The organism is Maribacter aquimarinus, assembly GCF_047345505.1.
In the GTDB taxonomy this organism is placed as follows: domain Bacteria; phylum Bacteroidota; class Bacteroidia; order Flavobacteriales; family Flavobacteriaceae; genus Maribacter.
In genome coordinates, this window is record NZ_JBLFEO010000005.1 from 57,672 (window position 1) to 173,014 (window position 115,343).

Annotated in this window: 102 protein-coding genes and 2 tRNA genes (2 of these 104 cut by a window edge); 47 read left to right on the plus strand and 57 right to left on the minus strand. The window is 52.6% G+C overall.

All coding sequences use genetic code 11. The features are described 5' to 3' along the window. The 5 genes from ACKWCC_RS05060 to ACKWCC_RS05080 form a co-directional block, all read right to left on the minus strand. Positions 1-1,297, minus strand: the 5' portion of a protein-coding gene (locus ACKWCC_RS05060; RefSeq protein ID WP_413994828.1) for a chitobiase/beta-hexosaminidase C-terminal domain-containing protein. Its footprint begins 764 nt before the window's first position; 1,297 of the gene's 2,061 nt are visible here — the first part of the coding sequence; the start codon lies at positions 1,295-1,297; the stop codon falls past the left edge of the window. Next, positions 1,294-2,016, minus strand: a complete 723-nt coding sequence (locus ACKWCC_RS05065) for a chitobiase/beta-hexosaminidase C-terminal domain-containing protein (RefSeq protein ID WP_413994829.1) — start codon at positions 2,014-2,016, stop codon at positions 1,294-1,296. Before ACKWCC_RS05065 ends, ACKWCC_RS05060 begins: the two co-directional genes overlap by 4 nt. A gap of 74 nt (positions 2,017-2,090) precedes the next feature. After that, positions 2,091-3,125: an NHL repeat-containing protein gene (locus tag ACKWCC_RS05070; protein WP_413994830.1), complete on the minus strand. Its 1,035-nt coding sequence runs from the start codon at positions 3,123-3,125 to the stop codon at positions 2,091-2,093. Positions 3,126-3,198: 73 nt separating this feature from the next. Next, positions 3,199-4,692 carry a DUF1501 domain-containing protein gene (locus ACKWCC_RS05075; protein WP_413994831.1) on the minus strand — a complete coding sequence of 498 codons (1,494 nt, stop codon included), beginning with the start codon at positions 4,690-4,692 and terminating at the stop codon, positions 3,199-3,201. Positions 4,693-4,694: 2 nt separating this feature from the next. Beyond that, positions 4,695-7,034: a PSD1 and planctomycete cytochrome C domain-containing protein gene (locus ACKWCC_RS05080; protein ID WP_413994832.1), complete on the minus strand. Its 2,340-nt coding sequence runs from the start codon at positions 7,032-7,034 to the stop codon at positions 4,695-4,697. A gap of 404 nt (positions 7,035-7,438) precedes the next feature. Here ACKWCC_RS05080 and ACKWCC_RS05085 point away from each other — a divergent pair, with 404 nt between their 5' ends. Continuing rightward, positions 7,439-9,700: a GH92 family glycosyl hydrolase gene (locus ACKWCC_RS05085; protein ID WP_413994833.1), complete on the plus strand. Its 2,262-nt coding sequence runs from the start codon at positions 7,439-7,441 to the stop codon at positions 9,698-9,700. Between the two features lie 137 nt (positions 9,701-9,837). On the opposite strand, the gene rimM is transcribed toward ACKWCC_RS05085, so the two are convergent. Continuing rightward, positions 9,838-10,365, minus strand: a complete 528-nt coding sequence (rimM, locus tag ACKWCC_RS05090; protein WP_413994834.1) for a ribosome maturation factor RimM — start codon at positions 10,363-10,365, stop codon at positions 9,838-9,840. A gap of 11 nt (positions 10,366-10,376) precedes the next feature. After that, entirely contained in the window at positions 10,377-11,060 is a 684-nt protein-coding gene (locus ACKWCC_RS05095; RefSeq protein ID WP_413994835.1) for a 30S ribosomal protein S16, read from the minus strand. 602 nt (positions 11,061-11,662) lie between these two features. Between ACKWCC_RS05095 and ACKWCC_RS05100 the strand changes: the two genes are divergently transcribed. Beyond that, positions 11,663-11,734 (plus strand) — tRNA-Arg (locus ACKWCC_RS05100). A gap of 491 nt (positions 11,735-12,225) precedes the next feature. Here the strand turns inward: ACKWCC_RS05100 and ACKWCC_RS05105 are convergent. Next, positions 12,226-12,813 (minus strand): RidA family protein, encoded by a 588-nt coding sequence (locus ACKWCC_RS05105; protein ID WP_413994836.1) that lies wholly within the window; start codon positions 12,811-12,813, stop codon positions 12,226-12,228. Positions 12,814-12,986: 173 nt separating this feature from the next. Between ACKWCC_RS05105 and ACKWCC_RS05110 the strand changes: the two genes are divergently transcribed. After that, positions 12,987-14,225, plus strand: coding sequence for an MFS transporter (locus ACKWCC_RS05110; RefSeq protein ID WP_413994837.1), 1,239 nt, complete (start codon positions 12,987-12,989; stop codon positions 14,223-14,225). A gap of 390 nt (positions 14,226-14,615) precedes the next feature. Here ACKWCC_RS05110 and scpA read toward each other — a convergent pair whose 3' ends face one another. The 6 genes from scpA to ACKWCC_RS05140 form a co-directional block, all read right to left on the minus strand. Beyond that, positions 14,616-16,772 carry a methylmalonyl-CoA mutase gene (gene scpA, locus ACKWCC_RS05115; RefSeq protein WP_413994838.1) on the minus strand — a complete coding sequence of 719 codons (2,157 nt, stop codon included), beginning with the start codon at positions 16,770-16,772 and terminating at the stop codon, positions 14,616-14,618. Continuing rightward, positions 16,753-18,150 (minus strand): methylmalonyl-CoA mutase subunit beta, encoded by a 1,398-nt coding sequence (locus ACKWCC_RS05120; protein WP_413994839.1) that lies wholly within the window; start codon positions 18,148-18,150, stop codon positions 16,753-16,755. The genes scpA and ACKWCC_RS05120 overlap by 20 nt, the downstream gene beginning before the upstream one ends. A gap of 468 nt (positions 18,151-18,618) precedes the next feature. Then, positions 18,619-19,905, minus strand: a complete 1,287-nt coding sequence (locus tag ACKWCC_RS05125; protein WP_413994840.1) for a vanadium-dependent haloperoxidase — start codon at positions 19,903-19,905, stop codon at positions 18,619-18,621. Positions 19,906-20,150: 245 nt separating this feature from the next. Then, on the minus strand, positions 20,151-20,894 hold the full coding sequence (locus ACKWCC_RS05130; RefSeq protein ID WP_413994841.1) for a succinate dehydrogenase/fumarate reductase iron-sulfur subunit: 744 nt from the start codon (positions 20,892-20,894) through the stop codon (positions 20,151-20,153). Between the two features lie 28 nt (positions 20,895-20,922). Then, the gene (locus ACKWCC_RS05135) at positions 20,923-22,830 is read right to left on the minus strand and encodes a fumarate reductase/succinate dehydrogenase flavoprotein subunit (RefSeq protein WP_413994842.1); all 1,908 of its coding nucleotides are present in this window, start codon (positions 22,828-22,830) and stop codon (positions 20,923-20,925) included. A gap of 7 nt (positions 22,831-22,837) precedes the next feature. Beyond that, positions 22,838-23,491 (minus strand): succinate dehydrogenase cytochrome b subunit, encoded by a 654-nt coding sequence (locus ACKWCC_RS05140; RefSeq protein WP_413994843.1) that lies wholly within the window; start codon positions 23,489-23,491, stop codon positions 22,838-22,840. 405 nt (positions 23,492-23,896) lie between these two features. Here ACKWCC_RS05140 and ACKWCC_RS05145 point away from each other — a divergent pair, with 405 nt between their 5' ends. From ACKWCC_RS05145 to ACKWCC_RS05180, 8 genes are read left to right on the plus strand one after another with little or no spacing between them, the layout of a single operon-like run. After that, a complete protein-coding gene (locus tag ACKWCC_RS05145) occupies positions 23,897-25,039 on the plus strand; it encodes a universal stress protein (protein ID WP_413994844.1) in 1,143 nt (380 codons plus the stop codon). 12 nt (positions 25,040-25,051) lie between these two features. Next, positions 25,052-26,791: a V-type ATP synthase subunit A gene (locus tag ACKWCC_RS05150; protein ID WP_413994845.1), complete on the plus strand. Its 1,740-nt coding sequence runs from the start codon at positions 25,052-25,054 to the stop codon at positions 26,789-26,791. Continuing rightward, positions 26,772-28,103: a V-type ATP synthase subunit B gene (locus ACKWCC_RS05155; RefSeq protein ID WP_413994846.1), complete on the plus strand. Its 1,332-nt coding sequence runs from the start codon at positions 26,772-26,774 to the stop codon at positions 28,101-28,103. Before ACKWCC_RS05150 ends, ACKWCC_RS05155 begins: the two co-directional genes overlap by 20 nt. Beyond that, positions 28,096-28,686, plus strand: a complete 591-nt coding sequence (locus ACKWCC_RS05160) for a hypothetical protein (RefSeq protein WP_413994847.1) — start codon at positions 28,096-28,098, stop codon at positions 28,684-28,686. Before ACKWCC_RS05155 ends, ACKWCC_RS05160 begins: the two co-directional genes overlap by 8 nt. A 5-nt stretch (positions 28,687-28,691) precedes the next feature. Continuing rightward, entirely contained in the window at positions 28,692-29,261 is a 570-nt protein-coding gene (locus ACKWCC_RS05165; protein ID WP_413994848.1) for a hypothetical protein, read from the plus strand. Between the two features lie 2 nt (positions 29,262-29,263). After that, positions 29,264-29,875, plus strand: coding sequence for a V-type ATP synthase subunit D (locus ACKWCC_RS05170; protein WP_413994849.1), 612 nt, complete (start codon positions 29,264-29,266; stop codon positions 29,873-29,875). Beyond that, on the plus strand, positions 29,872-31,710 hold the full coding sequence (locus ACKWCC_RS05175) for a V-type ATP synthase subunit I (protein ID WP_413994850.1): 1,839 nt from the start codon (positions 29,872-29,874) through the stop codon (positions 31,708-31,710). Before ACKWCC_RS05170 ends, ACKWCC_RS05175 begins: the two co-directional genes overlap by 4 nt. A gap of 29 nt (positions 31,711-31,739) precedes the next feature. Continuing rightward, positions 31,740-32,207, plus strand: coding sequence for a hypothetical protein (locus tag ACKWCC_RS05180; RefSeq protein ID WP_413994851.1), 468 nt, complete (start codon positions 31,740-31,742; stop codon positions 32,205-32,207). A gap of 217 nt (positions 32,208-32,424) precedes the next feature. Here ACKWCC_RS05180 and ACKWCC_RS05185 read toward each other — a convergent pair whose 3' ends face one another. From ACKWCC_RS05185 to rseP, 8 genes are all read right to left on the minus strand, one after another. After that, positions 32,425-32,559 carry a hypothetical protein gene (locus tag ACKWCC_RS05185; RefSeq protein WP_413994852.1) on the minus strand — a complete coding sequence of 45 codons (135 nt, stop codon included), beginning with the start codon at positions 32,557-32,559 and terminating at the stop codon, positions 32,425-32,427. Positions 32,560-33,473: 914 nt separating this feature from the next. Then, entirely contained in the window at positions 33,474-34,535 is a 1,062-nt protein-coding gene (locus ACKWCC_RS05190; protein ID WP_413994853.1) for a mandelate racemase/muconate lactonizing enzyme family protein, read from the minus strand. Continuing rightward, on the minus strand, positions 34,535-35,338 hold the full coding sequence (locus ACKWCC_RS05195) for a creatininase family protein (protein ID WP_413994854.1): 804 nt from the start codon (positions 35,336-35,338) through the stop codon (positions 34,535-34,537). Before ACKWCC_RS05195 ends, ACKWCC_RS05190 begins: the two co-directional genes overlap by 1 nt. Before the next feature lie 690 nt (positions 35,339-36,028). Beyond that, entirely contained in the window at positions 36,029-37,579 is a 1,551-nt protein-coding gene (locus tag ACKWCC_RS05200; RefSeq protein WP_413994855.1) for a hypothetical protein, read from the minus strand. Next, on the minus strand, positions 37,576-38,649 hold the full coding sequence (locus ACKWCC_RS05205) for a DUF1611 domain-containing protein (RefSeq protein WP_413994856.1): 1,074 nt from the start codon (positions 38,647-38,649) through the stop codon (positions 37,576-37,578). Before ACKWCC_RS05205 ends, ACKWCC_RS05200 begins: the two co-directional genes overlap by 4 nt. Before the next feature lie 15 nt (positions 38,650-38,664). Then, on the minus strand, positions 38,665-39,726 hold the full coding sequence (locus tag ACKWCC_RS05210) for a pyridoxal-phosphate dependent enzyme (protein WP_413994857.1): 1,062 nt from the start codon (positions 39,724-39,726) through the stop codon (positions 38,665-38,667). 300 nt (positions 39,727-40,026) lie between these two features. After that, positions 40,027-40,100, minus strand: a tRNA-Asn gene (locus ACKWCC_RS05215). 83 nt (positions 40,101-40,183) lie between these two features. After that, complete coding sequence (gene rseP / locus ACKWCC_RS05220; protein WP_413994858.1) at positions 40,184-41,539, minus strand: RIP metalloprotease RseP; 1,356 nt, start codon at positions 41,537-41,539, stop codon at positions 40,184-40,186. Between the two features lie 157 nt (positions 41,540-41,696). Here rseP and ACKWCC_RS05225 point away from each other — a divergent pair, with 157 nt between their 5' ends. The 5 genes from ACKWCC_RS05225 (at position 41,697) to ACKWCC_RS05245 (ending at position 47,001) form a co-directional block, all read left to right on the plus strand. After that, on the plus strand, positions 41,697-42,371 hold the full coding sequence (locus ACKWCC_RS05225; protein ID WP_413994859.1) for an SCO family protein: 675 nt from the start codon (positions 41,697-41,699) through the stop codon (positions 42,369-42,371). A gap of 85 nt (positions 42,372-42,456) precedes the next feature. After that, the gene (locus tag ACKWCC_RS05230; RefSeq protein ID WP_413994860.1) at positions 42,457-42,705 is read left to right on the plus strand and encodes a FeoA family protein; all 249 of its coding nucleotides are present in this window, start codon (positions 42,457-42,459) and stop codon (positions 42,703-42,705) included. After that, entirely contained in the window at positions 42,702-44,903 is a 2,202-nt protein-coding gene (feoB, locus tag ACKWCC_RS05235) for a ferrous iron transport protein B (RefSeq protein WP_413994861.1), read from the plus strand. Before ACKWCC_RS05230 ends, feoB begins: the two co-directional genes overlap by 4 nt. A gap of 241 nt (positions 44,904-45,144) precedes the next feature. Then, positions 45,145-45,294, plus strand: coding sequence for a hypothetical protein (locus ACKWCC_RS05240; RefSeq protein WP_413994862.1), 150 nt, complete (start codon positions 45,145-45,147; stop codon positions 45,292-45,294). A 189-nt stretch (positions 45,295-45,483) separates the two neighbouring features. Further along, the gene (locus ACKWCC_RS05245; RefSeq protein ID WP_413994863.1) at positions 45,484-47,001 is read left to right on the plus strand and encodes a carboxypeptidase-like regulatory domain-containing protein; all 1,518 of its coding nucleotides are present in this window, start codon (positions 45,484-45,486) and stop codon (positions 46,999-47,001) included. 58 nt (positions 47,002-47,059) lie between these two features. Here ACKWCC_RS05245 and ACKWCC_RS05250 read toward each other — a convergent pair whose 3' ends face one another. The 4 genes from ACKWCC_RS05250 to ACKWCC_RS05265 form a co-directional block, all read right to left on the minus strand. After that, a complete protein-coding gene (locus ACKWCC_RS05250; RefSeq protein WP_413994864.1) occupies positions 47,060-47,446 on the minus strand; it encodes a DUF423 domain-containing protein in 387 nt (128 codons plus the stop codon). Positions 47,447-47,509: 63 nt separating this feature from the next. Then, on the minus strand, positions 47,510-47,932 hold the full coding sequence (locus ACKWCC_RS05255) for a DUF2141 domain-containing protein (RefSeq protein ID WP_413994865.1): 423 nt from the start codon (positions 47,930-47,932) through the stop codon (positions 47,510-47,512). Between the two features lie 93 nt (positions 47,933-48,025). Then, complete coding sequence (locus ACKWCC_RS05260; RefSeq protein WP_413994866.1) at positions 48,026-48,472, minus strand: hypothetical protein; 447 nt, start codon at positions 48,470-48,472, stop codon at positions 48,026-48,028. A 102-nt stretch (positions 48,473-48,574) separates the two neighbouring features. Next, positions 48,575-49,237: a metal-dependent transcriptional regulator gene (locus ACKWCC_RS05265; protein WP_413994867.1), complete on the minus strand. Its 663-nt coding sequence runs from the start codon at positions 49,235-49,237 to the stop codon at positions 48,575-48,577. 144 nt (positions 49,238-49,381) lie between these two features. Here ACKWCC_RS05265 and ACKWCC_RS05270 point away from each other — a divergent pair, with 144 nt between their 5' ends. After that, positions 49,382-50,551 (plus strand): lycopene cyclase family protein, encoded by a 1,170-nt coding sequence (locus tag ACKWCC_RS05270; RefSeq protein WP_413994868.1) that lies wholly within the window; start codon positions 49,382-49,384, stop codon positions 50,549-50,551. Here the strand turns inward: ACKWCC_RS05270 and ACKWCC_RS05275 are convergent. The 3 genes from ACKWCC_RS05275 to ACKWCC_RS05285 all read right to left on the minus strand — a co-directional run bounded on the left by ACKWCC_RS05275 (position 50,548) and on the right by ACKWCC_RS05285 (position 54,859). Further along, on the minus strand, positions 50,548-51,522 hold the full coding sequence (locus tag ACKWCC_RS05275) for a polyprenyl synthetase family protein (RefSeq protein WP_413994869.1): 975 nt from the start codon (positions 51,520-51,522) through the stop codon (positions 50,548-50,550). The two genes, ACKWCC_RS05270 and ACKWCC_RS05275, sit on opposite strands and share 4 nt — an antisense overlap. A gap of 196 nt (positions 51,523-51,718) precedes the next feature. Next, entirely contained in the window at positions 51,719-53,290 is a 1,572-nt protein-coding gene (locus ACKWCC_RS05280; RefSeq protein ID WP_413994870.1) for a glycoside hydrolase family 32 protein, read from the minus strand. Positions 53,291-53,527: 237 nt separating this feature from the next. Beyond that, positions 53,528-54,859 (minus strand): sugar porter family MFS transporter, encoded by a 1,332-nt coding sequence (locus tag ACKWCC_RS05285; protein WP_413994871.1) that lies wholly within the window; start codon positions 54,857-54,859, stop codon positions 53,528-53,530. A 261-nt stretch (positions 54,860-55,120) separates the two neighbouring features. Here ACKWCC_RS05285 and ACKWCC_RS05290 point away from each other — a divergent pair, with 261 nt between their 5' ends. Genes ACKWCC_RS05290 through ACKWCC_RS05305 form a run of 4 tightly spaced genes read left to right on the plus strand, consistent with a single transcriptional unit; the run spans position 55,121 to position 61,768 of the window. Beyond that, positions 55,121-55,726 (plus strand): TetR/AcrR family transcriptional regulator, encoded by a 606-nt coding sequence (locus ACKWCC_RS05290; protein WP_413994872.1) that lies wholly within the window; start codon positions 55,121-55,123, stop codon positions 55,724-55,726. Then, a complete protein-coding gene (locus ACKWCC_RS05295; protein ID WP_413994873.1) occupies positions 55,726-57,069 on the plus strand; it encodes a TolC family protein in 1,344 nt (447 codons plus the stop codon). The genes ACKWCC_RS05290 and ACKWCC_RS05295 overlap by 1 nt, the downstream gene beginning before the upstream one ends. Before the next feature lie 27 nt (positions 57,070-57,096). Beyond that, complete coding sequence (locus tag ACKWCC_RS05300; RefSeq protein ID WP_413994874.1) at positions 57,097-58,263, plus strand: efflux RND transporter periplasmic adaptor subunit; 1,167 nt, start codon at positions 57,097-57,099, stop codon at positions 58,261-58,263. Positions 58,264-58,270: 7 nt separating this feature from the next. Beyond that, entirely contained in the window at positions 58,271-61,768 is a 3,498-nt protein-coding gene (locus ACKWCC_RS05305; RefSeq protein ID WP_413994875.1) for an efflux RND transporter permease subunit, read from the plus strand. 77 nt (positions 61,769-61,845) lie between these two features. Here ACKWCC_RS05305 and ACKWCC_RS05310 read toward each other — a convergent pair whose 3' ends face one another. Further along, positions 61,846-62,196 (minus strand): toxin-antitoxin system YwqK family antitoxin, encoded by a 351-nt coding sequence (locus tag ACKWCC_RS05310; RefSeq protein WP_413994876.1) that lies wholly within the window; start codon positions 62,194-62,196, stop codon positions 61,846-61,848. Between the two features lie 233 nt (positions 62,197-62,429). Here ACKWCC_RS05310 and aspS point away from each other — a divergent pair, with 233 nt between their 5' ends. Together aspS and ACKWCC_RS05320 are read left to right on the plus strand one after the other, a co-directional pair. Continuing rightward, the gene (gene aspS / locus ACKWCC_RS05315; protein WP_413994877.1) at positions 62,430-64,178 is read left to right on the plus strand and encodes an aspartate--tRNA ligase; all 1,749 of its coding nucleotides are present in this window, start codon (positions 62,430-62,432) and stop codon (positions 64,176-64,178) included. Between the two features lie 125 nt (positions 64,179-64,303). After that, the gene (locus tag ACKWCC_RS05320) at positions 64,304-64,957 is read left to right on the plus strand and encodes an NAD(P)-dependent oxidoreductase (protein ID WP_413994878.1); all 654 of its coding nucleotides are present in this window, start codon (positions 64,304-64,306) and stop codon (positions 64,955-64,957) included. A 54-nt stretch (positions 64,958-65,011) separates the two neighbouring features. Here ACKWCC_RS05320 and ACKWCC_RS05325 read toward each other — a convergent pair whose 3' ends face one another. Next, on the minus strand, positions 65,012-66,391 hold the full coding sequence (locus ACKWCC_RS05325; RefSeq protein WP_413994879.1) for an ATP-binding protein: 1,380 nt from the start codon (positions 66,389-66,391) through the stop codon (positions 65,012-65,014). A 183-nt stretch (positions 66,392-66,574) separates the two neighbouring features. On the opposite strand from ACKWCC_RS05325, the gene ACKWCC_RS05330 reads away from it, so the two are divergent. Continuing rightward, entirely contained in the window at positions 66,575-66,820 is a 246-nt protein-coding gene (locus tag ACKWCC_RS05330; RefSeq protein WP_413994880.1) for an NAD(P)H-binding protein, read from the plus strand. Between the two features lie 440 nt (positions 66,821-67,260). On the opposite strand, the gene ACKWCC_RS05335 is transcribed toward ACKWCC_RS05330, so the two are convergent. After that, positions 67,261-68,055 carry a CPBP family intramembrane glutamic endopeptidase gene (locus tag ACKWCC_RS05335; RefSeq protein ID WP_413994881.1) on the minus strand — a complete coding sequence of 265 codons (795 nt, stop codon included), beginning with the start codon at positions 68,053-68,055 and terminating at the stop codon, positions 67,261-67,263. 456 nt (positions 68,056-68,511) lie between these two features. Here ACKWCC_RS05335 and ACKWCC_RS05340 point away from each other — a divergent pair, with 456 nt between their 5' ends. From ACKWCC_RS05340 to ACKWCC_RS05350, 3 genes are all read left to right on the plus strand, one after another. Then, positions 68,512-68,976 (plus strand): DUF421 domain-containing protein, encoded by a 465-nt coding sequence (locus ACKWCC_RS05340; protein WP_413994963.1) that lies wholly within the window; start codon positions 68,512-68,514, stop codon positions 68,974-68,976. Positions 68,977-69,150: 174 nt separating this feature from the next. Then, positions 69,151-70,935, plus strand: coding sequence for a chloride channel protein (locus ACKWCC_RS05345; RefSeq protein ID WP_413994882.1), 1,785 nt, complete (start codon positions 69,151-69,153; stop codon positions 70,933-70,935). A gap of 97 nt (positions 70,936-71,032) precedes the next feature. Next, positions 71,033-71,290, plus strand: a complete 258-nt coding sequence (locus ACKWCC_RS05350) for a hypothetical protein (RefSeq protein WP_413994883.1) — start codon at positions 71,033-71,035, stop codon at positions 71,288-71,290. A 171-nt stretch (positions 71,291-71,461) separates the two neighbouring features. Here ACKWCC_RS05350 and ACKWCC_RS05355 read toward each other — a convergent pair whose 3' ends face one another. Beyond that, positions 71,462-71,905: a nucleoside deaminase gene (locus ACKWCC_RS05355; protein WP_413994884.1), complete on the minus strand. Its 444-nt coding sequence runs from the start codon at positions 71,903-71,905 to the stop codon at positions 71,462-71,464. A 99-nt stretch (positions 71,906-72,004) separates the two neighbouring features. Between ACKWCC_RS05355 and ACKWCC_RS05360 the strand changes: the two genes are divergently transcribed. Together ACKWCC_RS05360 and ACKWCC_RS05365 are read left to right on the plus strand one after the other, a co-directional pair. After that, the gene (locus tag ACKWCC_RS05360; RefSeq protein ID WP_413994885.1) at positions 72,005-73,771 is read left to right on the plus strand and encodes a 1-deoxy-D-xylulose-5-phosphate synthase; all 1,767 of its coding nucleotides are present in this window, start codon (positions 72,005-72,007) and stop codon (positions 73,769-73,771) included. Next, positions 73,764-74,891 carry a DUF3078 domain-containing protein gene (locus ACKWCC_RS05365; protein ID WP_413994886.1) on the plus strand — a complete coding sequence of 376 codons (1,128 nt, stop codon included), beginning with the start codon at positions 73,764-73,766 and terminating at the stop codon, positions 74,889-74,891. The genes ACKWCC_RS05360 and ACKWCC_RS05365 overlap by 8 nt, the downstream gene beginning before the upstream one ends. Here the strand turns inward: ACKWCC_RS05365 and dgt are convergent. Further along, positions 74,888-76,231 carry a dGTP triphosphohydrolase gene (gene dgt / locus ACKWCC_RS05370; RefSeq protein ID WP_413994887.1) on the minus strand — a complete coding sequence of 448 codons (1,344 nt, stop codon included), beginning with the start codon at positions 76,229-76,231 and terminating at the stop codon, positions 74,888-74,890. The two genes, ACKWCC_RS05365 and dgt, sit on opposite strands and share 4 nt — an antisense overlap. A 157-nt stretch (positions 76,232-76,388) precedes the next feature. Here dgt and ACKWCC_RS05375 point away from each other — a divergent pair, with 157 nt between their 5' ends. The 5 genes from ACKWCC_RS05375 (at position 76,389) to ACKWCC_RS05395 (ending at position 83,805) form a co-directional block, all read left to right on the plus strand. Then, complete coding sequence (locus ACKWCC_RS05375; RefSeq protein WP_413994888.1) at positions 76,389-76,814, plus strand: carboxypeptidase-like regulatory domain-containing protein; 426 nt, start codon at positions 76,389-76,391, stop codon at positions 76,812-76,814. 155 nt (positions 76,815-76,969) lie between these two features. Then, positions 76,970-78,178: a porin gene (locus ACKWCC_RS05380; RefSeq protein WP_413994889.1), complete on the plus strand. Its 1,209-nt coding sequence runs from the start codon at positions 76,970-76,972 to the stop codon at positions 78,176-78,178. Positions 78,179-78,245: 67 nt separating this feature from the next. Next, on the plus strand, positions 78,246-80,531 hold the full coding sequence (locus ACKWCC_RS05385; RefSeq protein ID WP_413994890.1) for an inorganic phosphate transporter: 2,286 nt from the start codon (positions 78,246-78,248) through the stop codon (positions 80,529-80,531). 115 nt (positions 80,532-80,646) lie between these two features. After that, positions 80,647-82,953 (plus strand): inorganic phosphate transporter, encoded by a 2,307-nt coding sequence (locus tag ACKWCC_RS05390; protein ID WP_413994891.1) that lies wholly within the window; start codon positions 80,647-80,649, stop codon positions 82,951-82,953. A gap of 123 nt (positions 82,954-83,076) precedes the next feature. After that, entirely contained in the window at positions 83,077-83,805 is a 729-nt protein-coding gene (locus tag ACKWCC_RS05395) for a DUF6503 family protein (protein ID WP_413994892.1), read from the plus strand. Here ACKWCC_RS05395 and nadD read toward each other — a convergent pair. From nadD to ACKWCC_RS05425, 6 genes are all read right to left on the minus strand, one after another. After that, positions 83,802-84,386, minus strand: coding sequence for a nicotinate (nicotinamide) nucleotide adenylyltransferase (gene nadD / locus ACKWCC_RS05400; protein WP_413994893.1), 585 nt, complete (start codon positions 84,384-84,386; stop codon positions 83,802-83,804). The genes ACKWCC_RS05395 and nadD overlap by 4 nt on opposite strands. Further along, entirely contained in the window at positions 84,383-84,979 is a 597-nt protein-coding gene (gene gmk / locus ACKWCC_RS05405) for a guanylate kinase (protein ID WP_413994894.1), read from the minus strand. Before gmk ends, nadD begins: the two co-directional genes overlap by 4 nt. Next, complete coding sequence (locus ACKWCC_RS05410) at positions 84,980-85,837, minus strand: YicC/YloC family endoribonuclease (RefSeq protein ID WP_413994895.1); 858 nt, start codon at positions 85,835-85,837, stop codon at positions 84,980-84,982. A gap of 181 nt (positions 85,838-86,018) precedes the next feature. Continuing rightward, positions 86,019-86,861 carry a 3-keto-disaccharide hydrolase gene (locus ACKWCC_RS05415; protein ID WP_413994896.1) on the minus strand — a complete coding sequence of 281 codons (843 nt, stop codon included), beginning with the start codon at positions 86,859-86,861 and terminating at the stop codon, positions 86,019-86,021. A 341-nt stretch (positions 86,862-87,202) separates the two neighbouring features. Further along, a complete protein-coding gene (locus ACKWCC_RS05420; protein WP_413994897.1) occupies positions 87,203-87,952 on the minus strand; it encodes a 3-keto-disaccharide hydrolase in 750 nt (249 codons plus the stop codon). A 10-nt stretch (positions 87,953-87,962) separates the two neighbouring features. After that, positions 87,963-89,015, minus strand: coding sequence for a sugar phosphate isomerase/epimerase family protein (locus ACKWCC_RS05425; protein ID WP_413994964.1), 1,053 nt, complete (start codon positions 89,013-89,015; stop codon positions 87,963-87,965). A gap of 157 nt (positions 89,016-89,172) precedes the next feature. Here ACKWCC_RS05425 and ACKWCC_RS05430 point away from each other — a divergent pair, with 157 nt between their 5' ends. Together ACKWCC_RS05430 and ACKWCC_RS05435 are read left to right on the plus strand one after the other, a co-directional pair. Beyond that, positions 89,173-90,876 (plus strand): GMC oxidoreductase, encoded by a 1,704-nt coding sequence (locus ACKWCC_RS05430; protein WP_413994898.1) that lies wholly within the window; start codon positions 89,173-89,175, stop codon positions 90,874-90,876. 80 nt (positions 90,877-90,956) lie between these two features. Continuing rightward, positions 90,957-91,424, plus strand: coding sequence for an ASCH domain-containing protein (locus ACKWCC_RS05435; RefSeq protein WP_413994899.1), 468 nt, complete (start codon positions 90,957-90,959; stop codon positions 91,422-91,424). A gap of 210 nt (positions 91,425-91,634) precedes the next feature. Here ACKWCC_RS05435 and ACKWCC_RS05440 read toward each other — a convergent pair whose 3' ends face one another. The 4 genes from ACKWCC_RS05440 to ACKWCC_RS05455 all read right to left on the minus strand — a co-directional run bounded on the left by ACKWCC_RS05440 (position 91,635) and on the right by ACKWCC_RS05455 (position 95,534). Then, a complete protein-coding gene (locus ACKWCC_RS05440) occupies positions 91,635-92,774 on the minus strand; it encodes a Gfo/Idh/MocA family protein (protein ID WP_413994900.1) in 1,140 nt (379 codons plus the stop codon). Between the two features lie 69 nt (positions 92,775-92,843). Then, a complete protein-coding gene (locus ACKWCC_RS05445) occupies positions 92,844-94,076 on the minus strand; it encodes an MFS transporter (RefSeq protein WP_413994901.1) in 1,233 nt (410 codons plus the stop codon). A 5-nt stretch (positions 94,077-94,081) separates the two neighbouring features. After that, positions 94,082-94,525 (minus strand): damage-inducible protein DinB, encoded by a 444-nt coding sequence (locus tag ACKWCC_RS05450; RefSeq protein WP_413994902.1) that lies wholly within the window; start codon positions 94,523-94,525, stop codon positions 94,082-94,084. A 19-nt stretch (positions 94,526-94,544) separates the two neighbouring features. Continuing rightward, positions 94,545-95,534, minus strand: a complete 990-nt coding sequence (locus ACKWCC_RS05455) for a sugar phosphate isomerase/epimerase family protein (RefSeq protein WP_413994903.1) — start codon at positions 95,532-95,534, stop codon at positions 94,545-94,547. Positions 95,535-95,720: 186 nt separating this feature from the next. Between ACKWCC_RS05455 and ACKWCC_RS05460 the strand changes: the two genes are divergently transcribed. The 3 genes from ACKWCC_RS05460 to ACKWCC_RS05470 are packed head-to-tail and all read left to right on the plus strand — an operon-like array spanning position 95,721 to position 99,013. Further along, on the plus strand, positions 95,721-97,433 hold the full coding sequence (locus ACKWCC_RS05460; RefSeq protein ID WP_413994904.1) for a GMC oxidoreductase: 1,713 nt from the start codon (positions 95,721-95,723) through the stop codon (positions 97,431-97,433). Then, on the plus strand, positions 97,433-98,080 hold the full coding sequence (locus ACKWCC_RS05465) for a gluconate 2-dehydrogenase subunit 3 family protein (protein WP_413994905.1): 648 nt from the start codon (positions 97,433-97,435) through the stop codon (positions 98,078-98,080). The genes ACKWCC_RS05460 and ACKWCC_RS05465 overlap by 1 nt, the downstream gene beginning before the upstream one ends. A 9-nt stretch (positions 98,081-98,089) precedes the next feature. Beyond that, on the plus strand, positions 98,090-99,013 hold the full coding sequence (locus tag ACKWCC_RS05470; protein WP_413994906.1) for a hydroxypyruvate isomerase family protein: 924 nt from the start codon (positions 98,090-98,092) through the stop codon (positions 99,011-99,013). Between the two features lie 1,007 nt (positions 99,014-100,020). On the opposite strand, the gene ACKWCC_RS05475 is transcribed toward ACKWCC_RS05470, so the two are convergent. Continuing rightward, positions 100,021-100,164 carry a hypothetical protein gene (locus ACKWCC_RS05475; RefSeq protein WP_413994907.1) on the minus strand — a complete coding sequence of 48 codons (144 nt, stop codon included), beginning with the start codon at positions 100,162-100,164 and terminating at the stop codon, positions 100,021-100,023. Positions 100,165-100,651: 487 nt separating this feature from the next. Here ACKWCC_RS05475 and ACKWCC_RS05480 point away from each other — a divergent pair, with 487 nt between their 5' ends. Both ACKWCC_RS05480 and ACKWCC_RS05485 read left to right on the plus strand, forming a co-directional pair. Beyond that, positions 100,652-101,386: a LytR/AlgR family response regulator transcription factor gene (locus tag ACKWCC_RS05480; RefSeq protein WP_413994908.1), complete on the plus strand. Its 735-nt coding sequence runs from the start codon at positions 100,652-100,654 to the stop codon at positions 101,384-101,386. A 37-nt stretch (positions 101,387-101,423) separates the two neighbouring features. Beyond that, entirely contained in the window at positions 101,424-103,370 is a 1,947-nt protein-coding gene (locus ACKWCC_RS05485; protein ID WP_413994909.1) for a tetratricopeptide repeat protein, read from the plus strand. Here the strand turns inward: ACKWCC_RS05485 and ACKWCC_RS05490 are convergent. Further along, the gene (locus ACKWCC_RS05490) at positions 103,360-103,929 is read right to left on the minus strand and encodes a DUF3109 family protein (RefSeq protein ID WP_413994910.1); all 570 of its coding nucleotides are present in this window, start codon (positions 103,927-103,929) and stop codon (positions 103,360-103,362) included. The genes ACKWCC_RS05485 and ACKWCC_RS05490 overlap by 11 nt on opposite strands. Before the next feature lie 123 nt (positions 103,930-104,052). On the opposite strand from ACKWCC_RS05490, the gene ACKWCC_RS05495 reads away from it, so the two are divergent. Both ACKWCC_RS05495 and ACKWCC_RS05500 read left to right on the plus strand, forming a co-directional pair. After that, positions 104,053-104,637, plus strand: a complete 585-nt coding sequence (locus ACKWCC_RS05495; protein ID WP_413994911.1) for a MarC family protein — start codon at positions 104,053-104,055, stop codon at positions 104,635-104,637. A 34-nt stretch (positions 104,638-104,671) separates the two neighbouring features. Next, positions 104,672-104,878 (plus strand): hypothetical protein, encoded by a 207-nt coding sequence (locus ACKWCC_RS05500; RefSeq protein WP_413994912.1) that lies wholly within the window; start codon positions 104,672-104,674, stop codon positions 104,876-104,878. Between the two features lie 144 nt (positions 104,879-105,022). Here ACKWCC_RS05500 and ACKWCC_RS05505 read toward each other — a convergent pair whose 3' ends face one another. The 11 genes from ACKWCC_RS05505 to ACKWCC_RS05555 form a co-directional block, all read right to left on the minus strand. Beyond that, positions 105,023-105,835: a M23 family metallopeptidase gene (locus tag ACKWCC_RS05505; RefSeq protein WP_413994913.1), complete on the minus strand. Its 813-nt coding sequence runs from the start codon at positions 105,833-105,835 to the stop codon at positions 105,023-105,025. Between the two features lie 340 nt (positions 105,836-106,175). Further along, positions 106,176-106,877 (minus strand): hypothetical protein, encoded by a 702-nt coding sequence (locus ACKWCC_RS05510; protein WP_413994914.1) that lies wholly within the window; start codon positions 106,875-106,877, stop codon positions 106,176-106,178. Then, positions 106,831-107,136, minus strand: coding sequence for a hypothetical protein (locus ACKWCC_RS05515; RefSeq protein WP_413994915.1), 306 nt, complete (start codon positions 107,134-107,136; stop codon positions 106,831-106,833). Before ACKWCC_RS05515 ends, ACKWCC_RS05510 begins: the two co-directional genes overlap by 47 nt. Then, on the minus strand, positions 107,121-107,549 hold the full coding sequence (locus tag ACKWCC_RS05520) for a hypothetical protein (protein WP_413994916.1): 429 nt from the start codon (positions 107,547-107,549) through the stop codon (positions 107,121-107,123). Before ACKWCC_RS05520 ends, ACKWCC_RS05515 begins: the two co-directional genes overlap by 16 nt. Continuing rightward, a complete protein-coding gene (locus ACKWCC_RS05525) occupies positions 107,515-107,754 on the minus strand; it encodes a hypothetical protein (RefSeq protein ID WP_413994917.1) in 240 nt (79 codons plus the stop codon). Before ACKWCC_RS05525 ends, ACKWCC_RS05520 begins: the two co-directional genes overlap by 35 nt. A 36-nt stretch (positions 107,755-107,790) precedes the next feature. Beyond that, complete coding sequence (locus tag ACKWCC_RS05530; RefSeq protein ID WP_413994918.1) at positions 107,791-108,186, minus strand: hypothetical protein; 396 nt, start codon at positions 108,184-108,186, stop codon at positions 107,791-107,793. 20 nt (positions 108,187-108,206) lie between these two features. Further along, the gene (locus ACKWCC_RS05535; protein WP_413994919.1) at positions 108,207-108,929 is read right to left on the minus strand and encodes a hypothetical protein; all 723 of its coding nucleotides are present in this window, start codon (positions 108,927-108,929) and stop codon (positions 108,207-108,209) included. 253 nt (positions 108,930-109,182) lie between these two features. Continuing rightward, positions 109,183-110,802 carry a S41 family peptidase gene (locus ACKWCC_RS05540; protein WP_413994920.1) on the minus strand — a complete coding sequence of 540 codons (1,620 nt, stop codon included), beginning with the start codon at positions 110,800-110,802 and terminating at the stop codon, positions 109,183-109,185. Between the two features lie 17 nt (positions 110,803-110,819). After that, positions 110,820-111,251, minus strand: coding sequence for a deoxycytidylate deaminase (locus ACKWCC_RS05545; RefSeq protein WP_413994965.1), 432 nt, complete (start codon positions 111,249-111,251; stop codon positions 110,820-110,822). 91 nt (positions 111,252-111,342) lie between these two features. Further along, positions 111,343-111,927: a HupE/UreJ family protein gene (locus tag ACKWCC_RS05550; protein WP_413994921.1), complete on the minus strand. Its 585-nt coding sequence runs from the start codon at positions 111,925-111,927 to the stop codon at positions 111,343-111,345. Positions 111,928-112,111: 184 nt separating this feature from the next. Then, positions 112,112-112,849: a TerB family tellurite resistance protein gene (locus ACKWCC_RS05555; protein WP_413994922.1), complete on the minus strand. Its 738-nt coding sequence runs from the start codon at positions 112,847-112,849 to the stop codon at positions 112,112-112,114. 135 nt (positions 112,850-112,984) lie between these two features. Between ACKWCC_RS05555 and ACKWCC_RS05560 the strand changes: the two genes are divergently transcribed. From ACKWCC_RS05560 to ACKWCC_RS05575, 4 genes are all read left to right on the plus strand, one after another. Next, the gene (locus ACKWCC_RS05560; RefSeq protein WP_413994923.1) at positions 112,985-113,395 is read left to right on the plus strand and encodes a BrxA/BrxB family bacilliredoxin; all 411 of its coding nucleotides are present in this window, start codon (positions 112,985-112,987) and stop codon (positions 113,393-113,395) included. A gap of 69 nt (positions 113,396-113,464) precedes the next feature. After that, a complete protein-coding gene (locus ACKWCC_RS05565; protein ID WP_413994924.1) occupies positions 113,465-114,202 on the plus strand; it encodes a lysophospholipid acyltransferase family protein in 738 nt (245 codons plus the stop codon). Continuing rightward, positions 114,199-114,879 (plus strand): HD domain-containing protein, encoded by a 681-nt coding sequence (locus tag ACKWCC_RS05570; RefSeq protein WP_413994925.1) that lies wholly within the window; start codon positions 114,199-114,201, stop codon positions 114,877-114,879. Before ACKWCC_RS05565 ends, ACKWCC_RS05570 begins: the two co-directional genes overlap by 4 nt. Before the next feature lie 143 nt (positions 114,880-115,022). Beyond that, positions 115,023-115,343, plus strand: partial view of a hypothetical protein gene (locus tag ACKWCC_RS05575; RefSeq protein ID WP_413994926.1) — the 5' end (the start) only. Its footprint extends 558 nt past the window's final position; only the first 321 of its 879 coding nucleotides appear in the window; it begins with the start codon at positions 115,023-115,025; its stop codon lies beyond the right edge, outside the window.

The following is a 115,343-nucleotide window of genomic DNA, read 5'->3' on the forward strand; positions in this document are numbered from 1 at the left end:
GATGTTCTTCCTGGAAGGCCTTGAGCTCATTGGGCAGCACCTTGGTTCCATAGAGATAAAGGGCGGCCAGGCTGGGCATTTCCCGGGCCGTTTGGAACACGGCGGCCGTGACCTGGGTGCCGTACAGGTTCAGGGACTCCAGATGTTCCAGACCGCCCAATACGGACAGGGAGGCGTCCGTAATGGCCGTATTTTGTAGTTGCAGTTTGGTGAGGTTTTCAAAATCGGCCAGATCTCTGGCCAAATCATCGTTAAGTGCAGCATTGCCCAAATTGAGCTCCACAATGTTTTCGGCGTATTCTTCCAAGGCTTCCAGATCTTGGGAAAGGGCTTCCTTCTTACCAAAAAGATTGGCCACCAATAGCGGGTTCCCCTCTGCCAGTGGGTAAAGCCCAATGCCCAGCGCATTCATCTCCGCGATCCATTCCGGTGGGGCGGCGGGCACTTCCTTGGCCAAGAGGGCGTGGGTGGAATGGTCTTCTTCCAAATCTTCCAGCACCGCCGCGAGCCGGTCCGTGGTCTCCAGATCGGCCACGGTACAATCCAGGCAGTGGCCGTTGGCCACCCACCATTCCAACAGCATGATCTCCTCCGAGGTGGGCTGCACCTTGCCCTTTGGCGGCATGTGCTCTTCATCTTCCAAGGGCAGGTGCACGCGGTGCAACAGCAATGGCTTACCGTTCACCGTGTCCATTATGGGTCCGCTGTCCCCGCCTTTGAACAAGTTCTGGGCAGTGTTCATCAAAAGGCCGCCCTTGGCTTTCCCCTCATTGTGGCAGCTCACGCACTTGGCCTCAAAGATGGGCTGGATGATGGCTGCGTGCACCTGGGCCGTGGAAATATCGGCAATGGCCACCTGGGCCACCTTGGGCTCCCTGAATAGGTAGTCGGTACCGTGGGTCATGCTACCGCCATAATGCCCGGTAACGGAAATCAGGATGAGCACCAGAACAAAGGTGGGCATATAGGCCCGTTGCGCCCAGCCTGCCGGATGGCCCTTTAGCAGAAAAAGGACGATGGTGGCCGCGGTAAAGGCCACGGCCATCCATCGGTGCAGAAACAACAGTTCTTCATCAAAACCGCCCTCCTCGCCCAGCAACCAGCCCGTTCCCAAGGAGGCCAGGGCAGAAAGCGCGCCCAAGCCCAGGGCAAAGCGAATGAGCTCATCCCCACCACGGTGCTTTCGCCTTCGGTCATAGATTTCAAGGGCGAAGGCCATGAGTATGATACCAATGGGCAAATGCACAAAAAGTGGGTGGAAATTCCCCAATTGTAGGCCTGCAACGATCATCTTCATTCCACAAGGATTTCATCGACAAAGAACCAGGGCAAGCTGCCTTGGCCCTGATGCCAATCGGGTATTTGGGACAGGGAGCTTACCCTAACGGTAAAACGGTCATAGGCACCGGGAAGCAGCGGCACTTCCAAAAAGGCAAACTGCACGGCATCGCCCTCTTGTGGGGCCGGGAGGGCCAGACTTCCAATTTCGTCACCCCTGTGGAAGACGGTTATTTGGGCCGGGGCAAAAATCCAGGCACCGTGGTGCACCAAACTGCTCAGGGTCACTTTGGAAATTTTCCGGGCCTTGGGCAGGGCCACGCCCAGGGACAGGGTATCTACATTGAAACCCAACCACGCCGAATCGTTACCGAAGGCCATGGTGCCCTTGGCCCCATCGTTGAGCGCTTGGGCCCCGGATCCGGCATAACGCTCACTGGGCCCGGGCCGCAAGGTAATGGCTGCGTCTGCCAAGAGATCGTTGGTACGGACCACCTGAAGGCTACTGCTCGGGCCCGAAATGAACTGTGGATGAAAGGCCTTGGCCCTGACCGTAGTGGTCTGCTCCAGAACCAGGGGCCTGGAATAAATGTTGGAAGTCTCGCTTACCTCGGTACCGTCAATGGTGTAGCGCACCACGGCATTGGGCACGGAAAAATGTGCCTGCACCCTGGCGGTATCCGTAAAGAAGACGGCCTCGGTTTCCAATATGGGAACGGCCATCTGCGTATCTTCCATTTTCAGGTACTCCGTTTTATCCATGGGCTGGCAGCCCAGGAGCAATATCGACCCAAACAAACAGAAAAAACCCCTCATGTGCGCACTAATTTTATGGGATAGGTCTTTCCGGAGTTCCACTGGGCCACATACAGGTTTTCATCCTCATCTACACAAACATCGTGCGGATGGGTAAAAATGGACAGGGCCTGGTACATCTTGTTCAAACCGCCTTCGCCGTATTTTGGGGCACAGCCCCCTGGAGCGGATATCAAGTTATTGTCCTTGTCCAGTATGGAAATGAAGCCACTTCCCTCTTCGCCATTGTTGCTCCATATGGTGGCCAGATAGACACATTCCCCGTCTATGACCGGCCGGCAAATGAAGGCCCCGGGAAAGTGATGGGAGGCAATGAAATCCCCGCTGAGGGAAAATCTTTTTAAGCGGTTCTGTTGCCGCGCGGTGATGAGCAAGGTGGGGGCACCGTTGCCGCGATCGTCAATACAGATGCCGTGGGCGTTTTGGAACTGGGCTTCGCCATTGCCCTTTCCGCCAAAAACATTGAGGAGCTCGCCCTTGCTGCTGTAGTGCAGGATGTACTGTTCGCCATATCCATCGGCCACATAGACATCGCCGTTGTCCGCAATGGCGGTTTCCGTGGGAACATAACTGTCCTTGCCCTTGTATTTGCCAGAGGCCTCGGGATAGGGAAAGACCTGTACCACCTTGCCCTTCACGGTGGTCTTGATCACCTCGTGGCGCGCATTGTCCGAAATATAGAGAAAATCCTCACCGCCCTCCACCTTTAGGGTAAGGCCGTGGGCGCCCGGGTATTCCGTGCCCCACACCTCGATCAACTTACCGCTCTTGTCATAGACAATGACATTGTTCTTGGTGTGGTTGGTGAGCAACAAGATCCTTCCCTTGGAATCCTGAACCATCTCATGGCAATCGTTCACCGGATATTGCTGGGCGTTCAGGGCGCCCCAGCCCATGTCTATGCGATACCGATGGTCATTGTGCCCAATAATGGTGTCCTTGTACTGGGCAAGGTGCCCCATGACCGAACCGGAGGCCAAAAAGCCAGCGGAACCTATGGCCGTTTTTTTTATGAATTTTCTTCTTTCCATTTATCCGTTTTGTCCCGTGCATTGGTGCGCCATGGGCAACGCCCCCTCCAAAAGAAGGAATCCTTGGAGCGTTTTACACCAAAATGTCCTTGACCACGTGCCCTTCCACATCGGTGAGCCTAAAGCGCCTGCCTTGGTATTTGTACACCAGCTTTTCATGGTCAATGCCCAATTGGTGCAGCATGGTGGCTTGGAAATCATGCACGTGCACGGGGTTCTTTACAATGTTATAGCCAAAATCATCGGTTTCGCCATAGACCATTCCGGGCTTTATGCCCCCGCCGGCCATCCAGATGGTAAAGCACCGGGGGTGGTGGTCCCTGCCGTAGTTGGTATCCGTCAACAGCCCCTGCGAATAGTTGGTGCGGCCAAACTCACCGCCCCAAACCACCAAGGTGTCTTCCAACATGCCGCGTTGCTTGAGGTCCGCAATGAGGGCCGCAGAGGCCTGATCCACATCCTTGGCCTGTTTTTCAATGGCATTGGGCAGGTTGTCATGCTGGTCCCAGCCCATGTGGTAAAGTTGTATAAAGCGCACATTTTGCTCTGCCAGCCTTCTGGCCAACAAACAGTTGGCGGCGTAAGTGCCCGGTATCTTGGCATCTGCCCCGTACATTTTATAGATGTAGTCCGGCTCCTTGTCGGTGTTCATCACCTCGGGCACGGAGGTCTGCATCCTGTAGGCCATTTCATATTGGGCAATGCGGCTCTGTATCTCCGGATCACCGGACTGCTGGTAGTGCTCATCATTGAGCTGGGCCAGTTGGTCCAGCATGGCCCGCTTGGTCTTCTTACCGGTGCCCTCGGGATCGTTAAGGTAGAGCACCGGGTCCTTGGCCGCCCTGAACTGCACCCCTTGGTGCAGCGAATGTAGAAAGCCATTGCCCCAAAGGCGGGTGTAGAGGGGCTGTCCGTTGGGCCTGCCCGAACCTCGGGACAACAGAACGGTAAAGGAGGGCAGGTTGTCGTTCTCGCTACCCAGGCCATAGCTTAACCAGGAGCCAATACTGGGCCTTCCGGGCTGTTGTGAGCCGGTCTGGAAAAAGGTCACGGCGGGATCGTGGTTGATCGCCTCGGTGTACATGGATTTTATGATGCAGATATCATCGGCCATTTTGGCGGTATGGGGCAAGAGGTCACTGATCCAGGCCCCGCTCTTGCCGTGCCGTTGAAAATTGAATTGGGAGCCCACCAAGGGAAAGCTGCTCTGCCCGGAGGTCATTCCCGTGAGCCGCTGTCCCTTTCTCACGGATTCCGGAAGGTCTTCTCCCCTTCTTTGGTTCAGCAGGGGCTTGTGATCGAACAGTTCAAATTGGGAAGGGCCACCGCTCTGAAACAGGTAGATTACCCTCTTTACCTTGGCCGGATGGTGCAGGGCGTTCAAAATTCCCTTTACGCCGCCCGCACCGGTATGGGGCGTAAGGAGGCCACTCTTGCCCTCACGAAAGCAGCTCACCCCCAAAAGGGAGGCCAGGGCCACCCCGCCCACGCCAAGGGCAGACTTTTCCAAAAAGGCCCTACGGTTCAGGATCAAGGATCGGTCTTGTACTATCTTCTTTTCGCTCATGCCTATCCTCTTGTAATGGTTTCGTCCAAGTTCAATATGGTATGGGAGGTCAGGGCCAAGGCGGCCATTTGCGCCTTATCCACCTCCTTGCCCACCTCAAAGGCCCCAATGCTTAGGTAGGCCTCGGCATCCACGTCGCCCTGACGTACCTGTGCCAGCATCGCATCATGGTATTCCAACAGGCTCTGCAGCTCCCGTTCGTTGGGCAATCTGCTGGTGGCCAACCGGAACATGTGGGCTATCTGTTCTTTCAAGGACCCACCTTTGGCCTTTTGGGTGTGGTAGGCCATGGCCCTTGCCGCCTCGATCATCTGGGGATCGTTCATGAGCACCAAGGCCTGCAAGGGCGTGTTGGTCTCCTGGCGCTTTACGGTGCACAGGTCCCGGGAAGCGGCGTCAAAGGTCATCATACTGGGCGGGGGCACGGTGCGTTTCCAGAAGGTGTAAAGGCTCTTGCGGTACAGGTCCCCGCCGGTGCCCTGCACGTAAGATGCCGTACTGCCGCCACCGCCACCCGTGGTCTCCTCCCAAATGCCCTCTGGCTGGTAGGGTTTTACGCTGGGCCCGCCCACTTCCTTGTTGAGCAGTCCGCTCACGGCCAGTGCCTGATCACGGATCATCTCTGCCGATAGGCGCAATCTCGGCGCTCTGGCCAGCAATTTGTTCTCGGAATCCATTTCCAGCATTTCCGGACTGATCTGCGCCCGTTGCCGGTAGGTCTCGGAGAGCGCCATGAACTTTAGCATCCCGTCCATGTCCCAGCCCTCGTCCCGTAGTTTCAGGGCCAGGAAATCCAACAACTCCGGATGCGTGGGCAGGGCGCCCTGATTGCCAAAATCATAGGTGCTGCTCACAATGCCCGTGCCGAACATACGCTGCCACAAGCGGTTCACCGCCACCCGGGCGGTCAGGGGGTTGTCCTCTGAAAACAACCATTGGGCAAGGCCCAAACGGTTTTTTGGATACTCCTCCTTGTAGGGCAAAATGGATTCGGGGGTCTTGGGGAAGACCTCCACCGTGGGCCGATCGTAGGCCCCGCGATCTAGCAAGAAGGTTTTTCTGGGCGTTTCCATTTCCTTCATCACCATCACGGGCACCTCTTCGGTGGGACTATTTTGCATGTTGATGAAGTGCAGCACGCCTTGGGCATCCTTCTCCGAAACCATGACATAAGGCTCGGGAATTTCCGTTGCGCTGGAGAGAAGCCCCTTTTCCGGGATGGTGTTGAAAAAACTGAAGAACTCAAAATGTTCTTCCTGACTAATGGGATCGTATTTGTGGTCGTGGCAACGGGCGCACTCCAAGGTAAGGCCCAAAAAGGCAATGCCCAGGGTCTGGGTACGATCGGCCACGTATTCGGTTCGGTACTCCTCCGGGATCACCCCGCCCTCTGCCGTGATCTTGTGGTTGCGGTTAAAGCCCGTGGCCAAGATCTGTTCCAAATTGGCATTGGGCAGCAGATCGCCCGCCAATTGGTAGGTAACAAAGGCATCGTAGGGCATGTTCTTATCGAAGGCATGGATGACCCAGTCCCGCCAGGGCCACATGGTGCGCTCAAAATCGTCCTGGTAGCCGTGGGTGTCCGCATAGCGGGAAATGTCCATCCATTCCGCGGCCATGTGCTCGGCGTGGTCCTTGGTGGCCAAGAGACGGTCTATGACCTTTTCATAGGCCCGCGGGGAGCTGTCTTGCAAAAATTGCTCCATAAGCGCCATGGAAGGGGGCAGGCCGGTAAGGTCAAAAGACACCCTTCTCAGTAGTTTTTCCTTGCTTGCCCGTGCACTGGGGGCCATGCCGTGGTCTTCCAATTTTTTGAGCACAAAGGCATCAATGGCATTGCTGCCCCATTGGCCCTTGGTCTCCGGTATGGCTTGTGGTTCTGGGGGCACAAAGGCCCAATGGGTCTCATATTCGGCCCCCTGGGCCACCCATTTTTTCAGGAGGGCGCGCTCATGATCGGTCAGGGCCAAATTGGCCTCCGGGGGCGGCATCTGTAGATTGGGGTCTTCACTGTAAATACGTTCCACCAAGGTACTGTTCCCCGGATCCTTGGGCACAATGGCGTGGCGGTCCTTTAATTTACCAAGGGCCTTGTAGGCCTCCTGGGCCGTGTGCAGGGAAAGATCGCCCTCAATGGCATTCTTGTCCGGCCCGTGGCACTTGAAACAACGATCGGAGAGCAAGGGCTTCACATGATTGGTGAAGCTCACCACCTCGGGCAGTTCCCTGTCGGTGGTCTGGAGGGCCATCTCTGACGATCGCGGTGCCCCCTCCTTACAACCAAAGATCAGGCCCCCAATGCCCATGCACCCGATAAAAAATGGGGCAAGACATCGTTTCAACCCTGTTCGGAACTTTTTGGCGCCCCGTTGCTCTTTATGGCATTCCTTCCCTGTCATCCGCTAAAAATACGAAATCGGCATACAATAACAACTTTTGTTTAAGATGTAGCGCCATTTAAGGTCGATGAGCTGCACACCCCTTAACCAAAACCAGGTGATTTTACCATTTCTTCAGTTTGCCGGCAAGACAGGTGCCACGATGCCCCAACCAAAACCTGCACCCCGGCACCCCCCTGGGCATCAGGGCGTCCCAGAGAAAAAAAATCAAAAGCATCGCAACCGGCCATCCGCCCAAAAAAACATTGGCGCATTGATGGTGAATCCCCCCAACTCCCTTATTTTCGTTCTGAACATTGGTTGGTGTCCACCAAAGCAACATCAGACCAAAAAAACACCCATTCCCCATGAAAACACGGCATGTTCCATTTGGCACCCTACTGCTGCTGCTCTGTACCATTGTACCGCCCTTACAGGCACAGCGCGAAGCACAGGAAGACTATACCCAATACGTGAACCCCTTCATTGGCACCAGCAACTACGGCACCACCAATCCCGGTCCCACCGCGGTGCGCGGTATGGTGAGCGTGTCTCCCTTCAATGTGGCCGGGCCCGCGAACATGCCCTTTGAGAAAGACAGCAGGTGGCTCTCTACCCCCTATGTGCATGAGAACACCTTCCTTACCGGTTTTAGCCATGTGAACCTCAGTGGGGTGGGGTGTCCGGAACTGGGCGTGATCTTGGCCATGCCCACCACCGGCGCCCTTGAAACGGACCATCTCCTGTACGGGTCCACTTACTCCAAGGCCGTGGCCAAGCCCGGCTATTATGGCACTACCCTGGACAAATACAACATCTCGGTGGCCACCACGGCCACCACCCGAACGGGCGTGAGCCAATACAGCTTCCCAAAAGGGGAGGCCAACATTCTCATAAATCTTGGGCTGGGCCTAACCAATGAGCAGGGCGCGCGCACCCGCATTGTATCGCCCACCGAAATCGAGGGCATGCGCACCGTGGGCTCGTTTTGCTACTACAAGCCCGAAGAGGCCTACCCGGTCTATTTTGTGGCCCGGTTCTCGGAGCCCGCAACGGAATACGGGGTGTGGAAAAAACAGCCCGAACACAAGGGCGTGGAGGCCCAATGGATGGCCGCCTACAATGGTAAAACCCAAATAAAGGAAGGCTTTAGGCAGGAAGTGGCGGGCGACAGCATTGGCACGTACATGCGCTACGACTTTGAGACCCCGACAAAGGTGGAAATGCGGGTGGGGGTTTCTTATGTGAGCATTGAAAATGCGCGGGAAAACCTGGAAAGGGAAACGGACAACCGAAGTTTTGACGATTTGGTGGAGGCCGCAAGGGCGGAATGGAACCAACATTTGGCCCAGATCGAAGTGGAGGGGGGCACAGTGGCCGACAAGACCAAATTCTATACCGCCCTCTACCACACCATGATCCACCCCAGCACCTTGAACGATGCCAACGGGGAGTACCCCAAGATGAAAACGCGGGAGACCCTGAAAACGGATGGCACCCGCTACACGGTCTTTTCCCTTTGGGACACCTACCGCAACATGCACCAACTGATGACCCTGGCCTACCCCGCGCAACAGCGCAACATGATCAACAGCATGCTGCGCATTTACGACGAGTCTGGCTGGCTGCCCAAATGGGAACTGAACGCCACCGAGACCACCACCATGGTGGGCGATCCCGCGGGCATCATCTTGGCAGACACCTATCTAAAGGGCATCCGGGACTTTGACGTGGAAAAGGCCTACGCGGCCATGGTGAAGAGCGCGGACCAATTGGAAAATAACCCACTGCGGCCGGGCATAAAGGACTATATCTCCAAAGGCTACCTCACCACGGCCACCACCAACAGCGGATCGGTATCCACCACCCAGGAATACAACATTACCGACAATGCCATTGCGCAATTGGCCAAGGCCCTGGGAAAGAAAGAAGACGCAAAACGTTTTCAGGAACGGTCCCTCTCCTATAGAAAATTGTTCGACAAAAGGTTGAACCTTCTGCGCCCCAAGAACGACGACGGCAGTTGGGTGAGCCCCTATGACCCCAACGATGGCGCCAATTTTGCCAAAAACCTGGGCTTCATAGAGGGCAATGCCTGGCAATACACCTTTATGGTGCCCCATGACATCCCGGGACTCATAAAACTCATGGGCGGAAAAGGGCCCTTTATAAAACAATTGGAAACGGTGTTCGAGACCGGACAGTACGATATGGCCAACGAGCCCGACATCATGTACCCCTACCTCTTCAACTACGTCAAGGGCCAAGAGCACAAAACCCAAGAAAAAGTGGCATCGCTCCTTGACAAATACTACCAAAACGTGCCCGAAGGGCTCCCGGGCAACGACGATACCGGAACCATGAGCGCCTGGGCCGTTTTCTCCATGATGGGCCTGTACCCCATACACCCCGGCAACCCGGTCTATGCCCTGACCACACCCAGCTTTGACAAGATCACCGTTCATTTGGACACCACTTACTACCCCCGGGAAAAATTGGTGATCAGCAAGGAGGGCCAAGGAACCATAAAGCACATTACCCTGGGGGGCAACAACAAACTTCCCCGCTTTTTTGTGGACCACAACGACCTTGTTGGGGCGGGCCAACTGCATTACGTGCTGGAACCGTGAGGGAAGAAGTTTTTAGATGTTAGATTTTAGAAGTGAGAAGTTAGAAATTAGAAGTGGGAAGTTGGTAATGGAGAAAAAATTCAAACAACCGACTGCTTCGCACTTGATAATCAAAACACCTTGGATTCAACTCCCTGCTATTCCAAATACAAGGACACCAGGCCCTCGGGGGTGGTCACGGTTATGGTCTTCGCATCTCGGTTTACCTTGGTTACGATCTCGTCATTAATGGGGATCAGGAGCTGTTTGTTCTCCTTTTGGACTTCAAAGAGGGCTTGGGCGGTACTGTCGTTCACGCTTTGCACGGTGCCTATGTTGCCGTGAACGGCATCGATCACGGAGAAGCCTATGACCTCATGGTAATAAAACTGGTTGCCGCTGAGCTTGGGAAGCATGGACAGGGGAAGATGGAGGGTGGCGCCCATGATGCGATCGGCCTCCGCTTCGGTCTTCACCTTTTCAAAATCGATGCGCAAAAGGTTGGATTTGTGCAGGCGGCAGCGGTCAATAAAAAATGGAACCAGGTTGTTTCCCAAAGAAACAAACACTGATTCCATATTTTCGTAAGCCTCGGGGTCATCGGTATCCAGCTTAACCAGTACCTCTCCCTTGAAACTGTATTTGGAGACCACTTTGCCCAGGTAGAAACAATCTTCCTTGCGCATGGCCGTTCTCCTTATTCTTTGCTACCGGTATCGGCAGGCTTCACCTCCTCGTCGGTCTTTTCGATCACCTCCTCCACGGATGGGGCTTCGGCGGCGGTCTCGTCTGCCTTGATCTCCGCTTCTTCCTTCACGGGGGCCACGGGAGTGGCATCTTCATTGGCGGCATCGGGCTGCGGGGTGTCCGGGGTTTCCACCACAATATCGGTGGCTTCGGGCTCCTGGGCCTCTTCCACTTCGGGGGCGGCAGCGGCAGCGGCCTCAGCGGCACGCTTTTCGTTCACTTCCTTCTCGGCGGCAAGCGCCTTGGACCTGGCCTCGGCATCTTCCTTGCTCAGACCATCCCGCTTGGCCTGGATGGCCGCTTCCTTCTCACTGACCCAAGCGTTGAATTTCTCTTCGGCCTGTTCCTCGGTCAATGCGCCCTTTTGCACGCCTCCCATCAGGTGGTGCTTTAACAGGGCTCCTTTGTAAGAGAGTATCTTCCTGGCCGTATCGGTGGGCTGGGCCCCGTGTTTTAACCACTGTACCGCGCCATCCACATTGAGCTCAATGGTGGCCGGATTGGTGTTGGGGTCATAGATGCCCAACTTCTCCAAAAATTTACCATCTCGCTTGGCCCTTGCATCTGCGGCAACGACCCAGTAAAATGGTTTTCCTTTTTTTCCGTGTCTCTGTAATCTAATCTTAACTGGCATATCACATTAATTTGTAGGGTGCCCGACCCCGGTTATTAATTCTTTTTCTTCTGCCCTGGCAAAAATCTGGACCACCAAATCTCCAAAGCGGGTGCAAATATAGAACTTCCATTAAACATAACAACCATTGCAGGGCCAAAAAGTTGAGCAGCATGGGCAGCAGACTTCCGCACATGTGAAAACTGGCGAATGTCCCCGCTTTTTCAACCTGTGGCAATACCCCCCATCCAAAAGAAACCATTTCCTTGGGCCAACCCATCGCCATTGGCAGCCACAACATCCTTTGGTTTTGGTGTTAACAAGCCCGCCCTATGGTAACATTAAGAAAAGTCTTTCCATTGAGGATGGTAAGGAGAGCATTGGCTGGGCCCAAGCTGTGCGTCCCAGGGAAAGTAAATAGGAACACCAACAACACAAATGCCCGCTACCCGTAAAAAACACCCAAAGCAAGACCCGTTCCACACCAGGGGGCAAGACCGGGCACGGGGTGTGGAAAACGGCTAAAAACTGCAGCGTTGCCTTTGCAAATGAAAAAGTATTGCTAAATTTGCCAGCGCTTTCATTGTCTGGGCCCCTTTGGCCCAGTAACAGGGAAGCATTTGGGCCTCGTAGTTCAATGGATAGAATAGAAGTTTCCTAAACTTTAGATGCAAGTTCGATTCTTGCCGAGGCTACTTTTTTTTTCGGATGCACCTTCCCCCGAAGTCTCGGGGTTACCGAGGCTACTTTTTTTAACCCTGCACTGGATGTCACTCTTTGAGCGCATGAACTTATCCTAAGGCGCACAGACTTAAAATAGGCATCCCCACAAGTGTAACCCCAAGGGGCACTACTTTTAAGAGCTCATTTTCGGTCCGTGTTCCTTCCCTTTTTCAGTGGAAGGAACCAGAATGGGAACAGTTTGTTCCGAAAAAAGGAGCGCCTGTCAAGAAAAATAGGTACGCCACCCATGGCCCACAGGGCTTCGATCATTACTGAACCCTTTTAAACGGTACGTTTATGGGTTTGGTAAATCAACGTAATTTTTAACTAGCGCGTTGATGATTATCTTTTGTTGTGTCCCAAACCTAAAAGTACAACGGATGCCATACCCCCGAAGCTCCCCTACTTTGGATTTTGGAGCCTACGGCCCGGGAAACGACAGCTGTGGGGCTACCAACATCTCTCAAGGTGCCACATCCCAAAGCTCCACCACCATCTCTACCTCCACGGCCATATTTCCGGGCAGGGAACCCATGCCCACGGCGGCCCTGGCGTGTTTTCCGGCGTCGCCAAAGACGGCCACCATCAGGTCACTGTACCCATTGATCACCTTGGAATGGTCGGTGAACTCGGGTACGGCGTTCACCATACCTTTTACCTTTACCACCCGCTTTACACGATCCAGATTGCCCAGTTGGGCCTTGAGCACGGACAACTGATTGATCGCCGTTTCGCGTGCGGCGGCATACCCTTCTTCCACCGTGAGGTCCGCACCCAGCTTACCCACAATGTTCTCACCATTGGCCTGCCGGGGCCCCTTGCCGGCCAAAAACAACAGGTTCCCGGCTTGCACCGCGTGCACGTAATTGGCCACGGGAGTACCTTGGTCGCGGAGCGCAATGTCCAAGTCCGCCAATTTGACCTCCGGATCATTGTCCGCCATAGGGGCCACTTTTTGCGTTTTGTTATCGGCCACTTCTTCCTTGGCGGCATTCTCAGTTTTACAGGCTGCCAGGAGAAGCAGGGCACTCCATACAAATTCCCATCTCATCTTATTGTTTTTTAAAGGGTTAGCTATGCCTTATTGACACTTAAGGCCTACAAAAGGATATCATTTTGTTACCCATGACCACCAATGTATGGGATTTAACCAAAAAACACGAAAAATAATTTCATTTTTATTAGATTAGCGCTTCAACCAAAATCAATTTAAAAGAAGATCTTATGGAACATTCCAAAGTAAACGCAAACCGCTTGTTCTACGGAAGCTGTTTTGCCCTGATCACCACGGCCTTTTCCTTTGCCATTGCAGCGGGCATCTTGGACCAACTCATAACGGAATTGGAGCTCACGGCAAGTCAAGCGGGCCTCATTACCTCTATGTGGTTTGCGGGCTTTCCCATCTCCATGGTCATAGGCGGCCTCATCTACCATAAAGTGGGCGGTAAGGCCATTATGCAATTTGCCTTTTTTGCCCATGCCGTGGGCATCATTCTGCTCATATATTCAGGGAGTTATGTTTTGCTACTTTTGGCCAACTTGCTCATAGGCCTGGGCAATGGGTGCACGGAGGCGGCCTGCAACCCCATGATTGCGGACGCCTACGAGGGCAACCGAATGAGCACCATGATGAACCGCTTCCACATGTGGTTCCCCGGTGGCATTGCCATTGGCAGTCTCCTGTCCGGTTTCATGACCGACTTTGAAATCCTGGGCCGCACCCAAATGTGGTTGCTGCTCATCCCCACCTTCATTTATGCCTACCTCTTCTGGGGCCAGCACTGGCCCAAGGCCAAAGTACAGGAAGCGGCCACGCTGGAGGGCAACTTCAAAGCCATGATCACCCCGCTCTTCCTGTTCATTGCCATTTGCATGTCCCTTACCGCCATTTCAGAATTTGGCCCCAACCAATGGGTGGGCCTCATCCTATCCAAAAGTGGGGCACAGCCCATGCTGGTACTGGCTTTGACGGCTGGATTAATGGCAGTGGCCCGTTATTTTGGGGGCAGTATGGTGGCGCGTTTCGATCAAACCGGGGTGCTGCTAGGTTCGGCCATCCTGGCCACCATTGGTATCTACCTGTTCAGCACGCAGACTGGCGCAATGGCTTATGTGGCGGCAGTGGTCTTTGCGCTGGGAATTGCCTATTTCTGGCCCAATATGATCGGCTTGGTGGCCACAAAAGTGCCCAAGAGCGGTGCCCTTGGGATGTCCATTATTGGGGCCATAGGGATGTTTTCCACTTCCATTTTTCAGCGCATCATTGGCGGTTGGATTGACTCGGACAGGGCCGAAGCGATGGAGCAAGGCCTTACCGGCGATGAACTGGAGCTGGTATCGGGCCAGGCCACCCTGGAAACGATGACCCTCTTTCCCGGCCTTCTCATTATCCTTTTCACCATTCTTTATTTCTGGATGAAAAACAGAAAGCCGAACACGGAGGCGGAAATCGCCACCGCCTAACGGCCAGACAAAACCAAAAAAAAAAAAGGCTCAGCGGTGCACCGCTGAGCCTTTTTTGTCTTTTAGGGAAGCGCGGCATCACGCGGCACCGAGCGGGGCCGTTACCCCACTTGGCCCATCGGTAAGGCCCCAAACCCTATACCAGTTCTCGTTTGAAATGCAGCCATAGAAATGGAATTATTTTTTTGGCCTGCGAAAAAGAAAAATCAGGCATAGCCGAGCTACGGCTTATTTTTAGTTTGAAGAAGGGCGTAAAAAGAAACCATTTATCGGCTTGTTTTCAATTGTGAAATGGCATTAAACCCAGATCCATCATTAAAAATTCCATTATTGAAGTCCAATACACCATCCGGGTTGCACCCTTTAGCTAGACTGTTTTGGGGAATGGCGTTATTCCGCCAGCAACAGCTCCAATACCGTAATGGCCGCGGCACTGATCTTGGTCCCGGGGCCAAAAATGGCCACGGCACCGGCATCCAACAAGAAATCATAATCCTGCTTGGGCACCACCCCGCCCACGATCACCATAATGTCCTCGCGGCCGTAGCGCTGCAATTCCTTGATCACGGCCGGTACCAGGGTCTTGTGCCCTGCCGCAAGTGAAGAGACGCCCAAGATGTGCACGTCGTTCTCCACCGCCTGCTTTGCCGCTTCTTCCGGGGTCTGGAACAGTGGACCTATGTCCACATCAAAACCAATATCCGCATAGCCGGTGGCCACCACCTTGGCCCCACGGTCATGCCCGTCCTGTCCCATTTTGGCGATCATGATGCGCGGCCGCCTTCCGTCCACCGCCGCAAAATCGTCCGCGAGTTCGCGGGCCCGCTTAAAATCGGCATCCTCTTTTATTTCTTTAGAATACACTCCCGTAAATGAATTTATAGTGGCCTTGTGGCGCCCAAAAGCAACTTCCAGGGCATCACTGATCTCTCCCAAAGTGGCCCTGGCCTTGGCCGCGGTCACGGCTAAAGCTAACAAATTGTCTGCACTTCCCTGGCCTTTCATCTTTCTTTTTGCGGCCTCGGTAAGCGCCCTAAGGCTATTTTCCACCGCTTGGCCGTCCCGTGTTTTTTTAAGGGTGGCCAAACGTGCCATCTGCCCCTTGCGCACGGCCTGGTTGTCCACTTCCAATATCTGCAGCTCGTCCTCTTGTTCCAGACGATATTTGTTAATGCCCACGATCACGTCCTGGGCGCTGTCTATCCGGGCCTGTTTCCGGGCGGCGGCCTCCTCTATGCGCATCTTGGGGATGCCTGCCTCAATGGCCTTGGTCATGCCGCCCAGTTCCTCCACTTCCTCCATGAGCTCCCAGGCCTTCTCCGCCAGCTCTTGGGTAAGCCGTTCCACAAAGTGACTGCCTGCCCAGGGATCTACCGTTTTGGTGATCATGGTCTCTTGCTGCAGGTAAAGTTGGGTTTCCCGGGCGATCCGCGCCGAAAAATCGGTGGGCAGGGCAATGGCCTCGTCCAGGGCGTTGGTATGCAGGCTCTGGGTGCCGCCAAAAACCGCGGCCGCCGCCTCTATGGTGGTACGGGCCACATTGTTAAAGGGATCTTGCTCGGTAAGGCTCCAGCCACTGGTCTGGCTGTGGGTGCGCAGCGCCATGGACTTGGGGTTCTTGGGCCCAAAGCCCTGCACCAATTTGGCCCATAGCATCCGGCCCGCCCGCAACTTGGCCACTTCCATAAAATGGTGCATGCCAATGCCCCAGAAAAACGAGAGCCGCGGTGCAAAATCATCTATTTTGAGTCCCGCCTTGAGCCCCGTCCGTATGTATTCCAATCCGTCGGCCAGGGTATAGGCCAATTCCATCTGTGCGGGCGCTCCGGCCTCGTGCATGTGATAGCCAGATATGCTAATGCTGTTAAATTTTGGCATGTGCCTGCTCGTGTATTCAAAGATATCGGCCACCAGCTGCATGGAGGGCTTGGGCGGGTAGATGTAGGTATTGCGCACCATGAACTCCTTGAGGATATCGTTCTGTATGGTGCCGGCCAACTGCTCTTGGGAAACGCCCTGCTCCTGGGCGGCCACAATGTAAAAGGCCATAATGGGCAGCACCGCTCCGTTCATGGTCATGGAGACGGACATCTTGTCCAGCGGAATGCCATCAAAGAGCAGCTTCATGTCCTCCACGGAGTCTATGGCCACCCCGGCCTTGCCCACATCGCCCACCACGCGGTCATGATCACTGTCGTACCCCCGGTGGGTGGGCAGGTCAAACGCCACGGAAAGGCCTTTTTGCCCCGCTTTTAGATTGCGGCGGTAAAAGGCGTTGCTCTCCTCTGCCGTGCTAAAGCCCGCGTACTGCCTAATGGTCCAGGGCCTACGCACGTACATGGTGCTGTAGGGCCCGCGCAAATAGGGCGGCAGCCCGGCCACAAAGTCCAAGTGTTCCGCCCCGGCAGTGTCCTCTTCCGTGTAGTGGTCCTTAAGGGCTATGCCCTCTGCGGTCACATAGGTGGCTTCCCGCCCCTTTTCACTCGGTGGCAGCGGCCGTCCCTTATGGTGGACAAGTTGCAGCCGATCAAGGTTTTTTCTGCTCATCTTCCAGTCTTTTTTGTTCCAGGGCTTCCGCCAGGCGTTTTTCCAAAATGGGCTCGATCGTGGTCTTCCTGGCCTTGGTCTTGGCAAAGGGGTACAGTTGCAGCTCGTCCTTCATCCGGTCTTCCCCGCTCTGGTAGTGGTTGGTGCCCACCAAAACGTGTTCCCCGGCATCAAAGGCCCGCTGTTCCTTTTGGGCGCTCTCGCGTATTTTTTTCTGTAGGGTGCCGTCTTTCAATTGTTTTAGAAAGCCCCCTCCCCGCTCCACCATTTTCAACAGTTCCAGACCCTGCTGGGCCAATTGCTCGGTAAGTCGCTCCACATAGTACGCACCATCCGCGGCATTGGACACTTTACCAAAATGGGCCTCTTCCCGCAAGAGCAGCAACTGGTTCAGGGCAATGCGCTCCCCAAATTCATTGCTTTTGTGGTAAAGGGCATCATAGGGCGTGTTCATCACCGTGTCCGCACCTCCCAAAAGGGCGCTCATACATTCGGTGGTGGTGCGCAGCATGTTCACATTGTACCCGTACACCGTTTTGTTTCGCTTGGTGGGATAGGCCAAGATATGGCAGGGCACCGAAATACCGTAGGCCTGGGTTAAACTGGCCCAGAGCAGCCTAAGGGCACGGAGCTTGGCCATTTCAAAAAAATAATTGCCTCCCACGCTCACCTTAAAGGACAAACTCTCCAGTTGCCCCAGGCTCCCTTTCTCGTTCAGCTGGTTCAGGTATTCATTGGCGTGGGCCATGGCGTAGCCCAACTGCTGTGCTTTATGGGCCCCGGCATTTTCGTAGAGGGACACATCCACCGACAACAGATGGGCGGCCCCGCTGCCCAGCAGTCCGTGCACTTCATCCATATCTTTTTTTAGGTCGATGAACGGCGTGCCGGTACGTGCCAAATGCCCCACAGGATCCAAATGGAAGTAAAGGGATGATGTATGGGTCGATGCCACCCGCAAGGCCGATTTTATATGGGCGGCGGAAAGAAAGGGGAGCTGCAAGTGCACCCTTGTTGTTTCAAGGTCGATGCCTGCCAGCAGCTCCGCAAAGGAAACCTCCTCTTTGGGAACGAGGAAATGAAGGGCTTCCGCCCCGCGCTGCAACGCCTTTTTTGCGTTTTTGTTGGCCATATCCGCCCTGCCGGCATAGATATGCTGCGCCATCTGGGGCGTATGGGTTACAAAGGGACACCCACAATGGCCCTCCAAGGGATCGTCCGCGTGGTAAAAGGGCTTTACCTTGATGCCCTCGGCCGATTCCCAGACCAAGGTCCCGTTGTAATCGGCGCCCTTGAGGTCCACCTGGATTTTCTGCTTCCAAGCCTTGGCGGAGACCCCGTTGAAAGCACCGAACAATGCTGTATTCGACTTGCCCATTCCTTCTTTTTTGTAAGCCATTAAATTAGCACATTAATTCGGTACCGCAATGGGGAAGCACCAAACCGTGGCCCGCCGATCGTGGGCATCGCACAAAATGATCCAGGCGGCCAGGCCATACACCTCTCACCATCGACCATAAAAAATGGAAATATGGCGTTTTAACCGAATAAGACCCACATCGGACCAAGACCCTTTCCCATTTAAAAATGAGCTGTTCACCCAATTTTTTTAGCTGATTTCCTGAAGAAAATGGGGATACCCCCCCCCCTTTTTACAAAACACCCCCTTGGGCAGCACAAAGAGCAGTAAAATGCTCCAAAGTCAACCATCACCGAAACAAGGCGAAGCCCGCGCACCAAAAAAATCCTTTTATCCCCTTTTAGCGGAAACCCCGTCTGTGTAAAAATCTTCGAAGGGAAATGTGGTAGCGAACGGCCTTGTCCTTGGCTTGGGGCCACACCTGTGTCACAGCCCCCTAAAGTGCTCAATAACGTGCTTGCCCACCTCTGCACCCACGTCCAGGCCCACCTCGTTGTCCGTCCTAAAATGCACCCCACCCTCAAAGCGCGACTCCGAGCACTCCAGGGCCAACTCCTGGAAATGGTCCGCATCCAAGGGAAAGAGATGGGACAGCGCAGCGGCCAGGGCCCCGGCCACGGTGGTATGCCCCGCGGGATAACCGGGAAAATTGGGCGTGTCCACCAAAATGGGCTTAAAGTCGGGATCGTACTGAAACGGGCGTATGCCCCAATAGTGGTACTTGCCGTCCCACGCGGCAATGGTGGCATCAAAACGGGCCACATGGAAAAGGGCACTGGCCCGTGCGGCGGCAAAGGCGTCCAGACCATACGCCATGATCTTGCGTTCCAACAACAGGTCCCAAACGGGCTGGGACCGCCACTTCCAAGCTATTTCGCTGATCTGGTTGTTTCGGTTGAACTCCCGCAGCTCTTCCATTTCGGCGCTCCAATCGGCCGGTGGGGGGCCGGGCCTAAACTGATCTTCCCGTTCCAAGGTAAAGGGCTTCCATTGGCGCTTCATCGGGTCCCATTTGCTGGGCGTACCGCTCCAAAGATTGGGGTCCTTGGGCAAGCTTCCCGTCCAGATGGCATCGGTGCGGTCCGTCTTGGCGTATTCCAGGTACTTTTGGGCCATGGCTTCACCAATGCGCAGGCCGGCATCAATATCGGCCGGATATTGCAGTCCGGTGAGCAATCGGGCTTTTTTAAACTCCTCCAGGAGACCATCCAAATAGGCTTTCTGTGCGGGGAAATAATGGGAAATGACGCGGTGTGCCGCCGCAGCCGTGGCCGCATATTCACAGATCGCGGGGGAATAGGACGCCTCCGCTGCCCAAAGCTGCACTTCCTCCATATCTTGGTAGGGTGCGGAGCGCGGGTGTTGTTGTTTATACTCCCATACCGCCGCCATGGCATCGTGAACGGCCAGGTGCAAAATGGCCATGCGCCCCCCGTTCTTGTGCCCTTTGGTACGCTGGCCCGCGGTTACCATGGCCTGGTGCCAGCGGTAAGAAGGGTAGGCGGCGTTCCAATAGCGCACCTGCTGGCGGGCACGGTCCGTTGCCGTTTGCTGGGCCTCGGCGATCAAGGCCGCGGCCTTGGTTCTGTCCTTGGGCCCTTCATAAAATTCCTGCGCGTCCAAGGCAAACATAAAGGAAGGGACGGACTCCTGTGCGGTGCCCAAAGAGGGCATCAACCCATAAAAAAACAGTATGGCCCCCCAATGCTTCATCAGAGCGGCCTTTAACCGGTACAGCATAATTTTCGACCTTAAAAAAAAAGGACCTCAAATTTAGTGGTTTTCAAGGGCTTTTAAAAGTATGGCCTAGCCGAGTATCCGGGTGAAGGTCCATAAGCCGAAAAAAAAGGCCATGGCCCCATCAGACAGACCCAAGGAACTACGATGGAGTGGTTGCCCAGGGCAATGGTTTTCCATAAAGATGAAAACTAGGGGAATCAGCCAAAAAACGGGATACCCTAGCCCAACCATTTGGCCTTGGCCCTACGGGCGTTCATTTCGGCAATGTTGCTTATGGAAATGGCCTCGGGACATTCCACCTCACAGGCCCCGGTAAAGGTACAGCTGCCAAAGCCCTCCAACTCCATTTGGCGACTCATCTCCAGCACCCGCTTGTCCGCTTCCTGTTTTCCTTGGGGCAGACTGTTCAAGTGGTTGATCTTGGCGGCCGTGAACAGCGCCGCCGATGCGTTCTTGCAGGTGGCCACACAGGCCCCACAGCCAATGCAGGCCGCGGCATCCATGGCCTTATCGGCCACTTCCTTGCCCACCAAAATGGCATTGGCCTCTGCCGCTGTGCCGGTCTTGGCACTGATGTAGCCACCGTGTTCCACAATACGGTCTAAAGCGGAGCGATCCACCACCAGGTCCTTGATCACGGGAAAGGAGGCGGCCCGCCAGGGCTCCACGGTTATGGTATCGCCATCCTTAAAACTGCGCATGTGCAATTGGCAGGTGGTCATGTGATCGTGCGGCCCATGGGCCCGGCCATTGATAAAGATGCCGCACTGTCCGCAGATGCCCTCACGGCAATCGTACTCATAGGCAATGACGGGCTCATTGCGCAGCACCAAGCGTTCGTTCAGGTGGTCCAGGGCTTCCAGAAAGGACATATCGTCCGTTAATCCATCTACCTCATAGCTCTTGAACCGCCCTTTGTCAATGGCATTTTGCTGTCTCCAAATCTTAAAGTGTACCTTCATCCTTACGCTTTTGCTTGCCTTGTTTTCTTTATTTGTAACTGCGCACCGTTGGGGTCACGTTCTCAAACACCAAAGGTTCCTTGTGCAGGGTAAACTTTCCCTCCCCGTAGGCCCAGGCGGAGACATAGGCGTAGTCCTTGTCCCTGCGCATGGCCTCGCCCTCCTCGGTTTGGTATTCTTCCCTGAAGTGGGCCCCGCAGGACTCTTCCCGCTCCAGGGCGTCGGTGCACATTAAAATTCCCAGTTCCAGAAAATCGGCCAGGCGCAGGCCCTTTTCCAGTTCCGTGTTCATCTCTTGGTGGCCACCGGTGACCTTTACGTCTTTCCAAAATTGGTCCCGTATGGCGCCGATCTGCACTATGGCCCGTTGCAGTCCTTCCCTATTGCGGCTCATGGCACATTCCTGCCACATGACCTTGCCCAGCTCCCTGTGAAAATGGTCCACCGTTTGGGTACCGTTCACGGACAACAGGCGATCAATGTGCTCCCGCACCTCGGTTTCGGCCTGGGCAAAGGCCGGGTGATCGGTGGTAACGTTGGCCTCCTTGAGGGCACCGGCCAAATAGTTGTTTATGGTATTGGGGAGCACAAAGTAACCATCTATGCTGGCCTGCAGCAGGGAGTTGGCCCCGAGCCTATTGGCCCCGTGGTCCGAAAAGTTGCATTCCCCAATGGCATAGAGCCCCGGCACGGTGGTCATCAGCTCATAATCCACCCACAGTCCGCCCATGGAAAAATGCGCCGCGGGAGAAATCTGCATGGGCTCGGTATAGGCATCCACCCCGGTGATCTTGCGGTACATCTTAAACAGGTTGCCATAGCGGTCTTTAATGGTCTCCAAGCCAAAATTTTCAATGGCCTGGGCAAAATCCAGATACACGGCATTCTTTAAACGGCCCACGCCGTGCCCCGCATCTATGCGTTCCTTGGCGGCACGGGAGGCAATGTCCCGTGGCGCCAGATTGCCAAAACTGGGATAGCGCCGCTCCAGGTAATAATCGCGTTCCGCTTCGGGGATGTCCTTGGCCTTTCGGACATCGTCCTTGTTCTTGGGCACCCAGATGCGGCCGTCGTTCCGGAGGGATTCGGACATTAGGGTGAGCTTGCTCTGGGCGGCACTGGTCTGTGGCAGTGCCGTGGGATGGATCTGGGTAAAGCTGGGGGCGGCAAAGTAGGCCCCTTTTTTATGGGCCTTCCAGAGGGCGGTGCCGTTGCAGCCTATGGCCAAGGTGCTCAGGCGAAACACCCGGGAATAGCCACCGGTGGCCAATACCACCGCATCTGCCGCAAAGCGCTTGAGCTCCCCGGTGGTGAGGTCCCTGGCAATGATGCCCTTGGCCCGGCCATTGACCAGCACCAGGTCCAACATCTCATGGCGCACGTGCATGGTGACCTTCTTGGCGCGTTTCATTTTGTACAATTGGGAATAGGCGGCCAACAACAATTGCTGTCCGGTCTGGCCCCGGGCATAAAAGGTGCGCTGCACCTGTACCCCGCCAAAACTACGGTTCACCAATACGCCCCCGTACTCGCGCGCAAAGGGAACGCCCTGTTGCACATAGTGGTCTATGAGCGGGGCGGAAAGCTCCGCCAGGCGGTACACATTGGCCTCGCGCGACCTAAAATCGCCCCCCTTCAAGGTATCGTGGAACATACGCCATACGCTGTCCCCGTCATGCTGGTAGTTCTTTGCGGCATTGATGCCCCCTTGGGCGGCCACGGAATGCGCCCTCCTCGCGGAGTCCTGGTAGCAGAAGCACTGCACGTCATAGCCCAGTTCCGCCAAGGTGGCCGCGGCCCCTGCCCCGGAAAGCCCCGAGCCCACCACAATGACGTTCAGCTTCTTTTTGTTGGCCGGGTTAATGAGCTGCGACTGGATCTGGTAGTTGCGCCATTTCTCCTCCAAGGGGCCTTCCGGGATCTTTGCGTTGAGCATAGCCATATTATTTTAAAAAAACGATTAAGGGAATAACGCCGAAGCCCACGGCCATGACCAGGGCATAGACCAAGGACACCTTGGCCAGGATGCGCAGGCCACGGCGGTGATAAAACCCCAGGGTCTTGAACGCGCTTTTTAGCCCGTGGTGCAGGTGCAATCCAAGCGGTATCATGAGCAGGGTATAGAAAAGGACAAAGTATATGTTTTGGAACAGGGTATAGGTAACATCGTACACATCCACGTTCCCTTGCACGTCGGTGCCCACGGGGTCGCCCATGCCCAATTTAATGCGGGCCCAGAAATTGGCCAGGTGCACCACCAAGAACAACAGCACCATGGTGCCAATGAGCCCCATGTTCTGGGAGGTCCAGCTGCTGTTCTCCCCATGGCGGTTCACGGCATAGCGCTGTGGCTTCGCCCTTCTGTTTTTTAGGGTGATGACCAGGGCATAGACCACGTGGAGCACAATGGACAGATAGAGCAGATAGGCCACCACCTTGATCAGGGGACTTTCGCGCAGCGCGGTGGAATAGGCATTGTAGAGGCCCCTCGCCGTTTCCTCCGGAAGCACCAAAATGGCATTGGCGGAAAGGTGCACCACCAAAAAGAGGCACAAAAAGAGGCCGGTAAGGGCGATGATCGTTTTTTTAAAGTACATACCACAGAAAGGTTGATCGGTTATATGGCTGGCCGCAGCTGTGGCTGTTTTTTCACATCAAACAACAAAGGGAACCCATCAGGGCCCATGCGCTGGCAAAACCCCGTAAAGTGCATCTCCCGCCCCCTGGAACCGGGACCGGCCAACGCCCAATTCCACTTGCCCCAAAAGGGGCGCGCCGCCCCCTAAAAATAACAAGAAAATTCCAATAAAAGAATTCCATTTCCGTATGGCCATGATAAGATTTTATCCTAATTTTAAGACTGCTATGTTTTAAGTTGTCGGGAACACCGGTCCTCAGCGCCATTGTTTTCCATTGGTAGAAAACAAAGACCCAGCACCTCCCCCTTGGCAAGACCGTCCCGCCTTGGCACTTTGTTTGGAAACCATTTAAATAAATGCGTTATGACCCTACTTGAAAAGATTGTACTGGCCACGGATTTCAGTGCCGATGCAAAACAATTGGAAGAGACCGCCCTTATCTTGGCCAAGACCTTTAAGGCAGAGGTGGTCCCGGTGCACGTCTTGCCCAACGACCTGGTGAACCATGATGTGCGCGAGCACGTGGTGGACATGGCCCAGGACAAGCTGGCGGAGATCAGCGAGCGCACCACCCTGGCCGGCGTAAGGGCAGGCACCCCCCTTTTGGAATTTGGGGCGCCGCATGACGGTGTTGTAAAGGCGGCCGCCAAGATCAACGCCAACCTGATCGTAACCGGATCGGGGGAAGGCCTGCAGCATACAGACCCCCATTTGGGCACCACCACGGAACGCATCATACAGCAGAGCGAAAAGCCCGTTTTTGTGATGAAGGCCGGAACCTCCCTGTCCGTTAAGCACATTCTGTGCCCGGTGGATTTCTCCAAGGCCTCCGAACGCGCCCTGGCCAATGCCCTGGCGCTGACCCGGCGCTTTACCTCGGCCCTGACCATTTTGTCCGTATGCGAGTCCCAAGCGGCGTCTTGGTTTGGCACGGAGCGGGATCGGGAAGAAGAGAACAAGAGCCGTTTGGCACAGCACGAAAGAAAGTTTGACGATTTCCTCTCCAAATTTAACCTTACCGATGTGGCCTGGAGCAAAAAAAGCCCCGTGGGCCGGCCCGCGGAGGAAATTTTGAAGACCATAGCCAAAAAAGAGATCGATCTCTTGGTCATGGGCACCCATGGCCGCAGCGGACTCAACCGTCTGATCATGGGGAGCGTCACGGAAAAGGTGATCCGCACGGTGCCCTGTTCCTTCATGACCCTGAAATCCGAGGACATGATCAAGCTTCAGCTTAACCACGACCTGGACGATATAGAAAAACTGCACGAGACCGCACTGACCCTGATCAAGGACGGCTTTTATGAAGAGGCCATAGGCCAACTGGAAACCTGCATCGCCATAAACAACATGCACGTGCCGGCCTATTTTACCATTGCCAGCATCCACGACAAGATGAACCGGCCCGAAAAGGCCAAAAAATATCGGAAAATGGGCAACGACATCAAAGACCGGATGTGGTACGCCAAGGTAGAGGAAGAGGCCAGAAAGCTCCGGGGCAGTTAAAACAAGAACAGTATGACCAAAGGAAAAGTAGTAAGTGTGAACGAATCCCTGGTGGGCGCCACCGTGAGCAGTGGGCCGGTGATCAACGGCGAGGTGGCCTTTATCTTGATCGAGGGCGGCAAAAGACTCAAGTCTGAAGTGATCGATGTAAAGCCCGGCGGCGTGGTGTACCTGCAGGTGTTCGAGGACACCGCATGGATGCAGGTGGGAGATACCGTGGAATTCACCGGACTGCCCCTGGCCGTTAAACTGGGGCCGGGCATCTTGGGCTCCGTAACGGACGGACTGCAAAACCCGCTGTACGAGCTGGCCAAGACAGAATGGTTCCTGGAACGCGGCATGGAGGTGGCACCGCTGGACAATACCACCAAATGGCACTTTACCCCAAAAGTGGCCAAGGGAGACACCGTGACCGGGGGCAGTGTGCTGGGCTCCGTACCGGAGAAGATCTTTGAGCACAAGATCTTTGTGCCCTTCTCCCTAAAAGGCGAACATACCCTGGAAAGCATTGCGCCAGAAGGGGATTACACCATTACCGAGACCATTGCCCAGCTCACCGATGCCAACGGAAAAAAAATGGAATTGACCATGGCCTTCGACTGGCCCGTGAAGGTGCCCATGCCCTTCCACGAAAGATCGGTGCCCGAAAAGGCGATGCCCACCGGCATCCGTATCCTGGACGCCCTCTTTCCCATTGCCTTCGGCGGCACGGCATGCAATCCCGGCCCCTTTGGTGCGGGAAAGACCGTACTGCAGCACAGTCTGGCCCGGCACTCCGAGGCCGATGTGGTGATCATTGCCGCCTGCGGCGAGCGGGCGGGCGAAGCCGTGGAAGTGTTCAAGGACTTCCCGGAGCTGATCGACCCCAGAACGGGAAAATCCCTGATGGACCGCACCTATATTGTGGGCAATACCTCCTCCATGCCGGTGGCGGCACGGGAGGCCTCGGTCTACATGGCCACCACCGTGGGCGAATATTACCGGAAACAGGGCCTTAACGTACTGATCTTGGCAGATAGCACCTCCCGTTGGGCCCAGGCCCTGAGGGAAACCTCGGGAAGAAAAGAGGAAATTCCAGGTCCGGAGGCCTTTCCCATGTACATCTCCACCCTGATCGCGGCCTTTTACGACCGCGCCGGCGTGGAACTGCTGCCGGACAACAACCAAGGCTCGCTGAGCATCATAGGCACGGTGTCCCCTGCGGGAGGCAACTTTGACGAGCCCGTGACCCAGGCCACCCTGCTGAGCACCGGGGCCTTTTGGGGACTGTCCCGGGCCCTGAGCGACGCCCGTAAATATCCGGCCATAGACCGTATAGACAGTGCCTCCAAATACCCATCGCTCCTGGAACCGGAAGAAGTGGCCTATTTGATGGAGCTGCTGCGCGATGGAAAGTCCATCGCCTCCAATATCCTGCTGATGGGCGAAAAGGGCATCACGGACGAATCCTACATCCGTTACCAAAAATCGGAACTGCTCGATGCGGTCTTCCTGCAACAGAACAGTTTCAACGAGGTGGACGGGGTAACCCACCCCAAACGTTTACGGATGATGTTCAACATGGTCAAGGAAGCCATTGACGCCCCCGTGGCCCTGGAGAGCAAAGAGGCCATTCGCTCGCACTTCAACTTCATTAGGCAGGCCTTTATGGATTGGAACTACCTGCCCCTGGACGATGCCAACTTTGACAAACAGCGAAGCAAACTGGAAAAACTAATCAAACAAATGGCCCATGTTAAGGAAAACGTATGACAACATAGACAGCATTGGGCGCGCCATTCTGAGCATCAAGGCCAGTGGCGTGCACAACAAGGAACTGGCGGAGGTCATCTATCCGGACGGTGCCAAAGCCTTTGCCCAGGTCATTGCCCTGAACGGTGAGGACGTGACCCTACAGCTGTTTGGCGGTGGGTTTGGGGTGGCCACGAACTGCAAGATCCGTTTTTTGGGCAAGCCGGTACAGGTGGGTTTTTCAGACGATATGCTGGGCAGGGTCTATTCCGGAAACGGTACCCCCATAGACGGCGGCCCGGAGCTCATGGCCGATCAAATACGGGTGGCGGGGCCCTCCATAAACCCCGTAAAACGAAAGATCCCCAAGGAAATGATCCGTACCGGGGTGCCCATGATCGATGTGTTCAACACCCTGGTGCGCTCCCAGAAAATTCCCATTTTTGCCAAGGCGGGAGAACCCTATAACCGCTTGTTGGCCAACATTGCCACCCAGACCGATGCCGATGTGATCATCATTGGCGGGGTGGGGCTCAAATACGACGAGTACCACTATTTCCGGCAGCGCATAGAGGACGCGGGAAGCAAGAACAAGACCATTATGTTCGTGCACACCCACAGGGACGCCATTGTGGAAGGCCTGATGGTGCCGGACCTGGCCCTGGCCGTGGGCGAAAAGTTTGCCCTACAGGGAAAAAACGTCTTTGTGCTGCTCTCGGACATGACCCAATGGTCCGATTATCTGCGCCAAGTGGCCAACGCCCAAGATCAAATCCCGGCCAACCAGGGCTATCCCGGCGATCTCTACTCCCAACTGGCCAGCAGGTACGAGAAGGCGGCCGATATAGACGGGGCCGGAAGCCTCACCATCCTGGGGGTCACCACCATGGACGACGTGACCCACCCCGTGCCCGACAACACGGGATACATTACCGAGGGACAGTTCTACATGAAGGATGGCATCCTGGAACTCTTTGGCTCCCTGAGCCGTCTGAAGCAACAGGTGAACGACAAAACCCGATCGGACCACAGGAACATCATGAACGCCATGGCACGCCTCCTCTCCGAGGCCGAAGAACGGGTAAAGGCACAGAAGTTCGGCTCCGTCAAGGACGATTACTCCCTACGGCTGTTGGACTACCGAAAAACCTTTCAGCGCGAACTGATGGACCCCTTTCGCTATCTGGAACTGGAAGATGCCCTGGACCTCTGCTGGGACATCCTCAGCAACCACTTTAAAAAGGAAGAGGTGGGACTCTCCTCCGACCTTATTGCCGAATATTGGCCCCAAAAAGGAAGCTTCAAAATCTTAAAAGACACGGAAAATGAGTGAAACCACGCTGAACAATCTGATCACCACCTTAAAGACCGAGGCCATTGAGGCAGCGGAAAAAGAGGCAGCGGCCATAGTGCAGGGAGCGCAGGAAGAGGCCAAGGCCCTTGTGGCCAAGGCAAGGACAGAGCGGGAAGAACTCCTGGCACAGGCAAAAAAAGAGGCCCATGATACCTTGAACAAGGGCCAGACCGCTCTGGAACAGGCCGCCAGGGACGTCAATGTGGCCCTGAAAAACGATATCCTTGGCATGCTCAAAAAAGTCCTGGAACAGGACATTGCCGATGCCTTTTCCCCGGAACTGCTAAAGAAAGCAGTGGTGCAGGCCGTGGAAAATGTGGGCAGTGACGCCCAACTCACCCTTTCCGAAGACCTCGGGGAACAGCTGGCGCCACAGCTGTTGCAAGAACTCAAGAAAACCAACAAATCCGCGGAGATCACGGCCCACACCAAGGTCTTGAAGCGGTTGGACATAGGAAAAAAAGGCGCGGGCTGGAGCTACACCGTGACCCCAGGGACCGTGGCCGATGTGCTCGCGGAACACCTGAGCCCAAAATGGGCAGCGCTCCTGAACCAAAAATGATGACCATGCTGGCAGGCAACCTGGAATACCTTATGGCAAGTCTCCCCCATCTCCACTTTGACGATGGTGGCGAGACCCGTGCAAAGGTGACCCAACTCCTACAACAATACGCCGGGCCCCTGGGAAACCAAAAAAGCGTTCCGGAAATACTGGACGCCGAGGCCAGGCCCTTTCTGGACAACGGCGACCATGAAACACTGCGGGCCCTGGAGCTGAGCACCCTGCACCAAGGCCGGTTCCGGGACCACCAAAACCCCATTGTGGCCCAATTTTCAGGTTTCCTGCTCCAGATGCGCCAACAATTGCGGCAGTTGCGCTTGCAGAGAAGGGGCCAGGACGACGGCTCCGGCCAAAGAAAGACCCACCTTCCCCTGACGCCGGGCAACCCCTTGGAAGAGGAAGTACAGCTCCTTAGGCTGCAATGGCAAAAAGTGGAGGAGCTCTGTGCCGGGCACTATGCCAATTTCAGCGCTTTGGTGGGCTACAAGATCAAACTGCTGCTGCTGTTGCGGTGGTGGAGCTTTGATGCCGACAAAGGACTGGAACTGTTTGACCAAGCCACAAAAAAAGACTGATCATGGCCGCAAAGATCCTGATGAACAAAAATACCCTGGCCGCCCTAAAGGTGGAGCTCAAGGAATACCAGACCGCGCTTCCCGTCTTTGAAATGAAGGAACAACAGCTCAAGGAAGTGGTAGTGCGCATAGAGGGGAACATAAAAAGGCTTCGGAAAGCCATAGCCGAAACCCACGCGGCCACCAAGCCCTGGGCGGCCGTGATGGCCGAAGAGGGGCTGGACCTTTCCCATCTGGTGTCCGTAAAACAGATGCACACCACCAAGCAGGAAATTGCCGGGGTGGCCATAGCCTCCTTTGCCTCCATTGACTTTACGGAAACCGAAATGGACCTGATGGCCACGCCCCTTTGGGCAGATGCCGCGGTGGAAGTGATCAAGGAACAGAAGACCAACCGCAGCATGATGGCCATGGAGCAGCGCAACCTGGACCTGCTGCAAGAAGAACTGGCCGAGGCCCGGCGCATGAAAAACGCCCTGAAAGAGGTCTTTATCCCAGAGACCAAGCACAACATCCGCAAAATTGAAATTTACCTGGGCGATGTGGAACGCCTGGCCATTGGTTGTGCCAAACTGGTAAAAAAGAAAAAAGAAACCAAAACCGCGGCCGTATGATTGTGCGCATGAAAGAAATTGCCCTATTTACCACCGCCCAAAAGGTGGATGCCACCGTGCAGCGCCTGGGCGAACTCAGGGTGGTGGACATCAAGGAGGTAAAGACCCCGGCAGGGAGGTCCCTGGAGACCCGTACCGAAGCCCTGCAGCGGGCCACCAAAGCCCTGGACATGCTCCGGGGAACGGCAAACGGCACCAAACATCCAAAGCATGCGCCCCCGGCCCCACCGTTGGACGATCCCAAACAGCTGGTGGACCGCATCCTTAAAACATCCGAAGTCAGGGAAGCGCTCAAACAAAAAATAGAACGGACCCAAGAGAACATACAGGTCTATGCCACTTGGGGTGCGGACGTGCAACCACAAGAAGTGCTCCAGTTAAAGAAAAAGGGGCTTTACCTGCGCCTCTACGAAACGGAAGGCCCGCCCCCAATCGTGCCGGAAGGACACCGCCACCTTTCCCTGGGCGAGAAAAACGGCGTGCACAGGACCGTGTTGATCGGCCGCACCCCCGAAGAGCGCTTGCGCCTCAAGGAAGTGAAACTCCCCAAAGCAAACCACGCCACCCTCCTGGAACAACTGCAGCGAAAAGAACGGCAATGGGCGCAACTGGACCAATACCTAGCAGACCAAGTGCCCCACTTGGAAACCATAGCCGATTATGAAAGCCTCTGCAGGGACCGTTTGGGCACACAACGCACCCTGGAAGGGATGGGCGATGTGGAGGGACACGTAAAATACCTCAGGGGATACCTCCCCAAAACCGAGGTGGACGCCTTCAAAAAAGTGGCAGCGGCAAATAATTGGGGCTACGCCATAGAAGAACCCGAAAATCTGGAAGACGTACCGGTGTACGTTAAAAATCCGAAATGGATCTCCATCATCAATCCGGTGATGAAGTTCATAGACATTGTCCCGGGCTACAAGGAGGTGGACGTCTCCATTTACTTCTTGATCGCCTTTGCCCTCTTCTTTGCCATGTTGGTGGGCGATGCCGGTTACGGGGCCCTCTTTCTCCTCATTACGCTGTTGCTATGGAAAAAGATACCGTCACAGGCGCGCTTGCTCATTTGTGTTTTGAGCATTGGCACCATGGTTTGGGGCGTGCTCAGCGGCACCTATTTTGGATCTGAATACCTGGCCTCCCAACCTTGGGCACAGGCCATGATCATTCCCAACATTGCCAGTTTTGGGGTGGACAACATTGAGTTCATGATGCACCTTTCCTTTTTGATCGGCGCCGTGCACCTTACCATTGCCCATTTGGTAAAAGGGCTGCAGTTCATCAATACCATCAAGGTGTTGAGCGAAGTGGGCTGGATCGCCCTGGTGTGGAGCCTCTTCCTGGTGGTGGAGCAGTTGGTATTGGGCAAGCCCATGCCCTCCTGGAGCATGTGGCTCTTTGGATCGGGCGCCCTGCTGGTGGCCCTCTTCTCTGCCGAGAGCACCAATTTTTTCAAGAGCATGGCCATTTCCTTGGGCAATTTGCCCCTGAGCCTGATCAATGGGTTTAGCGACATTGTTTCCTACGTGCGCCTCTTTGCCGTGGGCATGGCCACGGTGGCCGTGGCCACCAGCTTCAACGGAATGATCGCACCCAACGGCTTTGGCGGCATGGGCCTGCTGGAGCTGTTAATGGCCGCCGTGGGGCTCCTATTGGGGCACGGCCTAAACATTGCCCTGGCGCTGATGGCCGTGATGGTGCACGGCATCCGACTGAACATGCTGGAATTTGCCGGGCACCTGGGGGTGGACTTCTCCGGAGTGGCCTACAACCCCTTTACCCTCTCCGCGAGCAAGGGGCCGGACCCAGGGAACAAGACAACATCAAACTAAAAATAGCAGAACCTTAAACTTGGAACATTATGATAGATATGGCATTTTTAACGACAACGGTAAACGGCCTGGGCGATATGGGCACCTCACTGAGCATTGCCTCCATTGGCTCTGCCATAGGTACGGGGATTGCGGGCATGGCCGCCATAGGCTCCTGGAAAAAAATGATCCTCAGCGGTGAAAAGGCGGCAACGGCCATGCTCATTTTTGTGGGTGCCCCACTTTCGCAGGTCTTCTACGGACTGATCCTGAAAAATGCCATTGCAGATGCCAATCTGGCCGCAGACTCCTACCCCTGGCAGCTGATCATGGGCATTGCCGCCGGGGCGGCCATGGCGGGATCGGCCATCTTCCAGGGCAAAGTGGGGGCCCGGGCCTGTGATGCCATCGCGGCCGGCGCAAACGACACCGCCAAGTACATCATGATCATTGGCATTGTGGAGACCGTGGCCCTGTTCGTGATGATCTTCTCCATGACCGGCCTGCCCACGGGATAGCCCTTAGGGAAGGTTACGACAACGAAGACGGATCTATTGGCTAAGACCCCAAAGGCAACAAACGGAACTTTGCCAAGTACTGCTGCCCTTGCACTTCGTTGTTTATACCAAAGCCTTGGTTCATTTGGGGAAACCAAAAAGACCTGACCGCTTTTTAGCATGCGACAAAGACCATAAAAAAAGGGACTGGAGCGTTGCGCTCCGGTCCCTTTTTCCTTTACGGCCGGGCCACCTCCAGATGGCCCCGCCGCCCAACCTCAATGTTTGGCCTAATGCGCTTGCTCCTTATATGGGGAGAAGCGAAACCGGCCTTGCCATTTTGGATGGGGAGGTGATTGATGATGATTTTCATGACGGTTCGTTTTTTTCCCAACTTACGCCTTTAAGTGAATCTGCCGCCTAGTGGTCATACCAATGCTCTTTTGGAAATGGGCCAAAGAAATTGACTTGTTTTATTGGCCTTCAAAAAAGTAAAATAAGGCATGGCCCAGCTAGAGCTGATAATCAATTGGGAAATGATGTTATCGGTTAAAATGTCTGTACTGCGCCCATTGCGCCCGTTTGCTGTTGCCCAATGTGGAAAAATACCTGCCCGTTCTGGATTCTGTGGCCGTGGCCGTGATGCTTGCTTTCATTTTTCTTGTTTTTTGATGATTGATGATTTCTATTTTACCCTACAAAAATGAGATGATCCTGGTGTGATATAAAAAAAATGTGCCGACTTGTACGATTTGCCTTCCGAAAAGCACCGATGCACCGAAGACCTGTTCTCAGCGGTTATAATTTCGGTACTGCGCCCATTGCGCCCGTTTGCTGTTGCCCAATGTGGAAAAATACCTGCCCGTTCTGGATTCTGTGGCCGTGGCCGTGATGCTTGCTTTCATTTTTCTTGTTTTTTGATGATTGATGATTAAAACGTGATGCCCAGTGGCACTACACTTAAAGAGACGAGACATTTCATTTTTCGTTACAGTACTATGTATAAAAAGGTACTATTTTAAACATTATTTAACTTTTTAGGCCGAAAAAGGGCCGTTCCCAGCCCGAAGCCTTTCAAGGGGTGCCTATGTCACCATCAGGGGCCATTCCCCTTGAACCCAGATACTGTATTGGAGGTTCACCATAAGGGTGCACCCCAATAAAATCGGCACTTTTGCGATATTAGCTTGGGCATCGCCTTGGCGATCGGCATGGCAGGGAGCCGAAGGGATAGTAAAACTTTATGTGCATGGGTGCGGCCGTGGTTTTGCCCCTACCCCTTGGGGATCAAAGGTCGATTTTTCCAAGCCCCGGGTGCGCCGTGGGATGCAGCACGCCGTTCTTGATGTTGAACAGCTCCTTAAAGGGATCGCCCATGATCTCCAGGTGGCCGTCCAGGTCCGCATAGTGAATGTTGGGGCGCGAAAGGGCAAAGTGCAGGCCGGCCGCAATGCCCAGGGCACATTCGTCCAGACAGCCCACCATGGCTTCCAGGCCGGCAGATTTGGCCACCGAGTTAATGTGGGTGGCCTCTAAAATGCCCCCTACCTTCATCAATTTAATGTTGATCATGTCAATGCGTTCGTTCTGGGCCAACCTAAAGGCGTCCTTGAGCGTTTTTAGGCTCTCGTCTGCCATTACGGGAATGTTGGTGCCCTGGGTGACCCTGCCCAGACTTTCGTCCTGGTCCACCCGTGTGGGCTGTTCAAATATCTCGATGCCCACGGATCGGGTGCCTTCAAAAAAACGCAAGGACTCCGCCACCGAATATCCTTGGTTGCCATCGAACCGAAAGACGGCTTTGGGGTACAGCTCCCGAAGTCTGCGCATCTTGGCAATATCCTCTTCCACATCCGCGCCTCCCTTGACCTTTATGATGGAGAAACCCTGTTCCATAAATTCCCTGGCCTGCACCAAGGTGGCTTCCAGGGGCAAAATACCAATGGTGATGCTGGTGGGGATATGGTTGCGGTACCCGCCCAAAAACCGGTACAGGGGCACACCGGCCTTTTTGGAGATCAGGTCGTGCAGGGCCATGTCCACCATGGCCAGGGCCGATGATTTTGTACCCAGCAGCGATTTCAGCTCGGTCAGGAGCAGGGCATAGGCAAAGGGGTCCTTTCCCTTTAGAAACGGCACCAAAATGTCCTTTATGGCCCGTTCCACCTCTTCCGCGGTTTCGGAGGTTACCGTTGCGTCCGGGGCCGCACAGCCATAACCCACCATTTTGGTGTTGGTCTCCAGCTTTAGGATAAAGTTGGTGGTGCGGTCCACCGTTTCGTAGGCTATGGTATAGGGAACGGACAGGGACAGGTCCAATCGTTCGTAGGAGGTCTTGGTGATCTTCATCAATATCTTTTTTGGTACAGCTCTTCCAGGGGCGTGTTGATGATGGATTCCACCAGGTGCACGATGTGATGGATCATCAACCCCCACATTTTTTCACCCTTTTCCGCAGTGGCCTTGGTGGCATCGCCCATGACCCCACTTTCGGAAATCTTGCTGGTGCGCACGTACCAGTTTACGCTGCGCTCATCATCATAGTCCAGGAATTTGCTCCCAAACCGCAGGGTCTCGTTCACGGCCTTGTCCATCTGCACCATATGGGGCCTAATGGCCAAGGTGGTACTGGTCTCTATCTCACCGGCATGGATATCGTTCGGGGTATCGATCAACCTCTGGAGATCAACGTCACTGGTCTCGCCCGTATCCACACAGACAAAGATCTTGGCGTCCCGGTTGATCATCTGCGCGGCATAGTTCAGGGTGGGCGCATTGTCACCGTGGCCGTTGAGGATAATGATCTTTTTTATGCCGTTCTTGGCCAAGCTCATCCCCAGGTCATAGACAAACTTGGAGAGGGCATCGTTGGTAACGCTCAAGGTGCCCTTAAAATCGTCATGGTGGTAAGACACCCCAAAAGGAATGGGGGGCAGCACCAAGGGCTTGGGGTCCGCACAGGCCTCGGCCACTTTGTGGGCCATGTACTTGGCATCAAAATAATCCACGTCCAAGGGCAAATGGGGACCGTGCTGTTCAATGGCCCCGCAGGGCAGAATGGCAGTGTCCACCGTCTGGAGATAGGCTTCAATCTCCGGCCAGGTCATTTCTTCCCAAAGGAAGGTCTTTTTATGTTTTTCCATCTTTTTCATCTGTTGCTATTTATTTGTTTAGAGGTCAGTAGATAAATACTTATCCAACAAACAAGGTAATTATTTGATTATAAAACGGTTAATAATTTTTACTATTGTCAGTTCGAGCGCTCCCGAAATTTCGGGAGAGAACCATGCACCAGCCAAGGAAGACTTCGACTGCCTGCCTCTACTACAATTCAGGCGGGCGCTCAGCCTGACATTTAAGCTATCAACTCAATTTAAAATAGGTAACTATCTACTGACCTCTATATTTGTTTTTTTAAGGTGATACCTGCCCGTTCCGTTTCAGGCGGGTGTCATTCGCCAATCAACATTTCGGTTGGTATCATGTATTGTTATGCGCATTTGATCCGTTCAAGTGTTTTTATGGAGGTCCGTAGATACATGGGCATTCACTGAACAAGGCCGTTATGGCATCAATGATTTTTTTCTGTTGTCGGTTCTGGCCTTTCGGCCTCGCCCCATACCGGCCAAAGTAGGGAACCATCCACCGACCAGAGGAGGCTTCGACTGCCCGCCCCGAGGGCAATGTGGGTGGGCGCTCCGTCTAACATGTTGGCCATCAACTCCATTTAAAATAAGTAACCATCCACTGACCTCCATCTTTTTCATTGCCTGAACAAGCTCATTAAAACTTGGAGCGTCCCGCAGGTGGGGCATAAGCGCTGCGCGCTCCCCTTGAAAATTTTAAGCTTCGTCTTTTGCGGAGTCATCCATTACGTTCTCAGTGCCCCTTTCATCCAAAAAATACGGGACCTCCAGGTCGTGCTTCCCCAGGGTAAATGTATGCCATTTTCGGTCGCTGTACCGCACGCTGCCCTTCCCATATTTTTCCAGGATGGCAAACAGCGGCTCTCTCACGTGCCGGGGCAGATCGGCCACCCTACTGCGCTCACGATCAAACCGGAGCTTTTCTATTTCCGGATGGGGTCTGGCCTGTTGCCGGGTATGGTGGTTTACCTCCAAAAGTTGCTTGGCCAGCAGGAGATGGTAGAGATGGCCGGCATCCGTTCCCAGTTGTTTTATGCCCTGTTGCGCCAGCGCTTGCAAGCCCTTTTGCGTCTGCCCGGCGGTATAACCGCACCGCTCGGGGTCCTCGTCCAGTGCCTTGAGCATCCCAATGATCCTTCTGCACTTCTCGCAGTTGCCGCAGGGCAGCATCCTGCCGTGGTGTTCGTGGGCCGCATGGCAGGACACCTGATGTTCTTGCAGTTCGGGATACCGTTTTACCAGGATCTTTAGGATCAGCAGCTCGGAAAGACTGCGGAGCACGGAATACTGGGAACAGTTCCATCCCTTTTTGTGGTAGTACCGCGTCAAGGCATTGTCAAAGTACTTGCTTTGGTCGTACAGGCCGTGGTAGTGCGAGATGCCCCCATGGTTTCCCCGGACCGTGGTGTCGTATTCATTGCCAATGAGGATATTGCCCAAATTTCTTTTGCGCACCACGGGCAACACCCCAAAGAGAAAGACGGCCACCGTCCACAGCCTTATGGGGTAACTATCTGCCCGCAGCTGTTGAAAATGCTCTTTGATGAACGGCATTTGCCTGGCCATCCAATTGAAGATACGGTCACTGTTGCACCAAGGTTTTACGGTGTTGGGCTCGGTGGACCTAAAGTGCCCGTGGGCGTTGACGGCGGTGAACCAATGCCTGCCCGACTCATTGATGAACACGGGGTGCGGCACCCCGATCTCCTTGATGATGCCGTAAGTGAGCAGGCTGTCCTTGCCCCCGCTGCTCAGAATGGCGTATTGGCCCATATCTGGCTCCGTGGCACTTTTTTGCAGCGCATGGCCCGCAAACAGCGTATTCACAAACCGCACCTTGGCGGCCGTATAGCGCTTCATTTTTACCGCTTCCACCTGGTCATAAGGGGGTTTTAGAAAGGGGTTCTCCATTAGGAACTTATTCACCAAGATCTCCCTGGAAGTGTTTTCCATCATGTACAGGAGAAAACGCCTGTCCGTTTCATCGAACAGCCCATCGAACCTGATCTCCTCAAAAAAGAGTCCGTAGTTCAGGGCGATCTGGGCCACCATCATGGACCCGAGATTGATGTCCGCGGGGTCTTGGGCATTGAAAAAGACCGCACCATAGGAGTACATGAGTTCTTTTGTGGACTCCGTACCGTCTTTCCTTACCACGGTATAGGCGGCCCGGACCCTTTTGGGCTCCAGCACCAGCTGATGCACGATCAAGCTTTTGTGAACCACGAGGGAGCGTAGCGGTATCATGCTATTTTTTCAAGAATGAGCCGTGCCAATGCATCTGCGCCGTGGGCCAGCACATCAAAAGCGGGCAGGCCGGTCTGTTTGGCAATGGCCTCACAAGCGGGCCCTATTTCGTCCGGGGCCATGTTTTCGTGGTTCACGGTTATGGCCATCACCTTTTTTCCCGAGATCACCTCAATGGCCTGGATCTGTTTCTTGAGCGGGTGCATCTTGTACCCCGGAAAACCATCGTACTCCTTACGTTTTGGTGCATGTTGCAGGATCACATGGTCCGGTCTTCCCGCGGCAAGGATCTCAAAACCCCCGGGATAGGCGGGGTTCATTAAACTCCCCTGACCTTCTATGACGATCACGTCTGGCCGCTCCTTTTTCCAGGCGCTCACCACGGCATGCTCTATCTCGCCGGAGACAAAGTCATTGATACAGCTGTCCATGATCATCCCGTACTTGGCCCCCTGCATCCAAGCGGTCTGGCCGGTGCCGATCATCTCTGCCTTGCGCCCGGCCTTTCTCAGGGCATGCACCAGCAACCAGGCGGTGGTGCGCTTGCCCAGGGCAGAGTCGGTTCCCAGCACCGCCAATTTTAGACAATACACCTGTTCTATTTCGCCGGTGAAAAAATGCAATTGGTCCCGCTCCGGCGTTTTGCGCACATCGCGAACACGGCTGCCGCTGCCCTCCGCAATGGCCATGAGTTCCCGGTCATTTGTTAAAAAGTCATGCAGGCCACTGTCCACGTTCCAGCCCAGCTGCAGTGCTTTTTTAATGGTTTCCCTTGCCTCTTGGGGCAGTTTGCCCCCGTCCGGGGCCAGGCCAATAACCAAGGTCTTGGGAAGGGTGCCCGTGACCTTGAGTTCCCGGATCCCCGATTCCATGTCCTTGAATATGGGTATGCCGTTCTTCTTTCCATCGAGCACCTTGCCCGCGTCCAGACCGGCATAATGGCTGTCTATGACGCCCACCACATCATAGCGTTCAGTGAAGCGCACCAGGCCGTGCGCGGTTTTTCCGTTGGGGGTGTTAAATGCGTTTTGGCAATAGACCAAGGCCTTGCCGTCCAATTTTTTTTTCATCTGTAGGTTCTTAAGTTAATACTTTGCCGTGAGAATGGCCACAAAACGGTCTGGATCAAAATCGAGCCGCTCATCCAGTTCCAACAGGGCAATGAGCCCCGCGGTAGATGCCGGAAGAATGCGCAGCCCCTCCTTTTTTAGGAGAAAAGTGCTCATCTCCCGCATCTTTTTGTCCGAAATGTTAAAGGCCTCGCCCTTGGATTCCCGAATGGCGTACAGGGCCTCTTCGCCGTCAAAACTGTGCCAATTGATCAAGGGCTCGTTATACTTTGTTTCCCTTATTTTCTGGGGGGAAAGATCCATACAGTTCTCGTGCCCCTGCAAGAAAGACTGGATGATCGGGTTCTTTTTGGTGGAAGATGCCGCGATCATTTTTGGGATCCTTGAGGTCTTTCCGCGTTTGTAGAGGCTTACAAACCCCCTGTAAATGCCCGCCAGCAAGGTGCCGTTGGACACGGGTACGGCGCAGTACTTTGGCGCATCGCCCAGTTCTTCAAAGATCTCGAGGGCCATTTGGGAATAGGCCGATATCTGCAAGGGGGTGTTGAGCCCTCCCGGATTGGCATCGTACCATTGGTGCGCTGCGGCCAGTTCGGTGCTGATCCTTACCACTTCCTCATAATCGCCCTCCACCCTGATGATCTGGGCCCCCAGGCGCTTCATTTCCTCAATGCGCTCGGTATGGTAGGAACGTGGGATGTAAATCTTACAGTGCAGCCCGGCGAGGTGGGCCGCCAAGGCCATGGCCACCCCGTAGTTGCCGCAGGTGGCCATGGAGACCACATCAAATTCCCGGCGCAGGGCATCGTAGGCCTGGGCAAAGGAGATCCTGTCCTTTTGGGTCCCCGTGGGGTTGTCTCCCTCGTACTTTACGTAGAGTTGGCGAATATTGAATTCCCGTTCCAGGGTCTTGGTGCGGGTAAGGGCGGTATCGCCCACTTCCAGGTTCATGATGTCCTCGAAACACTCCAAGCGATCCACCAGGGATTTGCTTTTGTCCCGCACAAAGGCACTGAGTTTTTTGGCCTCTTCAGAGACCTTGTTGTCTGCCGTCCGTACGCCGTCCTTTAGGTTCATGTGGCTCGCTGTTACCCAAGGGAAAAGTAGGCCAAATTATTGAGATGCACGCACAAAAAAACGATAAAAAAGAAGGGGGCATCCGAGCAGGTAAACCTCGTCCTCCCGGTATCCGGGCAAGAGGCCAGCCGCTATATGCTTGCTACGGGCAACCGCTGCAGGGAATCGGTACGAATCAAGATACAGATGTTCGGATGTTTAGACTGAAAGGGTAGCATAAAACCTATTTTGTGTGGCAAATACGTTACGATCAGAAACAAAAAAAAGGGCTACATTTCTGCAACCCTTTGATTTTCAACGCTCCTCCTCTTGGGCTCGAACCAAGGACCCTCTGATTAACAGTCAGATGCTCTAACCAACTGAGCTAAGGAGGAATTTCAATAGGGCTTTGCCAATGCAAAGCGGGTGCAAATATAGGCGTTTTTTAAAATTCGCCAAACAAAAAAAAGCGCTTTTTCTATTTAAACAACCATTTGTACAGATCGTTGCCATTGGCAAACAACAACAGGGCTATGAGCAGGAAGAAACCGATCATTTGGGCATACTCCAAAAACTTGTCGCTGGGCTTTCTGCCGGTGACCATCTCGTAGAGCAAAAAGGTAACGTGGCCCCCGTCCAGCGCGGGTATGGGCAGGATGTTCATAAAGGCCAAAATAATGGAAATAAAGGCCGTGGTGCCCCAAAATGCGGGCCAGTTCCAATCGTTGGGAAAGAGCCCCCCAATGGCGGCAAAACCGCCTACGCCCTTGTAGGCGCCCGTATCTGGATTAAAGATTTTCTTCATCTGTTTCATGTAACTGGTCAGGGTGCTCACGCCCTTGTCCAGACCGGCCGGGATGGACTCCCAAAAGGTATAGGTGTTGGTCTCCAAGCGGAGCACGCCGCGTTCTTCCAGCTCCTCAAAACTGAGTCCGCCAATGCCCACGCCCACGGTGGCCGAGTCGCTGATGCTCACGGGGATTTGGAGCCGGCCCTGCCCCTCGCGCAGCACGGTGAGGTCCACGTCCTGCCCCTTGTACTTCTCCAAGAGTTCCTTGGCCTCGTCAAAATAGGTGAAGGCATCGCCGGCAATAGCCACCACCTCGTCCTTGACCTCCAGGCCGGCATCCTTGTTGCCGGAGTCTTCCGGAATGGACCCGATGATAAAGGGGTATCTGGGCGAAAGGAAGCGCATGCGGTCCTCGTCTTCCAATAGGGTGGCAATGAAATCCACCGGGATCTCCTTTTCCATCACCTGGCCATTGCGCTCTATGGTCATGGTGTTGCCCTCCACCAACTTTAAATAGGTTTTGTTGAAATCCTCTATGGGATCGCCGTCCACGGCCAAGATCTTATCGCCGGTCTGTATGCCCAACTTGTCCCCAATGGCCTTTTCCGTGACCGCAACACCATCCTTTAGGCTGTCTGCCGGGATGTACTGCTCCCCGTAGGCATAGGCCAGACCTATATAGATGATCACGGCCAGGATAAAGTTCACCGTGACGCCACCGAGCATGATTATGAGCCGCTGCCAGGCCGGTTTGCTGCGAAACTCCCATTCCTTGGGCTCCTCTTTCATGGCCTCGGTGTCCATGCTCTCATCTATCATCCCGGCGATCTTCACATAGCCGCCCAAGGGCAGCCAACCAATGCCGTACTCCGTTTCCCCGACCTTCTTTTTAAAGAGGGCAAACTTCACATCAAAAAAAAGATAGAACTTCTCTACCTTGGTCTTGAAGATCTTGGCGGGGATGTAGTGCCCCAGCTCGTGAAGTACAATGAGTATGGAAAGACTTAGAAAGAACTGTATGGTCTTGATCAGAATGGGATCCATTGTTTCCTGGTGAATTTAGCGCACAAAAGTACACCTTTGGGCGCTCTTAAAAAAAGATTGCTTCCCAGGGCCCGTTTTTTTTAAGATTTATTTATCACGTGGGGCCGGCCGGGGATTTGACCCCATCACCGCCCTATTGTATCTTTGTAAAAAAAAGATGCGCGCCTTTTTTAAACAGTTCAGGTTATTGGGATTGACCCTCTTGGGCATTGGCTCCGTGGTGCTCTTTCTCTTCTACAACGCCATGAAGCCCCAAAGAAAACTACCGGTTTTTTCCCCCGCCATGGTGAACGAGGAACTGGTGGCCGAGGACATACGGCACGTGCGCAAGTACCACACCATTGCAGACTTCTCCCTGACCAACCAGAACGGGGAAACGGTGACCCAGGAAGACTACAAGGACAAAATCTATGTGGCCGATTTCTTTTTTACCACCTGCCCCACCATTTGCCCCATCATGACCAAGAACATGGCCACCATCCAAGAGGCCATTTTGGAGGACGACGATGTCATGCTGCTCTCCCACTCCGTGACCCCGGAGATCGATTCCGTGGCCCAACTGAAGAAATATGCCCTGGAAAAAGGGGTGAACGATGCCAAGTGGAACTTGGTCACCGGAGACAAAAAACAGATCTATGAACTGGCCAGAAAATCATATCTGGCCGTAAAGACCGATGGCGATGGCGGCCCCTACGACATGATCCACACCGAGAATTTTATCCTGGTGGACAAAAAGCAGCGCATCCGGGGCTTCTATGACGGCACCCAGGCCGAAGAAATGGACCGCCTCCTGGAAGACCTGGATGCCCTGAAGGCCTCCTACGCCAAATAGGCCCCCAAAAAAAAGGGGAAAGCCGTTTCCCATGCTACTTTTTTCCTGTATATTTGACGCTACTTAAAATCAATCTAAATAAACATTGGAAGTCACCGTTGCCCAGCTGAAAAAAGGCCAAAAAGGCATCATCAAGGAGTTTGCCGGGGCACGCCTCCCCGTAAAATTGCTGGAGCTGGGCTGCCTTCCGGGAAATGAGGTGGAGCTGGTACAGGTGGCCCCGTTCAGGGACCCCATCTACATTAACGTGAACGGAACCCACATTGCCATAAGGCGCACCATGGCCGCCCAGATCGCCCTTGAGCTTACGGAACCTAAAGCAGAGGGCGCATGAGCACAGAACTCAAGGTGGCCCTGATGGGCAACCCCAACACGGGAAAGACCTCGGTCTTCAATAGCTTAACGGGCCTGAACCAAAAGGTGGGCAACTACCCCGGCATCACCGTGGAAAAAAAGGTGGGCCGCTGCACCCTGCCCAACGGAACAAGGGCCCGCATCCTGGACCTCCCCGGCACCTACAGCCTCAACACCACCTCCCTGGACGAGAGCGTGGCCGTGGAACTGCTGCTGAACAAGGCGGACAAGGACCACCCCGACGTGGCCGTGGTGATCACCGATGTGGAGAACCTGAAGCGCAACCTGCTGCTGTTCACCCAGGTAAAGGACCTGCGCATTCCCACGATCCTGGTCATCAACATGTCCGATCGGATGTCCCGCAGGGGGATCAGCCTGGACCTGGAACAAATGGAGGCCCGGTTAGACACCAAAATAGCCCTGGTAAGCACCAGGAAGGGCCAGGGCATTGACCAGCTAAAAGCCCTACTGGCCGATCGTGCAGCCTTGTCCACCGAGCCCAATGTGGCCATAACTGCCATTGCCCCCTCCTACTTTGAGGAGCTCACCAACACCTTTCCAAAAGAGGATGCCTACAAACTTTGGTTGCTCATTACCCAAGACGTAAATTTTCTGCCCCTGGAGAAACAGCGGGCCAAGGAGACCTCGACACTGCCCGTAAAGACCCCTGCGGAACTAAAACGCCTACAGCAGAAAGAGACCATACTGCGCTACCAGTTCATCAATGGCGTCCTCAAGGAATCCCTTAAAGTGGACACCAACGCCGCCAAGGGCTTTAGGGCCGGCCTGGACCGCATCCTTACCCATAAGGTGTGGGGCTACCTCATCTTTTTTGCCATCCTATTGCTCATTTTCCAGGCCATTTACGGATGGAGCGAATACCCCATGGACCTCATTGACGGTTTTTTTGCCCAGGCTTCGGAATGGGTGAAGACCCACCTCCCGCCCGGGGTCTTCACAGACCTCATTGCAGAGGGCATCATTGCGGGCATCGGGGGCGTGGTGATCTTTATCCCGCAGATCGCCTTCCTTTTCCTCTTTTTGGCCATTTTGGAGGAAACGGGCTATATGAGCCGGGTGGTCTTTTTAATGGACCGCTTAATGCGGCCTTTTGGGCTCAGCGGCAAGAGCGTGGTGCCCCTGATCTCCGGTACGGCCTGCGCCATCCCGGCGGTGATGGCCACCCGCAACATTGAAAACTGGAAGGAACGCCTCATTACCATTTTGGTGACCCCCTTCACCACCTGCGCGGCACGCTTGCCGGTGTACCTGATCATCATTGCCCTGGTGATCCCCGAGGGCAGCCTGCTGGGGGTGGGCTACAAGGCCCTGACCCTGATGCTGCTCTACCTACTGGGCTTTGCCACGGCCGTGCTATCGGCCATGGCCCTGAACCGAATTCTTAACATCAAGAGCCGCTCTTTCTTTGTGGTGGAAATGCCCAACTACAAATGGCCCTTGGCCAAAAACGTGGCCCTCACCGTCATTGAGAAGACCAAGAGCTTTGTGGTGGGCGCCGGAAAGATCATCCTGGCCATTTCCATTGTGCTTTGGTTCCTGGGCTCCAACGGCCTCTCTGACGAGTTCAGGAACGCGGAGGCCATTGTCACGGAACGAATGGAAAAAGATGGCCTGAACCCCATGAGCCAAACCTACGTGGACCAACAACTGGAGGCCTACCGGGAAGCCAATGCCGCGGTTTCGGCCGCAGCACTGGAGGCGCAGGCACAGACCTTGAGGGAGCAGGCCCTGGAACAGGAAATTGCCAGTTACAAGCTGGAGCATTCCTTCATCGGCCACGCCGGAAAGGCCATTGCGCCCATAGTGCAGCCCTTGGGCTATGATTGGAAAATAGGCATCGCCATCATCACCTCTTTTGCGGCAAGGGAAGTGTTCGTGGGCACCCTGGCCACCATTTACAGCGTGGGCAGCGATGAGGAGGCCACCATACAGGACAGAATGGCCGCCGAGGTGAACCCCGTGACGGGCAAACCCCTTTTCAATTTGGCATCGGGCATATCGCTCTTGCTCTTTTACGCCTTTGCCATGCAGTGCATGAGCACCCTGGCCATTGTAAAAAAGGAGACCAATTCATGGAAATGGCCCACGGCCCAATTGATATTTATGAGCCTTTTTGCGTATTTTGTGGCCCTCATCGCTTATCAACTTTTAAAATAATAGAGGTCAGTAGATAAATGCTTATCAATCATACAAGGTAATTATTTGATTATTAAATGGTTAATAATTTTTACCATTGTCAGTTCGAGCGCTCCCGAAATTTCGGGAGAGAACCATTTACCAGCCAAGGGAGACTTCGACTGCCTGCCTCGACTACAATTCAGGCGGGCGCTCAGCCTGACATTTGAGCAATCAATTTGATTTAAAATAGGTAACTATCTAATGACCTCTATAAAATAATATGGAACTGGTACAGCACATCTTGGTATATCTCACGGTAGGGGCATCGGTCTTTTACCTGCTCAAGGTATTTGTGCTCCCCAAATCCCTGTTCCGCTCCAAGGGAAAACCGGCCAAGGCCTGTGGGCAGGAAGATTGTGGCTGCCACTGATCGGGACGTCCGTTCTTGGGCCCTAAAGACGTCGCGCACCCTTGAAATCCAATATATCGCCCTTCTCAAAAGCAACGGTATTTCCGGTTCCGCGTTAAAAAAACAATAAACACCTCCCAAAAAAATCCAAAAAATGGGGCATAACCGCTTTCGCTTGCGTTAGTTTGTAGCCAAACAACCCCACGGCCCATGCCCCTTAGATTCCTCCTGATGTGCTGCTGCCTCTTGTGCATCCCATCTGCCGCCGCACAGACGCTCACCGCCACGGTGGTGGACAGTACCGACCAACGCCCCATTCCCTACGCCAATGTGGTGCTCAACGGCAACGGCGTCATTACCAATGCAGAGGGGCGCTTTTCCATGGGTACCGAGGGCGTAAAGGAAACGGACACCCTTTATATTTCCTGTATTGGCTACGCCGCGCTGGCCAGACCCATAGCGGATTTTGAAGGGAGCGTCATTGCCCTGCCCCCAAAGGCCATTGAACTGCGCGAGGTCATTGTCTCCAACAAAAATTACACGGCCCAAGAAATTTTGGAGCGGACCCAGGACAGCCTGGAAAAGAACTTCCGCCAAGGCTTTACCAAACAACGGTTGTTTTTAAGGGAAACCTACCACAATTCCATAGACCAGGCCCATTACAGCATCAAGGAAAGCACCATACCGGTTTTAAACCGGCAGTTCCTGGACAGCATTGTCCGATCGATACCGAAACAGGACACCTACTACACCGAGGTATTGGGCGATCTCTGGGGCAATGCCCAGGAGGAAGAACACAAGATCGAACTCATCAAGGCCTCTGAAATGTACGACAAGGCCAAAAGGCTGAACTATGAGAACGTGGAGGAAAAAATGAACGGCATCATACAGCAATACGTGAAGACCGACTCCTATTTCAAGATCAAATCGGGCCTGTTTGGTTCCAAGGTGGATGTGGATGAACTTTTTGATGCGGAAGTGGACAGCACCCAGGTGGCCGACCTCAACGCCGAACTGGAGAAAAAGAAGGAGGAAAAGGAACGGCGAGAAAAAAACTTTGCCCTTTTTAAACGGCGCACCCTGGGCCGGCTGCACACCTCGCTCCCCATTTTTAAGGACACGGAATACAATGTACTGTGGAAGCCCAACCGCTACCACCTTACCCTGGAAGATTTTACCTACATGGGCGATAAGGCCCTCTATGTGATCCGTTTTGTGCCCAAACGATCCGAAACCTACCGCGGCAAACTCTACATAGATTCAGACGATTTTGCCCTGGTAAAAATGGAGTTCACCAACGTGGAGCCCCTGCGCAATTTTAAATTATTGGGCATTTCCATCAAGGAAGACCTTGCCCAGGGCAGCATGTTGTTTGACAAGGATGCCACCGGACGTTATGGGCTGAAGTATTTACAGCTCACCAAAGGGAACCGCATTGGCATAAAACGGCCCCTGCAGATCATTGAAAAAAACAAAAATATAAAGGGCCGCAGGAAACAGAATGAACTGCACCTGAAAATGGACGCCAAATTTTCCGGCAAGACCACTTATGAAATTGTGGTATTTAACGAAACCCCCGTTACGGAAAGCGCTTTTCAAGGTTTGGAGGAAACCTTTAACGTACTGCCACAGTACATGCCCCAATATGACCCTGCTTTCTGGGAGGGCCACACCATTATGGCACCCAATGCGGCCATAAGGGAATTTACGGCGATGGCACAAGAGTGATTTGGGTTGATGCAGCTCCGGAGCAGTGCAAGAACCTGTTTTGTGAACAGCAAACAAATCAGAAGAAATTGCCCACAAAGGCGTAGCCCAACAAGGCCCAGCCCACAACCAACAACAATCCGCCCAGCGGGGTCACCGGGCCCAAGAAGGACCACTTCCTCCCCTTGGAAGCGCTGAGGCAAAGCCCGTAAATGCTGAAGGAGAACAAAAAGGTGCCCAACATAAAGCTATGGGCCATGTAGCGCTCCAAGGAAGATTCCAGGTTAAAATTGAAGCCGATCACCAGCAACAGCAGGGCGTGGTACATCTGGTACTTCACCCCGGTCTCAAAGCTGGCCATTTGCGCAGGGGTAAAGCGCTTTTTCAATGCGTGGGCACCAAAGGCACCAAAGACCACGGCCAACAGGCCCAAAAGGGCGCCCATAAATTGTACGATCAATACCATCTTGTTTTTTTACCAAAGATAGGGAATGGCCAAGGGATGTCCACGGAAAAGAAAGGGCCGGTCTTAGTCGTTCAACCTAATGGTGAGCGCAACATCCCCATCCACCATAAAAGAGGCCTCCTCAAAACTGGGCGGCCCAAACATTTTCATTTTGGCCTTGGAAAAGGCCACGGGCTCCTTGGGAATGCCCAGCATGTTGGTGTCCAATTTGCCGTTTCCATTCTGGTCATGGAAGACCGCAATGGCATAGTTCCCTTGGGGTACATCCGTAAAGGTGAGCACCGTGGTGCCTTGCTCGGCCGCCTCTGAGGTGGCCATGAACACCTGATCGAACTTGAGCCATGTTCTCTGATCGGTGTACAGGGCGGCACTTACCTTGCCCTTGGTACTGCCCACCCCCTTTACGGTAAGGGTCACGGTATGTTGTGCCAAGGCACTCCCGGTGGCAAGAAGGGCAAAAACCATCATGGAGAATTTCTTTGTCATTGTTTTTCCGTAAAAATACGGCAATGGCAGCAACCTTTTGGCCCCTAGGGGCAATAATGGCCCTCTGGGCTGCTTTAGCGGCAAAAACAACGGTTACTTGGGTTGGTCCGGGGACATGAGCCCCGCTTTTTCCCTCAAGGTGTTCAACAGGGACACGGTCTGCACCGAATCTTTGAGGTTCAGGTACATCTGGGCGCTGTCCCGGTACACCAATTTTATCTTTTGCTGCTCAATATTGTCCACAAACACATACACCTGCTTGTTCGTGAGCGAGTCCTTGAATTCCCTGAAAATGCCCTTTTCCTTGGCCAGTGCGGAAAATCCGTTAAGGCGCTGCATAGGGGGCAAGCGCGGCACGAACACCACACTGTCCATCGCTGCATAGGGCAGTTGCTTCACATAAAACCCGGAGATGATGCGCACACTGCCCTCCTTGAGGCTCACCCAATTTTTGTAATGCAGGGTCAGTGCCGTTGTGCAGAGAAGCACGGTGAGCACCGTAATGCTGCCCCAGAGCCATGGGCGTTGTTTTCTTGCCATATCGTATAAACAAAAGGTTGTTGGGTTCCTATGTAAAGGTAACAACGTAAGAAGGGAACGAAAATTTTTGTCCCTTAAAATTATTCCCCTGGTTGGGCCCAATCATCCACTGGTGGGCACAGTGAGAAAAAGGTTCCCGGCGATCTGGTCCGAAATGAGCAGCTCGCGGCCGCCCACCTGTATGTGCAGGGACGCATCAAAAGGCTCTTTCTCCAGGATGTGCACGGTATCGCCCACGGAAATGCCCTGCTTTTCCATAAAACGGGCAAAGGCTTCGGAGGATTTTTTTACGCCGCTGCACTGCCCCACGGTGCCCACGGGCCACTGGTTGAGCAGTGCGGTCTTTGTTGGGGGCCGATCCCCGGACGCACCGGCAAGGGGTCTTCCATAAAGGTCCAGGGCGGGGTTTCCCAAAAAAGCCTGCAGCGCGGCCAGTACCGCGGCATCTTCCAAATGGGCCAATTGCAGGGCAGGGGTCCTTACCTCCGCCATGGGAAGGGACAGGGTCTTGCCCAAAAAAAGCTCCCACAGCTGTACCCTCCGCAACCCGGCCTGTGCCGCTTCTGCTCCCGCTTGGGTAAGCTGTACGCCCTTGTATTTTCTGTGGCGCACCAGGCCCTTGCCGTGCAAACGCTGCACCATATCGGTCACCGATGCCGGCCGGGTGCCCATTTCGGCGGCCAGCGCATTGGTGGCAATGGGCCCTCCGGAACGGCCCTGCAAAAGGTATATGGCCATTAGATAATCGGCTTCCGCGGTGGTCATCATAACATCGTCTGGGCATAAAAATACACATTCCCAAAGGTTTGGGGCCCGGCGGCAGGGCCATCTTTTTTTGGCCCTGGCCCGGGGATGCACTTGCTCCCTACAAAATGACTATTTTTGATGAAGAACCCTTAGCCTTTTAGATTGACTACCGAATCACCAAAAAAACAATACGACTATATCATTGTGGGCGCCGGGGCAGCGGGGCTGATGTTGGCAGACGGGATGGTAAAGGACCCCTATTTCAAGGACAAGACCATACTGTTGTTGGACAAGGACAGCAAAAAAACCAACGACCGTACCTGGTGCTTTTGGGAAAAAGGCCCTGGGCCCTTTGATGCCATTGTGCACAAAACGTGGCAGCACATCCATTTTGCCGGCCAGCACTTCTCCAAAAGACACCCCATAGCGCCCTACACCTACAAAATGGTCCGCGGCATCGATTTTTACCAAAGCGTCATGCAGCGCATTGCACAACACAAAGGGCTGGATTTTGTGCAGGGGGAGGTTGCCCAGGTCACGGATCGGGACAATGGGGTGCGGGTAACCACCAGCACCACGGAATACTTGGGCAAACAGGCCTTTAGCAGTCTTTTCCACTACGGCATGGCCACCCACCAGAGCAAGTACCCGGTGCTGCAACAGCATTTTGTGGGCTGGTTCGTTAAGACGGATGTCCCCATTTTTGATCCGGACCAGGCCACGTACATGGACTTCTCCATTCCGCAGAAGGGAAACACCCGGTTCATGTACATCCTGCCCACCTCGGCCCACGAGGCCTTGGTGGAGTACACCTTGTTCTCTGCCCACCTGCTGCCCAAGGAAGCATACGAAGAGGCCCTAAGGTCCTATTTGACCAATGATCTGAAACTGGAGCACTATGAGGTCGTGGACACGGAAATGGGCAGCATTCCCATGACCGCTTACAATTTTGGGGAGCACCACGGCAAGAACCTGAGGTACATTGGCACCGCCGGCGGATGGGCCAAACCCAGTACGGGCTACACCTTTATGAGCACGGCAAAAAAGATCCCCAAGCTGTTGGCCCACATAAAAACCGGCAAAGCGCTGGATGAACTGAGCTACAAGAACAGGTTTTGGTTCTACGATCTGCTGTTCCTGGACGTGCTGCACCAAGACAATGCCCGCGGCCATATGGTGTTTGAGCACCTCTTTGAAAACAGGACCCTACAGCAGGTCTTTAAGTTCCTGGACGAGGAGAGCCATTTTGGGGAAGACCTGGGCACCATGTGGGCCAGCCCCAAGTGGCGCTTTGTAAAAGCCTTGATCAGGCGGTTGCTCCGGGGCGTTTAGACCTTTCTGCGCATGAGCTGCTCCCCGAACTGCCTTAACACCTCCCGTTTTTCTTCGGCTATGTCCAAGGTGCCCAATACCTGAAAGGCTTTTTCGGTATAAGCGGCAATGGCCTCCTGTGTGGCCTTGGCCGATCGGGTATCCAGGAACAGCTCCTTTACCGCGGCGATTTTCTCGGAAGCATCTTGGGGCTGTATGGAAAAAAGGTCGCGCAAGGCCTTGGCTTGTTGGGCATCTCCCATTTCCAGTGCCTTTAGGTAGAGATAGGTCTTTTTGTTCTCTATGATGTCCCCCCCGATCTGCTTGCCAAAGGTGGCCGCATCGCCAAAGGCGTCCAAATAATCGTCCTGGAGCTGAAAGGCCAGTCCCAAGTTGCACCCAAAATCGTAAATGCCCTGTTGGGCCTCTGCCGAGGCCCCGGCCACGATACCGCCCATTTTCAAGGCGGCGGCCACTAGAACGGCCGTTTTGTATTCGATCATCTTCAGGTATTCGGGCAGGGTAACATCGTCCCGGGTCTCAAAATCCACATCATATTGTTGTCCCTCACAGACCTGGATCGCGGTACTGCTAAAGAGCTTGGCCAGCTCCCTAAACGTTTCGCCATGGTAGTTTTCAAAAAGCTGGTAGGCCTGTATGAGCATGACATCGCCAGAGAGAATGCCGGTGTTCACGTCCCATTTCTCGTGCACCGTCTTTTTTCCGCGGCGCAAGGGGGCGCCGTCCATGATGTCATCGTGCACCAGGGAGAAGTTATGGAAGACCTCCACCGCCAGGGCCGCGGGAAGTGCCTCCCTGTAGTCTGCCCCAAAGATCTCGGTGGCCATCAAGGTGAGCACGGGCCTCAGGCGCTTGCCGCCCAGCCCCATGATATAGGTCACGGGGGCATAGAGGTTCTTGGGCTCTTCAGGGTCTATGGTGGCGGTCATGTAACGCACCAGTTCGTCACGATAAAAATCAATGGAATGCATCGCAATTTTTTTTCAAAAATACGTGCAATGTTCCAATTTTCCCGTAAAAAGCGGGCATGTATTGCATCTAGAAGCCTCACGGCCCAGTTCCAATGCATTGGCTGGGCGCAAACCGGTTGGCAGGGCCGTACGATGCCGGTTTATTTTTGTTTGATGGACAAAAGACCCTAAAACGGTGGGGTTGCCCTTTCTGGCGTCAGTCCCAAATGGATTTTAGGGGAAAGATCTGCCCTTCCTTGAGCACCAGCCGGCCCTCCTTGGAAAACAAGGTTGCCCTGCTGTACGGGGCTGTGGGGAAAAAAATAGCGGTAAAGTTCAGCGCGCCCTTGTTCAGGAACAGCTCTATGGAGGAGGCGTCCAAAAACATCCTCATATCCAAAACATCACCTTTTAGGGACAGAGGTGCGGTATGTGGCCCACGGTAAAATTCCTCTGAAAACATCTCTTTGCTGGATTCCGTTCTATCCACCATCAAAACCTCCCTGTCCGTGTCGATCGTGACCATGAGCTTTTCGCCTTGCTCATTGGAGAGTTCTAGACCAAAGGTTTTGGCGGTGGTTTCCTTTAGGTCGATGAGGACGTCCAACTCGCACTGCATCACATCAAAATCACCTTCCACAACCGCCGAACCCTTAACCTTTAGCGGCTTCATCGCTATTTCCGAAGCCCTAAGGGAAACCGTTTCCCGTACCGGAAGCGCGCCCAAGGTATGGTCGTCCCCGTTGCGGTAGAGCTGCAATTCTCGCGGTAGGGTCATGGCGCTTCGCCAGGCCTTGGTTGGCACCACCTGGGCATAATCCCAATTGGACATCCAACCAATGCCGATCCTGCGCCCATCTTCCTTGGGAACATTGTCCCAAGTGACAAAGGCATAATTGTCCGTTCCCCAATCCAGCCATTTTTGGTCATGGACATCGGCTTTAAATTCCGTTCCATCAAAATCGCCCACAAAATAGGAGGTGGCGTTTCCGCCGTTGGGCGCTTTTTTTTGTATGCTCACGATCAAGACCCATTTGGTGGCCCCCGTTTCCTGTACCACAATGGGAAAAAGGTCCGGACACTCCCAAAGCCGGTCGTCCCCCTCCAGGCCAAAGGCCGAGAGAAAGGTCCAGTCCTTTAGATTTTTGGACGAGAAGAACTGAACCTCATCGTACGCTGCAAGGGAAAGAATCCATTTTTCGGTATCAGGGTGCCAAACCACCTTGGGGTCCCTAAAATCCCTGATCTTGTCCTGGTTGGGAATAACGGGGTTGCCCGCGTATTTTTTCCAGGACCGCCCCTTGTCCGTACTGTAGGCAATGCCCTGGGTCTGAAAATCTGTAGCGCCCGCCTTTTCGCCTTCTGGATCATGATAGGTAAAGGTGGCCACCATAGGCGGGTTGTTTCCTGAACCAAAGCCGGAAGTATTGTTCACATCCACCACCGTGCCACCAGAAAAAATATACCCCAGGGAGTCCGGATAAAGGGCTATGGGCATGTGCTCCCAGTGGATCAGGTCCTTGGATATGGCGTGCCCCCAGTGCATGGGGCCCCAAACCGTACTGTCTGGATAATACTGATAGCTAAGATGATATTCCCCATTGTAATGGAACATGCCATTGGGGTCGTTCATCCACTGGGAAGGTGGGGTAAAGTGAAATTGCGGGCGGTGGGGTTCCCTAAATTTTTGATGCTGGGACTTGGCCATCTGTTTAACCGTACGGTTTTCTTGCTTACAGCCTACCAGGGCCACGAACAACACTATCCCAAAAAAGACGACCTTTTTCATATTTCTTTTATTTATTTTTAGAGGTCAGTAGATAGTTACCTATTTTAAATCGAGTTGATAGCTTAAATGTCAGGCTGAGCGCCCGCCTGAATTGTAGTCGAGGCAGGCAGTCGAAGTCTTCCTTGGCTGGCAAATGCTTCTCTCCCGAAATTTCGGGAGCGCTCGAACTGACAATAGTAAAAATTATTAACCGTATTATAATCAAATAATTACCTTGTTTAATGGATAAGTATTTATCTACTGACCTCTATTTATTTTTTTGGTCAACGATCGCTGCATTTCCTCCAAGGAGATGCCCTTGGTCTCTGGCATCACAAAGGCCACCCAGAGCAATTGTAGCCCCATCATAAAGGCAAAGAAGGCAAAGACCACTCCGGGCCCTATGGTGGCAAACAGCAGTGGGACCAGGGAAGGGACCACGGCGGCCAGGACCCAGTGCACCGAGCTGCCAAAGGCCTGCCCCGAGCCCCTGAGATGGTTGGGGAAAATCTCTGAGATGAACACCCAGATCACCGTGCCCTGCCCTATGGCGTGCGCGGCAATGAACACAAACAGGAAGATGGGAAGGGCCAGCCCCTGCCACTCCAAGAAAAAGGCGCAGGCCACCAGCGATAGGGAGATGATGTAGCCCAAGGATCCCGCATACATCAATTGCTTACGGCCCACCCGGTCTATGAGGTAAATTCCCAAAAGGGTGAAGAGCATGTTGGCCACGCCTATGCCAATACTGCCCAATAGCGCCGCACTTTCCTCCAAACCGCCCTCGGTCATGATCCTGGGTGCGTAATAAAGAAAGGCATTGATGCCGGACAATTGATTGAAGAAGGCAATGCCAAAGGCCAGCAACAGGGGAACACGGTATTTTTTAATGAAAATGGTCTCATTGGGCACGGTTTGCCGCATTTCTTCCTGCACCTGCTGCACCGTCTTGCGGGCATCATTTCCGGGATCGATCAATTGAAACAGCTGCCGTGCCTCTTCTTGCCGCCCTTTGGTGAGCAGCCACCTGGGACTTTTGGGAAGGGTAAGGGCAAGGGCCGTGTAGAGCACGGCCGGGATGGCCTCTACCCCCATCATAAAGCGCCAGTCATTTTCCCCCAGCCCACTGAGCAGGTAATTGGAAAAGAAGGCGATCAGGATGCCCAGCACAATGTTGAACTGGTAAAGGCCCACCAACTTCCCCCGATCCTTTGCCGGGGCGATCTCCGAGATGTAGGCCGGTGCCGCAACGGTGGATGCCCCCACGCCCAGCCCGCCCAAAAAGCGAAAAACGGCAAAGGTAATGGGGTCATTGGCCAGGGCAGAGCCCAAGGCCGAAACGGTGTAAAAGACCCCGATCCAGATCAGCGTGCGCTTTCTGCCCAAGGTGTTGGTGGGAACGGATCCCAACAGGGCGCCCACAACCGTTCCCCACAAGGCCATGCCCACCACCACCATACCGTGAAAGGCATCGGAAGAACCCCAGAGCAACTGTAATTTTTTATCGGCACCTGAAATGACCACGGTATCAAACCCGAATAAAAATCCGGCCAAGGCGGCCGTAATGGACCACATCCAAACCTTGTTCATAAAAATGATTTAAAAAACGACGTATAAGATTAAGCAAAAACAGCACATAAAGCAACATTCTGAACGAAAACGCAGCTTACCACATGCCTTTTGTTGCGCCTTGGCCAGCGTCCGCGCCTTATGGCATGCCATCCCATCTTGCAGATGGGCGAACGGCAAAAATATCGGCCCACAAAAAAAATGCGGCTCTTGTTAAATTAATGTAAAACCTTGGAAACTTTTTAGGTATTTTAAGTTTCCGACCTTACATTTGCCCCCGCCATGAAAAAAGTGATTTTGGAAAAAGCAACGGACATGTTCTTGAACCTCGGCTTCAAGAGCGTTACCATGGATGACATTGCCCAGCATTTGGGCATCTCCAAAAAAACCATCTATGCCCATTTTTCCAACAAAACGGCCCTGGTGAAGGCCTCCACGGACCATCTCTTCCTGGAGATATCACAGGGCATTGACCATATCTGCGCCCTGCGCAAAAATCCCATTGAAGAGCTCTACGAGATCAAACGGTTTGCCCTACAGCACCTGAAGAACGAAAAATCCAGCCCCCAGTACCAGTTGCAAAAGTACTATCCCAGAATCTATGCCAACATCAAGAAAAGACAGTTTGAAATGATGCAGGAATGCGTGGTGGACAACATTAAGAGGGGCATTGCCAAGGGCATTTACCGAAAAAACATCAACATTGAATTCATCTCCAGAATCTACTTCTCCGGGGTGAACAGCATCAAGGACCAAGAACTGTTCCCCATGTCCCACTTTCCCATGAGCCAACTGATGGAAGATTTCCTGGAGTACCACCTACGGGGCATCACCACTCCGGAAGGACGGAACGTACTGAACAAAATCATCAACACAAAACAATTGTAATGCGCATTCTTACCCTTATCCTTTTGGGCCTTACGGCCATTGCCCGCACTACGGCACAGGACACGGAAACCTACCGTTTTACCCTGGACGAGGCCATTGCCTTTGCCCTGGAGAACAACTACAAGGCCATCAATGCCGGCAGGGAGGTGCTGGATGCCCGCAAGCAGAAATGGGAGACCATTGCCTCCGGGCTTCCCCAGATCAGCGGGGCCGTGAGCTACCAAAACCAATTGATCCAACAGGTGGTGCAATTGCCCGGTGAAATTGCTGGTGGCGACCCCGGCACCTTTGTGGCCGTTGTCTTTGGCCAGCCCCAACAGATGAACGCCGCGGCCACGCTAAGGCAGCAGATCTTTGATGGTTCTTACATTGTGGGCGTACAGGCCACCAAGGCCTTTCTGAGCTACAGCGCCAACAACCTGGAGAAAACGGAACAAGAGGTGATCAAGGCCGTGGTGGAATCTTACGGCAATGTGCTGCTGAGCCGGGAGGGGGTGGAGATCTTGGAAAAAAACCGGGCCGCCCTGGAAAAAAACCTGTTTGAGACCACCAAGATCTTTGAGAACGGACTGGGCGACGAGGAAAGTGTGGAACAACTGCAGATCACCCTCTCTTCCATAGAGAACGAACTCAAGAACGCCCACAGGCTCAAGGACATTTCCCTGCAAATACTGAACCTGGTGCTGGGCCTGGAACTGGAAGCGCCCACCGAACTGCAGGAAGACCTGGACGCCCTGGCCCAGGAAAAGATAGACCGGATGCTGCTGGACAACAACCTGGACATTGACAAGAACACGGATTACAAACTGGCCAAGAACCTCACGGAGCAACGCTATTTTGAATGGAAACTGGCCCGCAGCCGGGCCTTGCCCACCCTAAACGCCTTTGCCAGCTATGGGGCCCTGTCCTTTGGGGAAGACTTTACCTTCTTTGACAGTGGGCAGGAATGGTTTGAGTTCTCTGCCATTGGACTGGACCTGAACATTCCCATCTTTAGCTCCCTGGGCCGCAGCGCCAGCACCCAGCGGGCAAAGATCGCCCTGGAACAGGCAGAGACACAACTCTCCGAGGCCGAGGCACAGATACGCCTGCAACTGGAAAATGCCAAGAGCAACTATATCCTGGCCATTGAGCAGTACGGCACCTCCAAAAAGAACCTGGCCCTGGCCGAACGCATTGAAAAAAAGAACGAGACCAAGTATTTTGAGGGCCTGGCCACGAGCTTTGAACTGAGACAGGCCCAGACCCAATTGTACGATGCCCAGCAGCAGTACCTGCAGAGCATGGTACAGGTCATAAACAGAAAGACCGACCTGGAAATCATTTTGAACGAAAAATCATAAGTACCGCGAACCCAACAAAGAAAAACGATGAAAAACACGACACTCGCCCTGATCACCAGTTTATTGCTCTTGTCCTGCGGGGGGGCAGACACCTCCGTAAGCGACCTGATCGCCTCCGGGGACATGGACGGCATCCGAGAAAAGAAAAAAGAACTGGCCGCCCTGCAACAGGCCACCGAGCGGGATCTTAGGCAGCTGGACTCGGTGATCGCCTCTACCTCCGAAGTGGCCAACCTGCCCTTGGTATCGACCCTTACCGTGGAGCGGCAGCTCTTTAAGCACTACCTGGAACTGCAGGGAGGGGTGCAGACCAAGCAGAACGTTTTGGTGTATCCGGAGATGCAGGGCACCCTGGAACGTATTTACGTGCGGGAGGGCCAAAGGGTGTCCAAAGGACAGCGCCTGGCCAGTATTGACGATGGCGGCATGACCAGCCAATTGGCCCAACTGAGATCACAGGCAGAACTGGCCCAGACCACTTTTGAGCGCCAAAAACGTTTGTGGGACCAAAACATTGGCTCTGAAATACAGTTCCTGCAGGCCAAGACCAATTACGAGGCGGCCAAGAGCGCCGTGGCCCAGATAGAGAGCCAACTGGACAAGTCCATTATCCGCGCGCCCTTTGCTGGCATTGTGGACAACGTGATCAAAGACCAGGGCACCGTGGTGGCCCCCGGCCCGGGGTCCGAGATCTTCCGCATCGTGAACCTCAGTGACATGTATATTGAAGTGGATGTGCCGGAAACCTATTTGGGCGCCATTACCAAGGGCAAGGAGGCCCTGGTCTATTTCCCTGTGCTGGGAGACAGTGTGGCCACCAGCATCAGGGAAACCGGAAATTTCATCAACCCGGCAAACCGCTCCTTTAAAGTGGACATTCCCGTGCCCAATAAAGGGGGACTCATAAAACCGAACCTGACCGCCAAAGTGAACCTTAACGACTATACCAGTGAGAACGCCCTGCTGATCCCCAGCAGCATCATCTCCGAAAATGCGGACGGGGAACAGTACATCTATGTGGCAGAGGCGCCCAATGGGGAGCAAGAGGCCGTGGCCAAGCGCACCGTGATCGAGACCGGAAAATCGCAAGGGGCCCACATAGAGGTCCTGGCCGGTCTGGAAGAAGGACAACAGGTGATCAAGGAAGGGGCCAGGACGGTAAAGGACGGCCAGCAAGTAAAAATCATAAGATAAACACCCCATGAGCAAAATAAGAAAGAACGCCGACAAGGAGTTTAAACTGTCTTCCTGGGCCATAGACAACCCCTCGGTGATCTATGTCATGATCGCCATTTTCCTTTACCTGGGGTATTCGGCCTACAATGCCATGCCCCGTGAAGACTTCCCCGAGGTGGTGGAGACCAAGATATACATCAGTACGCCCTATCCCGGCAACACCGCAGAGGACATTGAGCGGCTCATCACCGATCCCTTGGAAGACCGCCTAAAGGATGTGAGCAACGTGGTGGAGATCGTATCCACCTCCCAAGAGGACTATGCCATTATTACGGTGGAGTTCGATGAGGAGATCACCGTGGAGCAGGCCAAACAAAAGGTGAAGGACGAGGTGGACAGCGAAAAGGCCAGCGAGGATTGGCCCACCTTTAACAACGCCAAGGTGGAGCCCAATGTCTTTGACCTGAACTTTTCCGAGGAAGTGCCCATCATGAACATCAATTTCACGGGGAACTACCCAGTGGAAAGGCTCAAGGAATTTGCCGAGTACCTGCAAGATGAGATCGAGGACCTGCCGGAGATCAAAAAGGCCGATATCCGCGGGGCACAGGAAAAGGAAGTGGAAGTGGCGGTGGACATCTACAAGATGATGGCGGCCAAAGTGAGCTTCCAAGACGTGATCAACGCCATAGGCAATGGCAACATGACCATGAGCGCCGGGAACCTAAAGACCAACGGGCAGCGCCGTACCATCCGCATCCTGGGCGAAATAGAGGACCCCGCCCAATTGGACAACTTTGTGGTAAAGGCCGAAAATGGCGCGGTCTATCTAAAGGACATTGCCAAGGTGCGGTTCCACGAACAGGACAAGACCACCTACGCCCGGGAGTTTGGGGACAACGTGGTGATGCTCGATGTAAAGAAGCGCGCCGGCCAAAATGCCATTTCGGCGGCAGACAAGATAAAGGCCCTGGTGCAAAAGGAACGGGAGACCTATTTCCCGCCAGACCTCAACATCTCCATTGCCAACGACTCCTCTTCCCGTACCCTGAACCAAGTGGACGACCTGGTGAACAACATCATTTTTGGCATTATCCTGGTCGTTACCGTGCTCATGTTCTTCCTGGGCTTCCGCAACGCCCTCTTTGTGGGCTTTGCCATCCCCATGTCCATGTTCATCTCCTTTATGGTGCTGTCATGGCTGGGCTACACCCTGAACACCATGATCTTCTTTGGCATGATCATGGGCCTGGGCATGCTGGTGGACAATGGCATTGTGGTGGTGGAGAACGTGTACCGACTCATGGATGAGGGCATGCCCCGCATTGAGGCCGCGAAGAAAGGTATTGGCGAAATTGCCGTGCCCATTATCATTTCCACCGCCACCACCGTGGCCGCCTTTGTGCCGCTGGGGCTGTGGCCGGGCATTTTTGGGCAGTTCATGATCTATTTCCCCATTACCCTCTCGGTGGTGTTGGGCTCTTCCCTTTTCGTGGCCATTTTCATGAACTCCATGCTGGTGTCCAAATTTATGAGCACGGAAGAAAAGGACCTCACCAAAAAACAACTGGTGCGCATTACCCTGATCTTGGGCAGTTTTGGGGCCTTGATCTTTTTCCTTGGCGGTCCCCTGAGGGGCCTGGGCACGGTGCTTTGGCTCACCGCCCTGCTTTTCTGGGCCTACCGATACGGCATAAAACGGGCCGCGCAGAAGTTTCAGAGAAACCTCATGACCCGTTTTGAGGACTGGTACGAGATCAGGCTGAAGCACGCCCTACGCGGCGGCAACGTATATTGGTACTTTGGCATCACCGCCGTGCTGCTGGTGGTGGTGGTCATGCTCTTTGGGGCCTCTTTGGGCAGTGGGCGCACCCAGGTGGAGTTCTTCCCGGACAACAAGCCCAACGAGATCTATGTCTATATTGAATACCCCGAGGGCACGGCCATAGAAAAGACCAATGCCATTACCAAGGAAATAGAGCAACGGGTGTACAACCTCCTGGACGACCCCAAGTACAAAAGGGACGGCGAGAACTTTATGGTCACCTCCGCAGTGTCCGTGGTGGGCGAGGGCGCCGGCAACCCGCTCACGGACGGCGGCTCCTCGGCAGAAATGCCGCACAAGGGCAAGGTCACCGTAAACTTTGCGGAGTACAAGTACCGCAACGGGATCAACACGGAGAACATCCGCGCCAGGGTACAGGAAGCCGTGAACGGCATTTACCCGGGCGTGACCATCTCCGTGGAGAAAGAGCTGAACGGACCCCCAACGGGACCGCCCATCAACATAGAACTGGAGGGCAGGGACTATACCCAATTGATCAACACGGCGGAGGACATCAAGAACTTCATCAACTCCAAGAACATTGACTACATTGAGGAACTCAAAATAGACGTGAACAAGAGCAAACCGTCCATGCGGGTGCGCGTGGATCGCGAAAAAGCGGGCGAACTAGGTGTTTCCGTGGGCCAAGTGGGCCAGCAGCTGCGCCGCTCCCTCTTTGGGGAAAAGGCCGGGGTGTACAAGGAAGACGGGGACGACTATGACATCAACATCCGTTTCAACGAAGACCTGCGCTACAACAAAAGTGCTCTCTTTAACCAAAACATCATCTTTAGGGACGCCGCCACGGGACAGATCAAGGAGGTCCCCATATCGGCCGTGGCCAAAGAGACCAACACCTCTGGTTTCAGCGCCATAAAGCACAAGGACGGCAAGCGGGTGGTAACGGTGTACTCCGGCCTCAAAGCGGGCGGGAACGCGGCCGCCATCGTGGCCCAGATCCAAGAGGAAATGAAGGATTTTCAAGGCCTACCGGACGGCATTAAAATAGACTATACCGGTGAGATAGAGGAACAGAACAAGCAGCAGATGTTCCTGATCGGCGCCTTTTTCTCCGGATTGGGCCTCATCTTGCTCATCCTCATCTTCCAATTTGGGGGCATCTCCAAACCGCTCATCATCATGATCGCCATTTTCCTGAGCTTTATTGGGGTATTTGGTGGGTTGATGATCACCGGATGGTCCTTTGTGATCATGATGACCATGATGGGCATTATCTCCCTGGCGGGAATTGTGGTGAACAACGGCGTGGTGCTGTTGGATTACACCCAGATTTTAATAGACCGCAAAAAAGTGGCCCTGGACATGGACGACAGTGACCTTTTGACCATGGAAGAGGCCACGGCCTCCATGATCAAAGGGGGCAAGGCCAGGTTGCGGCCCGTGATCCTCACCGCCATTACCACGGTGCTGGGCCTGATACCCCTGGCCATTGGCCTTAACATTGATTTCTTTTCGCTCTTCACGGAGTTCGATCCCAAGATCTATATTGGCGGGGACAACGTGGTCTTTTGGGGGCCCTTGGCCTGGACGGTGATCTTTGGCCTGATCGTGGCCACCTTCCTTACCCTGGTCATTGTTCCGGTACTGTTCAACATCTCCTACCGATTGAAGATCAAGGCGCGGAACTTTGGGAACAAACCGTCCGAGCCCGAAGTGGCCATTGAGGAAGCCGCCTAACCCCCATAACGCGGACCTATGCCATACAAAAAGCCCACTTGAAAAAGTGGGCTTCCTTTTTGCCGATCGGTGGGCGATCAGTGTTTTACCAATCCCGTTTTGGAGCGCTGGGTCTGTTCCACGGCGGCGATCCTATTGTCCTCAAAATCTACCTCCTTCACAAACTCACCGTCCCAGAAGAGCCAGGTGCCCGTTTTTTTGCCGTTGGCATAATTGCCCTGGGCCACCTTTTGTCCGGCTTCGTTGAACATGGTCCACTCGCCCTCCAGTTTTTCGTTCAGAAAATAGCCCTGCTGTGACACGGCACCATTGGCGTGGAAATAAGTGGCCTTGACCTTGTTGCCCTCTTTTTCAAATTGGGGCTCCAACGCCTGAGCGCTCACCACGGACACCATAAAAAGGGCCACTAAAAATAATGTATGTTTCATATTATATTTTTTTTAAAAGCTTTACCATTGCCCTAAAGATAGTCTTTTTAAACCTATTTTTTTACAATTTGTTTACATTAAATTTACATAAAATAGTTAAATAACTGATTTACATAATTTTACAATTTAAAGAAACAACTTCAAAATAGCCGCCCAATCCCAAAAAACAGCCTTGGGAACCCCTGTGATAATGGCCAAGAAATCTTAAATTTGCCGCTCTAAAACCACTGGGAATGTACAGGGACCACACTTGCGGCGCATTGCGATCGAACGACATTGGCAAACAGGTAACCCTTTCGGGCTGGGTGCACAAAACACGGGACAAGGGCTTTGTGGTCTGGGCAGACCTCCGGGACCGCTACGGCATAGTGCAGCTGGTGTTCGATGCCGAGCGTACGGATGCCTCCCTCTTGGAAAAGGCACGCCACCTGGGCCGTGAATATGTGGTGCGCGCCAAGGGAGAGGTCATTGAAAGGGCCTCCAAAAACCCACAGATGCCCACCGGGGACATAGAGGTACTGGTCAGGGAACTGGAAGTGCTGAACACATCCAAGACCCCGCCCTTTACCATAGCGGACGATACCGATGGCGGGGAAGACCTGCGCATGAAGTACCGTTATTTGGACATAAGGCGCAATGTGGTCAAGGACAACCTCATTTTCCGCAGCAAAGTGGCCATAGAGGTGCGCAAATACCTCAGCGAAGAGGGCTTCATTGAAGTGGAGACGCCCTACCTCATCAAATCCACCCCAGAGGGCGCACGCGATTTTGTGGTGCCCAGCCGCATGAACCCAGGACAGTTCTACGCCCTGCCCCAGTCTCCCCAGACCTTTAAGCAGCTGCTCATGGTGGGCGGCCTGGACAAGTATTTCCAGATCGTAAAATGTTTTAGGGACGAAGACCTCCGGGCAGATCGGCAACCGGAGTTTACCCAAATAGACTGTGAGATGGCCTTTGTGGAACAGGAAGACATCCTGAGCACTTTTGAAGGTCTTACCAGGCACTTGCTCCAAGAGATAAAAGGGGTCACGGTAGATGCCTTTCCCAGAATGACCTATGACGAGGCCATGGCCAAATACGGAAACGACAAGCCCGATATCCGTTTTGGGATGGAATTTGGCCATCTGAACGAGGTGGCCCAGCACAAGGACTTTCAGGTCTTCAATGCCGCGGAACTCGTGGTGGGGATCGCAGTTCCCGGGGGAGCCTCCTACACCCGCAAGGAATTGGACAAGCTCATTGACTGGGTAAAGCGCCCCCAGGTGGGCGCCAAGGGCATGGTCTATGTGAAATGCAATCCGGACGGCAGCTTTAAATCCTCCGTGGATAAATTCTACGATCAGGAAGATTTGGCCCAGTGGGCCCAGATCACCGGTGCCCGGGCCGGGGACATCGTCTTTGTCCTCTCCGGGGAACGCAACGCCACCAGGAGCCAGCTCAGCGCGCTGCGGATGGAAATGGCCCAGCGCCTTGGCCTGAGAAAAGCCGATGAATTTGCCCCGTTGTGGGTGGTTGATTTTCCGCTCTTGGAACTGGACGGGGAAACCGGGCACTACCACGCCATGCACCACCCCTTTACGGCACCCAAGCCGGGACAGCTGGAACTGTTGGAGACCGATCCGGCCGCGGTACGTGCCAATGCCTATGACCTGGTGCTCAACGGCAACGAAATTGGGGGCGGCTCCATAAGAATACACGATAGGGAAACCCAAGCCACCATGTTCCGGCACCTGGGCTTTACGCCCGAAGAGGCCAAGGCGCAATTTGGCTTTCTCATGGACGCCTTCCAGTACGGCGCTCCCCCGCACGGCGGCATCGCCTTTGGGCTGGACCGCTTGGTGGCCATCTTGGGCGGACAGGAGACCATACGCGATTTCATTGCCTTCCCCAAGAACAACAGCGGCAGGGACGTCATGATCGATGCCCCCGCGCCCATTGATGCCGAACAGCTCAAAGAACTCCAGTTAAAACTGGATCGGTAACCTCTTGGGAATTCTTTCGGGGTCCAGGGACGGTGCCCATAGGGCCATCCTTTTTTTTAAACGCCTTCCGTTGTACTTCCAGCGGGCGCTTTCTGCAATCCCTTGGCATTCGCTACCTTTATCCAATGAACATACTCTTATTGGGCGCCACGGGAAGAACGGGAAAGCTGGTGTTGGCCCATGCCCTGCAACAAGGCCACAGGGTGTCTTGCCTGCTCAGAAATTCGGAACGATTGCCTCCCCAAAAAAATCTATCGGTTTTTGAGGGCGACCCCAGGAACACGGCCCAGGTACGGAAGGCCATACAGGGATGCCAGGCCGCCATCTCTGTGTTGAACGTTTCCCGCACCTCCGACTTTCCGTGGGCGCCACTACGCACGCCCAAGACCTTTTTGCACGACACCATGGCAACCCTTGTGCCATTGGCACGCAAACACCAACTGCAACGGATGGTGCTCTGCTCCGCCTGGGGGGTGGGCGACTCCAGAAAAGACCTGCCCTTTTGGTTTCGGTGGACCATTGACCACAGTAACATCTCACACGCTTACCGGGAACACGAGCGCCAAGAGGCGCTGCTACGCCAATCTGGCCTGGACCATACCATCGTTAGGCCGGTGGGGCTCACCAACTTCAACAAAAACCTTGGGATACAGGAAAGTTTTGCCAACCGGCCCAAACCAAAAGTGCTCGTTTCCAGAAAAGCCGTAGCGCAGTATTTGGTGGCCTGTTTAAAGAACAAAGAGGTAAAAAACAAGACGGTGGTGGTTTCGGCACTTTAGCGCAAACTTGGTTTTGATAGTGGGCCCAATACCGGTTCCCTTTTGGAAATGGCCTTATTGGCCATTGGGGCCTTGTTCGCACCGCTTGATGAAATAGGCGATGTAATCTTCCAAACGTGTGGTGAGATAATAGGGCAAATTCATTAGGTAGAAGGGTTTTCCACTAGCTGTCTTTTGCCTTTCAACACTAAATTCCCCGCCATACATACGTACCGCATAAGGATGTGGTGCTCGCTCCACAAACTGATGCAAAGAACGGAGCTTACCCACCTTGCCCGACTTAATTTCAATCGGAATCAATAGGTTTTTGTGAGGATATACCAAATCCACTTCCGAGGAGGACTGCGTTTTTTCCCTCACCCAGAAATGAGGTTTTTTATTGGAGAAAACATTCAGGGAAACTAGTTCTTGGGTAACTAAATGGGGAATGATCGCCCCCCTAAAAGAGGTACTCAAATCCTTCATGGCAAGCATATCTGCCTGTATGTTTAGATCATAATTCACCAAACCTGTATCCAAAAACTGCAACCTTGGCGATTTTTTATAATCTGTTTGAACGGGCGGTTCCAAATTGGTGCACGGATGGACAAGTTGTATCACCTTGGCATCATCCAGGTTTCTAAACGCCTCGCCCACTTCTCTGGATTTGTAGTTGGAACTTCCAAAATTTTGAAACTTTACCCGCTGATCCAAATAACGGTGTGCGGTGGCCATGATGTGCTTAATGATTTTTCGTTCCGAAGCATTTCGGGCGTATTTCTCCACATCATTTTTATAGGTTTCCCATATATTTTCATACACTATGGCTAAGTCCGGAAGGCTATCATGCTCCAAATATCGCTGCACAACTTCTGGCATACCGCCTATGATGGCGTACTCGTTGAACAATTCCAATAAAGTGGCCTGTGCGTAATGGGGCACAGGAACTTGGGCCATGGCATCCAAAGCACCTTGGTGACCCTTAGCTTTCAGAAATTCAAAAAAATTAAATGGGTGCAGGTATAAATACTGCACCCTGCCCACAGGGAAATTCTTCACTCCTCCCAGAGCGTGCTCCAGAAGGGAGCCCGCAGCGATCACGTGCAAGCCGGGCAGGTCTTCATAAAAATAACGCAATAACGCAATGGCTTTGGGCGATTCTTGAATTTCGTCCAAAAAAAGCAAGGTTTCCGATAACTGTCCAAAGGAGATACTGTGCTTGGTAAAAATGGCCTGAACCAAGGTGGTGACATCCGAAAAATCCTTGAAATAGCGTACATGTGTCTCACGCTCCAAATTTAGCGCAATGGTTTGCTTATAATTACTGGAAAATTGATGCACCAACGTACTTTTACCCACCTGCCTTGCACCCCTTATGACAAGTGGTTTTCTGCCTGCACCGTTTTTCCACTGCATCAGGGCATTTTGTACATGTCTAAAAAAAGGCTGGGCCATATTATTGTGATACGTAATAAAACAAGGGTAAATTTAAGTCAATATTTTCACAAAACAAAGGTAATTTTTTAAAATTTATGTATCAAAACAAGGGTAAATATAAATTGACATTTTGTCACCAACGTTGGTCAAAAACCCTTCTCTTACATCCATAGCCTCATTTTATCCCACAACAAGGACGGCTTGGCCCGTGCCCACCAAGAACACCAACGCCAAGAAGACCTCCTCCGCCGATCTGGCCTTGACCATACCATCGTTAGGCCGGTGGGGCTCACCAACTTCAACAAAAACCTTGGGATACAGGAAAGTTTTGCCAACCGGCCCAAACCAAAACTGCTCGTTTCCAGAAAAGCCGTAGCGCAGTATTTGGTGGCCTGTTTAAAGAACAAAGAGGTAAAAAACAAGACGGTGGTCATTTCTGCCAGGTAAGAGTCCATTGTGTTTTTTGTCCGTAAAAATGCAGGAAAGGTGCATCGCAAAGATTGATACCTCACACCGCCGCTATATTTAGGTTTCCTTCTTTAAAATAGATGACCAGCTATCTAATCAGCCAATCCAGTGGCCAAGGCCCTAAAAAGCTATGAGAAATGCGCAACCAGTTTAGAGCATCAAACGGGATGAAATGCAAAAATAGAAGACCGATTAAGAAATATGACATCATCGCACTTTAGAAATTTACTGATCGACTTATTTTGCAAAGCAAAATCGCAACAGAGCTCCATAATGTAAACAAATTGTGTCTTTTTTGGCAAAAAACCCGAAATCCAGAATCTTAATGGCCTGTGGTACACTGTCACAAGAAAGACTACAATAGGCCATTTAAAATGATTTATAGCGAAACCCAAGTATAGGGCACCACACCAGACCACTCATTTAAAGGTCCGCATACCAGACCTCAATTCGCGCCTAACGGTGAGATAAACAATGGGCGCCACCAAAACAATGAGAAACATTAGGGCCACCGTCAGGGTTTCCACAAACTCTGAAAAGGTATATATGTTTTCTTTTGGGTCATTGACGTGTGCCAACACCTTTCCCTTAAACCCACCGAGATAATTTATGATGGCATGAAGCATCACAATTATGGAAAGGTTCTTGAACCTAACGTAAACACTTTGAAACAATAGTCCCAACCCAAAGGCTATTATGATCTTGGAAGTCACGGAATAGGGATGGTGGTCGGACTCAAAAAAATTGGAGATATGGGCAAGGCCAAAGAGAACGCTGGTCCATAGCATGGCCCCAAGCAAAGCTCCCTTTTTCTTCTGATACTTAAAGGATCTCAATATTCCATTAAAGAGAAAAACCCGAAAGAGCAACTCCTCAAAAACAGCGGTGAGAACACACCAGAATAGAAAAAAGTAATGTGCGTATTGGTCCAAATACATTCCAGGCTCCTTGGTTGAGGTTGTTTTATACATAATGGCCAAATAAAAAAGTAAAAGGCCCAGAACCAAGAACACCCAGTTGTATTGCCATAATCCAACGTATAAGATACATCTAGAAATCGCAACGGCGAGCACTACTACCAAAAGGAGTTTTACAACTGTCTTTATCGCTGTATCGTGATATGATGGAATGACATCATAACTTAGAATTAAACTGGTTGCCAGATGAACCAGATAAATCAATCCTGCCGTTATATATATTTTATAAGGACTCATAATAAAAACTTCTCTCTTTATGAGAAGTTGTTTTTGTTAATAATGCAGTGCCCCATTCCTATTGGGCCAATGTAAAACAAAAAGAACACATTACCGTTGCCCAAACAATTTCGAACTTATAATTTTTCCGCAAAGCAATGGTGATGGCTAATATGGCATTTGATTTTAATTTTAATGGATTCCAATCCTTTTTCAGTGTCCCATAGAGTAATTGAGTGTACAAAGGAGCTAGATATATCTTAGTAAAACAGATTTAAACAGAGCAAAAGGCATCATTCCCATCTATCCTATATCAAACTAATGTCCAGCTCACAATGCCAACATCCATCAACTAAAACAATCTAAAAAAAGACCTCGTTTTTATCGGTAACTTAAGTCTTAGCTAAGGAAGAAATCGGTGTTTTAAGATGGTTCACTCCTTCCTGGCAGGCCTTTGGCGCCATTTTTCTCACCGCACTGGGCATTTACATCACCGTGATCGCCATGACCCGAATTGCCGGCAAGCGAAGCTTTTCCAAAATGTCCAGCTTTGATTTTGCCATGACCGTGGCCGTAGGGTCCATCATTGCCACCACGGTGCTCTCCCAATCGGCAAGCCTATGGGACGGTATGGCCGCGGTGGTGAGCGTGTACATCCTTCAGTTGTCCGCGGCCTTGGCCAGGCGCAACGATACGGTTAAAAAGGCCATGGACAACACCCCCTTGCTCCTTATGGACGGCCCCGTAATTTTGGAAGACAACCTGCGCAAGGGCAGGGTGGCCCTATCCGATCTTCGCGCCCGGCTCCGGGAAGCCAACGTGGTGGAACTTTCCGAGATAAAAGCGGTAGTCTTTGAGACCACTGGGGACATTTCCGTACTGCACAAGGAACATCAACGTCCCTTGGATGAATTTCACTTAGAAGACGTACAACGCCATTAAAGGCCCATGGGTGCACAATGCTTTACGATTTTCACGCTGATATGCACCGATCTTTCTTACTTTTACTAACCGTAAGGCCAAGAGATCGGGAAGAACCGTTCACCATAACCAAAGTGTTCTCTACATAGCCCTATTCAATTTTGGCCTGCGCATCACAAAAAACGTCACCTACCCATGAGCGCCACCCAGCACAAACTGCTCACACGCCTCTTAAGGTGGAGGTACAAGAACATCTCGGAGCGGACCTTTACCCAACTCCTGGCGGTTACGGTGGGGCTTTTGGCCGGTCTGGCGGCCGTGACCCTAAAGAACATCACCTATTATATAGAAGCCCTGCTGGAAGACGGCATCATTTTCTCCAAGAACCAGCTCTATTTCATTTTGCCCATTGTGGGGCTCGCCCTGGTGTTCCTCTACGTGAAATTTGTGCACAGGGAGAGATTGGAGCATGCCGTCTCCTCCATTTTGTTTGCCCTCTCCCGTAAAAAGGGCATCATACCCCGAAAACAGATCTGGACCCAGCTCATTGCCGCACCGCTCACCGTGGGCTTTGGTGGGTCGGTGGGGCTTTTGGGGCCGGCCGTGGCATCGGGTGCGGCCATCAGCTCCACGCTGGGGCAGCTCTTCCACATCAACGCAAAGACCCGTTCCCTGCTCATTGCCTGTGCCTCTGCCGGGGCCATCGCCTCCATTTTTCAATCGCCCATAGCCGCCATCATTTTTGCGGTGGAGGTCTTTAGCCTGGACCTTACCATGATCTCCATGCTGCCCTTGTTGCTGGCCTCCATATCGGGGGTGCTCACCTCCTATTTTTTTATGGGGAACGAGGTGCTCTTCAGCTTTACGGTCACCGAGGAGTTCGAGGTGCAGCACACCTCGTTTTATCTGGTGTTGGGCCTGGGCACGGCGCTGGCATCGGTCTATTTTACAAAAATGTACTTTGGCATCATACAGCTCTTTAAGCCCTTGAAGAGTCCCAAATATCGGCTACTGGTGGGCGGCCTCGCCATTGGGGTCATGCTCTACTTCATTCCGCCGCTCTACGGCGAGGGTTTTGACCTCATAAACAACCTGCTGGCCGGAGACCATATCGCCGCCCTGGGCAGCACCCCTTTTGATGGCTATATGGACAATATTTGGGTGGTGATCGCCCTGTTGGTCTGCATCATTGTGTTCAAGGCCGTGGCCATGACCACCACCTTTGCCGCCGGTGGTGCCGGCGGTATCTTCATCCCCACCATGGTCATGGGGAGCGCCCTGGGCAATGTGGTGGCCAAGATCATAAACAATCTGGGGCTGGGCTTCAACGTGTCCGAGAGCAATTTTACGCTCATTGGCATGGCCGGTCTCATCGCCGGGGTGCTGCACGCGCCGCTCACCGCCATTTTCCTCATTGCCGAGATCACCGGGGGCTACGCCCTTTTTGTGCCCCTGATGATCACGGCGGCCATCTCCTACCTCATCACCAAAAACACCTTGGACTACAACATCTATACCCGTGAATTGGCCGAACGGGGCGAGCTGATCACCCATGACAAGGACCAGGCCGTGCTTACGCTGATGCACCTGAACGATGTCATTGAAACGAACTTTAAGACGGTACGCCCCGATATGACCCTGGGCGAGATGCTGCACCAGGCCGTGTCCAAGAGCACCCGGAACATCTATCCGGTGGTGGAGGAAACCGGGGCCCTGGTGGGCATTGTGCTCCTGGACGACATCAGGGAATGCATGTTTGACACCAGTATGTACGAGACCGCGCAGGTACGCCGCTTCATGCACAAGGCCCCAGAACATATCTTTCAGGAATCGGACAGCATGAAACAGGTGATGAAGAAGTTCGAGGAAAGCGGTGCCTGGAACCTTCCCGTGGTCCGGGACGGCCGCTATGTGGGCTTTGTATCCAAATCCAAATTGCTCACGGCCTACCGCACGGAACTCATCAATTTTACAAAATAAATAACAGGCAGTGCCCGGCACAGTCCTTATCTTTGCAACGCTTTGAGCTTTAGACTTTAATTTTGGCGCCCCTGCGGCCTTCCATAACAAGAACGCCATGAAATACCTGATCATAGCCGTTATCCTCGCTTCCTTTGCCAGCATCATCTACGGTTTCTCTTTGGACGAAGACCAAAAGGCCCGGGCAGACCGCTTTATTGGCAGTGGCACCGTGGGGCTGTTCCTGGTGGCCATGCCCCTCTTCCTGATCAAGGAAAGCCGCGGCAAGAGTATGAAGGATTATATGCTGAACGAAGAGAACATCAGGAAAATGAACGCCAGGGAGAAAGAAAAGGGCAAAAAGAAAAAAGAATAGCCCGGGCCAGACCTCCAGTAAGACCTGCCACCCCAACCCGAACCCCTGTTGCACCCCTCGTTTTTGCCCCAAGGGCCACCTTTTCCGTCTTGGCACGGCACAGGGGCGCCGCGCTTGCGGCTGTCTTGGATCAGGCCGGTCCAAAACATCAAAAAAAACGCCTTTTGGCCCCTAATTTCGTTTTTCGAGAAAAAACTGCTTCAGCAACTGTGACGCATCGTTCTCCAAAACGCCGCCCACCACTTGGGTCTTGGGGTGCAGGGAGGCGCCCATGGCCCTGAATCCGCGTTTGGGGTCGGCAGCGGCATAGACCACTTTTTGTATTTGGCTCCAGTACAGGGCGCCCGCACACATTTGGCAGGGTTCCAGGGTCACGTACAAGGTGCACTGGTGCAGGTATTTTCCGCCCAGAAAATTGGCCGCGGCCGTAATGGCCTGCATCTCGGCATGGGCCGTTACATCGTTCAGGCGCTCGGTAAGGTTGTGGCTGCGCGCTATAATGCGGTCCTGGACCACAATGACCGCCCCCACGGGAATTTCGTCCTGGGCGTAGGCGGCCTCTGCCTCCAAGAGGGCTTTTTTCATAAAATGGGCATCGTCAAAAGGCAAAATCATGGCCCAAAAATAAGGTATTGGCACCATTGGGCCACCCAGGTATAAAAACAATTGCCATCCTCCGTAAAAAAAGTACTTTTGTGGCTTGCAACCGTAGTCTTGAAAACAATCTTGGACCATATCGCATCGCCCGCCGATGTAAAACGGCTCTCCCCTGGCCAACTGCCCCAGCTGGCCAGGGAGCTCAGGGAGTTCATCATAGACGTGGTGGCCACCAAAGAGGGGCACCTTGGCGCCAGTTTGGGGGTGGTGGAACTGACCATTGCGCTCCATTACGTCTTTAACACCCCGGAAGACCAACTCATCTGGGACGTGGGCCACCAAGCCTATGGCCATAAGATACTCACGGGCAGGAAAGACCGTTTTGACACCAACAGGCAATTGGGCGGCATCAGTGGTTTTCCCAAGCGATCGGAAAGCCCCCATGACGCCTTTGGCACCGGACACAGCTCTACCTCCATCTCTGCCATCTTGGGAATGGCCATGGCCGCCAAACTGCAGCACGCGGAAGACAGACAGCACATTGCCGTGATCGGGGATGCCTCCATTGCCAGCGGCATGGCCTTTGAGGGCCTGAACCATTTGGGCGTAACGGACACCAATGTGCTCATTGTGCTCAACGACAACGCCATTGGCATAGACCCCAGCGTGGGCGCCCTGAAAAAATACCTGACCAACGTAAAAAAAGGCACCGCCAAGGAAGAGAACCTTTTTGAATGCCTTAACCTGGACTACACCGGGCCCATGGACGGGCATGACCTGCCCGCCCTGGTGCGTGAACTGCAACGCCTAAAGACGGTAAAAGGGCCCAAACTCCTGCACCTGATCACCACCAAGGGCAAGGGGCTCAAAAAAGCCGAGGAAAACCAAGTAGTGTACCACGCCCCGGGCAAGTTCAACCGGCTAACGGGGGAAATTACCAAGGGACCACAGCGGCCACAGCCCCCCAAATTCCAGGATGTGTTTGGAGAGACCCTGGTGGAACTGGCCCAGGGGAACGAGCGCATTGTGGGCATTACCCCGGCCATGCCCACGGGAAGCTCCCTCCGCTTTATGATGGACGCTTTCCCCAACAGGGCTTTTGATGTGGGCATTGCAGAGCAGCATGCCGTGACCCTTGCCGCCGGAATGGCCACCGCCGGCCTGGTGCCCTTCTGCACCATTTACTCCACCTTTTTGCAACGGGCCTATGACCAAGTGATCCATGACGTGGCGCTGCAAAGGCTGCCGGTGGTCTTCTGCCTGGACCGCGCCGGGCTCGTGGGGGCGGACGGCCCCACCCACCACGGGGTGTTCGACATTGCTTTTTTGCGCTGCATTCCCAATATGGTGCTCCATGCCCCCATGGACGAGGCCAGCCTGCGAAACATCATGTACACGGCCCAGTTGGGACTGGACCGTCCGCTGGCCATCAGATACCCCAGAGGGCGGGGCAACACCCTGGATTGGCGGCAACCCTTTGAAAAACTCACCATTGGAAAGGCACGGGAGCGGCACAGGGGCAACCACGTGGCCCTCCTTTCGCACGGGGCCATTGGCCAAATGGGCACGGATATTGTTGCAGCCTTTGAAAAAGGAAAGGTGGGGCACTATGATTTTTCCTTTGCCAAGCCCTTGGACATGGATTGCCTGGGCATGATCTGCTCCCGCTACCAACATCTCATTACACTGGAGGACGGGGTGATCGCGGGCGGCTTTGGCAGTGCCGTGCTGGAGGCCATGAACGCCCTGGGCACCCCCCTGCCCCTTAAAATATTCGGCGTGGCCGATGCCTTTGTGGAGCACGGCACCCAAGAAGAACTGTATGCGCTGAACGGGATGGACAAACAACACATCATTGAATACATTTCCCATATCCATGAATAAACAACACGCCCTTTCTTGGCATTGCCTTCTTCTGTTGCTGTTGCTCTGTGCGCCCGGGCTTAGGGGGCAGGACAGCATTCCGCCCGCCCAGGTGCCAGACTCCCTGCGCATGGGCACCGGCGTCATAGACACCATTGTGATCCGGAAAACCCAGGAAAAGATCAAGAACATTCCGCGAGGGGTAAACCTCACCATACCGGTCATCAACCTAAAAAAGAAGAACAACCTCAAAGATGCCTTTAAACGGTTCAAAGTGCCCTCTTTTTGGACCAAGGAGAACAATTTTGGGCTCAATATCAGTGAAGTGGCCTTTGTGAACTGGAACGCCGGTGGGGACAATGCCGTGAGCGCCCTGGGCTTTTTCCAGTTTAAGCGCAACTACAAGTTCCGCTATTTTAAATGGGACAACAACCTGGACCTGCGCTATGGCGTGAACGCGCAGGAGGGCCGGCAGCTCCGCAAGACGGAAGACGTGATCCGCCTGAATTCCAACCTGGGCTACAGAAGGGACACCATAAGCAATTGGTACTACTCGGTGCAGTTGAACTTCAACACCCAGTTCTCCAACGGTTTCAAGTATCCGGACAGGGACAATCCCATCTCGCGCTTCATGTCCCCGGGCTACCTCTTTCTGGGGGCGGGTACCTCCTACATTAGCAAGGACCGAAAGTTTAACCTCTACATTTCCCCGCTCACCCAAAAATCTACCTTTGTACTGGACCAGGAACTGGCCAACCGTGGGGCCTTTGGGGTAGAAAAGGCCATCTTGGACGCAGACGGCAATGTGATCACCCCGGGGCAGAACCATCTCCTGGAACTGGGTTTTCTCATTACCCATAACTGGGAGGGGAACATTAGCAAGAACATTGACTTTCAGAGCAGGCTAAACCTCTACACCGATTACCTGAACAGTTTTGGCAATGTGGACGTGGACTGGGAGGTCATTTTCAAGTTTAGGGTAAACAAGTACATCCTTACCACCCTGGGCACCCATTTCATCTACGATGATGACATCCTCTTTGATCAGGTGGTGGGGCCCAACGGCAACATTGTGGAGGCGGGGGTGCCCAAACTGCAGTTCAAGCAGATCTTGGGCCTGGGCGTTTCCTATGATTTTTAAAGCTGATTGCCCTTGATCTTGTTGTGTATGTGCACCGCGGCCCCATCCGAGAGACTGGCCACATAGGAGCAGGTGTTTAGGATAATGTGGTAGAGCGATGCCTCTGTGTTCCTGTAAAAACCGGGCAAGGTGCTGAGCATTAATTGATGATAGTTGGAGGCCTCGCCTCTCTTGTGGTGCACCAGGGCGTCCAGGTACACATCCAGAATGTCTGCAATGATCTTGTACCCGGCGATCTCCTTCTCCACCACCTCATTGGCCTGGTACACCTTGTCCACGCTCAGGGAGATAATGTCCTTGATCTGGGCCTTGAACCGGCTTTTTTCCATCAACCCAACATCAAAACCACCGTTTAAAATGGCATCTTCATGTTCCATAAAAAGGGTCACGGCGTCCCTGATCAGGGTGTTTATGGCCAGGGCCCTGAGGTAGCTTAACCGATCCTCCATGAATTGCAGCGCGTGGTATTTTTTTATGTTGATGGAGTCCTTGACCAGTTTAATGAGGTATTCCAGCGCATATTCCTCCCCTATGAGGCCCAGGTTGATGCCATCCTCAAAATCGATGATGGTGTAGCAGATATCGTCAGCGGCCTCCACCAAATAGGTAAGCGGGTGGCGGCAGAAGGAAATGTCATCTGCCGTGCCCCGTTGAAGCAGGCCCAGCTCCCCCGCCACCTGGGCAAAGGTGTGCTTGTCCGCTTGGAAAAAACCAAATTTCTTGTCCGCTATGTGCTGGGTGGGGCGTTTGGGCAGGGATTCCTTGGGGTACTTCATGAAGGCCCCCAAGGTGGCATAACTTAGGCGGAGCCCCCCGGGCGCCCCGGGCCTGTCCTGGGCCAGCAACTTAAACCCATTGGCGTTCCCCTCAAAATCCACAATGTCCTGATACTCTTTCTCGGTGAGCTGTGCCCGGTACCGCTTTCCGTTTCCCGTTTTAAAGTATTCGCCAATGGACTTTTCCCCGCTGTGCCCAAAAGGGGGGTTGCCAATGTCGTGGGCCAGGGCGGCCGCGGCCACAATGGCCCCGAAATCGCTAAAGGTATAGCCGTGCACTTCCTTGAGATGGGGGTGCCTTTCCAAGAGCTGTTTTCCGGCCAGCCTGCCCAGGCTGCGGCCCACCACGGAAACCTCCAGGCTGTGGGTAAGGCGGGTGTGCACAAAATCGGTCTTGGAGAGGGGAACCACCTGCGTCTTGTCCTGCAGGCTCCTAAAGGCCGATGAAAAAATAATGCGGTCATAGTCCACATCAAAGCCCAAACGGGTCTCGTCCTGTTCGGACCGCAGCCTTTTGTTGGTGTCCCCGTGACGCTTTAACGAAAGCAGTTGTTCCCAATTCATAGTGTTTCTTCTGGCCGCAAGATACATTTTTTAGGGTATTGTGGCCAGGGGGCGGCGGCGTATCCGAACACAATACCTTAACCATTTGCTCAACTATACATAAAACTCAGCTAACCTTAACTTAACCTTGTGCACCTTACTTTGTAAAAAATTGAAAATGAAACCATTCCTTGGCATTATCGTTTTGTTCCTTGCATCCTTGGCCCACGGCCAGAAGCCAGGCACCGCCACCCTGCACGGCACGGTGCTGGATGCCGCGATGGAAAACGAACCCATGCTGATGGCCCAAATATCGGTCAAGGGAACCCCCCACAGCGCCCATACCGGCTTTAACGGCAACTTTTCCTTTGATGGCCTGCCCCAGGGAAGCCACCAGATCCAAATAGCCTTCCCAGGCTACCAAACCCAAGAAAAAACCGTGGTGTTCCAGGGCGGGGAGACCGTTTCCCTGGTGGCCGTGCTGCATTCCCTGACACCGCCACCGGCCCGGGAAACATTTACCGGGACAGCGGTAAGGGCCGCATCCCAGGGCACAGGGGGGCAAAGCGCCCAAGAAGTGACGGCCTTGCTTCCCAAAAAGTAGGATTTCATATTGGATATTGGTTTTTGTCGACTTTTCCAGAAATCCAAAAGCTACCTCGTTCGGGGTAGCTTTTTTTATATCCACAATTAACATTCAGAAAACATTAACTTTACATTGAACATGGTTCTTTGCCGTGACAAAAACCTTTACCAATAATGAGATTTGGACTTTTTCTGCTAGTCTCCCTATGTTCCATCCTTAGCTTTTCCCAGCGCACCGAGGGCAACGCCCCACCATTTGGAAAAGGACTTTTTAACCTAGTGGGCAAAGACAGTACCTACACCATGCGGGTGGGCACGCGCATACAGCTGCTCTCCCTGGCAGATTGGAACATAAGGGATAACGGCGGTTTGGTAGATCCCGAACAAAATACCCTGGTACGCAGGGCCCGATTGAAGTTTGATGGTTTTGCCTACTCTCCCCGATTGCGGTACAAGATAGAACTGGGGCTGTCTAACCGGGACATGGCGGTGGTGTCCCCATTTACCCGCAACACCCCTGGCTATATCATGGACGCCGTGGTGATGTGGAACTTTGCCGGAAATTTTGAGCTTTGGTTTGGGCAGACCAAACTACCGGGAAACATAGAACGTGTGATCTCCTCCGGAAACATGCAGCAGGTAGATCGCTCCTTGCTCAACGCAAGGTTCAACATAGACCGGGACATTGGCTTTCAGCTACGGCACCATTTTAAGCTCACCGAAAAGATGGTGGTGCGCGAGATCGTGGCCATTTCGCAGGGCGAGGGCCGCAACATCACGGAGGGCAACCTGGGCGGCAACCAGTACACGGCCCGGCTGGAGCTGCTCCCCTTTGGCTTGTTCAAGGGCAGGGGCGACTATAGCGGAAGCGACCTGGTACGGGAACCCAAACCAAAATTGCTCCTGGCGGCCACCTATGACACCAATAGGGACGCCGTGAAGACCCGGAGCAATATGGGAGATTTTATGTTGAACGATACAGGGCTGTATGAAACAGACATTAACACCGTCTTTGTGGACGCGATGTTCAAGTACCGCGGTTTTTCGCTGATGGGCGAATATGCGCACCGTACCGCAGAGGATCCGGTGGCCAGGAATTCCGATGGTTCCCCAACGGGAGACATTGTGCAGGTGGGGAGCGGGCTAAACCTGCAAACGGGCTACCTGTTAAAATCCAACTGGGAAGTCTCGGGCCGGTTCACCAACATCTCCCTGGACGAGGCCATAACGGGCTCGGCGGCAGTGCAGCAATACACCTTGGGACTGTCCAAGTTCATTGTGGGGCACAAACTAAAAGTACAGACGGACCTGAGCTATTTGAACGACACCGGGGCCGGAGAGAACAACCTGATGTACCGCTTGCAGTTAGACCTGCATTTTTGATCGAGTTTCATTTTTTATCAATATCTTGAAAAGCCACTGACCCCATTGCCCTAAACCAACAGACACCATGGAAAACATGTACTTCTTAATGCTCATAGCCCTGGCCGTACTGGCCATTGCAGACCTGGTTGTGGGCGTGAGCAACGATGCCGTAAACTTCCTGAACTCGGCCATAGGATCCAAGGCCATCTCCTTCCGCTCCATGATGATCGTGGCCAGCTTGGGGATTGCCATAGGGGCCATCTTCTCCAGCGGACTGATGGAAGTGGCCCGGAAGGGCATCTTTGTCCCGGGCGAGTTCTATTTCAGCGAGATCATGATCATCTTCATGGCCGTGATGATCACGGACATTCTGTTGCTGGACTTTTTCAACACCCTTGGTATGCCCACCTCCACCACGGTTTCCATTGTTTTTGAACTTTTGGGCGCGGCCGTGGCCATATCCCTCATAAAAGTGGCGGCAGATGGGGGCGCCCTTTCCGATCTGGGCAACTACATCAATACCAGCAAGGCCACGGAAATTATTCTGGGCATCCTGCTCTCCGTGGTGGTGGCCTTTTCCGTGGGGGCAGCGGTGCAGTTTGTTACCCGGGCGCTCATTTCCTTTCATTTTGAGAAAAAGGCCAAATGGGTGGGGGCCGCCTTTGGTGGCGTGGCCCTGGCGGCAATTACCTATTTCATCTTCATCAAAGGTCTCAAGGGCACCGATTATTACGCCCAGATAGGCCCGGTGATCGCCGGGAGGACCACCCTGATCGTCTTTGCCAGTTTTTTGGTCTGGACGCTGATCTCCTACTTGATGATCCGCCTGTTCAAAAAAAACATCTACAAGCTCATCATTGCCGTGGGTACCTTTGCCCTGGCCCTGGCCTTTGCGGGCAATGACCTGGTGAATTTCATTGGGGTGCCCATTGCGGCCTACCAATCTTACGAGGCTTGGGCCGTCTCCGGGATCCCCGCTAACGAGTTTGCCATGGGCGCCCTGGGCAGCAAGGTGCCCACCCCCACCCTGTTTCTGTTCCTGGCCGGGGTGATCATGGTGCTCACCCTATGGTTTTCCAGCAAGGCCAAACGGGTGGTAAAGACCTCCATAGACCTGAGCAGCCAGGAAGAGACCCATGAGCGCTTTGAGCCCAATTTTCTGTCCCGTGGCCTGGTGCGCTTTGCCATGCTCATCTCCAAATACACCCTCACCGTGGTACCGGCCCCATTGGTGGCCCGCATTGACAAGCAGTTTCAAAAGCCCGTGATCGAGCTCAATCTGGGCAAGACGCACGAGCTCCCCGCTTTTGATATGGTGAGGGCCGCGGTGAACCTTATGGTGGCCAGCGTGCTCATCTCCATTGCCACCTCCATGAAGTTGCCCCTTTCCACCACGTATGTCACCTTTATGGTGGCCATGGGCACCTCCCTGGCCGATCGTGCCTGGGGCAGTGAAAGTGCCGTATATAGGGTGGCCGGGGTCATGAACGTCATTGGCGGTTGGTTCTTTACCGCCTTCAGCGCCTTTACCGCGGCGGGCACCGTGGCCTACCTGATCCACCTGGGCGGCGCCACCATGATCGCCATTTTGCTCTTGCTGGCCCTGCTCATCTTGGCGCGCAATTACATTAAGCTCTCCAAAAAATCAAAAGAGGCCAAGGCAGAGGACAGCCTCAGCAAAGCGGAGAGCAGGTCCATTCAAGGGGTCATTGAGGAAAGTGCGGACAACATCTCCAAAGCACTGAAACGGGTGAGCAAGATCAACCACGGCACCATTACCGGCCTCATTGAGCAGGATTTGGACAAGCTGAAAAAGGCCAAGGCCAACGTGGTGAAACTGGAGAACGAGATCGAAGCCCTGCAGAACGATATCTTCTACTTTATCAAGGACCTGGACGACTCCTACCTGGGCGCCAGTAAATTCTACATAGACGTGATCGGGAGCATACAGGACGTGGCCCAATCTTCCGTGCACATTGCCAAGGTGAGCCACAAGCACGTGCACAACAACCATAAGGCCCTAAAGAAAAAACAGGCCGAGGAACTCTTGTCCATAGACGAAAAACTGAAGGAACTGCTCAACGAGATCAGGGAAATTTTTGACTCCCGATCGTTTGACAAGATCGTGCCCCACATCATGGAACAAAAGCAGGCCTTGCTCAACGATGTCTCCAGCTCCATTCAGAGCCAGGTGGAAAGGACACGAACGGAAGAATCCAGCCCCAAGAACACCACCCTGTACTTTAGCATCCTCTTGGAGACCAAGGACCTGATCAAGGCCAACATCCAGATCCTGAACCTTTATTACGATGAGTACCAGAGCATAAAAAGCGCCCAAGAGGAACAACAGCCCCCCACCTTGGAGGTCTAGGCGCAATGGCTCGTTTCCGCCCAAAAAACATCACAGAACCTACAATTTGATAACGTTTTAATTACATACATTTCACGGTTTTAGGGTAGGTTTGCGGTCTAAATAAAGGGTGCCAATGGACAATATGTTTTTGCTGATGGTGATTGCCCTGGCCGCCTTGGCCGTGGCCGACCTGGTAGTGGGCGTGAGCAATGACGCGGTAAATTTCCTCAACTCCGCCATTGGCTCCAAGGCCATATCCTTCAAAACCATCATGGTGGTGGCCAGCGTTGGCATTGCCTGTGGCGCCATCTTTTCCAGCGGCCTAATGGAAGTGGCCCGCAAGGGCATCTTTAACCCTGGGGAATTTTACTTCAATGAGATCATGTTCATCTTTATGGCCGTGATGATCACGGACATTCTCCTGTTGGACTTTTTCAACACCCTGGGCATGCCCACCTCCACCACCGTCTCCATCGTGTTTAACCTACTGGGGGCGTCCGTGGCCATGGGCGTCATTAAAATCCTTGCCAACAACGGGGGCATAACAGATGTGCTCAACTATATAAACACTGAGAAAGCCTTCCAGATCATCATGGGCATCCTGCTCTCCGTGGTGGTGGCCTTTACCATTGGGGCACTGGTACAATGGTTGGCCCGGATTTTACTGTCCTATGACTACGAGAAGAAGGCGAAGTGGACGGGCGCGCTGTTCGGCGGCATTGCCCTATCTGCCATTACCTACTTTATATTGCTCAAGGGCATTAACGGCACCCCTTATGCCCAGACCTCCTTTGGCTTTTTGGGAGACCTGACCATTACCGCCTTTATGGAACGGCACGTGGGGGCCGTGGCTTTGGCCAATTTTGGGCTCTGGTCCCTTATCTCCTATGTGCTCATCCTATTTACCCGTACCAACATCTATAAGCTGATCATTGGTGTGGGCACCTTTGCCCTGGCCCTGGCCTTTGCCGGGAACGACCTGGTGAACTTCATAGGCGTGCCCATTGCCGGCTGGCAGTCTTACCAGGCCTGGGTGGCCTCGGGGGTGCCCGCCACGGAATTCAGCATGGGCGTACTTTCCAATAAAGTGCCCACTCCCACCCTGCTACTCTTTCTTTCCGGCATTGTCATGGTGGCCACGCTCTGGCTCTCCAAAAAGGCCCGTTATGTGGCCGATACCGAAATTAACCTGGCCCGGGAAGGGGAAGCCAACGAACGCTTTCAGCCCAACTACCTTTCCCGTAGCCTGGTACGCCTTTCCATTGCCGCCTCCCAAAATTTCAACAGCCTCCTGCCCGCTCCTTGGAAAAGGAAAATGGACAAGCGGTTCGTGCGCCCCCAGCTTAGCGTTCCCAAGGAGAAAGCCCAGCAAATGCCCGCCTTTGACATGGTGCGTGCCGCCGTGAACCTGACCGTGGCCGGCATTCTCATTTCGGTGGCCACATCCTATAAACTGCCCCTTTCCACCACCTACGTCACCTTTATGGTGGCCATGGGAACCTCCCTGGCAGACCGCGCCTGGGGAGCGGAAAGCGCCGTGTACCGGGTGGCCGGCGTGCTCAATGTCATAGGAGGTTGGTTTGGCACGGCCATTACCGCCTTTGTGGCGGCGGGGCTGGTCCTGGCCCTTATACACGTGGGCAAGGGCGTGGCCATTGCCCTATTGCTGTTGGCCGCCATACTGCTTTTGGCCCGCAATTACATTGCCTACAACAAAAAGGCCCGGGAGCTCAAGGCAGAGGACAGCCTGAACAAGGCAGAAAGCAGCTCCATCCAGGGCGTCATTGAGGAAAGTGCCGGTAACATTGCCCGGGTGATCAAGCGAAGCAGCAAACTGTACAGCAACAGTGTGGACGGTCTGGCCAAGCAAGACTTGGGGCTGCTGAAAAAAAACAAGAAAGGGGTGGTGAAGCTGTCCAAGGAAATAGACGAACTGCGGGACCATATTTTCTATTTCATAAAAAACCTGGACGATGCCAGTGTGGGGGCCAGCAACTTCTACATCAACATTCTGGGCGATCTGCAGGATATGGCCCAATCCCTGGAGTACATTGCCAAAATAAGCCACAAGCACGTAAACAACAACCACAAAAAATTGAAGTACAACCAGATAAAGGAACTCAAGGAGGTAGATGAAAAGTTACAGGCCATCCTGAACAACACACAAAGCGCCTTTGAAGAGCGTTCCTTTGAAAAAATTGGCCACAACCTCAAAACCAAGGAAGACCTCTACCTCTTGGTGCAGGAAAAGATAAAAAAACAGGTACAGCGCACCCGTACGGAGGAAAGCAGCCCCAAGAACACCACCCTTTATTTCTCCCTACTGCTGGAGACCAAAGACTTAATGAAGGCCACGATGAGCCTACTGGAGCTGTATTACGACCAATATGATGAACGGGTGGCCCCTGCCCGTGTCCCCGAGGCCAATACCATGGATTAAAGTGAACTGCCGGCTTTCCCAGGGCGCTGTGCAAAAAACCATTTGGCCCACGGCTTCCCCATTTGTTTTAAAAAAGCCGTTTGTGCCACAATCCGTATCTTGTGGCCCATTAAAATACCGTCCATGCGCACTGTCTTTTGTTTACTTCTATTGTTCCTTGCCAGAACCCTTGTTTCTCAAGAACTCACGGGCAAGGCACTTTTGGAAAAAGCCATAGCCCACCATGACCCCCAGAACCAATGGCCCACCTTTACCGGAGCATTGGCCATTGTCATGACCACGCCGGACGGTAAGGAACGCCATAGCCGCATTGCACTGGACCTGCCGCGGCAATATTATAAAAGCGAGGTACTACAGGGAGGGGATACCATTGTGGGCACGTTGCACAAAACAGCTTGCAGCATTACCCTGAACGGGAGCCCGGACATTCCCGAACAAGACCGCAAACGCCTAGGAATAAGCTGCGAACGGGTAGAGAAAATGCGAAATTATTACACCTACCTCTACGGCCTTCCCATGAAATTAAAAGACCCGGGCACCCATTTGGACCCCAAAGTGGAACGTGTCCGTTTTAACCAAAAGGAATACCTTAGACTCAGGGCCAGCTATGACCCCGAGGTGGGAACAGACACCTGGTATTTTTATTTTGACCCCGATTCCTTTGCCATGGAGGCCTATCAGTTCTTTCACGATGAGACCAAAAATGATGGGGAATATATTCTGCTCAGCGAAACCATGACCGTAAACGCCATAAAAATGCCCAAGATCAGGTCTTGGCACTACAACAGGGATGGCGGCCATTTGGGCACGGATGTGCTTATACAGGCCCAAGGGCACACCGCCAAGGACTAGCGGTAAAAATTCATCTGGTCCATATACTTCCAAACGGGAGCCGGCAACATGGGCCGAACGTCCTTGCCCTCTTCAATGGCCTTGCGTATAAAGGTGGATGAAATTTCCATAATGGGGGCCTGCACCGGATGGATGCGCGGATGCTCCTGGAAGCCTTCGGGCACCGTTCCCGTAGATATTCTGGGGTACACAAAGATGTTGTAAAGCTCCAAGATCACCTCGTGGTTCTTCCATTTGTGAAAGGTCTTGAGGTTGTCTGCCCCCATGATCAAGGAAAATTGGTGCCCCGATGGGTATTTTTCTGAAAGATGGGCCAAGGTCTCCACGGTATAATTGGGCTGCTGTAAGTTAAATTCTATGGTACTTGGCTTTAACTTGGGGTAGTCCTTGGTGGCCTCATAGACCATCTGGTAACGGTCATTGTTGCTCAACAGGGTCTTCTTTGTCTTGAACGGGCTCTGTGGGGTTATGACCAACCAGACTTCATCCAGATCGGAAAAGGTGACCATATGGTTGGCAATGATCAAGTGCCCAATGTGTATTGGGTTGAAGGTGCCAAAGTAAAGCCCCACCTTTTTCATGACCCGCTGTCTTTTCCCGGCTGGGCACCAACAAACGCTGCCACCATCTTGTGGGCCTCCTCCAGTGCGGTGTCCAGGTCATAATTTTTTATGATTCTATCAAACTGCGGCGCGGTGGCCAGTTCCACGGAGGCCTTGGCAATGCGCATGTTTATTTTATCGTCACTTTCCGTACTGCGTTTCTTGAGCCTTATTTTAAGCTCGTCCACACTGGGGGGCTTTACAAAAACGGCCAGGGTTTTCTCCGGAAACTTCTTTTTTATCCTTAGCCCCCCTGCCACGTCTATATCAAAAATAACGTTCTTCCCCTGGGCCCACAGTCGCTCTACCTCCGCTTTCAGGGTGCCGTAGAAGTTGTCCCGGTACACCTCTTCCCACTCCAAAAAATCGTCATTGCGGATATGGTTCTTGAACTCGGAAACGGACATGAAGTAATAATGTTCCCTGTTCTTTTCCTTGCCCCTTCTGGGCCTGGAAGTGGCCGATACCGAAAAGGCCAGGTTTAGCTCTGGCTGCTGCAACAAATGTCTTACTATGGTGGTCTTGCCACTGCCCGAGGGCGCCGAAAAAATGATCAGTTTGCCTCCTTCCATTTACAGTACGTTGAGCATTTGTTCCTTTATTTTTTCCAGTTCGTCCTTCATCTGCACCACCAGTTGCTGCATGGGGGCATAGTTGGCCTTGGAGCCAATGGTATTGATCTCCCGGCCAATTTCCTGGGAAATGAAACCCAATTTTTTGCCGTTGCTGTCCGTAGAGCGCAAGGTTTCGGAAAAGTACTTCAAATGATTGGCCAAGCGCACTTTCTCCTCCGTAATGTCGTACTTCTCCAAATAGTAGATGAGCTCTTGTTCAAACCGGTTGGCGTCCACCTCGGTCTTAAGGTCCTGCACCGCTTTTTGCAGACGTTCCCGTATGGTGGCCTGGCGATCTGGATCCATGGCCACCACCTCTTGCAGCAAGGTGTTCAAGGCGGTGATGCGGTTGGCAAAGTCACTTTCCAAAACTTGGCCCTCTTGGGCCCTGAAGGTATTTATTTCCCTTAAGGCTCCTTGCAGGGCCTCCAGAATGGCCTCGTACTCGGTCTCGTCCAAGGCCTCTTTCTCGGTTTTCATGGCATCGGGAAAGCGCAGGGCCATTTCCAGCAGGCGCACCTCGTCCCCTTCGGCAATGTCCCGCAGTTGTTTCATGTACTGCCGTACGGCGGTCTCGTTCACTTCGGCGGCCGTCTCCTCGCCCGTCATTTCCACATACAGGGCCAAATCTACCTTTCCCCGTTGCAGGGAACCGGCAATGAGCTTGCGCAGTTCCAGCTCTTTCTCCCTATATCCCGAGGGCATACGGGCATTGAGGTCAATGCTTTTGCTGTTCAGGGATTTTAGCTCTACGGTAATCTTTTTTGTGGGAAGCTGCACGGAACATTTCCCGAATCCGGTCATGGATTTGATCATAGTTGTTTTTTAGGCTTCGCAAAGATAGCCAATCCATTTTTTTCAAAAAGGACCTTCGGCAACGCCAGCAAACCTCCGCACCTTGTTTCCGGGAGGCATCCATCGGTCGGAAAAAAAGAAAATGCCCCTTGTGGGCCAAGCCCTGGCGGCACCGGGCCATGGCCTACCCCTTTGTTATGGCCTATAGCTCCCGTACCCAGATGTTCCTATAGCTTACGCGGCTGTTGTCCTGGTGGTCCTGTAGCATCAGGGGGCCTTTGCCGTGGGGCGGGTTCTTGGGCCAACCAATGTACGGGGTGGTGCCCTTGATCTCCACATGATCGTGGATGAGCACCCCGTTGTGCAGCACGGTCATGGTGCCCGACTTGATCTTGCCACCTTCCTCATTGAATTCCGGGGCGTGGTAGATGATATCGTAGGTGTTCCATTCCCCCGACGGCACCGAGGCCATGGCCAACGGTACATGTTGCTTGTAGATGGAGCCCACCTGTCCGTTCACATAGGTGGGATTGTCATTGTTGTCCAGCACCTGCACCTCGTAGAGACCATTTAGGAAAACCCCGCTATTGCCACGGTTCTGACCGTCTCGCTGTACTTCGGCGGGGGATTTCCACTCTATGTGCAACTGCACGTCCCCAAACTTCTGCCGCGTCTGTATGTTCCCCGCCTTGTCCTTTACGGTCATGCTGCCATCGTCGTTCAGGTGCCAATCTGCGGCCACCGTGGTGTCCTTGGAGCTTACCCAGTTCTCCAAACCGCTGCCATCAAAAAGCACAATGGCATCCGCAGGAACCCTACCGTTGGTGGCGGGGCCCACCACGGGCACCTTGGGCTCATAAAACTCAGTTTCCTCCGGGGTGGTGGGTTCCGGCCCGGAATACTCCTCGTGCACGATCACCTTGGGGCCTTGGTCCACCGCTTGCACATCCGCCTGATCGTGCAGTTTCTGCTGGCAGGATTGGAAAATAAAGGTAAAAAGGGTCAATATGGCTATGGGCCTGCTCATTATTGCTCGTATTTTCATCTTTTGATAATTATTTGTTTGGTTTTACCACCAATGTTGTGGAAACGAAAATGGTATTGGCCAGAGGTAGGACGCTAAGACATGGAACATAAGACCAAAAACGTATCCGATTACAAACACCCATACGGTAAGTTTCTAAAATTCATGGAAGCACAAATACAACATCCTACTTCTTACGCCTTCTGGCCCCAAGTCAAATTGTGAATCAAGTTTTTACCCACAAATAAAATGGTAGAACCATTTGTTTTTTAAGTTCAGACCTGCCCGTTCCGTTTCAGGCGGGTGTAATTCGCCAATCAACATTTCGGTTGGTATCCAGCATTGCTATGGCTCATTTCATATTAAAGTTCCTTGATCTTGATGTTTCTGTAAGCCACCACATCCCCGTGGTCTTGGAGGCCTATTTTTCCCGTGGGGTACTTTCCAAAATGGTCCCAGCCGTTGAACTTGGAGTTGGCCACCATGGCGTCCCATTCCGGCCCGTTCACGGCAAATTCGGCAATTTTCTCCCCGTTCATCATTACGGTACCTTGGTTCTTGTTGTGGTCCACACGGATCACCGTGGTGTTCCATTCCCCGGCGGGCTTGGTAACATCTTTGTTCGGGGGCACCATATCATACAGGGCGCCGGCATGCCTGTTGGGGCCATTTTTGGCATCTGGGTGGGCGGCATTGTCCAAAACCTGTATTTCGGGACCGGAGGCATAGGGCTGGCCAATGTCCGGTGTCTCTTTGACGCCCCAAAAAATTCCGCTGTTGCCCCCCGGGGCAATGCGCCAGTCCAATGACAATTCAAAATTGGTGTACTCGCCGTCCGTGATCAGGTTGTAGTGGGCGTTGTCTTCCCGGTCTTCCGGCGGATGGAACACCAGGGCCTCCCCTTCCACCTTCCAATGTGCAGACACTCCATTGCGCCCATATTCGTGCCACCCGGTAAAATCCTTGCCATTGAAGAGGGGCGTCCACACTGCCGCATCTTCCGAATCCACTGTTTTGGATACAGCTTCTGCCTCGGTGATTTCTTTCTTTCCCTCTTCCTTGCAAGATAGGGTCAGGGCCAAAAGGGCCATCACTGCCGTTGCTTTTTTCATGTCGTCTTGTTTAAAGTCCCAATATTTTTTTCAACATCTCTTTGTCCGTTTCCGCACCGGCAAAATCATCAAAGGTTTTCTGTGTGGCCTCAATGATATGGTCCTGAATAAACTTTGCCCCTTCCCGGGCACCCTGCTCGGGGCTCTTTATGCAGCACTCCCATTCCATAACGGCCCATACATCGCAACCGTACTGGGTAAGCTTGGAAAAGATGGTCTTGAAATCTATCTGCCCGTCGCCCAGGGACCTATAACGGCCCGCGCGGTTGCCCCAATCATTATAGCCGCCAAAAGAGCCTTTTTTGCCCGTGGGGTTAAATTCGGAATCTTTCACGTGAAAGGACTTGATGAACTCGTGGTAATGGTCTATGTAGGCAATATAATCCAACTGTTGCAGCACAAAATGGCTGGGGTCGTACAGGATGTTCACGCGCTTGTGGTTGCCCGTGGCCTCCAAAAAGCGCTCAAAGGTATCGCCGTCATGCAGGTCTTCCCCCGGGTGGATCTCGTAGCAGACATCCACACCTTCCCCGTCAAAATGGTCCAAGATGGGCATCCATCTTTTGGCCAACTCCTCAAAACCCATCTCCACCAAACCGGCCGGCCGTTGGGGCCAAGGGTGCATGGTGTGCCATAGCAGGGCCCCCGAAAAGGTGGCATGGGCAGAAATGCCCAGGCGCCGGCTGGCCGTGGCCGCTTTTTTAACGGTCTCCACCGCCCATTGGGTACGGGCCTTGGGATTGTTGTGCACCGCTTTGGGCGCAAAGCCATCGAACATAAGGTCATAGGCGGGGTGCACCGCCACCAACTGCCCTTGCAGGTGGGTGCTCAGTTCCGTGATTTCCAGGCCATACGAATTTACCTTGCCCTTGAGCTCATCACAATAGGTCTGGCTCTCCGCCGCCTTGTCCAGGTCGATCAGAAAATGTTCCCAGGTGGGGATCTGTATGCCCTTGTACCCCAGATCGGATGCCCATTTGCACATCCCGTCCAGGGAATTGAAAGGAGCCTTATCATCTACAAACTGTGCCAAAAAAACGGCGGGGCCTTGAATTGTTTTCATCATAAAATATCATTTAATTTTTTAGGTCGATGGTGGCAAAAACAAAAAAATCTGCTAATAAGTCCTATATTTAGGCCGTACAAGCATCTGCGTTCCCTGTTTTTAACTCACGTCATAAATATAGGGAATACCTTATGAAAATGATAAAAAATAGCAAATGAATCAGGACAACAGCTATGACGCCATTGTGGTGGGCACGGGCATTAGCGGTGGTTGGGCCGCCAAGGAACTCTGCGAAAAGGGATTGAAGACCTTGGTACTGGAACGCGGGCCCATGGTAAAGCACATACAGGACTACAAAACAATGAACGACGACCCCTGGGACTACCCCCTCAAAGGGGAACTGTCCAAAGAAGACAAAAAGAAATATCACGTTCAGTCCCGTGTAGGCTGGGCACCCAAGGAAGATGCAAAGCACTTTTTTGTGAACGACCTGGAACACCCCTATGTGGAAACCAAAAGATTTGACTGGATCCGGGGCTACCAGGTGGGGGGGCGCTCCCTGACCTGGGGAAGGCAAAGCTACCGATGGAGCGACCTTGATTTTGAGGCCAACAAGAAAGAGGACATTGGGGTGGACTGGCCCGTGCGCTACAAGGACATTGCGCCTTGGTACGATAAGGTGGAAGAGTACATTGGCGTCAGTGGCCAAAACCTGGGCCTTGCCCAATTGCCCGATGGTAAATTTCAGCCCCCCATGGAGCTGAACTGCGTGGAAAAGGCCTTCCAGGAAAGCATCTCCAAAGAATTCAATGACGGCCGTCTGGTCACCATTGGCCGTACGGCCCACATCACGGATCCCAACGCCAATTTTGAGGGCAGGGGGGTGTGCCAGTACCGCAACAGATGCCGGCGCGGATGCCCCTTTGGTGGATACTTCAGCAGCAACTCCACCACCCTACCGGCCGCAGAGCGCACGGGCAACATGACCCTCAGGGCCAACAGCATTGTACATGAGGTGATCTATGACGAAAAGACAAAAAAGGCCACCGGTGTGCGGGTTGTGGACCGTGAAACCAAGGAGCGTTTGGAATTCACGGCCAAGACCATCTTCCTCTGCGCCTCTGCCATGGCCTCGGTGGGCATTCTGCTGCAGTCAAAATCCAAACGGTTTCCCAACGGTCTGGGAAATGATTCCGATGCCCTGGGCCGCGGCATTATGGACCACCATTACAAACTGGGCGCCACGGCCAAAGTCCCGGGCCATTTGGACAAGTACTATAAAGGCCGAAGGCCCAACGGCTTCTATATTCCACGTTTTGTGAACCTGGACGAAAGTACCAAGAGGGAAGGCTACCTGCGCGGATTTGGCTATCAGGGCACGGCGAGCCGTGGCGACTGGAGTGAGAGCGTCGCAGAACTGGGTTATGGAAAAGACCTAAAAGAAAGCGTTTTAAAGCCTGGAAAATGGAGCATTGGTGTCACCGGGTTTGGGGAGTTCCTGCCCTACGATGACAACCGGGTTACCCTTAGCCCCACCGAAAAAGATCAGTGGGGCCTGCCACAATTGGCCTTTGACGTGGAGTTCAAGGAGAATGAGTACCGGATGCGGGAAGACATCAAAAAGGAGATCGTGGCCATGTTCAAAAAGGCCGGCTTCACCGATGTGCAGCCCTACGAAGAATCCAGCGGTCCGGGACTGGGCATCCACGAAATGGGCGGTGCCCGTATGGGGCATTCCGCTAGAACATCGATCGTGAACAAACACAACCAATTGCATTTGGTGCCCAATGTCTATGTTACGGACGGGGCCTTTATGAGCTCTTCCAGCTGCGTGAACCCTTCCCTGACCTATATGGCCTTCACCGCTAGGGCCGCCGCCCATGCCGCGGAACAGTTAAAAAAGGGAACCTTTGGTTGATGGCACCAACATACGGAACAAACCCCGTTCCTTCCCTTGGCACTGTGGCCATGCGGAAGCACATTTAAACAAACACCTTTATGAACAACCCATCTGCCCGCAAAATGTGGGATGCCTTTTTAACCCAGCACAGCGGCAAAGCCCAGACCAGCGACCCGGACATACTCTGTTTTTGCGACAACAAGGAAGATAGCGACCGTTGCGCCCAACTGGTGAAACAAGGCAAAAAGACGGCCACCTCCTATTCCCTGTTGGGTCTTCAATATCGTGAAGCGCCCTTGCCAAAAAAAGGGGCCTACAAAGTGGTTACGAATTGGGAGGGCGAGGCCCAGTGCATCATTGAGACCACCTCGGTGGCCCTGAAGCCCTATTTTGCCATTGATGAGGAACATGCCAAGGGCGAAGGAATGGAGGGTGACGCCCTGGCCACTTGGAAAAGGGAACATTGGGATCATTTTACCCGGGAACTGGAGCCCTATGGCCGCGTGCCCAGGGAAAGCATGATCGTGGTCTGTGTAAATTTCCGTGTCGTATATCCTGTCCGTTGATGCCGCCAGGTTTTTGGGACCAGGGACACAGCTACTGTCCAGCTTTGGCAATGCTGCATCCACAAAGCTTTTAATGGGCCCCAGAAAGGAAGCACCCTCCCTGACGGGATGGCATAGGGTACTGTGAATGTTCCTGCGGCGTACCCTTAAAGTCACTGAAAAGGGCGCGTACGCGCCCTTTTTGTTTGATAATTGGATTCTAATTTTGCATCAATCTTCCAAGGCCACCCAAGTGTTTCCGTCCTTGTGCGACCTTACGGTGGCCTCTATGAAATCCATCCCCCGGACCCCATCGGTCATGGTAGGGAATTCGCCATCGTTGTACTTTTCTCCCCGAATGGCCCGGGCCGCGCCCAGGTAGATATTGGCCATGGAATCAAAAATGCCCTCGGGGTGCCCTGGGGGCAGTTTGGTTCCGTCCAGGGACAGCTCCGAATTGTAGGCATGGCCGGGCTTGTAGATCTGTGTGGGCTCGGTATCGCTCATCTTGTATAGGAAGTTGGGGCGTTCCTGCTCCCATCTAAAAGCTCCTTTTTCCCCATAAATGGAAATGGCCAGGCCGTTTTCCTCTCCGGTGGCCACCTGGCTTCCCCTGATCACTCCCTTTACGTGCTCATCCATACGGATCAGCACGGTGCCGTCCACATCCATTTGGTTGTCATTGTAGAGATAGTTGAAATCGCACAATAGGGATTTTACCTTGAGGCCGGTGGTATATTCCACCATGTTGAAGGCATGCACCCCAATATCCCCCATACAACTGCTTATGCCCGCCTTTTCCGGGTCTAGCCTCCAAACAGAGTTGCGCTTTTCCTTGTCATGGATAATGGTGTTGATCCACCCCTGGTAGTAACGGGCATCCACTTTATGTATTTTTCCCAGAGCCCCGTCCTTTATCATTTCCCGCATCTGGCGCACCATGGGGTAGCCGGTGTAGGTATGGGTCAGGGCAAAGACCTTTCCGGATTTCCTTTGGGCCTCTTGCAAGATCTTGGCCTCTTTGAGCGTGGTGGTCATGGGTTTTTCACAAATGACGTGAAAACCGTTGTCCAACAATTTTTTGGCCATGGGGAAATGCAAAAAATTTGGGGTGAGCACCGAACATACTTGCATCCGCTCATTTTCCGGTAATTTCAACTCCTCCTCTACCAAGGTATCAAAATCCTTGTAGATCCTGTTCAGCGGAATGTCTATCTCCCGGGCAAAGGCCCTGCTCTGCTCTATGTCCGGGTTAAAAACGGCCCCCACAATGGCGTAATTGTCATTGATGTGGGCGGCCACCCTGTGCAGCACTCCTATGAGGGAATCTCCCCCACCTCCCAATATTCCCAAACGTATTTTTTCTGGCATATTTTCTGCGAATTTATGTTGATGTAGTTTTCTCTGAATTTATAAACTGCCCTAAAATAACAAAAATAACTAAGATGATGTGTAGCTTATTTTTTCTGACCTGAAGAAGAGGGCAAAAAGGGCCATGACCCCAAAAGCGAAGCCGGCGGGGTACCACCAAATGGACTCCCAGTCATACGTGCCATCGGTGAATTGATACGCCGTGCATATCTGGCCCGCGGTCCAAAAACCAATGAGCATGCCCACCCCGTAGGTGGCCAACGTGATCAAGCCCTGAGCCGCACTCTTGAACTTGGCGCCCGCCTTGCTGTCCGTGTATATCTGGCCAGAAACAAAGAAAAAATCATAACAGATGCCGTGCAGGGCAATGCCAAGAAGGAGCATAAAACTGTATTGGCCAACATCTCCATAAGCGAACAAGAGATAGCGCACGGCCCAAGCGAGCATGGCCACGATAATGGTGGCCTTAAACCCGAACCTGGTAAAAAAGTAGGGCAAGAGCAACATAAAGCCAATTTCTGACACCTGGCCCAGGGTCATTTTTCCAGTGGCATTCTCCATACCGATTTCCACCAGAAACGGATTGGCGTTTTGGTAATAGAAGGCCAAGGGTATGCAAATAAATATGGAGGCCACAAAGAATATGAGAAAATTTCTGTCCTTCAACAACTTTAGGGCGTCCAGGCCCAGAATCTGGGACAGATAAAGCTTGCTGTCGTCCTTGGCACCGGGCGGGGTCTTGGGCAGCGTAAAACTGAACAGCCCCAATACCAGGGAGGCCACGGCGGTCATGAGAAAGGTGTTGCGGAGCTGGCCGGCCGCAATGGCGGCATCGGAATCCCAGTGGAAGACAAAACTTATGAGCAACCCAGAGACCACCCATCCCAAGGTGCCAAAAACACGGACCAGGGCAAACTCCTTCGCAGGATTTTTCATCTGGGCAAAGGAAATGGAATTCACCAGGGCCAAGGTGGGCATGTACAAAATCATGTAGCCCAGTACAAAAGGGTAGAATCCGGCAAAATCGGTTGCCGTGAACATAAAGTACATCAGCAGGGCGCCGCCCAGGTGCAAGAGTCCCAAAATGCGCTCGGCATTGAAATAGCGATCTGCGATGAGGCCAATGATGAAAGGGGCTATGATGGCCCCCCAAGACTGGGTGGAAAAGGCCGTGGCGACCTGCCCTCCGGAGGCATTGATGGTGGTGCCGAGAAAAGTGCCCAAGGTAACGAACCAAGCGCCCCAAATGAAGAACTCCAAGAACATCATGGCGCACAACTGTATCCTGGTCACGGCCTTCATACTTCCTATCTTTTATATATGGCGTAATCCAAAAACGGTACCTCCAGCCCCTTGTCCACAAAATCCACAGCGATCTGGCCGCGATAATAGGTGGCCTGGTTAATGATTTGGAACAGCATTTCCTTTAGGGTGTTGGTAAACAGTCTTCCCTGTGAGTTCTCGTAATCCACCCTGACATCAAAATGGTCCGCATTGGTGGTGATCTCAAAAGAGGTGCGCTGGTTCTCATAGTGTACGCCTTCCCAGTCCATGGTTGCGTGACGGTGGTCCAGCCCATAATCGGCCTTTTTTCCAAGAATCCTGGAGTTCCAATTGTGGTGGGCGCAGAGCAGTTCGGAAAAAAGCACTTCCGTACGTTCAGAGGGAACGGCAACGTTTACGCAGTGTTCAATGATCTTTTTATTGCAATAGAAGTTATAGTCGAACAGCTCGTTGAAAAAGGGTTTCATGGTTGGTGGTCATTGGTGGTTATTTCACTTCTTTGCTCGCCTTGAGCAATAAATCCCTGGTGGCCTTGATTCCGGCTTCCTCGCCGAGTTCGCTGCCCTCGTACTCCACGCCTATGTATCCGGTGTAACCGGCATCTTTGACCAGTTGCAACATCCTCACATAATCAATGCCGGTGTCATTGCCCTGGGCGTCAAAATCATTGCTCTTGGCACTAACGGCCTTGGCGTGGGGCATCAATTCCTCAACCCCCTTGTACTTGTCGTACATTTCGGCACAGCCGTTCTCGCTTCTTTCAATACAGAAATTGCCAAAATCGGGGAGGGTGCCCACATTGTCCATGTTGGTCATCTCCATCACCTCGGCATGCAGGGCCCCGTTGCTGGACAGCCCCCCGTGGTTTTCCACCAAGATGTTGATGTTCTTTCCCTTGGCGTAGGTGGCGAGCTTGGTGAGCCCATCCACGGAACTTTTCTTCCACACCTCGGGGTCATTGCTGCCATAGAGGTTTACGCGTATGGCATGGCAGCCCATGGCGGCGGCGGCATCTACCCATTTCTTATGCTTTTCCACCGTTTCATTGCGCTCTGCTTCATCCGTGGCGGCGAGATGGCCTTGTCCATCCACCATGATGAGCAAGTTCTTCATCCCGTGCTTTTGGGCCTCGGCATTGCTCTTGGCCACAAAGGCCGCCATGGCTTCCTCCGAATAATTGGCATCGGACAGTTCGGGATTATAGAGCTGGCTCACATACTCCAGACCGGTAAAGCCCCACTCCTTGGCTTTTTGGGCAAAGGCATAGGGATCCAGACCATCGTTGCGAATCATTCTGTGCATGGACCACTGGGCCAGGGATAGCTCAAAAAAGGGTTGGGCCTGCACTTCCTCGGCTACTTCTTCTTTCATTTCCTCCTTGTTTTCTTTTTTGGCCTCCTTGCAGGAATACGCTCCCGAAAGGGTCACGACAAGGGCAAGGGCAAGCATTTTCTTCAAACCTTTCACATTCTTCATAATGGGCATTTTTTTCATGATAAAATTAGGATTTCAGTTCCAAAAGATTTTTTAAGGCAACGGCCTTGCGCAGCACAATACAGGCACCTATGCCATTTCTGATAATGGCAAAGCCAGAACAAGAATAAGAATTAAATGTATATAATTAATTGAATATTTAATAAATTTAGGGCTTAATCCATTTAAATGAACAAGTTTTATTACAACGAAGAACAGGAATCTTACGATGCCATTGTGGTGGGCACGGGTATCAGCGGCGGATGGGCAGCCAAGGAACTATGTGAAAACGGCCTGAAAACCTTGGTCTTGGAACGGGGAAGGATGGTTAGGCACATTGATGACTATGAGACCGCCAACAAAGACCCTTGGGATTTTCCCAATGCGGGGCAGACCACCAAGGAGATCTTGGAAAAACAACCCAAACAGAGCCGAACCGGATACACGACCAGGCAAGCGAGCCACATGTGGTTTGTGAACGATCTGGAACACCCCTACAACGAGACCAAACGTTTTGACTGGATGCGCGGTTACCATTTGGGGGGGAGATCGCTGCAATGGGGCAGGCACAGTTACCGCTGGAGCCCCATGGACTTTGAAGCCAACCAAAAGGAAGGCATTGCGGTGGACTGGCCCGTGCGCTACAAGGACATTGCCCCCTGGTACGATAAGGTGGAAACCTTTATTGGCATCAGCGGTGAGGCCCTGGGCCTGCCCCAATTGCCCGATAGCCAATTTTTGCCCATGCTGGAACTGAACTGTTTGGAGCAGCATTTTCGGGAGAAGGTGGCCGAAACGTTTGATGGCCGGGTGGTGACCGCCGGCCGGGTGGCCCACCTCACCGGGGACAAGAAATTCGATGGACGGAGCAAATGCCAGTTCAGGAACCGCTGCATCCGCGGATGTCCATTTGGCGCTTACTTTAGCAGCCTGTCCTCTACCCTGCCGGCCGCAGAGGCCACAGGAAACATGACCCTGAGACCGGATTCCATTGTGCACGAGGTCATGTACGACCCCGACACCAAGAAAGCCACGGGCGTAAGGGTCATAGATCGTTTAACCAAGGAAAAGTACGAGTTCAAGGCCAAGGTCATCTTCTTGTGCGCCTCGGCCATTGCCTCCACCTCCATCTTGATGCAGTCCAAATCCGATCGTTTCCCCAACGGTATGGGCAACGAATCCGATCAATTGGGCCGCAACATCATGGACCACCACCTAGGCGTGGGCGCCTCCGGGAAGTATGATGGATTTGAAGACAAATACTACAAAGGCCGGAAACCTGCGGGGATTTACATCCCCAGGTTCCGCAACCTTGGCGGAAAGAGCGACCGCTCCGAATATGTGCGCGGCTTTGGCTACCAAGGCGGCGCCTCCCGGGGGAACTGGGAAGACACCGTGGCCGAACTGGCCTATGGCGCCAACCTCAAGGAAGCCGTGCTAAAACCAGGCGGCTGGCGTTTTGGCATGACCGGTTTTGGCGAGGTGCTCCCCTATGAGGAAAACCGCTTTACCCTGGATTATGACAATTTGGACCAATGGGGACTGCCCACGGTGACCTTTGATGCGGAATTCCAGGAAAATGAGTGGAAGATGCGGGAAGACATGAAACAATCTGCCGTGGACATGCTCGAAGCCGCGGGAATGAGGGATGTAACCCCCTATGACAACCCCGGGGCCCTTGGGCTGGGCATTCACGAAATGGGCACCGCCCGCATGGGCCGTGACCGGAAAACCTCCGTGGTAAACGGACACAATGCCCTGCACGACGTTCCCAATGTCTATGTCACCGATGGTTCCTTCATGACCTCCTCCAGTTGTGTTAACCCATCGCTAACCTATATGGCCTTCACCGCAAGGGCGGCAAACCACGCCGTAAACGAACTTAAAAAAGGAAACATCTAATGGAAAGAAGAAAAGCACTCAAAAATATGGGACTGGCCTTGGGCTATACCGTGACCACACCCACCCTTTTGGGCCTGGTACAAAGTTGTAAAAACGAGCCGGCCATGACCTGGACACCCACATTCTTTACCCAAGACGAGGCTGGGGCCCTGAGCAAACTGGTGGACATTATCCTGCCCAAAACGGACACCCCTTCTGCCACCGAGGTAAAGGCAGACGTGTTCATTGACCGTTTTGCAAATGAGGTCATGGAGGCCCAACAACAGGAATTTGTGAAAATGTCCATGGGAAAATTCCTGGACAAGGCGCTGAAAGACAGTGGCAAGACCGCCATCGCAGACCTTAGCCCGGAAGATCTGGAACCCGTCCTGGCCGCGGCCCTAAAGATCAGCCAGGAATACTCCGCACTGCTTATGGACCAAGTGACCACCTACAATGAGGCCAAGGCCGCCGGAGAAGCGGCGACGCTGGAAGACGGTGCCTCCCGGCACGCTTTTGCCAACAACCTGCGCGGATTGGCCATATGGGGATACAAAGCCTCCGAATACGTTGGGGAAGAAGTTCTGGCCTATTTGCCCGTGCCAGGGGAGTACATTGCCTGCGCGGACGCCGAAACACTGACTCAGGGAAAGGCCTGGTCCCTATAAACACAACGTATGAAAAGAAGAAGCTTTATACAAAAAACGGCCCTTAGCGGCGGAGCGTTAACCCTTGGCGGCGCCATGGCAAACGCCAACGCGCCGGCCCGCCCAAAAGAAAAACACGCCTTTAACCTGAAATATGCCCCGCACTTGGGAATGTTCCAAAATTTGGCCGGTAAAGATCCCTTGGATCAGCTCCATTTTATGGCCGATCAAGGTTTCACCGCCTACGAGGACAACGGCATGGCCAAGCGCGAGGTGACCTTACAGGAAAAAATGGCCAAAACCATGACCGATCGGGGTTTGGAAATGGGTGTTTTTGTAGCGCATAACATCCACTGGAAAGAACCCAACCTGGCCTCCGGCGACCTGGACAAGCGCCAAGAGTTCCTAAACGAGATCAAGGCCTCGGTGGAAGTGGCCAAACGCACCAACGCCACCTGGATGACGGTGGTGCCGGGCCATTTGGACCTACGGCAGAACATGGGCCACCAAACCGCCCACGTCATAGAATCGCTGAAACAGGCCTCGGCCATTTTGGAACCCCATAACCTGGTAATGGTACTGGAACCCCTGAACTTTAGAAACCATCCCGGCCTTTTCCTGACCGAATCGCCACAAGCCTACAGCATCTGCAAAGCGGTGGACTCCCCCGCCTGCAAGATTCTTTTTGACATTTACCACCAACAAATCCAAGAGGGCAACCTGATACCCAATATGGAGGCTTGTTGGGACGAAATAGGCTACATACAGATCGGGGACAACCCGGGTAGAAAAGAACCCACCACCGGCGAAATAAACTATAAAAACGTCTTTAAGTTCATCTACGACAAAGGATTTAAGGGGATTCTTGGCATGGAACACGGAAATTCCAGACCGGACAAGGCCGGCGAGCAGGCCGTTATTGATGCCTACAAAGAGGTTGACAATTTTTTGTGACGCCAGAATATTATTTAATAAGACAATATGTTGTAGGTTACCGTGCATTTCATCGAAAAAAATGACATTTTTCGATGAGATGCACTTGGGCAATGCACCCAGATCAAGTTCTTCTTCGTTTCTTTGGGTATGACCCCATATCTTTACCTACTTATTGGCTATGTCTGCCTCCTGTGCCTGTCCAAGGGCGCATATCATTACCAACGAACGTACGGACAGGACTCCTCCAAACGAAAAGAAGTCCTGCGCATCCCATACGCCATACATAAATTAAAGGCTTCATATCTTTTTAACAGTTTTTATAAGCTTTTTCCAAAAGTGATGCGATCCGTTTAAACCGTTACTGCGTATATATGGTGAACTAAGACGTTTCCCCAATGGACAAACATCTTCTTTTTTTGGTTCTTTATGCACTGGCCCTGATCTTGACCAAGGTAATGAAGCCCTACATCCTTAAAGATCGCGTAGGCTAGAAAACAGCCCCGTGCACCGGGAAGACCGCCCCTGCCCCACGAACAAAAGCCGACCTTGCCCCACTTCGGTTTAGGCCACAACACGGCCATTTTCGTTATACTTTCTGAATGCGAACCGAGATTATCCTTCTGCGGTTTATGCCCATCCCCCCAAAACAAGCATGCTGGACATCTAAAAAAAACCTAGGTTGGCCCGGTGCCCCAACACGACCTTGTGGCCCCTATTATCAAAAGAAAAAAAAGAATTGGAAAGAAGGACGCCTTGTACAGACTTTTTTGGCCCATAATGGGCCATACGGCCCTTGCCTTTTGAAAAAAAAGTGCGATCCTTGAAGCGCTGCACGGCAATGAATTGCCCGTCGTTTTCCAATTTAGGTAGTTCCCCCGAAACCTTAAGATTGGACAAACAGTTTTTACACTGCTTTTTTTAGACCTGTGCAACGCTACGTGGACCTCGGGAAACCCCAACATCCGGACCGCACCTGTTTACTTTGGTTGGTTATTTGTATGGCTTGCCCAAACACAAAACCCATTTTAAGGGTTGGAAAATACCTTGCCACCCTTGGTTGTTTGTAAGGCCACGGATTCATTTTCCGCCATGGGGCCATCACTTTCCGCCACAACGTACAGCATCACCATGACCAGCAACACCAAAAACATTAGAATACATTTTTTCATCGCTCCCGTTTATCCCACGTTTTAAATGGCCGTGCAAGATGGTATCCCAAGAATGCCGACCCGTTATAATGGCGGGGTTCCCCGGGCATTCCATCCTCCCCAAAACATGGATTAAAAATAGGGGATGTGATCAAGCCATCCCCATGTTTTTGTATAACAGGTGGATTTTACTGTATGGATGGCATCTGGGCAAGGGACCGAAACTCCCATAATGGGAGCCAGGTGCAAAAATGCTGCCGTGCACGCCCACCCGGCCGGGCACAGCCCGCACACCGGACCGTCCCGGCCGTTCCCTGTCCGTACCCTTTCGTTGTCTTTTATCCCGCCCCCAAAACGGTAGCGCCATGCCCGAGCGCGTTTTGCCCATTTTGCACAGCCATAAAGGATAGGTGACCAACCATACCATTTTTGCTTCCATCAACACAAATAAAAAAGCAACCCACCAACATAACTGCTATTTTTAGTAATTTAACGTATATTCAAGGTTATGATAAACGCCGTGATCGTGGACGATGAAGAAAAGGCCATACAGAGCCTTTCCTGGGAACTCACCAATTTCAGTGGGGAGATCAAGGTGTCTGCCTCCTTTACCGATCCCTTGGAAGCCTTGGCCCATTTGGACAAAAACACCCCGGACTGCCTTTTTTTGGACATTGAAATGCCCACTATGGACGGCTTCCAGTTCATAAAGAAGTTGACGAACAAAAATTTTCCGGTGGTGATCACCACCGCCTACAACCAATATGCCATCCAAGCCTTGAAAAACGAGGCCATAGACTACCTGCTGAAACCCATAGACACGGACGATCTCCAGGACACCATTGCAAAAATCAAAAAATACAACCAGAGAAACTTCACGGCCGAAAAGCTTGAACGCATCCTATTGAATTTCAACGCCCGGTCCACCAACAAAAAGATAACCCTGAGCACGGACGGCAAACTGCTCTTTTTGCAGGGGGATGACATCCTATACGCCGCATCTGACGGAAACTACAGCACCATCTTCCTTTCGGACGGACAGAAGATAGTCCTGACCAAGAAGTTGAAGGAAGTAGGCGCACTACTGCCCACAGACTCGTTTTTCAGGATCCACAATTCCTACATCATCAACCTGAACAAGATCAAGGAATTTCTTAAAACAGATGGTTATGTGGTGCTCAGCTCCAACCATAAAATTCCGGTATCCAGACAAAAAAAATCAGATTTTCTGGATCTCATCTAAGCGCATGACCCAGTTGCCCAGCTCTTTAACACCAACCATGACCAGGGTCACTGCACCCCTGCCCCGAAGACTGGGCACTTTTTTGCTGAGTCTGTTCTGGGCCGTTCTTGGCCTTTCGCAGGACGCCTCCCCACAGCTCTTGGCGCAAATGGACAGTCTTGTGCTTGCCGCACCCCGCACCTACGCGGAGATCGATCTGGTGCTGCGCCCCATAAGGAAAGACACCGCCCTTCTCAACACCTTCATCTCCAAGGCCAAGGCAAGTGGGTACCTGGACGGCCTGGCCTACGCCCTGAACCAAAAAGGAAGGGTGTACCGCGGCGTCTCCGAATATACCGAGGCCCTGTCCCTGTTCCAGGAAGCCCACCGCACCGCCATCCAGGCCAAGAATGTGGAATTTGAAATATACGGCCTAAACATGATGAGTGTGGTCTTTAGGCGCACCGAGGCCATAAAATCTGCCCTGGACTACAGCCAAGAGGCCCTGGAACTGGCAGAGGCCATCCCCGAGCCCTCCACGGGAATCAAGCGCAGCATGAACGTTTCCCTGAACAGCATTGCCAACATCTACAAACTCTTGGAGCAATACGACCTGGCCATTGAAAAATACAGGGAATCCATTGCCCTGGACCAAGAACTGAACAACAAGCTGGGGCTGGCCATTAACCACCAGAACCTGGGGGAATGCTACGAGGCGCAGGGGCTTCTGGACGAAGCCCTGGAGAACTATGACCAATCCTTGGCCTTTAACGAGCAGATAGACTCTGAAAAGGGAAGGGTGATCTGCTACTACAGCATTGCCCACGTGTACGTGCACCAAGGGCGCACCCAAGAAGCCCTTTCGCTCTTGCGCACCAGCCTGGAAAAGGCCAAAACCCTGGGAGACCAGAAGATCATGGCCACCGTGCTCACCAATCTGGGCTGGACCTACCTGAACATAGGGGAGTATGCCCAAGCGGAAGCAGAGCTCACCAAGGCACTGGAGCTCTCCAAGACCTATCATTTTCCCTCTGAAATGGCCGAGGCCAACAAATTTTTGTCGGAACTCTGGATCAAGCAAGACAATTACCAAAAGGGGATGGCCTTTTACAAGGAGTACAAGAATTTTGAAGAAGAGACCAACAACAACCTGAACCTGCGCTACGTAAACGATATGATCCAGCGCTACGAATCCGAAAAACGGGCGAGCCAAATAGAAAGACTGGCCCAGGAAAACGAGTCGGTACGGCAAAGGCTGCGCAAAAACCAGACCATGCTGCTGGTCTCTGGCATAGGGATCCTGCTCATAGCGGGCATTCTCTACATTCTGTACCGCCAGTACCAATTGAACAGCGAAAAGAAATTGCTCACCTTGGAGCAGACCATGCTCCGCAGCCAAATGAACCCACACTTCCTCTTTAACTCCCTGAACTCCATTAAGCTCTACATCATAAACAACGAGCAAAAAAATGCCGTGCACTACCTGAACAAATTCTCCAAGCTGGTGCGCAAGATCCTGGAAGCCTCGTCCCAGCGCGAGATCTCCCTGGCCGAGGAACTGGAGACCATTGCCCTTTACATGAACATTGAGAACATCAGGTTCAACGATGAGATCAATTTTACCATAACCGTGGACGATGCCATTGATGTGCACCAGATAAAGATCCCCTCCCTGATCTTGCAGCCCTTTTTGGAAAATGCCCTCTGGCACGGCCTGTCTTCCAAGGAAGGGGAAAAACGGATCGCCCTGGTGGTGGAACCCGGGGAAAAGGGATTCATAAACATTGGCATCACGGACAACGGCGTGGGCAGGGACCAAGCGGAGCGAATCAAGCAGAACAAGGTGTTGAAAAGAAAATCTGTGGGGATAGACATCACCAAAGAACGCTTGGCCAATTTTTCCAAGGATTTTTTAAACTCCTTTGCCGTGGAGATCATTGACCTGTACGATGGCAACAACGCCCCTGAGGGCACCAGGATCGTGCTTCACATCCCTATTGAGTAAGGTGTTCCCCGGCCGCCGTCTCCAGTTCTTGGTACCATTCCGCACCAAACTTGCGGATCAGGGCCTCCTTTACAAAACGGTACACCGGCACCTGCAGCGCTGCCCCCAGACCACAGGCGGGGTCACAGATCTGCCATTTGTGGTAATTGACGGCCGTTAGTTCCGTGTATTCCTTGATGCGCACGGGGTACAGATGGCAGGAAACGGGCTTTTTCCAAGAAATGGCCCCCTGGTTGTACGCCTCCTCTATACCGCACTTGGCCACGGCACCATCAAAAACCACATAGGCACATTCACTGCCGTTCACCAAGGGGGTTTCCCATTCGCCGTCTTCCCCCTTTACAAAAGCGCCCTTATCTTCTATCACGGCAATGCCCTCTTGCCTCAAAAACGGCTTTACCTTATGGTAAATGTCCACCAAGATCTCCGTCTCCCCCTCTTCCAAGGGGGCACCGGCGTCACCGTCCACACAACAGGCCCCTTTGCAGGCGCTGAGGTTGCAGACAAAATCGTTCTCAATGATCTCCTCGGACACAATGGCCTTTCCTATTTGAAACATCCCTCCTTCATTGTGGTTACGGGGCGCAAGATACCTATTTTACAACATCTGAAGGACTTATTTTAAGCCCGTAACATCCAAGGGCGGGAATATAACCGTAGATTTGCAAAAATTTTTTTTGGAATGACCTTAAATTTCAACATTCGGGAAATTGCCACGGCCGGTATGGTGCTCTTTGCGGTGATCGATATCTTGGGCAGTTTGCCCATTATCATTGGGCTTAGAAAAAAGGTGGGGCACATACAGTCAGAGAAGGCCTCCATTGTGGCGGCGTTTATCATGGTGGCCTTTCTTTTCTTGGGTGATGAGCTGCTGAAACTCATTGGCATAGACGTAAACTCCTTTGCCGTGGCCGGGGCCTTTGTCATCTTCTTTTTGGCCATTGAGATGATCCTGGGCATTACCCTCTACCGGGACGAGGAGCCCGAAACCGCTTCCATTGTGCCCATTGCCTTTCCGCTCATTGCCGGTGCCGGGACCCTGACCACCCTTTTGGCTATGCGGGCGGAGTACCATGTGGAGAACATCATCGTGGCCATTGTGATCAACATCATTTTTGTCTTTGTGGTGCTCAAATCGTCCGCCAGGCTGGAGCGCCGGTTGGGCAAGAACGGGGTGAACATTATCCGTAAGATCTTTGGGGTAATTTTGCTGGCCATTGCCGTTAAATTGTTCGCCGCGAACATCAATGCCCTTTTTAACCATTGAAAAAGGGCGTATTTTTACAAAAAAAGCGGTGATGATGAACAGAACACTCTCCCTTATTTTGTTGGTACTGGCCCTGGGGCTGATCGTTTACAATGTAACCCTGATCAATTTTTCCAACCCACTGGAGGGCAATAGCATCATTGCCATTATTGGCGTGGTGGCCTCGCTCTGCGCCATTGTCCTGATCTTGATCTACAACGCCAGTAAAAAGGTAGAGAAAAAACTGGAAGGGGAAGACTGAGGGAAATTCGCAAGAAAAAGCCCGATACCGAAAGCCTGTACCAGTAACCCAAAAAAATCAGTGTTTTCGGTGCCCACCTAGTGTTAAGCTAAGCCACATCTAGGTGTATCCAGCTTTGTAAATCAAAGTGGCACGGCCCTAAACTCAGTAATTTTTTTGGTACACCTTGCCGCTTTCCAAAAATTCCGTCCTTTCACCCGAATCAACCAAAAACTTGGTTTTTATGGTTTCTCTCCCGTCTATGTTTTGTTTGTAGACCACCAAATGCAAATGAGGCCCCGAGCTATAACCCACGTTACCGCTATAACCGATCAACGCCCCTTTTTGCACCTTGTCTCCCTTTTTTACCTTGGAACCGTCCTTTTTTATGTGGACGTACTCCCCGAAAGTGCCATCTTCATGGTATATGCGAATGTAATTATTGAACTTCTCGCATATTTTCACCGCACAGTTGATATCATTTTCCTCCACCACACTGACCACCACACCTTCCCTTACGGCCATAATGGGTGTGCCTATGGGCATTGCAAAGTCCAGTGCATTTTCATTTTGGTGCGAGAACGTTCCGTTGTAGCCTTGAACCACCTTAAAGCGTTCTGAAGAACCGTAGGGAAGACCGTACGCATACGCCTCATCATATTTCCTTACGTTGCTTTTTCCGTAATTGGCAATGAACGTATATGAAAACCCATAAGGGAAATTGGGCTGCTCTACCTCTAAATTGGCTATACGTATTTTTCGATTTGCCCTTACCGTGTAGAGGCGATTGTTACCCCCCACCACCCTTAAATTGTTTGTGCTGAAATCCACTTTTACCATTACCGGACAAACCTCCTTGTTTTCCGCATAAACCGTGTAGCCCTTTTCAGATTTGGCATAGGTTATCTCCACATTGGGTTGGGCATTTGCCAAAAGACAAAAGAACCCTACGATCGCAAAACAAATGGTTTTTGCCACTTCTTAAAATCTAATGGTTTCAAGGTATCCTGGTTCACCTGCGTATGGGCCAATAAAGATCGGTCGCCGATCTGCTGAATCCATTGCACAGGGTACTTAAAAATTTTCCCTCTTGTTCTTCATAAAGGCATATGGTTTCAAAGATATACATATTGCCTAAAACACTGAAAACAGGGCTTTTTCCGTCCCTGTTGATTGATTCTTTACTTTTTTTTATCTGATCTGGCAACAACTTCATCTATGGGAAGCAACGCTACATTTGTGATATCATCAGGATTTACCATATTGCCATCCCCGATAGCTTTAAAATGTTCTTTACCCATTAAGAAATTTGCAACCTTCAATTACTTTTGATCAGATCAAAAGTTCCTTCCTTGCCCTTTAGGGTCATACCGGTATCCTTGAACTCCAAAATACCATAGCGCAGTGTTTGATGCTTAAGAGCCTTTGGGTGCCCAAATCCCTGAATGGTGGATTTATTCATAAAAACATCGATTAGATAATTGGCGTCAGCATTTAAATATAGCGTCTGCTTGGCCCAGAATTCCCCGTCTATATCAATTTCGACCATATCTTTTTTGGCACCTTTTGGAAATTTCAACGTGGCAGCCCCCTGCTCATTGGATTCCGTGGATTGGTTGCCCGGTGAGGAATAGACGGTGATGTTGTAAAGTGGTTCTTTGTCGAAGCTATAAATATGTAAACAGACCTCCACGGAATCCTTGGAATTGTAATACTTCTTTGCCCTGAAATAGCTCTCTTGTGGCAATTTGGTTAGATCGTACCGTAAGATCAAGCTATCCTTACTTAATTCGTAGTGGCCTTTACCATATTGACTATCTCCTAAATCTGCTCCCGCACGATATTCAAAAACGCCGTTCTCTTTAAAAACAAACTGTTCGTAGCCAAAAATAATTGGTGTCGAATATGTTCCCTGAATTTTATGCTGACAAAATGACTTTGATGCAAAAAATAAAAATAGAACCAAATAGATATTAATTGCACTTCGTTCCATACGCATCTTTACTTCCCCTGTACTCATTAAAAACTATATTTGCAATGGCCTGCCTATCTTTTGAATTTGCGACCAATTCCTTAAAAGTATCTGTTTCAGAAGTAATCATTCCAGTATTTTTATTGATTGTGAACAGTCCGCCCCAAGCCATAGATTGATAATAGTCCCATCCCAAATTACCTCCCGTTGTATCGTTGCCCATTGAATAAAATGAGGCCAAGTTTACTTTCTGGGTTTTGCGAACGGCAAAAGTTTGGATGACTTCACCAACTAATAATCTACCCACCAAACCCTTGTGCGTTTATAATTTTTGTTGCCTATTTTTTCTATTACATAGATTTTTTCAAAAATCTCATTTTTACTTTCGATTATCTGAATCCTTTGTTTTTTTATTCTTTCGGATAAAATTGAATCGCTCATTTTTTTTCCTTCCTCCCATAATTGTCGCACCGATGTAAATGTGATTTTAGATATTTTACATTTAGAAATTGTATCTATTTCATTGAATCTATTTATCCAAAATAGATTTTCACCTATTTTATAATAGCTTGATTTATCGATATCCATTACAATAGAGTCTTCATTTTTATCAAATGACAGGTATTTTACCTCTTGGCAAAAAGTCATATTCACCAATCCCATAAACAGAGTGAATATCATTTTTTTAATTGCACTCCTTACTTCCATTTTGTTTTTCATCCGTTATCGTATCTAAAATATCTTGTTGTTCGTAAGCAGATAGTTTATTCCAAGCCTCCGAATAAATCAATTCATGGTTGTTATTCGCATCTTTATACTGCGATAATCCTTCCCAAGCCAATGCGTCGTAAAAAGCATCATCATGTTGGGCATTGTCAAATTGTTTTAGACCTTGGGCGATCGTTTCCCTATAAAATTCCGCCATTTGTTCATGGTCCCAGTTCTGTTTATGCTCTCTATATTAATTATAAATACCTGGAAAATCATCTTTTATGACTGCTAAATTTTTATCTCTTGAATACATAAACTCCCATAATCCAGCATGTATGCCCTCCTGAAGTATGGTCCTGGCAATAGTTAAGGAGGTGTTGATGTTCTCCGTTCTGTGTTTGTTCATCTTTATAACAAAGGTATTGGCTACGCCACTTTGCAAGGGTGTAGCAAAAGAAGCGTTAGTTTCGTTGCCAAGATCTGATGACATTTCAAACCTTAAATTAAATTCAGACGGTTTTGAACCTTCCTTGAAGTTTTCCAATACCCAATTGATGATGTTTTTGCCTTCCATCATCTTTTCATAAACACATTTGGCCTTTCCCGTAAGGTTGTTGAGGATGATATCCTCTTCATCATCCTCCAAAGGTTTGGTGCGAATTTCCCTTATGCCGCCCCGGGTATCACGCGTGCCTGTGGCTCATCGCTCCCACCACTGGTTGGGGCAGCCGTGCTGCTGGGAGGGGCAGTACTGCTGGGGGCGTCGGGGGCGCCTGGGGCCGTATTGCCCCCGCCGCTGCCTTCCGCGCAGGAATAAAAGATAACAATATCGGTAACAATGAACTCACCGCTTTCCCAATGCGTAAAGCCACCACGGGAAATCTGATCCACGAAGCAATCTGCCTTCCCGGTGCTCGAGGCCTTACTGGCCCCTTTGAGCAAGGCCCCCTCCTCCAGGGCAGCAGTGGCAATAAGATGGCCACCGGAACCGTACACACTGATATTTCCCGAATAATTGGTATAGGAAGAGTTGCCGGCAACCTTATCGGCATACCATTCAGGGTCGGGCTCATATCTGATGACCGTTCTTTTGGCCGAGCCTTCTTCCGCGGGCTGTATAACAATATTGTCGTAATAAAGACCTCCTTCCAGCTTGCTCAACACACCCGTGTAAGTATATCCCTTCTTTACCTTTTTCCTAAGAATCTTCCGTTTTTTCAACTTTCCAAAACGTTTACCCTTCTTTTTATCCGTATGGGAACGCTCCAAAAACGTTTGGGTCTCCAAAAAATCTTGCCGCACATCATTTGGAAGCTGTTCCCAACCAAGGATTTCGCTTTCCACAATTTCGGTTGGTGGCTCGTTCAACACCGCTTCTTCCGTGTCCAAAACGGCATCTTTTTCACAGCTTATGATCAATAGGGCAAAAATGGCACTCTTGAGACAAAACTGGTATATCTTGGGTTTTCAGTGTTCATCACTTGTTTGGCATCACCAAATTTTAATGCCGATCTTGAATGTTTCGTTTAAAATCCAAAAAAGGACCCTTTACTGGTATTAGGGTCCATCGCAGTCTTGTTCATATCATTTTCCGGTTTTTGTGTCCAAACCATAAAGTACGGACAAAACTGGAGGGGGAAGACTAGTCCCTTGCCGGCACCCGAGGGGCCTGTTCAATGGTGGATCGCCCCAGCTCCAAGACCTTTTGCAGCATGGCATCTTCCGTGCTGCGGATCAGGGCGCCCACATTGTCATTGAACAATTGCTCTGCAATGACCGACTTCAGGTAGCGTTTTATACTGGCCTCATGCCCATAGAAATCCATCCGCAGCTTTCGGTCCACCGCAAAGGTGATGAATTGCTGAAAAAGGATATCATCTACCTGAAAATGGTCAATAAACTCATTTTGTCCATAGTCTGCGTACCGGGAACGGTCTTCTTCCAGGTGCTCGAACACAAAATAGGACATAAGGCCCATGCGCTCCATGCTGGCCACCGCCTCTTCCTCATTGCTGCCCACGGGCACAAAGACATCGGGCACAATGCCGCCACCTCCATAGACCACCTTGCCCTTTGGTGTGGTGAACTTCAGGGAATCGGCCACCTTAATGCTGTCCACGGAGACCAGTTCCCCGTTGTGGTAGCGATCGGTAAAGCTCTGGTAATAGTCTTCCGTACCATTGGAATAGTCTTTCTGTATGCTACGGCCCGTTGGGGTGTAGTAGCGCGACACGGTAAGCCGTACGGCAGAACCATCGCCCAAGGCCATTTCGCGCTGCACCAGGCCCTTGCCAAAGGAACGGCGGCCCACAATCACCCCGGCATCATTGTCTTGCAGGGCGCCCGCAACGATCTCACTGGCAGAGGCAGAGCGCTCATTGAGGAGCACATAGACCGGGCGGCCCTCAAAATCGCCTTTGTCGGTGGCAAAGGTCTTGTCTATCTTTCCCTTTTTGTTTTTGGTGAAGAGGATCAATTTTCCATCGGGCAGAAACTCATCGGCCATTTTTTCGGCCACGCCCAGATAGCCCCCGGGATTGTCCCGTAGGTCCAGCACCAATTTTTGGGCCCCTTGGCGGCGCAATTGCCCCAGCGCCCTCTTAAACTCACGGTAGGTGGATTCCGCAAAACGGTTCACCTTAATGTAGCCCATGTCCTTTTCCAGCATATAGCTCGCCGTAACGCTCTTTATGGGCACCACGTCCCGTTTCAGGGTCACGGAAAAGGTCCGATCTTCGCTTTTCCGGTACACGGTGAGCCGTACCGGGGAGCCAGCCGCTCCCTTGAGCTTGCCCACAATGGCATTGTTGGCCAGATTTTTACCGTACAGGGTATCGGCACCCGCCATTAAGATGCGGTCTCCCGCCTTAATGCCCTTTTTGTCGCTTGGCCCCCCGGGAATGGCCCGGATCACGGAAATGGTGTCCCGGTAGGTGTAAAAATTGACCCCGATGCCCACAAAATCGCCCTTCATGTTCTCGGATACCCGTGCCATTTCGTCCTCGGGGATGTACACGGAGTGGGGATCCAGTTTTTCCAGGATGCTGTTCACGGTCACGTCCACAATACTGTCCGTGTTCACCTCATCCACATACTCGTAGTCTATGTAATCTATAAGGCGGTTCAGCTTGTCTTTCTTGGAGTTGGTGGTAAAGAGCCGTTCCGGGGTGTCGTTGAAATGGAGCTTTCCGCCCATAAAGATGCCCAGCGCCAGTGCGGCGGCAATGATCGTGGGCATGAGGTAATTGTATTTCTTGCTCATTATTTTTTTTTGATGGGCTAAACGCCAATATCCGGCATGTGCACCAAGAGCACGCCGGCCCGCTCTAGAAAGTCCAGCCCGGAATTGTCCTTGTAGGCCCTTTGGTACACCACACGTTTTATGCCAGACTGGTGAATGAGCTTGCTGCACTCCCGGCAGGGCGATAGCGTAATGTAGAGCGTGGCCCCCTCACAAGACTGCGTACTGGAGGCCACCTTGCTAATGGCGTTGGCCTCGGCGTGCAGCACGTACCACTTGGTGTACCCGGCATCGTCCTCACAAAAGTTCTCAAAACCCGTGGGGGTGCCGTTGTACCCGTCCGAGATGATCATGCGGTCCTTTACAATGATGGCGCCCACCTGCTTGCGCTTGCAATAAGAGAGCTTTCCCCATTCCTGGGCCATGCGCAGATAGGCCTTATCGTATTTTTGCTGCTTGGCTTTTTCCATTTTCTTCCATAGCGGGGCACAAAGCCCCAGTCCCAAGTTAATCGGTTTCAACGGGGAGGCCAACACAATGGCCATAATTTAACATAAACGCCTACCAAGGAAACGTGGCAACCAGCAAGGGTATTGTAATGGCAATGACCACAACGCTGGCCACGAGCACAAAGGGTGTGCGCTTTATGTTGATGACCTGTTGGCAAAGGTAGGCCAACAAGAGCACCAACAGCACCACAATGACCTGGGAAAGCTCAATGCCCAGGGCAAAGCCCAACAAGGGGGTCACTTTCTCTTCCAGGCCCGCCACCAACATCTTAAAGTAGTTGGAAAACCCAAAGCCGTGCACCAGGCCAAAGAAGGCCGTGGCCAGCATGTGCCATACCAGGCTTGTACTGGGTTCGCGACTGCGGAGCACCACAATGTTGTAAATGGCCGTGAGCAAGATGGTAACGGGAATGAGGAACTCGATCAAGGAAACATTGACCGTGAAGATGTCAAAGGCCGATAAAAACAGGGAGGCGCAATGGGTCACGGTAAAGATGGTGGCCAGGACCAGCACTTGCTTCCAATGTTTAAAGGTAAAGGGTATGGCCAAGGCCGATAGAAACAAGATATGGTCGTAAGCACCAAGATCCAGTACGTGGTCCAGCCCCATTTGAGTGTAAAACCAAAAATTCTCCATAATCCATTGTATTTAGTTAGGATGGTTTGGCCATACCTCCAAGCTTGAAGCTTGCTTGCCAAAGCCTGCACATCTGCCAAACCTCAAATATAACAAACAAGTGGAATTGGCCCCAGGCCCATTGGAAAATGATGCACACCATTTGTTTTGCACCCCTTTTGTAAGTGACAAAAGGGAAGCATGATCACAGTCCGCGCTCCTGCTGTATGGCCTCATAGGCCTTCTGCACTTCCTTGAACTTCTCCTCGGCCCCTTTTTTTATGGCCTCGTCCTGGGTGTTCACCCGGTCGGGATGGTAGCGTTTGGCCATGGTCCTGTAGGCCTTCTTCACCTCATCGTCCGTGGCGGTCTTTTCTATCTCCAGGATCTTATAGGCATTGTTGGCCGATTTGATGAACATGGCCATGATGCTCTCAAAATCGGACGCGCGCACCCCCAGGTAGCCGGCGATCTCCCGTATCTTCCGTACTTCCAGGTCACTGATGCTGCCGTCTGCCCGGGCTATGCCGAACAAAAAGTGCAGCAGCTGCAAACGTACCTCATAGCGGGTGCGCTGGTTCAGGAAGGCACAGATGCGCTGTGCGGAGATTTCCCGTTTTTTGTTCACCTCGTTAAAGGTCCTGAAGATGGCATTGGCCTTTTCCTTGCCGTAGGTGCCCACAAAATACTGGCGCACATAGTCCATTTCCCGTTGGCTCACCTGCCCGTCTGCCTTGATCACAATGCTGCAGAGGGAAAGCAGGTTCAGCTCAAAATCTGCCGGGGACACGTTGGGGCGGGTAAAATCATCGAAAACCGTGCGGCGGCGGTTCTTTCCCGGACCCATGAAACCATCCAGCATGCTCCCCACAAAGAAACCCAGAACCGCCCCGGCAAAGCCCCTAAGAAAAAAGCCCACCAGGGCGCCCAACCATTTGATCATAATGCACTTTTAAAGGCGCAAAGATAGGCAATGGCACGGGAACACAAAGGTCAATGAAACGTTAAGGCATGCCCCATGAAAACAGTGAATTGGCTATCTTTGAAAAAATTTGTTCAAAACCTAAACAAGACAATTATGTATCCTGCGGAACTAGTGAAACCCATGAGAGAGGACTTGGCATCTGCCGGGTTCGAAGAGTTATATACGGCAGAGGCGGTGGAAAACGCCATTAAAAAGGAAGGCACCACCTTGGTGGTGGTAAATTCGGTATGCGGCTGTGCCGCGGCCAATGCCCGTCCCGCTGCCAAAATGAGCCTAAAGCACGCCAAAAAGCCAGACCACGCGGTCACGGTCTTTGCCGGCGTGGACACCGATGCGGTCAATGCGGCCAGGAACCTTATGGTGCCCTTTCCCCCATCTTCGCCCTCCATGGCCCTTTTTAAGGACGGCGAACTGGTGCACATGATAGAGCGCCACCACATTGAGGGCAGGCCGGCAGAGATGATCGCCGAAAACCTGGTCCAGGCCTACGACGAGTTCTGTTGAGAACGGCCCAGGGCAACGAAATGTTCAAAATAAGCCACTTCTAACGAAGTGGTTTTTTATTTTTGCAGCATGCAAAAGATATGTTCCTATGTGCTCACCCCTATCTTTTTCATCGCCTTTGGCGCCACCTTGCTGTTTTTTCATCCCATCATTTGGTTTTGCCACCGTGTTTTTGGCTATGAGGGCATAAAAAGGGCCATAAGCGTGCTCAATTGGTGCCTTATGCGCACCACCAACCTCTTGGGCACCACGTACCGGTTCACCAATCCGCACCAGATTCCCTTGGACCGGCCCTTGATCATTGTTACCAACCACCAAAGCATGTACGATATTCCGCCCATTATCTGGCACATGCGCAAGCACCACCCCAAGTTTGTGAGCAAGAAGGAACTGGGCAAAGGGATCCCCAGTGTTTCCTATAACCTGCGCCACGGCGGATCGGCCCTCATAGACCGCAAGGACGGAAAACAGGCCCTCTTGGAAATTGGCCGTTTGGGCAGCTATGTGCAGGAGCACAACAGGGCCGCCGTGATATTCCCCGAGGGCACCCGCAGCCGGGACGGACACCCAAAGCCCTTTAAGCCCATGGGGCTCAAAATGCTGTTGAAAAAGGCGCCCAATGCCCTCATTGTGCCCATTAGCATCAACAACTCCTGGAAACTGGTACGTTACGGGAAATTCCCCATGGGGCTGGGCGCCGCCGTGTCCTTTGACGTACACCCCCCCGTGGAGAACAAGGGCGATGTGGATGCGCTCATCCATAACATTGAAACCGCCGTTACCTCCGGCATAACCTCGTTTAAATGAAAGATGCCCAACTTGTGGAGGAGACGATCGCCTTTGTAAAGGAGACCCTTAGCGATGCCGAGGGCGGCCACGATTGGTTTCACATACAACGCGTGTTTAAAAACAGCATGCTGCTTGCGCAGACGGAAAAAGTAGATCTCCTGGTGGTGAGCTTGGGCGCCCTGTTGCATGACATTGCCGATGCCAAGTTCCACAACGGGGATGAAAGCATTGGGCCCAAAATGGCCAAGGCCTTTTTGGAGTCCATGGACGTGCCCAAGAAGACCGTGGAGCACGTAGTGCACATCATTGAACATATTTCCTTTAAAAACTCCCTGGAAAAGGGCAAAAAAGAGAAGTTCAGTTCCTTGGAGCTCCAAGTGGTACAGGATGCAGACCGATTAGATGCCATTGGTGCTATTGGCATTGCCCGGGCCTTTAATTACGGGGGCTTTAAAAACAGGGCCATGCACGACCCCAACATTATGCCCAACCCCAATATGGGCAAGGCAGAATACAAGAAATCCAAGGGGCCCACCATTAACCATTTCTATGAAAAGCTACTGTTGCTAAAGGACCAAATGAACACCGCCACCGGCAAACAATTGGCAGAGCAGCGCCACCAGTACATGCTCGATTTTCTGGAACAGTTCTACGCGGAATGGAATCCGTTGGGCATCAAGGGAAACGAGGGTTGATGCCTTGGAAATGGCGAGGCCCCAAAACAGGAAAATGACTTGGGAAGCCCCTTGGGCGCTTATGAAGAGTTGAACAAAAAAAGTAGTGTGGCCATTTTTCACTACCTTTCCCAATGGCCCTTTTTATAAAGACGTTTCGGCAATTGGATTCCATATTCCTATCCAAGGGTTCCAAAAAAACACTGGAACGTATTATTCTAACTTTTGCCATTGCCAGTTTCCTGGTGCATTTGGGGTGTATTTACTTCGCGGGGCATGTTTCATTTTTGAACCCCGAAAGCCCCTTGCTGGGAAACCCCATTGCCGCTGTCTATACCCCATTTTCATTCATTCTGGTATATGAGGTGTACCTTTTGGTGTACTATCTGCCCCGTTCCATAACCACATACATTGGCAAACAGTACGAGATCATCAGTTTGATCATCATTAGGCGCTTGTTCAAGGATCTGGCCAACTTAGAGCTT

Bases quoted from the DNA above. Each gene is read 5' to 3' on its own strand.
- ACKWCC_RS05065 (WP_413994829.1), bottom strand. From the start codon at position 2,016: ATGGAAGATACGCAGATGGCCGTTCCCATATTGGAAACCGAGGCCGTC.
- ACKWCC_RS05070 (WP_413994830.1), bottom strand. From the start codon at position 3,125: ATGGAAAGAAGAAAATTCATAAAAAAAACGGCCATAGGTTCCGCTGGC.
- ACKWCC_RS05075 (WP_413994831.1), bottom strand. From the start codon at position 4,692: ATGAGCGAAAAGAAGATAGTACAAGACCGATCCTTGATCCTGAACCGT.
- ACKWCC_RS05085 (WP_413994833.1), top strand. From the start codon at position 7,439: ATGAAAACACGGCATGTTCCATTTGGCACCCTACTGCTGCTGCTCTGT.
- rimM (WP_413994834.1), bottom strand. From the start codon at position 10,365: ATGCGCAAGGAAGATTGTTTCTACCTGGGCAAAGTGGTCTCCAAATAC.
- ACKWCC_RS05095 (WP_413994835.1), bottom strand. From the start codon at position 11,060: ATGCCAGTTAAGATTAGATTACAGAGACACGGAAAAAAAGGAAAACCA.
- ACKWCC_RS05105 (WP_413994836.1), bottom strand. From the start codon at position 12,813: ATGAGATGGGAATTTGTATGGAGTGCCCTGCTTCTCCTGGCAGCCTGT.
- ACKWCC_RS05110 (WP_413994837.1), top strand. From the start codon at position 12,987: ATGGAACATTCCAAAGTAAACGCAAACCGCTTGTTCTACGGAAGCTGT.
- scpA (WP_413994838.1), bottom strand. From the start codon at position 16,772: ATGAGCAGAAAAAACCTTGATCGGCTGCAACTTGTCCACCATAAGGGA.
- ACKWCC_RS05120 (WP_413994839.1), bottom strand. From the start codon at position 18,150: ATGGGCAAGTCGAATACAGCATTGTTCGGTGCTTTCAACGGGGTCTCC.
- ACKWCC_RS05125 (WP_413994840.1), bottom strand. From the start codon at position 19,905: ATGAAGCATTGGGGGGCCATACTGTTTTTTTATGGGTTGATGCCCTCT.
- ACKWCC_RS05130 (WP_413994841.1), bottom strand. From the start codon at position 20,894: ATGAAGGTACACTTTAAGATTTGGAGACAGCAAAATGCCATTGACAAA.
- ACKWCC_RS05135 (WP_413994842.1), bottom strand. From the start codon at position 22,830: ATGCTCAACGCAAAGATCCCGGAAGGCCCCTTGGAGGAGAAATGGCGC.
- ACKWCC_RS05140 (WP_413994843.1), bottom strand. From the start codon at position 23,491: ATGTACTTTAAAAAAACGATCATCGCCCTTACCGGCCTCTTTTTGTGC.
- ACKWCC_RS05145 (WP_413994844.1), top strand. From the start codon at position 23,897: ATGACCCTACTTGAAAAGATTGTACTGGCCACGGATTTCAGTGCCGAT.
- ACKWCC_RS05150 (WP_413994845.1), top strand. From the start codon at position 25,052: ATGACCAAAGGAAAAGTAGTAAGTGTGAACGAATCCCTGGTGGGCGCC.
- ACKWCC_RS05155 (WP_413994846.1), top strand. From the start codon at position 26,772: ATGTTAAGGAAAACGTATGACAACATAGACAGCATTGGGCGCGCCATT.
- ACKWCC_RS05160 (WP_413994847.1), top strand. From the start codon at position 28,096: ATGAGTGAAACCACGCTGAACAATCTGATCACCACCTTAAAGACCGAG.
- ACKWCC_RS05165 (WP_413994848.1), top strand. From the start codon at position 28,692: ATGCTGGCAGGCAACCTGGAATACCTTATGGCAAGTCTCCCCCATCTC.
- ACKWCC_RS05170 (WP_413994849.1), top strand. From the start codon at position 29,264: ATGGCCGCAAAGATCCTGATGAACAAAAATACCCTGGCCGCCCTAAAG.
- ACKWCC_RS05175 (WP_413994850.1), top strand. From the start codon at position 29,872: ATGATTGTGCGCATGAAAGAAATTGCCCTATTTACCACCGCCCAAAAG.
- ACKWCC_RS05180 (WP_413994851.1), top strand. From the start codon at position 31,740: ATGATAGATATGGCATTTTTAACGACAACGGTAAACGGCCTGGGCGAT.
- ACKWCC_RS05185 (WP_413994852.1), bottom strand. From the start codon at position 32,559: ATGAAAATCATCATCAATCACCTCCCCATCCAAAATGGCAAGGCCGGT.
- ACKWCC_RS05190 (WP_413994853.1), bottom strand. From the start codon at position 34,535: ATGAAGATCACCAAGACCTCCTACGAACGATTGGACCTGTCCCTGTCC.
- ACKWCC_RS05195 (WP_413994854.1), bottom strand. From the start codon at position 35,338: ATGAAAAAGATGGAAAAACATAAAAAGACCTTCCTTTGGGAAGAAATG.
- ACKWCC_RS05200 (WP_413994855.1), bottom strand. From the start codon at position 37,579: ATGATACCGCTACGCTCCCTCGTGGTTCACAAAAGCTTGATCGTGCAT.
- ACKWCC_RS05205 (WP_413994856.1), bottom strand. From the start codon at position 38,649: ATGAAAAAAAAATTGGACGGCAAGGCCTTGGTCTATTGCCAAAACGCA.
- ACKWCC_RS05210 (WP_413994857.1), bottom strand. From the start codon at position 39,726: ATGAACCTAAAGGACGGCGTACGGACGGCAGACAACAAGGTCTCTGAA.
- rseP (WP_413994858.1), bottom strand. From the start codon at position 41,539: ATGGATCCCATTCTGATCAAGACCATACAGTTCTTTCTAAGTCTTTCC.
- ACKWCC_RS05225 (WP_413994859.1), top strand. From the start codon at position 41,697: ATGCGCGCCTTTTTTAAACAGTTCAGGTTATTGGGATTGACCCTCTTG.
- feoB (WP_413994861.1), top strand. From the start codon at position 42,702: ATGAGCACAGAACTCAAGGTGGCCCTGATGGGCAACCCCAACACGGGA.
- ACKWCC_RS05240 (WP_413994862.1), top strand. From the start codon at position 45,145: ATGGAACTGGTACAGCACATCTTGGTATATCTCACGGTAGGGGCATCG.
- ACKWCC_RS05245 (WP_413994863.1), top strand. From the start codon at position 45,484: ATGCCCCTTAGATTCCTCCTGATGTGCTGCTGCCTCTTGTGCATCCCA.
- ACKWCC_RS05250 (WP_413994864.1), bottom strand. From the start codon at position 47,446: ATGGTATTGATCGTACAATTTATGGGCGCCCTTTTGGGCCTGTTGGCC.
- ACKWCC_RS05255 (WP_413994865.1), bottom strand. From the start codon at position 47,932: ATGACAAAGAAATTCTCCATGATGGTTTTTGCCCTTCTTGCCACCGGG.
- ACKWCC_RS05260 (WP_413994866.1), bottom strand. From the start codon at position 48,472: ATGGCAAGAAAACAACGCCCATGGCTCTGGGGCAGCATTACGGTGCTC.
- ACKWCC_RS05265 (WP_413994867.1), bottom strand. From the start codon at position 49,237: ATGACCACCGCGGAAGCCGATTATCTAATGGCCATATACCTTTTGCAG.
- ACKWCC_RS05275 (WP_413994869.1), bottom strand. From the start codon at position 51,522: ATGCATTCCATTGATTTTTATCGTGACGAACTGGTGCGTTACATGACC.
- ACKWCC_RS05280 (WP_413994870.1), bottom strand. From the start codon at position 53,290: ATGAAAAAGGTCGTCTTTTTTGGGATAGTGTTGTTCGTGGCCCTGGTA.
- ACKWCC_RS05285 (WP_413994871.1), bottom strand. From the start codon at position 54,859: ATGAACAAGGTTTGGATGTGGTCCATTACGGCCGCCTTGGCCGGATTT.
- ACKWCC_RS05290 (WP_413994872.1), top strand. From the start codon at position 55,121: ATGAAAAAAGTGATTTTGGAAAAAGCAACGGACATGTTCTTGAACCTC.
- ACKWCC_RS05295 (WP_413994873.1), top strand. From the start codon at position 55,726: ATGCGCATTCTTACCCTTATCCTTTTGGGCCTTACGGCCATTGCCCGC.
- ACKWCC_RS05300 (WP_413994874.1), top strand. From the start codon at position 57,097: ATGAAAAACACGACACTCGCCCTGATCACCAGTTTATTGCTCTTGTCC.
- ACKWCC_RS05305 (WP_413994875.1), top strand. From the start codon at position 58,271: ATGAGCAAAATAAGAAAGAACGCCGACAAGGAGTTTAAACTGTCTTCC.
- ACKWCC_RS05310 (WP_413994876.1), bottom strand. From the start codon at position 62,196: ATGAAACATACATTATTTTTAGTGGCCCTTTTTATGGTGTCCGTGGTG.
- aspS (WP_413994877.1), top strand. From the start codon at position 62,430: ATGTACAGGGACCACACTTGCGGCGCATTGCGATCGAACGACATTGGC.
- ACKWCC_RS05320 (WP_413994878.1), top strand. From the start codon at position 64,304: ATGAACATACTCTTATTGGGCGCCACGGGAAGAACGGGAAAGCTGGTG.
- ACKWCC_RS05325 (WP_413994879.1), bottom strand. From the start codon at position 66,391: ATGGCCCAGCCTTTTTTTAGACATGTACAAAATGCCCTGATGCAGTGG.
- ACKWCC_RS05335 (WP_413994881.1), bottom strand. From the start codon at position 68,055: ATGAGTCCTTATAAAATATATATAACGGCAGGATTGATTTATCTGGTT.
- ACKWCC_RS05345 (WP_413994882.1), top strand. From the start codon at position 69,151: ATGAGCGCCACCCAGCACAAACTGCTCACACGCCTCTTAAGGTGGAGG.
- ACKWCC_RS05350 (WP_413994883.1), top strand. From the start codon at position 71,033: ATGAAATACCTGATCATAGCCGTTATCCTCGCTTCCTTTGCCAGCATC.
- ACKWCC_RS05355 (WP_413994884.1), bottom strand. From the start codon at position 71,905: ATGATTTTGCCTTTTGACGATGCCCATTTTATGAAAAAAGCCCTCTTG.
- ACKWCC_RS05365 (WP_413994886.1), top strand. From the start codon at position 73,764: ATGAATAAACAACACGCCCTTTCTTGGCATTGCCTTCTTCTGTTGCTG.
- dgt (WP_413994887.1), bottom strand. From the start codon at position 76,231: ATGAATTGGGAACAACTGCTTTCGTTAAAGCGTCACGGGGACACCAAC.
- ACKWCC_RS05375 (WP_413994888.1), top strand. From the start codon at position 76,389: ATGAAACCATTCCTTGGCATTATCGTTTTGTTCCTTGCATCCTTGGCC.
- ACKWCC_RS05380 (WP_413994889.1), top strand. From the start codon at position 76,970: ATGAGATTTGGACTTTTTCTGCTAGTCTCCCTATGTTCCATCCTTAGC.
- ACKWCC_RS05385 (WP_413994890.1), top strand. From the start codon at position 78,246: ATGGAAAACATGTACTTCTTAATGCTCATAGCCCTGGCCGTACTGGCC.
- ACKWCC_RS05390 (WP_413994891.1), top strand. From the start codon at position 80,647: ATGGACAATATGTTTTTGCTGATGGTGATTGCCCTGGCCGCCTTGGCC.
- ACKWCC_RS05395 (WP_413994892.1), top strand. From the start codon at position 83,077: ATGCGCACTGTCTTTTGTTTACTTCTATTGTTCCTTGCCAGAACCCTT.
- nadD (WP_413994893.1), bottom strand. From the start codon at position 84,386: ATGAAAAAGGTGGGGCTTTACTTTGGCACCTTCAACCCAATACACATT.
- gmk (WP_413994894.1), bottom strand. From the start codon at position 84,979: ATGGAAGGAGGCAAACTGATCATTTTTTCGGCGCCCTCGGGCAGTGGC.
- ACKWCC_RS05410 (WP_413994895.1), bottom strand. From the start codon at position 85,837: ATGATCAAATCCATGACCGGATTCGGGAAATGTTCCGTGCAGCTTCCC.
- ACKWCC_RS05415 (WP_413994896.1), bottom strand. From the start codon at position 86,861: ATGAAAATACGAGCAATAATGAGCAGGCCCATAGCCATATTGACCCTT.
- ACKWCC_RS05420 (WP_413994897.1), bottom strand. From the start codon at position 87,952: ATGAAAAAAGCAACGGCAGTGATGGCCCTTTTGGCCCTGACCCTATCT.
- ACKWCC_RS05425 (WP_413994964.1), bottom strand. From the start codon at position 89,015: ATGAAAACAATTCAAGGCCCCGCCGTTTTTTTGGCACAGTTTGTAGAT.
- ACKWCC_RS05430 (WP_413994898.1), top strand. From the start codon at position 89,173: ATGAATCAGGACAACAGCTATGACGCCATTGTGGTGGGCACGGGCATT.
- ACKWCC_RS05435 (WP_413994899.1), top strand. From the start codon at position 90,957: ATGAACAACCCATCTGCCCGCAAAATGTGGGATGCCTTTTTAACCCAG.
- ACKWCC_RS05440 (WP_413994900.1), bottom strand. From the start codon at position 92,774: ATGCCAGAAAAAATACGTTTGGGAATATTGGGAGGTGGGGGAGATTCC.
- ACKWCC_RS05445 (WP_413994901.1), bottom strand. From the start codon at position 94,076: ATGAAGGCCGTGACCAGGATACAGTTGTGCGCCATGATGTTCTTGGAG.
- ACKWCC_RS05450 (WP_413994902.1), bottom strand. From the start codon at position 94,525: ATGAAACCCTTTTTCAACGAGCTGTTCGACTATAACTTCTATTGCAAT.
- ACKWCC_RS05455 (WP_413994903.1), bottom strand. From the start codon at position 95,534: ATGAAGAATGTGAAAGGTTTGAAGAAAATGCTTGCCCTTGCCCTTGTC.
- ACKWCC_RS05460 (WP_413994904.1), top strand. From the start codon at position 95,721: ATGAACAAGTTTTATTACAACGAAGAACAGGAATCTTACGATGCCATT.
- ACKWCC_RS05465 (WP_413994905.1), top strand. From the start codon at position 97,433: ATGGAAAGAAGAAAAGCACTCAAAAATATGGGACTGGCCTTGGGCTAT.
- ACKWCC_RS05470 (WP_413994906.1), top strand. From the start codon at position 98,090: ATGAAAAGAAGAAGCTTTATACAAAAAACGGCCCTTAGCGGCGGAGCG.
- ACKWCC_RS05475 (WP_413994907.1), bottom strand. From the start codon at position 100,164: ATGAAAAAATGTATTCTAATGTTTTTGGTGTTGCTGGTCATGGTGATG.
- ACKWCC_RS05480 (WP_413994908.1), top strand. From the start codon at position 100,652: ATGATAAACGCCGTGATCGTGGACGATGAAGAAAAGGCCATACAGAGC.
- ACKWCC_RS05485 (WP_413994909.1), top strand. From the start codon at position 101,424: ATGACCAGGGTCACTGCACCCCTGCCCCGAAGACTGGGCACTTTTTTG.
- ACKWCC_RS05490 (WP_413994910.1), bottom strand. From the start codon at position 103,929: ATGTTTCAAATAGGAAAGGCCATTGTGTCCGAGGAGATCATTGAGAAC.
- ACKWCC_RS05495 (WP_413994911.1), top strand. From the start codon at position 104,053: ATGACCTTAAATTTCAACATTCGGGAAATTGCCACGGCCGGTATGGTG.
- ACKWCC_RS05500 (WP_413994912.1), top strand. From the start codon at position 104,672: ATGAACAGAACACTCTCCCTTATTTTGTTGGTACTGGCCCTGGGGCTG.
- ACKWCC_RS05510 (WP_413994914.1), bottom strand. From the start codon at position 106,877: ATGAGTACAGGGGAAGTAAAGATGCGTATGGAACGAAGTGCAATTAAT.
- ACKWCC_RS05520 (WP_413994916.1), bottom strand. From the start codon at position 107,549: ATGAAAAACAAAATGGAAGTAAGGAGTGCAATTAAAAAAATGATATTC.
- ACKWCC_RS05525 (WP_413994917.1), bottom strand. From the start codon at position 107,754: ATGGCGGAATTTTATAGGGAAACGATCGCCCAAGGTCTAAAACAATTT.
- ACKWCC_RS05540 (WP_413994920.1), bottom strand. From the start codon at position 110,802: ATGAGCAAGAAATACAATTACCTCATGCCCACGATCATTGCCGCCGCA.
- ACKWCC_RS05545 (WP_413994965.1), bottom strand. From the start codon at position 111,251: ATGGAAAAAGCCAAGCAGCAAAAATACGATAAGGCCTATCTGCGCATG.
- ACKWCC_RS05550 (WP_413994921.1), bottom strand. From the start codon at position 111,927: ATGGAGAATTTTTGGTTTTACACTCAAATGGGGCTGGACCACGTACTG.
- ACKWCC_RS05555 (WP_413994922.1), bottom strand. From the start codon at position 112,849: ATGATCAAATGGTTGGGCGCCCTGGTGGGCTTTTTTCTTAGGGGCTTT.
- ACKWCC_RS05560 (WP_413994923.1), top strand. From the start codon at position 112,985: ATGTATCCTGCGGAACTAGTGAAACCCATGAGAGAGGACTTGGCATCT.
- ACKWCC_RS05565 (WP_413994924.1), top strand. From the start codon at position 113,465: ATGCAAAAGATATGTTCCTATGTGCTCACCCCTATCTTTTTCATCGCC.
- ACKWCC_RS05570 (WP_413994925.1), top strand. From the start codon at position 114,199: ATGAAAGATGCCCAACTTGTGGAGGAGACGATCGCCTTTGTAAAGGAG.